Here is a 114,124-nt window from a genome sequence, read left to right on the forward strand (position 1 = left end):
GCGAGCTGGCCGAGATCGCCCTGCAAAGCGCCGACTCGGCGGCCGCGTTCGGCATCACCCCGCGGGTGGCGATGATCAGCTATTCCAGCGGCGAATCGGCCAGTGGCGAAGAAGTGGAGAAAGTCCGCGAAGCCACCTTGCTGGCCCATGAAGCCCAGAGCTCACTGCTGATCGACGGTCCGTTGCAATACGATGCCGCGGCCAACGAGGCCGTGGCCCAGCAACTGGCGCCCAACAGCCTGGTCGCGGGCAAGGCCACGGTGTTCGTGTTCCCCGACCTGAACACCGGCAACACCACCCACAAGGCCGTGCAGCGCAGCGCCGACTGCGTCAGCCTCGGGCCGATGCTGCAAGGCCTGCGCAAGCCGGTGAACGACCTGCCGCGCGGCGCCCAGGTCGACGACATCGTCTACACCATCGCCCTGACCGCGATTCAAGCCGCCAACCGACCCCTGGATGTGTAAATTGGATTTTCTACCTGCACCGCTGCGGGGCGTGATCGCCTCGCTGTTGTTGGCGCTCAACACCATCGTCTGCTGCACCCCGCTGTTCGTGGTGGCGATCTTCAAGTTGCTGCTGCCCTTCCCAGCGGCCCAGCGCTTCACCGACTGGCTGATGAGCCACATCCATGAAGCCTGGATCAGCAACAACAAGGCCTGGATGAGCCTGCTCGGGCACAGCCGCTGGCACCTCAGCGGGCTCGACAGCCTGGACTACCGGCACTCGTACCTGATCACCAGCAACCACCAGAGCTGGGTCGACATCATGGTCCTGCAGTACGTGCTCAACCGGCGTATCCGCCCACTGAAGTTCTTCCTCAAGCAGGAGCTGATCTGGGTGCCGGTGATCGGCCTGGCCTGGTGGGCCCTGGGCTTCCCATTCATGAAGCGCTACTCCAAGGCCTACCTGGAAAAACACCCGGAGAAAAAGGGCAAGGACCTGGAGACCACTCGCAAGACCTGCGCGAAATTCCGCGACAACCCGGTAGGCATCTTCAACTTCGTCGAAGGCACACGCTTCACCCAGGCCAAGCACGCGCAACAGGCCTCACCGTTCCGCTACCTGCTCAAGCCCAAGGCCGGCGGCATCGCCTTCGTGCTGGACGCCATGGGCGAGCAGCTGGAATCCATCGTCAACGTCACCATTCATTATCCGGCGGGCCAGCCGGGTTATTGGGACCTGCTGTGTGGCAAGGTCAACGAGGTGGTGGTGCATTTCGAGGAGCTGCCGATCCCGCCGCAGTTCATCGGCAAGAACTACGACCAGGATGGTGTGTACCGCCTGGAGTTCCAGGGCTGGATCAACCAGCTGTGGCAAAACAAGGATGCATTGCTTGCGCAGATGCATCGGGAGTATCCAGGCAAATAACGAGCCGCCTGCAAGGGCCCCATCGCGGGCAAGCCTCGCTCCTACGGAAGCAAGCGTATTGCTCCTGTGTAGGAGCGAGGCTTGCCCGCGATAGCTTTCTCAAGGCCACAAAAAAGCCCGCCGTCGATCACTCGACGGCGGGCTTTTTTATCGGCCGCTAAAGCTTAGATCGCGCCACGCTTGCGCAGCAGTTCCAGCACTTGCTTGACGCCCTCTTCCAGCGACACGAACTGGGTGTCGATCACCAGATCGGCATCCAGCGGCACGTCGTACGGGAAGGACTCGCCCGGGATGTTATCCCCGCCCGCGGCGTACAAGCCCTGCGGATCACGCTCGGCGCAAGCCGCCGGCGAGGCCTGGACGTAGACCGTCAGCAGACGTTCCTTGCCGATCAGGTCCCTGGCCTGTTCACGACCTTCCGCACTCGGCGCAACGAACGCCGCCAGGGTCAGCAGGCCGGCTTCGTTGAACTGGCGCGCCACGTGCGCAGCACGCCGCCAGTTCTCGGTACGCCCGGCGCGATCCTGGGGCAGACCCTTGTTCAGGTCGTGACGCAGGTTCTGGCCGTCGAGGACGAACACCGCGCGGCCCAGGTCGAACAGCTTGCGCTCGACCGCGTAGGCCAGGGTGCTCTTGCCGGCGCCGGACAGGCCGCTGAACAGCACGGTGGCCGGTTGCTGGCCGAAGCGCTGGGCACGCTCCTCGGTGGCGACATGGGCCAGCTTGCCATGATGCGTGGCGCTGCCATGCACCACAGGCTGGGCGACGATCATGCCGGCGCCGACAGTGCCGTTGGTCAAGCGGTCGATGACGATGAACGCACCGGTGGTGCGGTTGCTGTCGTAACCGTCGAGGGCAATCGGCGCGTCGAGGGCGATCTTGACCTTGCCGATCTCGTTCAGCTGCAGAGCGCTGGCCGGGCCTTCTTCAAGGGTGTTCACGTCGACCCTGTTGACGATGCTGGCGATGGAGCCCGGCACGTAGCTGGTGGCGCGCTTGATGTCGTATTTCTTGCCCGGCAGCATCGGCTCTTCGGCCATCCAGACCAGCATGGCTTCGAAGCTGTCGGTCACCGGCGGTACGTTGTCGGCATGCACCAGCAGGTCGCCACGGGAGATGTCGATCTCGTCTTCCATGGTCAGGGTCACGGCCTGGCCCGGGCCGGCATGCTCCAGCTCGCCTTCGAAGGTGACGATGGATTTCACCCGGCTGCTCTTGCCCGACGGCAGCACCACGACTTCGTCGCCCTTGTGCACGATGCCGCTGGCCAGGGTCCCGGCGAAACCACGGAAGTTCAGGTTCGGACGGTTCACGTACTGCACCGGGAAGCGCAGGTCGCTGAAGTTGCGGTCACCCGCCACTTCCACGGTCTCGAGGATTTCCATCAGCGACTGGCCGGTGTACCACGGCGAACGCTCGGACTTGTTCACCACGTTGTCGCCCTTGAGGGCCGACATCGGCACGAAGTGCAGGCTGGTGGGCTTCATCTTCAGGCCTTCGGCGAACTTCAGGTAGTCGGCCTTGATCGACTCGAACACGCCCTGGTCGAAGTCCTTGAGGTCCATCTTGTTGATGGCCACGACTATGTGCTTGATGCCCAGCAGGGAGGCGATGAAGCTGTGGCGACGGGTCTGGGTCTGCACGCCGTAGCGGGCATCCACCAGGATGATCGCCAGGTCACAGGTGGAAGCACCGGTGGCCATGTTGCGGGTGTACTGCTCATGGCCGGGGGTGTCGGCGATGATGAATTTGCGCTTGGCGGTGGAGAAGTAGCGGTAGGCGACATCGATGGTGATGCCCTGCTCGCGCTCGGCCTGCAGGCCGTCGACCAGCAACGCCAGGTCGATGTCGTCACCGGTGGTACCGACTTTTTTCGAGTCGCGGGTAATGGCTTCCAGATGGTCTTCGTAGATCATCTTCGAGTCGTGCAGCAGGCGCCCGATCAGGGTGCTCTTGCCGTCGTCGACGTTACCGCAGGTCAAGAAGCGCAGCAGTTCTTTGCGTTCGTGCTGGGCCAGGTAGGCGAGGATGTCCTCGCTGATCAATTCGGATTGATGCGACATGTTAGACCCTACTTAGAAATAGCCCTGACGTTTCTTGTCTTCCATGGAACCGGCGCCATCGTGATCGATGACCCGGCCCTGGCGCTCGGAAGTTCGCGTCAGGAGCATTTCCTGAATGATGTCCGTCAGGCTTTCGGCCTCGGACTCCACCGCGCCCGTCAACGGGTAGCAGCCAAGGGTACGGAAACGCACCTTCTTCTTGACGATGCGGGCCTTCTCCTCGTCGGAGAGGTGCTCGAGGATGCGCTCGTCGTCGATCATGATCAGGGTGCCGTTCTTCTCGATCACTTCGCGCTCGGCGGCGAAGTACAGCGGCACGATCGGGATGCCTTCCAGATAGATGTATTGCCAGATGTCCAGCTCGGTCCAGTTCGACAGCGGGAAGACGCGGATCGACTCGCCCTTGTTGACCTTGCCGTTGTAGACGTTCCACAGCTCGGGGCGCTGGTTCTTCGGGTCCCAGCGATGCTTGCTGTCGCGGAACGAGTACACACGCTCCTTGGCGCGGGATTTCTCTTCGTCACGCCGGGCACCGCCGAACGCCGCATCGAAACCGTACTTGTCCAGCGCCTGCTTGAGGCCCTCGGTTTTCATGATGTCGGTGTGCTTGGCACTGCCGTGGGTGAAGGGGTTGATGCCCTGCGCAACGCCTTCCGGGTTGACGTGGGTGATCAGTTCCAGGCCCAGCTCTTCGACCATGCGATCGCGGAACTTGTACATCTCCTGGAATTTCCACTGGGTGTCGACGTGCATCACCGGAAACGGCAGCTTGCCCGGGAAGAACGCCTTGCGCGCCAGGTGCAGCATCACGGCGGAGTCTTTACCGATGGAGTACAGCATCACCGGGTTGTCGAACTCGGCGGCCACCTCGCGGATGATGTGGATGCTTTCCGCCTCCAGCTGTTTCAGATGCGTCAGTTTGTCGACCATGGCTACTCACGAAAGCTTTCTTATGGACGGCCTGCGGGCCGTGTTCGAGCGGGGCATGCTAGCACAGCGACCTCTTCTAATCAGGACGCCAGCTAGATCGAAACGGTATATGAATATACCCGCCTGTTTGCTGTGTTTACGCCTCTCTGTAGCCGCTGCCGCAGGCTGCGATCGACTGCGCAGCAGGCGTGCTCTCGAAGGTCACGAGAAGCCCCTGCGGGCCTTGTCGCAGCCTGCGGCAACGGCTACAGGACAAGGCTTTATATAGGGTTCGGGCAGTCGATGAACAAGTGTTCGAGGGCGAAGCGGCGGGCCAGGTAATCCCCCAGCGCCTGCACGCCGTAACGCTCGGTGGCGTGATGGCCGGCGGCGATAAAACTGATGTCGTTTTCCCGGGCGCTGTGGAAGGTCTGCTCCGAGGCCTCGCCGCTCAGGTACAGATCGACGCCGGCCAGCACCGCCTGGTCGATGTAGCCCTGGCCGCCGCCGGTGCACCAGCCGACACGCCGGATCATCTTGCTGCCTTCGACCACCAGTGGCTCGCGCCCCATCACCTCCTGGACCTTGCGCGCGAAGTCCCGCGCGGTCATGGGCTCGGCAAGGGAGCCGACCAGCCCGACGATCTTCAGGTTGTCCGGGTCCAGCGGGCCTTCCACGGTGATATCCAGCTGCCGCGCCAGCTGCACGTTGTTGCCGACATCCGGGTGCAGGTCCAGCGGCAGGTGATAAGCCAGCAGGCTGATATCGTGCTTGAGCAGGGTTTTCAGCCGACGCTGCTTCATGCCGGTGATGCAGGGATTCTCGCCTTTCCAGAAATAGCCGTGATGCACCAGCACCAGATCGGCATTGGCCTCCACCGCGGCATCGAGCAACGCCTGGCTGGCCGTGACGCCGCTGACGATGCGCAGTACCTGTGGCCGGCCTTCGACCTGCAGGCCATTGGGGCAGTAATCGGCGATTCGCGAACTGCCCAGGTAGCGGTCCGCTTCCTCTACCAGAGTGCTCAGGGCAACGGCCATAAAAGACTCCTAAATATCCCGTTCAGAGGCGCGCGCGGCCTCGTATAATGCGCGACATTATGGGCCGTCCCGGGCGGCCTGCAACCTCTCAGGACTTGCTCAATGCTCAAGGCTCTGCGTTTTTTTGGCTGGCCACTGTTGGCCGGCGTGCTTATCGCGTTGCTGATAATTCAGCGCTACCCGCAATGGGTCGGCCTGCCCAGCCTGGACGTCAACCTGCAGCAAGCCCCACAAACCAAGGCGCTTCGACAAGGTCCGGTGTCCTATGCCGATGCCGTGGCAATCGCCGCGCCGGCGGTGGTCAACCTGTACACCACCAAGGTCATCAACAAACCGGCGCACCCGTTGTTCGAGGACCCGCAGTTCCGCCGCTTCTTCGGCGACAACCTGCCCAAGCAGCAGCGCATGGAATCGAGCCTGGGTTCCGGGGTGATCATGAGCCCCGAAGGTTATCTGCTGACCAACAACCACGTGACCTCCGGCGCCGAGCAGATTGTGGTGGCGCTCAAGGACGGTCGTGAAACCCTGGCCCATGTGATCGGCAGCGATCCGGAAACCGACCTGGCGGTCCTCAAGATCGACCTGAAGAACCTGCCTTCGATCACCGTCGGGCGCTCCGACAGCATCCGCATCGGCGACGTGACCCTGGCCATCGGCAACCCGTTCGGGGTCGGCCAGACCGTGACCATGGGCATCATCAGCGCCACCGGGCGCAATCAGCTCGGCCTGAACAACTACGAAGACTTCATCCAGACCGACGCGGCGATCAACCCGGGCAACTCCGGCGGCGCGCTGGTGGATGCCAACGGCAACCTGACCGGGATCAACACGGCGATCTTCTCCAAGTCCGGCGGTTCCCAGGGTATTGGCTTCGCCATCCCGATCAAGCTGGCCATGGAGGTGATGAAGTCGATCATCGAGCACGGCCAGGTGATTCGTGGCTGGCTGGGTATCGAGGTACAGCCGCTGACCCAGGAACTGGCCGAATCGTTCGGCTTGTCCGGGCGCCCGGGCATCGTGGTGGCGGGGATATTCCGCGACGGTCCGGCGCAAAAGGCCGGCATGCAGTTGGGTGACGTGATTCTCAGCATCGATGGCGAACCGGCCGGCGATGGCCGTCGCTCGATGAACCAGGTGGCGCGGATCAAACCCAGCGACAAGGTCAGTATCCAGGTGATGCGCAACGGCAAGGAGCTCAAGCTCACCGCCGAAATCGGCCTGCGCCCGCCACCGGCGCCGGTCAAGGAAAAAGAGTAAAGGCATCACGAGCCAGCTCTCTCCTATTGGAGCGAACTGGCTCGCGATAGGGCTTACAGCTCGCCCAGGCCGTCGATCAGGGCCTGGTTCTGCTCCGGCGTGCCGATACTGATCCGCAGGAACTGGGCAATCCGCTCCTGCTTGAAGTGCCGGACAATCACCCCCTGCTCCCGCAGCTTGGCCGCCAGGCCCGCCGCATCGTGTTGTGGATGACGGGCAAAGATAAAGTTGGCCGCCGACGGCAGCACTTCAAAGCCTTTATCGCGCAACTGCGCCACCACCTGCTCGCGGCTGTCGATCACCAGCTGGCAGGTCTTGGCGAAGTACTCGCGATCATCGAACGCCACCGCGGCACCAACTATCGCCAGGCGATCCAGCGGGTAGGAGTTGAAGCTGTTCTTGATCCTCTCCAGCGCTTCGATCAGGTCCGGGTGCCCCACCGCCAGGCCGACCCGCAGGCCAGCCAGCGAACGGGACTTGGACAGGGTCTGGGTCACCAACAGGTTCGGATAGCGGTCCACCAGGCTGATGGCGGTTTCACCGCCGAAGTCGATGTACGCCTCGTCCACCACCACGACCGAATCCGGGCTGGCCTTGAGGATCTGCTCGACGGCCTCCAAGGCCAGCAGGCAGCCGGTCGGCGCGTTCGGGTTGGGGAAGATGATCCCGCCGTTCGGCCTGGCGTAATCGGCTGGGCGGATCTGGAACTGCTCATCCAGCGGCAGCGCCTCGAAGTCGATGCCGTACAGGCCGCAATACACCGGATAGAAGCTGTAGCTGATATCCGGGAACAGCAGCGGCCGGTCGTGCTGCAGCAAGCCGTGGAAGATGTGCGCCAGCACTTCGTCGGAACCGTTGCCGAGGAACACCTGGTTGCTCTGTACCCCGTAATAGCGGGCCACCGCCTGCTTGAGCAGGTCGCTGTTGGGGTCCGGGTACAGGCGCAGGTTGTCGTTCAGTTCTCCCTGCATCGCGGCCAGCACCTTGGGCGACGGGCCGTAAGGGTTTTCGTTGGTGTTGAGCTTGACCAGTTTGGTCAGCTTCGGCTGTTCGCCCGGCACGTAGGGCACCAAGTCCTTGACGAACGGACTCCAGAATTTACTCATGCTTATTGCCCCTGTTCCTGGTCAGCGATGATCCGGTATTCCGCACTGCGGGCGTGGGCGCTCAGCGACTCGCCACGGGCCAGCACCGAGGCGGTCTTGCCCAGTTCGGATGCGCCCTGCTCCGAGCAGAAAATGATCGACGAACGTTTCTGGAAGTCATACACCCCCAGCGGCGAAGAGAAGCGCGCCGTGCCGGAAGTCGGCAACACGTGGTTCGGACCCGCGCAGTAGTCGCCCAGGGCCTCGGAAGTGTGACGGCCCATGAAGATCGCGCCAGCGTGGCGGATCTGCGGCAACCAGGCCTGCGGATCGGCGACGGACAGCTCGAGGTGCTCCGGAGCGATGCGGTTGGCCACGTCAATGGCCTGCTGCATGTCGCGCACCTGGATCAGCGCGCCACGGCCGTTGATCGAGGTATTGATGATTTGTGCGCGCTCCATGGTCGGCAGCAGCTTGGCGATGCTGGCCGCGACCTGATCGAGGAACGCGGCGTCCGGGCTGACCAGGATCGCCTGGGCGTCTTCGTCGTGCTCGGCCTGGGAAAACAGGTCCATGGCGATCCAGTCCGGATCGGTCTGGCCGTCGCACACCACCAGGATCTCCGAAGGGCCGGCGATCATGTCGATACCCACCTGGCCGAACACGTGACGCTTGGCGGTGGCCACATAGATGTTGCCCGGGCCGACCACCTTGTCCACCTGCGGCACGCTCTCGGTACCGTAGGCCAGGGCGGCAACGGCCTGGGCGCCACCGATGGTGAACACCCGGTCGACGCCGGCGATGCAGGCCGCGGCCAGCACCAGTTCGTTGACCTCGCCACGCGGGGTCGGCACCACCATCACCACCTCGGTGACGCCCGCCACCTTGGCCGGGATGGCATTCATCAACACCGAGGAGGGATAAGACGCCTTGCCACCCGGCACATACAGGCCGGCGCGGTCCAGCGGCGTGACCTTCTGGCCCAGCACCGTGCCGTCGGCCTCGGTGTAGCTCCAGGAGTCCTGCTTCTGTTTTTCGTGGTAGCTGCGCACCCGCGCCGCGGCTTTTTCCAGGGCTTCGCGCTGGGCCAGGGTGATCCGGGTCAGGGCCAGTTCCAGGCGCTCGCGCGGCAGAATCAGGTCGGCCATGGATGCCACTTGCAGGCCGTCGAAACGCTGGGTGAATTCCACCAGCGCCGCGTCGCCGCGCTCGCGCACCGCCTTGATGATGTCCAGCACCCGCTGATTGACCGAGTCGTCAGACACACTTTCCCAGCTCAGCAGATGATCCAGATGATGCGCGAAATCCGGGTCAGCAGCGTTGAGTCGGCGAATTGCAGTGGGAGCGGTCATAGCGAGGGCCTCATTGAATGGCTAATGCTCAGGCACCCTAAGCTACCAGTCCATTCGCGCGGGCACCTGAGAAAATTGGCTATGACACGGATAGACGGGCGCGGCTAGCGCCGCGCGAGTGAATCAACCGCGGTGTCGCGACTCCACTGCTTTGCGCAGGGTGTCGATCAGTGCCTGGATGCGGGCGTGCTGCATTTTCATGGAGGCCTTGTTGACCACCAGGCGGGAACTGATCATGGAAATCAGCTCCTGGGGCTCCAGGCCGTTGGCCCGCAGGGTGTTGCCGGTGTCGACCACGTCGATGATCTTGTCCGCCAGGCCGATCAGCGGCGCCAGCTCCATCGAGCCGTACAGCTTGATGATGTCGACCTGGCGGCCCTGCTCGGCGTAGTAGCGCTTGGCAACGTTGACGAACTTGGTGGCGACGCGCAGGCGGCCCTTGGGCTCGACCGCGCCGATGGCACCGGCGGTCATCAGCTTGCACTGGGCGATCTGCAGGTCCAGCGGCTCGTACAGGCCCTGGCCGCCGTATTCCATCAGCACATCTTTGCCGGCAACACCGAGGTCGGCGGCACCATGTTCGACATAGGTCGGCACGTCGGTGGCGCGCACGATCAGCAAGCGCACGTCGGCCTGGGTCGTGGGGATGATCAGCTTGCGGCTCTTGTCCGGATTCTCGGTGGGCACGATGCCGGCTTCAGCCAGAAGCGGCAAGGTGTCATCAAGGATGCGGCCCTTGGACAGTGCGATGGTCAACATGGGAAACGTAAGTCCTTATCAGGATACTCATGCCCGGTCGCAAATGGCGCCAGACACGCATCGAGTCTGAACACAGGCTCGACTTGGAACGAAACCTTGGGGCACGTCCCTGTGCCCATCACGCAAACTAGCCCGGTACGCGGCGGATCTTGGCGCCGAGCATCTGCAGCTTCTCTTCGATGCACTCGTAACCACGGTCGATGTGGTAGATGCGATCGATCAGGGTGTCGCCTTCGGCCATCAGGGCCGAGATCACCAGGCTGGCCGAAGCCCGCAGGTCGGTGGCCATGACAGGAGCGCCCTTGAGGATTTCGGTACCGGTGACGATGGCGGTGTTGCCTTCGACCTGGATCTTCGCGCCCATGCGGTGCAGTTCGTAAACGTGCATGAAGCGGTTTTCGAAGATGGTCTCGATCACCGCGCCAGTGCCTTCGGCAATGGCGTTGAGGGAAATGAACTGGGCCTGCATGTCGGTCGGGAACGCCGGGTACGGCGCGGTACGCACGTTGACCGCCTTCGGACGCTTGCCGTGCATGTTCAGCTCGATCCAGTCCTCGCCGGTGGTGACTTCGGCGCCGGATTCCTTGAGTTTTTCCAGGACGGCCTCGAGGATGGTCGGATCGGTGTCCTTGACCTTCACGCGGCCACCGGTCACGGCGGCGGCGACCAGGTAGGTGCCGGTCTCGATACGGTCCGGCATGACCTTGTAGGTCGCCGAGTGCAGGCGCTCGACACCGTCGATGGTGATGGTGTCGGTACCGGCGCCGGAAACCTTGGCGCCCATGGCGTTGAGGAAGTTCGCCAGGTCGACCACTTCCGGTTCGCGGGCGGCGTTTTGCAGCACGCTGCGACCTTTGGCCAGGGCCGCTGCCATCATGATGTTCTCGGTACCGGTCACACTCACGGTATCGAAGAAGAAGTGCGCGCCGCGCAGGCCGCCTTCAGGCGCCTTGGCCTTGATGTAGCCGCCTTCGACGTCGATCACCGCGCCCATGGCTTCCAGGCCACGGATGTGCAGGTCGACCGGACGCGAACCGATGGCGCAACCGCCAGGCAGCGCGACTTCGGCTTCGCCGAAACGGGCAACCATCGGGCCCAGCACCAGGATCGAGGCACGCATGGTCTTGACCAGCTCATACGGCGCAACCAGGGTCTTGATGGTGCGTGGATCGATTTCGACGCTGAGTTTCTCGTCGATCACAGGCTCGATGCCCATGCGACCGAACAGCTCGATCATGGTGGTGATGTCGTGCAGGTGCGGCAGGTTGGCGACCGTGACCGGGCCATCGCACAGCAGGGTTGCAGCCAGAATCGGCAGGGCAGAGTTCTTTGCCCCGGAAATGCGGATTTCGCCATCAAGACGAACGCCGCCGGTAATAATCAATTTATCCATAAGAATCTCGACGCCCTTGGGCTCAGGTGCGCTCGGCCCAAGCCGCGCTGCTGAAAAATTTCATAGTGACCGCATGGATGCTGCCATCGGCGATCCACGGGTTCAAATGGGCATAGATGCTCTGCTGACGCTTGACCGGACTCAAGGCCACCAGTTCGTCACTGATCACGTTCAGCTGAAAGTTGCAGCCTTCGCCCTCAACTTCTACCTGAACGGATGAAAGAGTCTCGGACAGCTTTCCTTCAAGGAAGCTCTTCACTTCGTTGGCCTGCATGCTCAACCTCAATCGGCGCCCTGTGTGCGCGGGTCGGACATCATACAAAAAAGCCCCGCGCCTGCGAACCCCGCATAGCAGGACTCTGACGGGGGGCTTGCTTGTCGATGGGTTGCTAAGGCTGCGCCAGCAGCTCGGTCAAACCGGAAACCTCGGCGATTTCGCGCATGTCTTCAGGTAACGCACGGATGCTGACGGCCTTGCCGGCTGCCGCGGCATCGCGCATGAAGGCCAGCAGCAACGACAAGCCGACGCTGCTGGACTTCTCCACCGCAGAACAGTCGAGCACCAGCGCCGCGGCGGTGCTGGAGGCGATCAGGGCCTGCCCCTGCTTGCGCAGGCCCGGGCCGGAACGATAGTCCAGCACACCGCTGATCAGCAGTTCGCCGGCTTCACCCAGACGGACGGCCGACTCACTCATTTCACGACCTTCTCTGGAGAGTTTTCGGTCGATTCCTTGGCCTTGGCCACTTCGCCAGCCCAGTTGTTGATGGTCTTGTCCAGGTCGTTGCCGTTGCGCTGCATGGCATCGGCGAACTGATCGCGGAACAGCTTGCCGATATTGATGCCGTTGATGATCACGTTGCGCAGCTTCCACTCACCGTTGATCTTCTCCAGCGTGTACGACACGGGATAGATCGCGCCATTGCTGCCCTTGACCGTCATGCCGACGCTGGTACGGTCACCCGACTCGTCCCTGGCAGGGTCAACGACGATGCCCTGGTTGTTGTACTCCAGCAAGGCGTTGCCGTAGAACTGGAACAGGCCCTTCTTGAAGTTCTCTTCAAAGGTGCGCATCTGTTCCGGCGTGGCTTTACGCGAGTACTTGACCGTCATGATGCTCTTGGAAATACCTTCGGCATCCACGACCGGACCCACGATGCTGTTCAGCGCCGTATAAAAGTCCTGCGGGTCCTGCTTGTACTTTTCTTTGTTGGCGGCCAGGTCGGCCAGCAGACGGTTGGTGGTGTCCTGTACCAGATCATGCGCGGAAGGCGCCGCCACGGCGTGAGCCATCAACGGCAACGCCGCCAGTAATACCAACAGGCTACGTCGCAAGGTAGAGATCATGAAAAAATCCTCATTTGGCGTCTTTGCTAACGGTATTGAGCAGGAATTTACCGATCAGGTCCTCAAGCACCAGTGAAGACTGGGTGTCGTGGATGGTCCCGCCATCCTTGAGCAACGTGTCTTCGCCGCCGACGCTGATACCAATGTATTTCTCGCCGAGCAACCCAGCGGTCAGGATAGATGCAGTGGAGTCGGTCGGCAGGTTATCTACGCGCTTTTCCAACTGCAGCGTGACCCGACCGGTGAAACTGTCGCGGTCCAGATCGATAGCCGTGACCTTGCCGATGGTCACACCGGCCATGGTCACTTTAGCTCTGACCGTCAAACCGGCGATATTGTCGAAATATGCGTAAAGTTTATAAGTATCGGTGCTCGAGGTCGGGGACAAGCCACTGACCCGCAAGGCAAGCAACAACAAAGCCAGGATGCCAGCCAGCAGGAAAAGGCCGACACCGATTTCCAGGGTGCGGTTTTGCATCAGAAATCTCCAAACATCAAGGCGGTCAGAATAAAGTCCAGGCCGAGTACGGCCAACGAGGCGTACACAACGGTCTTGGTAGTGGCACGACTGATCCCCTCTGAAGTGGGCTCGCAGTCATAGCCTTGGAATACGGCGATCCAGGTCACGACAAAGGCGAAAACGATGCTCTTGATGATGCCATTGAGCACGTCATCGCTGAACGTCACGCTGTTTTGCATGTTCGACCAGTAGGAACCTTCATAGACTCCCAGCCAGTCGACGGCCACCCACGAACCGCCCCAGATGCCCACCACGCTGAAAATGATCGCCAGCAACGGCAGGGAAATGAAACCGGCCCACAACCGTGGCGCGATAATGTATTTGAGCGGGTCGACACCGATCATCTCCAGGCTGGAGAGCTGCTCGGTGGCTTTCATGTTGCCGATTTCCGCGGTCAGCGCCGAACCGGCCCGGCCGGCGAAGAGCAATGCCGTGACCACCGGCCCCAACTCACGCAACAAGGTCAGGGCCACCATCTGCCCCACCGCTTGCTCCGAACCGTAGCTGGACAGGATATTGAAGCCCTGCAGCGCCAGTACCATGCCGATGAATATCCCGGAGACCACGATGATCACCAGGGACATCACGCCCACCGAATGCAACTGCTTGACCAGCAGGCCGAAGCCGCCGCCGATACTGCCGCGGCCGAACAACACATGAAACAGCATCAGGCTCGAACGCCCGAGCACCGCGAGAACGTCGATGCCCGAGTGGCCGAACAGACGAATTCGCTCCAATAAAGATACTTTGCGCATCAGCGCTTCCCCAGAAGATCTGCGCGGTAGTCCGGCGCTGGAAAGTGAAAGGGTACCGGACCGTCGGGGTCGCCTTTCATGAACTGGCGGATCCGCGGGTTATCGGAATCCATCAGCTCGTCGGGCGTGCCCTGCCCCAGCACCTGGCCATCGCCCACCACATAGATGTAGTCGGCGATGCTCGCGGTTTCCGCCAGGTCATGGGAAACCACGATGCTGGTGATACCCAGCGCGTCGTTGAGCAGACGGATCAGACGCACCAGCACGCCCATGGCAATGGGGTCCTGGCCTACGAACGGCTCGTCGTACATTAGGATCTGCGGGTCCAGGGCGATGGCCCGGGCCAGGGCCACGCGACGCTTCATGCCACCGGACAGCTCGTCGGGCATCAAGTCGATGGCACCGCGCAACCCGACCGCCTGCAACTTGAGCAGGACGATATCGCGGATCATTTCATCCGGCAGCTGGGTATGAACGCGCAGCGGAAAGGCGACGTTCTCGAACACATCGAGATCGGTGAACAGCGCACCGCTCTGGAACAGCACGCCCATCTGCTTGCGGGCGTCGAACAGATCGCCGCGCGACAATTTGGGCAGGTTCTGGCCATTGACCCAGACTTCACCGTTGCTGGGACGCAATTGCGCGCCCATCAACCGCAGGAGCGTGGTCTTGCCGCAACCGGAAGGCCCCATGATGCCGGTGACCTTGCCCCGCGGAATACGGATATCGACATTATTGAAGATGCTGCGCGCACCGCGCTTGAAGGACAGTCCCTTCAGCTCGACCGCGTAGGCGTTATCGGCACTCATCTAAACTCCTTGCGATGCAGCCTCTCACTCGGACGCTTGGCTCCCTGCCGGGAGTACATGCACCCAGGGCAGGCCGAACTGGCGGCGAACTATATCACTGCTGATACGGAGCCCCCAAGGCCGAAGCCATCCGCGTTCAGGATCACGACAGCCTAAAACAGGCTTTACAGGACAATTCCTACCTATAGAAGGACAAAGGCTGACGAACTTGCGTGAGGGAATCGATCATTACCGCTATAATCGCCGCCTTTTCATCAGGCTATACGATTTCTGACATGAGCCAATCCAGCGACCTGATTCAATCGGCACAACGCACCATCCGCCTCGAGATAGAAGCCGTACAAGGCTTGCTGCCACATATCGACGCAGATTTCGTACGCGCTTGCGAGATGATTCTGGCCAGCAAAGGCCGCGTAGTAGTGGTCGGCATGGGCAAGTCCGGGCACATCGGCAACAAGATCGCCGCCACCCTGGCCAGCACCGGCACCACCGCGTTTTTTGTCCATCCGGCCGAAGCCAGCCATGGCGACATGGGCATGATTACCCGGGACGATGTGATCCTGGCCCTGTCCAACTCCGGCTCGACCAATGAAATCGTGACCCTGTTGCCGCTGATCAAGCGCCTGGGCATCCAGTTGATCAGCATCACCGGCAACCCTGATTCGCCACTGGCCAAGGCCGCCGAGGTCAACCTCAACGTCCAGGTCGAGCAAGAGGCCTGCCCGCTGAACCTGGCTCCGACCTCCTCGACCACCGCCGCCCTGGTCATGGGCGATGCCCTGGCCGTGGCGCTGCTGGAAGCCCGCGGTTTTACCGCCGAAGACTTCGCCTTTTCCCATCCGGGCGGCGCGCTGGGCCGGCGCCTGCTGCTGAAAGTCGAGAACGTCATGCATGCCGGCGAGCAACTGCCGCAGGTCCAGCGTGGCACGCTGCTCAAGGACGCCCTGATGGAAATGACCCGCAAGGGCCTGGGCATGACTGTCATTGTCGAGGCCGACGGGCGCCTGGCAGGGGTCTTCACCGATGGCGACCTGCGCCGCACCCTGGACCGCACCATCGACATCCACCACACCACCATCGATGAAGTCATGACCGTTCACGGCAAGACCGCCCGCGCCGAAATGCTCGCGGCCGAAGCCCTGAAGATCATGGAGGACAATCGAATCAACGCACTGGTCGTGGTGGACAAGGACGATCGCCCGATCGGCGCCTTCAACCTGTCCGACCTGCTGCGCGCGGGAGTCATGTAATGAGCACGGATCTGCTGCAACGCGGCAAGAACATCAAGCTGGCGGTATTCGACGTCGACGGCGTACTGACCGACGGTCGCCTGTACTTCCTCGAAGACGGCAGCGAATTCAAGACCTTCAACACCCTCGACGGCCAGGGCATCAAGATGCTGATGGCCACGGGCGTGCAGACGGCGATCATCAGCGGCCGCAAGACGCCGGTGGTCGAGCGTCGGGCGAAAAACCTGGGGATTCCCCACCTGTTTCAGGGTCGCGAAGACAAACTGGTAGTGCTGGACGGGCTTCTTGCCCAACTGGGCCTAAGCTATGAACAGGTCGCCTACCTAGGCGACGACCTGCCCGATCTGCCAGTGATCCGCCGGGTCGGCCTGGGCATGGCCGTCGCCAATGCCGCCAGTTTTGTCCGTGAACACGCCCATGGCGTCACCCAGGCCCGTGGCGGCGAAGGCGCCGCCCGCGAGTTCTGCGAGTTGATCCTGCGCGCCCAAGGCAGCCTTGAAGCGGCCCACGCCGCCTACTTATAGAGCCTCCCATGCTGAGCAAAAAGATTCGCAACATACTGATCTTCGGCATCATCACCGTGCTGTTCCTGGCGGTGGGGTACTGGAACATCAGCCCGGAACGCTTCCTCGACAAGCCGGTCGCGCAGGTCGACGAAAGCGCCATCGACTACTACGCCATCAACGCCCGTAGCGTGCAGTACCTGCCCGACGGCAAGCTGCAGTACGAAATGACTTCCGACAAGGTCGAGCACCTCAAGGCCACCGAGGTGACCCTGCTGACCAAGCCGGACCTGCAGATGTATCGCGGCACCGCCTTCCCCTGGCATGTCCAGAGCGAGCGCGGCGAAGTCAACCCGGACGGCACCGAGGTCGAGTTGATCGATTCGGTACGGGTTTCGCGCACCGACGAGAAAAATCGCAACCTGCTGATCACCACGACCCGCATGACAGTATTCCCGCAGAAGCAATATGCGCAGACCGATCAAGACGTTAGAATCGACGGCGCCGGCGGCGTGACGACTGGCAAGGGAATGAAAGCGTATTTGAAAGACGGCAGGATGAACCTGCTATCGAACGTAAGAGGACAGTATGAGGCTCGTTAAAACCCTCCCTATTTTGCTCGGTCTGGGCGCAGCACTGGGAAGCGTGAGCGCCTGGGCTCTGCCGAACGATAGCCAGCAACCGATCCGCATCCAGGCCGACGACGCTCAACTGGACGACAAGAATGGCGTAGCCACCTACAGAGGCGACGTGATCATCACCCAGGGCTCGATGAAGGTCACCGGCAATACCGTGACCATCACCCGCACCCAGACCGGTGATATCGACGTGGTGACCTCGGTGGGCAACCTGGCCTACTTCGAGCAGATTCAAACCCAGGGCGACACCAAGCCGGTCCAGGGCTACGGTGTGACCATCCAGTACCACGCCGCACAAAACCGCGTCGTACTGATCGACCGCGCCAAAGTCGTCGACAAGGACGGCAACATCACCCAGGGCGAGAAAATCGTCTACGACACCAACAAGAAGCTGGCCAGCGCCGGTCGCGCCACCGGCAGCAAGGTCACCGAGTCGCGCCCACGGATCGACATGGTCATCCAGCCGAAAAAGAAAACTGACGAAAAGGCCCAGTAATGGCAACTCTGAAAGCTCAGCACCTGGCCAAGAGCTACAAGAGCCGCCAGGTCGTGCGTGACGTCAGCCTGTCCATCGACAGCGGCCAGATCGTCGGCCTGCTCGGCCCCAACGGCGCCGGCAAGACCACCTGCTTCTACATGATCGTCGGCCTGGTCCAGGCCGATCAGGGTCGCATCCTGATCGACGACCTGGATGTCAGCCACCAGCCAATGCACGGCCGCGCCCGCGCCGGGATCGGCTACCTGCCGCAGGAAGCCTCGATCTTCCGCAAGCTTTCGGTGGCCGACAACATCATGGCCATCCTCGAGACCCGCAAGGAGCTCGACAAGGCCGGCCGTCGCCAGGAGCTGGAAAGCCTGCTGCAGGAGTTCCACATCAACCACATTCGCGACAACCTGGGCATGAGCCTTTCCGGCGGTGAACGTCGCCGCGTGGAAATCGCTCGCGCCCTGGCCACCGCCCCCAAGTTCATCCTGCTCGACGAACCTTTCGCCGGCGTGGACCCGATCTCGGTAGGCGACATCAAGCAGATCATTCATCACCTGAAGGCCAAGGGTATCGGCGTGCTCATCACCGACCACAACGTCCGTGAAACCCTGGATATCTGCGAAACCGCCTACATCGTCAACGACGGTCAACTGATCGCCGAAGGCGACGCCGAAACCATCCTCGCCAACGAGCTGGTCAAGGAAGTTTACCTGGGCCATGAGTTCCGCCTGTAAGCCCTGAGGTGTTTGGCTGGTCGCCAGAGCGCCCGCCCCAATAAAACCCTGCTGTTTTTATTGTTACAGCGCTCTAGGCAAACACTTCAGTTTCAGGCATATAATTTGCTTATGTTTGGCGCTCACGCGCCCTGTAGTGGATGGCGCATGTGCGCCGGCGAATAAGGTGTTAAGCCCCTGCCATGAAACCATCGCTAGTCCTCAGAATGGGCCAGCAGCTGACGATGACACCGCAGCTGCAACAGGCCATCCGCCTGCTCCAATTGTCGACCCTGGACCTGCAACAGGAAATCCAGGAGGCCCTGGAGTCCAACCCGATGCTCGAGCGCCAGGAAGAAGGCGACGACTTCGATAACACCGATCCGCTGGCCGACAACGCCGAGCAGAAACCCAATACCGATATCCAGGAACCCTCCTACCAGGAAACCGCCCCGACGGTGGACAACCTCGAGGACGGCGAATGGAACGAACGCATTCCCAACGATCTGCCGGTCGACACCGCCTGGGAAGACGTCTACCAGACCAGCGCCAGCAGCCTGCCCAGCAACGATGACGACGAGTGGGATTTCACCACCCGCACCTCGGCCGGCGAAAGCCTGCAGAGCCATCTGCTCTGGCAGTTGAACCTGGCGCCCATGTCCGACACCGATCGCCTGATCGCCGTGACCCTGATCGACTGCATCAACAATCAAGGCTATCTGGACGAAACCCTCGAGGAAATTCTCGAAGCCTTCGATCCGGAACTGGACATCGAACTCGACGAAATCGAGGCCGTCCTGCACCGTATCCAGCAATTCGAGCCCGCCGGCATCGGTGCCCGCAACCTGGGCGAATGCCTGCTGCTGCAACTGCGCCAGCTGCCTGCCAAGACCCCTTGGCTGACTGAAGCCAAGCGCCTGGTCAGCGACTTCATCGACCTGCTCGGCAGCCGCGACTACAGCCAGCTGATGCGGCGCATGAAGCTCAAGGAAGACGAACTGCGCCAAGTCATCGAACTGGTACAGAGCCTCAACCCACGGCCGGGCTCGCAAATCGAATCCACCGAAGCCGAATACGTGGTCCCCGACGTCATAGTGCGCAAGGACAACGAACGCTGGCTGGTGGAGCTGAACCAGGAGTCCGTGCCGCGCCTGCGCGTCAACCCACAGTACGCCGGCTTCGTGCGGCGCGCCGACACCAGCGCCGACAACACCTTCATGCGCAACCAGTTGCAGGAAGCCCGCTGGTTCATCAAGAGCCTGCAGAGCCGTAACGAAACCCTGATGAAAGTCGCCACCCAGATCGTCGAGCATCAGCGCGGCTTCCTCGAGTACGGCGATGAGGCTATGAAACCGTTGGTCCTGCATGACATCGCCGAAGCAGTCGGCATGCACGAGTCGACGATTTCACGGGTGACCACGCAAAAATTCATGCATACCCCACGGGGCATTTATGAACTGAAATACTTTTTCTCCAGCCACGTAAGTACCTCCGAAGGCGGTGAATGCTCGTCCACGGCGATCCGCGCGATCATCAAAAAACTGGTCGCCGCGGAAAATCAGAAAAAGCCGTTGAGTGACAGCAAGATCGCTGGTTTACTGGAGGCACAAGGCATTCAGGTAGCCCGTCGTACCGTCGCCAAGTACCGCGAATCCCTGGGGATCGCGCCTTCCAGCGAACGGAAGCGGTTGATGTAGCCGCCGGGCTCGCCACAGCGTTCCAGTGGCAGGTCAATCGACCTGCCGCTTTATGCACTGGCAACGAAGGAGAAGCTGTATGCAAGTCAACATCAGTGGACACCAACTGGAAGTGACCGAACCTCTGCGCGCTTACATCGGCGAAAAACTCGACCGACTTGAGCGGCACTTTGACAAGATTACCAATGTGCAGGTAACGCTGGCCGTCGAAAAACTGAAGCAGAAAATCGAGGCCACGCTGCACATCCATGGTGGGGAAGTCGTCGCCAATGCAGAACATGACGACATGTATGCCGCAATCGACTTGCTCACGGACAAGCTTGACCGCCAACTGAAAAAGCATAAGGAAAAGCAACTCCACCTTCTCCAAGGCACGGGTCGCTAACACTCCCCTCCCATGATCCGACTTGAAAGCATCCTGACCCCCGGCCGTTCCCTGGTGAACGTGCCGGGCGGCAGCAAAAAACGCGCCCTCGAACAAATTGCCAACCTGATCAGCCGCGAAGTGCCTGATCTTGAGATGCAAGATGTCTTCGAAAGCCTGATTGCCCGTGAAAAACTGGGCTCTACCGGTTTTGGCAACGGCATTGCCATTCCACACTGCCGCCTCAAAGGCTGTGAGTCGCCCATCAGTGCCCTGATGCACCTGGACGCTCCCATCGATTTCGACGCCATCGACGGCGCACCGGTCGACCTGCTGTTCGTACTGCTGGTCCCGGAAGCCGCCACCGATGCGCACCTGGAACTGCTCCGGCAGATTGCCAGCATGCTGGACCGCAAAGAAGTGCGCGACAAACTGCGCAGCGCCACCAGCAACGAAGCCTTGTACAAGGTTGTCCTGGACGAACAGAACGGTCAGTAATCATGCGTTTGATCATCGTCAGCGGCCGGTCCGGCTCAGGTAAAAGCACCGCCCTCGATGTACTCGAGGACAATGGCTATTACTGCATCGACAACCTGCCGGCCGGGCTGTTGCCCGAGCTGGCCGAACGGGCGTTGATCCACACCGAACTGACACAGCCCCTGGTCGCCGTGTCGATCGACGCCCGCAACCTGCCCAGCCACCTGTCGCGCTTCCCCGAACTGCTCGAGGAAGTCCGCAGCCGGCATATCCAGTGCGATGTGCTGTACCTGGATGCTGACGAAGAAACCCTGCTCAAGCGCTTTTCCGAAACCCGCCGCCGCCACCCCTTGAGCAGCAACAATCGCTCGCTGGCCGAGGCGATCCAGGACGAAAGCCATCTGCTGGGACCGATCGCCGACCTGGCCGATCTCAAGGTCAACACCACCAACCTGAACCTGTATCAACTGCGCGATACCATCAAGTTGCGCCTGTTGAACCAACCGGAACCGGGCACCGCCTTTCTGGTGGAGTCTTTCGGATTCAAGCGTGGCATGCCGGTCGATGCCGACCTGGTATTCGATGTACGCTGCCTGCCCAACCCGTACTGGAAACCCGAGTTGCGTGCCCAGTCCGGGCTCGACCAGCCGGTTGCCGAATACCTGGCCGCCCAGCCGGACGTCGAGGAAATGTTCCAGGACATCTCCAGCTACCTGCTGAAATGGTTGCCCCGTTTCGCCGCCAGCAACCGCGCCTACGTCACTATTGCCATTGGCTGCACGGGCGGCCACCATCGCTCGGTCTACCTGACCGAACGCTTGGGCCAAGTCCTGCAAAAGTCCCTGAAGAACGTCCAGGTTCGCCACCGCGACCTTAGCTGAAAGGATCTACCCCGCGATGCCTGCTCTGGAAATTGAAATCATCAACAAACTGGGCCTGCATGCCCGTGCCTCGGCAAAGTTCGTCGGCGTGGCCGGTCAGTTTCCTTGCCAGATCCGCGCAGGGAGAACGCCGGAGTCGATGGTCGACGGCAAGAGCATCATGGCAATGATGATGCTGGCCGCCGGCAAGGGCACCAGGATTCATCTGAAGACCGAAGGCGAACAGGAGCAGGAGGCGCTGGAAGCGCTGGTGGCACTGATCAACAACTTCTTCGACGAAGGCGAGTAAGGTCGGCAAGGCAAACCTGCCGCAAAGGCACTCAAGCGAGTGCCGTATCCATGACCATCATCAGGCAAAAGCCGACACACAAGCCCAGGCTGGCCAGCTTCTCATGACCGTTGCGTCGGGATTCGGGAATCACTTCGTGGGTCACCACCAGCAGCATCGCCCCCGCCGCCAACGCCAGCCCGAGCGGCAACAGCATCTCGGCCAAGCTCACCAGCCACGCACAAAGCAACGCGAACACCGGCTCCACCAGGCCTGAAGCGGCGCCGATCAGGAATGCCTTGACCCTGGACATGCCGGCGCCAGCCAGCACCAAAGCAATCACCAGCCCTTCCGGCACATCCTGCAAGGCGATGCCCATGGCCAGGCTGTCCGCCTCCGGCATGCCTCCACCCGCGGAAACACCTACGGCCATTCCTTCGGGAATGTTGTGGGCGATGATGGCAAACACAAACAGCCAGATTCGCGGCGGGATGACCGGATGCTCAAGGGTGCCCACCAGTTTCTCCGGGTTGCCCCCCGAGACTTTGCGGTCCACCAGAAACAACCCCAAGGCACCGAGCATGATGCCGAAGCTGATCAGGCCACTCGACGCCCAGGGCGACAGTCCGAGTTTTTCCGCCGCAGCGATCCCGGGCACGATCAACGAAAAGGCCGTAGCCGCCAGCATCACCCCGGCGCCGAATCCCAACAGGGTGTCACTCAGCGCCAGCGGCATCTTGCGAATGACCAACACGGGCACTGCCCCCAGCGCGGTTCCCAGGGCACAGACCGCCCCACCCTGCAATGCACGCAACAAGCGCGGCTCCAGGTCCAGCCAGGACAAGCCCTGGGCAACCAGCAATGCAGTACCCGCCAACAGCAACAGCGAACCGAATGCGTAACGAAACATCCGCCCGCTGCTGATCGTCAGTGTTTCAGTGCCCATAGTCAGCCTTAGGTCTTTTTTATAGGAGGGGGCTCAAACCAGTGCGGCCTGATAGCGCTCGGCTACTTCAGGCCAATTGATCACGTTGTAGAACGCATTGATGTATTCCGGCCGCCGGTTCTGGTAACGCAGGTAATAGGCGTGCTCCCACACGTCCAGACCGAGAATCGGGGTATTGCCGTTCATCAACGGGCTGTCCTGGTTGCCGCTGCTCTCGACGACCAGGGTCTTTTGCGGGGTCACGCTGAGCCAGGCCCAACCGCTGCCAAAACGCGTGAGCGCGGCCTTGGTGAAGGCCTCCTTGAAACTCTCGAAACCGCCCAGCTGCTCGTCGATCGCCTGGCCCAGCGCACCGTTCGGCTTGCCTCCGCCGCTCGGCGCCATCACCGCCCAGAACAGCGAATGGTTGGCGTGACCACCGCCCTGGTTGATCACCGCTGCACGCAACTTCTCCGGCAATTGCTGGACCCCGGCCACCAGCTTTTCCACCGACCAGTCGGCCCATTCGGTGCCTTCCACGGCCGCGTTGAGGTTGTTGATGTAGGTCTGGTGATGCTTGGTGTAGTGAATTTCCATGGTCTGCGCATCGATGTGCGGTTCCAGGGCGTCGTAGGCGTAGGGCAATGCAGGCAAGGTAAAGGACATATCAATGTGCTCCGTAATGAGGGGCATTCGGGGTCGCGGTGCCGGCAGTCGATTGCGCGACATTGCTCTCCAGCAGGCGATGCGTACGGGGGTATTCACCGTGCTCACCGATGAAGTTGAGCAACTCGACATAGGTCTTGCTGCTCTGGCGCAGCGCGGCTTCCCGCAGCGCCGGCGCCAGGCGGCTGTCCTGCATGGTCTGCAACAACCGCTGATGGATGGCGCAGAGGTACTCCGCGCTCTCCTCCGGCTGGTTCAGGCGCAGGTGCAGGTCCGCCAGGTTGTGATGGGAGATGACACAAGCCGCCACCGCTTCGTCGGCATCGCTCCAGCGCTCGAACAACACCTGCGCCAGGGCCAGGGCCTGCAAGTAATACTCGCGGGCATCCACCAGGTCGCCCTGCATGAAGAAACGGTTTGCCCTTTCGATCGTGCGTTTCCAGTGCTCCATGGTGAACCTCCAAAGCAATGTCGGGATTTACACGCCGCCCGCGGTGAGTTTTTCCGGGTCGAGCAGGATCTCCAGCTGGCTGCGTGACAGATCAGTGTGTTCAAGGGCGACATCGATCACCGGGCGCCCCTGCTTGTAGGCGGTCTTGGCGATTTCAGCGGCCTTCTGGTAGCCGATGATCGGGTTGAGCGCCGTGACCAGGATCGGGTTGCGCGACAGCGCCTCCTTGAGCTTGGGCTCGTTGACCTTGAAGCTAGCAATCGCCTTGTCCGCCAGCAGGCGGCTGGAATTGGCCAGCAACTCGATGCTGCTCAACAGGTTCTGGGCGATGATCGGCAGCATGACGTTCAGCTCGAAGTTGCCCGACTGCCCCGCCACCGTGATCGTGGTGTCGTTGCCGATCACCTGGGCCGCCACCATCGCCGTGGCCTCCGGAATCACCGGGTTGACCTTGCCGGGCATGATCGAAGACCCCGGTTGCAACCCTTCCAGCTCGATTTCGCCGAGGCCGGCCAACGGCCCGGAGTTCATCCAGCGCAGGTCGTTGGCGATCTTCATCAAGGTGACCGCGATAGCCTTGAGCTGGCCCGAGACCGCCACCGCGGTGTCCTGGGAGCCGATCAGTGCGAACAGGTTCTTGCCCGGGGTGAACTGCACCTGGGTCAGGCTGCTCAACTGCCGGCTGAAACCCGCGGCGAACTGCGGGTGAGCGTTGATCCCGGTGCCCACGGCCGTGCCACCCTGCGCCAGGGATTGCAGGCTCGGCAGCAGATCCTGCAGGTGACCGATATTGGCCTTGAGCTGCTGCGCCCAGCCTTCCAGCACCTGGCTCATACGCACTGGCATCGCGTCCATCAGGTGGGTGCGGCCGGTCTTGATGAAGGGATGGACCTCGACCGCCTTGCGCTCGATGACTTGCACCAGGTGCACCAGCGCCGGCAGCAGTTGTTCGTGCAAGCCCAGCGCGGCGCTGACGTGGATGGTGGTCGGAATGATGTCGTTGCTGCTCTGCCCGCAGTTCACATGGTCGTTGGGGTTGACCGGTTCGCCGAGCAAACGGCTGGCCAGGGTGGCAATGACTTCGTTGGCGTTCATGTTGGAACTGGTGCCGGACCCGGTCTGGAAGATATCCACCGGGAAATGCTGCATGAAGTCGCCTTCCAGCAAGCCCTGGGCAGCATCGACTATGGCCTTGCCCTGGGATTCGCTCAGTTGCTTGAGTTCGACGTTGGCCTTGGCCGCGGCCGCCTTGGCCAGGATCAGCGCGCGGATGAACTGCGCCGGCATGCGCTGGTGGCTGATGGGAAAGTTATCCACCGCGCGCTGGGTTTGCGCGCCATACAGCGCCTGCTCCGGAACATGCAGTTCGCCCATGCTGTCGCGTTCGATACGGGTATTACTCATCGGGAAATCCTTGCACCAGTTCGATAAGGGGAATGGATGGCAGCAACGAGCAAGTCGCCAGTTGCCAGGCATGGCTTTGCCAGCGTTTGAGCCGGCATTTGCAGAAAGACAGGCGTTCCAGGTCACGCAACGGGCGCCAGGCCTGGTCCAGGCACTGGCTGCGCCAATGCCAGGGCAGCGCGGTATCGGTGGCGGTATCGAGCAGCAGGCGGAATGAAGTTTCGGCGATCAGCCAGGGCGAGGTGGCGGTGCAACACGCCAGATAGCGCCCTTCGGCCAGGTAATGCTCGATCAGGCGCGGCTCGTCCGGATCGAGGGCACAACGGATCTGGCGACTCATCCAACGCCAGCTTTCGAGATAAGACTGCTCGTGCAAGGCAGAACTCATGACCTGGGCTCATTCGATAATGAGATTTATTATTATATGATATTGAGAATCAAAACAAGCTCAAGACCAAGCGTCCCTGCACAGGTGGCTAGGGTTGGTCAGTGTTCAAAAGCCGGGCAATAAAAAAGCGCGCGCCCCGGGCGGGACGCGCGCTTTCGCTGACGCCGTTACGACTTAGCTGCCAGCGACCGTCATGCGCTCGATCAATACCGAACCGGTGCGGATGTTGCTGCGCAACTCCAGATCGTTACCGACGGCGATGATCTGCTTGAACATGTCGCGCATATTGCCGGCAATGGTGACTTCCTGGACAGCGAACTGGATTTCGCCATTTTCCACCCAGAAACCGGCCGCGCCCCGGGAGTAATCGCCGGTGACCATGTTCAGCCCGTGGCCCATCAGTTCGGTGACCAGCAGGCCCCGGCCCATGCGGCGCAGCAAGGCCGCCTGGTCTTCCTCGCCATGGGTCACGAACAGGTTGTGCACGCCACCGGCGTTGGCGGTGCTGGGCAGGCCGAGCTTGCGCCCGGAATAAGTCCCTAGCACGTAGGACACCAGTTCGCCGTTCTCGACGAAAGGCTTGGCGTAAGTGGCCAGGCCATCGCCATCGAACGCCGAACTGCCCAAGGCGCGCATCAAGTGCGGACGCTCATCGATGGTCAGCCACTCGGGGAACAGCCGCTGCCCCAGCGCGCCCTCGAGGAAGGACGATTTGCGGTACAGGTTGCCGCCGGAAATCGCCCCCAGGAAGCTGCCGAACAGGCCGCCGGCCAGTTCCGCAGAAAACAGCACCGGCACTTCGCAGGTCGGCACCGGGCGGGCGCCCAGGCGGCTCGCAGCACGTTGCGCGGCGCGCTGGCCGATGGTCACCGGGTCCGTCAACAGATGGCCCTGGCGATTGACGTCATACCAATAGTCACGCTGCATCTGGCCGTCGGCCTCGGCGATCATCACGCAACTCAAGCTGTGCCGAGTCGAAGCATAACCGCCGATAAAACCGTGGCTGTTGCCGTACACACGGCAGCCCTGGTGGGTGCTCAGGGTAGTGCCGTCAGCGTTCTTGATCCGGCTGTCGGCGGCAAAAGCCGCGGCTTCACAGGCCAGCGCCTGCTCGATGGCTTGCTCCGGGGTAATGTCCCAGGCGTGGAACAGGTCGAAGTCCGGCACGTCCCGGGCCATCAGGGCGGCATCGGCCAACCCCGAGCTTTCGTCTTCCGAGGTGTGTTTGGCGATGGCCAGGGCCGCGGCGACGGTTTCACGAATCGCCTCGGGACCACTGGCCGAGGTACTGGCCGAGCCCTTGCGCTGGCCGACATAGAGCGTGATGCCAAAGCCCTGGTCGCGATTGAACTCGACGGTTTCCACTTCCCGCTGGCGAACCGAAGTCGACAGGCCCTGCTCCAGAGAAACCGCCACTTCGCAGGCACTGGCACCCTGGCGCTTGGCCTCGGCGATGATCTGCTCGACTTGTTCCTGCAGTGCCGGCAAAGCCTGCGGGCCGACGCTTTGTGCTGCACTCATGGTTTTCTCCACTCAAATTCTGCTTTCGGTTAAGGCCTTCGAGCGACCGGGCCGGACAAGCGGCCCCCGACTGGTTATCATGGCGGCGTTTCTTTGCGGACTGCCACCATGGTTGATTCTTACGACGACTCCCTCGATGGGGAGAAAAGCAAATCCCAGGTCAAACGCGAGCTGCATGCTCTGGTTGACCTCGGCGAGCGCCTTACAACACTCAAGCCCGACTTGCTGAACAAACTGCCGTTGACCGACGCTCTGCGCCGGGCCCTGGCGGATGCGCCCAAGCATGTCGCCCATATCGCGCGCAAACGCCACCTGCAATTCATCGGCAAGCTGATGCGCGATCAGGACACCAGCGCGATCCTGGTGCTGCTGGACCAACTCGACGCCTCGACTCGCCAGTACAACGAACGTTTCCATGGCCTGGAGCGCTGGCGCGATCGCTTGATCGCGGGCGATGACGCGGTCCTGGAAAAGTTCGTCACCGACTATCCGCAAGCGGATCGTCAGCAGCTGCGCTCCCTGGTCCGTCAGGCCCAGCATGAGGTGGCCCATAACAAGCCGCCTGCCTCCAGCCGTAAAATCTTCAAATACATCCGCGAGCTGGACGAGACTCAACGCGGCCTGCGCTGAGCCTCGACTCGGGTGGGTTGCCCGGCAACTCACCCGCCGCTTCACTTCTTAAGCGCCCGTGCCACCCACGGTGATCGCATCGATCTTCAAGGTCGGCTGGCCGACACCCACCGGCACCGACTGCCCATCCTTGCCACAGGTCCCCACACCACTGTCCAGCGCCAGGTCGTTACCGACCATCGACACCCGGCTCATGGCTTCCGGCCCGTTACCGATCAGGGTCGCGCCCTTGACTGGCGCGGTGATCTTGCCGTCTTCGATCAGATACGCCTCGCTGGTGGAGAACACGAACTTGCCACTGGTGATGTCCACCTGACCACCGCCCAGGTTGGCGCAATAGATGCCCTTTTTCACCGAAGCAATGATTTCCGCCGGATCGCTTTCGCCACCCAGCATGTAGGTGTTGGTCATGCGCGGCATCGGCAGGTGCGCATAGGATTCGCGGCGACCGTTGCCGGTGCGGGCCACGCCCATCAGGCGGGCATTGAGTTTGTCCTGCATGTAGCCCTTGAGCACACCGTTCTCGATCAGGGTGGTGCATTCGGTCGGGGTGCCTTCGTCATCGATGCTCAGCGAGCCGCGCCGCCCGGCCAGGGTGCCGTCGTCGACGATGGTGCAGAGTTTCGAGGCCACCATTTCGCCCATGCGGCCACTGTAGGCCGAGCTGCCCTTGCGGTTGAAATCGCCCTCCAGGCCATGCCCCACTGCTTCGTGCAACAGCACGCCAGACCAGCCCGAACCCAGTACCACCGGCAAGGTGCCGGCTGGCGCGGGGATGGCTTCCAGGTTGACCAGGGCCTGGCGCAATGCCTCACGGGCGTACCCCATGGCACGGTCTTCACTGAGGAAATAACGGTAGTCGGTACGCCCGCCGCCGCCATGGCCGCCACGTTCGCGGCGACCGTTCTGCTCGACGATCACGCTGACGTTGAAGCGCACCAAAGGCCGCACATCCGCCGCCAGGCCGCCATCGGTGGAGGCCACGAGGATGCGCTCCCAGACTCCGGCCATGCTGACGCTGACCTGCTGGATACGTGGATCGAGAGCACGGGTCGCGGCGTCGACACGCTTGAGCAGCTCGACCTTTTCCGCGCGGCTGATGACTTCCAGGGGGTTGTCCGACGCATACAGCTGGGCCACGTCCTGGGTGGTAAAGGCCTGCACGGTACCGTTCTGCCCGGCGCGGGAAATCGAGCGCGCGGCCCGGGCAGCCAGGCCGAGCGCTTCGAGGGTGATGGCATTGCTGTAGGCAAAACCGGTTTTCTCACCCGATTGCGCCCGCACGCCAACGCCCTGGTCCAGATTGAAGCTGCCTTCCTTGACGATGCCATCTTCCAGCGACCAGGACTCGGAAATCTGCCCCTGGAAATACAGGTCGGCGGCATCGATACCCGGGCCGGCCAGATCGCCGAGCACGCCCTGCAGGCTTTCCAGGGTCACGCCACCGGGCGCCAGAAGGTGTTCACTGACTGAAGATAACAACCCGCTCATATGCTTTACGCCTTAAATTCGTCGTTCTTAAGCAAGTCGCTGCGCGCCTTGCGAGAAAAAGCGCCGGTGACTGGCCACCGGCATGCGCGCCCGGATGGACGCCTGTTCGCTGCTGTCGCGCTCGGCCAGCAGCACGGCCTCGCCTTGATCCTGCTGCGCCAGCACCCGGCCCCAGGGGTCGACGATGGCCGCATGGCCGAAGGTCTCCCGGGGTCCCGGATGAACGCCGCCCTGCGCCGCCGCCAGCAGGTAGCACTGGGTTTCGATGGCCCGGGCGCGGATCAATACGTCCCAATGCGCCGCGCCGGTCACGGCGGTGAACGCCGAAGGAGCGCTGATCAGCTCCGCCCCGGCGGCTCGCAATTCGCTGTACAGCTCCGGAAAACGCAGGTCGTAGCACACGGTCAGGCCAACCCGGCCCACCGGCGTATCCGCCACCACCACCTGCTCTCCATGAGCATAGTCATCCGACTCCCGGTAACGGCCGCGATTGTCGGCCACGTCGACGTCGAACAGATGCAGCTTGTCGTAGCGCGCCACTTGCTCGCCGTGCTCGTCGATCAGCAGCGAGCAGGCCCGGGCCTTGGTCTCCGGCTGATCCACCGGAGGCAGCGGCAAGGTACCGGCGACTATCCATAACTTGAGGTCGCGGGCGGCCTGTTTCAACCAGGGCAGGATCGGGCCTTCGCCCCGGGCCTCGGCCCGACCGATGGCCGCCGCATCGCGGCGCCCCATGGCGGCGAAGTTCTCCGGCAATACAGCCAGCCGCGCACCGCCGGCAGCGGCCTGCTCCAGCAGTTGGCGCGCCTGCTGTAGATTGGCCAGAACGTCGCTCTGGCTGACCATTTGAATCACCGCAAGGGACATGGCGCACTCCAGGTTGGATATGTGGCCATGCTACTCCATAGGCCCGGGCCGCGGTTTTTCAAAAAGGTTTGTCGAAGGTGATTTTCGGGTCCTTCCAGGGCCCCTTGACGCTGTACTGGACGCTGGCGAAGCGCGACACCCGGTCGCCGATCAGCTTGTCGATCAGGAACAGCGCCCCGCCGACCGCCGGCGCACCGACGATCAGCGCGGCGATCGGCAGGTTGTTGGTCACCGGCAGCGTCACCAGCAGCTTCGAATCCACCTGGTCGGCCACCAGGTCCAGGGTGCCATTGAGTTCCAGGTTGCTCGACGGCCCGGTCAGGGTGATGGGCTCACGGGTCACGTAGACACCGTTGCTGGCCACCAGCAAACCCTTGACCCGGTCGTAGCTCAGGCCCTTGCCGAACAGGTCGGAGAAGTCCAGGCGCAAGCGCCGGCCGATGGAATTGAAGTTCAGCAGGCCGAATACCCGCAAGGCCTGCGCCCCGCCTTCGACTTCCACGAACTGGCCTTTGCGCAGGGTCGCATCCAGGCTGCCCGAGAACCGCTTGGGCCCGACCCAGGCCGGCGAGCCAGGCCAGCGCCCGTCCACATCCAGGTGGAACTCTTCGCTGGTCACGGTCGGCGCAAAGCCCCAGCCCTTGAGCACGTCCGCCAGGTTCTTGCCACCCAGGCGGCCTTTGTACCAGCTGGTGGCCGCGCCGGGTTCGCCTTCCCAGCCGCCGGAGCCTTGCAGGACCATGCCCTTGAGGCCCAGGTCGAGGCTGTTGAAAGCCATGCCCTTGGCGGTCGGGCGCACTTTCAGCGACCAGGCGCCGATCAGGTCGTTGCCCTGGTACAGCTGATTGATCGAGAGATCCAGCGCCGGGACTTTCTTCGGGTCGACCGAGGCCAGCGGGTCCGGCGCGTTTTCGTCGGCCTGCGCCGTCGGATCGGCGGCCGGCAGGCGCACATACTGCAGATTGATCGCCATCGGCGCCGCCTTGGCATCGGGAATCGCCACGTTGCCCTTGGCTTGCTGGCTGTCGAGCTGCAGGGCCCAGGAGGACGGCTTGCGCGTCAACTGCACACGGGCCTCGTCCAGGGTCGTGCCGAAACCGCTGAGCTTGCCGACCCTGAAGTCGGCGCCGCTGAGCAGCTGCTTGGCGCTACCGCTCGCGTCCTGCCCGGCATACCGATCGACCAGCGCCTTCCACGGCTCCACATCCAGTTCCGAAAGCACACCGCGCACCCGCAGGCCCTTGGCCCCCGGCAGCACGGCATCGCCTTCGCCGAGGAACAACTCGCCACGGCCATCGGCAAAATTGCCGCTCGGCGCGGCGAAGGTAAAGTTGGCCAGATCGCCGTAATCGAACCAGTAACGCCGCTCGGCGCCCTGCAAGGTCATGCGCAACACGCTGTCACGTCCCTGGCTGGCCGTCATGCCGAAAGGCGCTGGCAAGTCGACGGCAACCCCCTTGAGGCTGGAGCTGACCATCAGTTGGCTGTCCGCGCCATCGAGGTTGAGCTGCAATTGGTAGGGAATGTCACCGGAAACCGGCAGCGGCTGGTTGTATTTCAGCCACTCCGTGAGCTTATTGACCGACACCTGGCCCTTGGCAACGACCCGGGTATCGAGCTTGCCAGGACGGCCGTCGGCAAAAATCTGCGCGGTCACCGGGCGCTCGAAGGCCTGGGCGCTGATGCCCTGGCCGCTCAGCCCTTTGCTGCTGTCGAAGCGGAAATCGCCCTTGAGCTGGCTCAACTCCAGCTCCGGCTCGCTCAACTTGAGTCGCGCCTTGCTGGTCTTGAAGTCCACCAGCACCTTCGGTTCTTCTCCCTTGACCAGCGGGATATCCAGTTTCAGCTTGCCCTGCAGGTCGCCATCACCCTGCCAGCCGGCAAAGGTCGGGCCCGTGCCGATCGGCGCTTCCTGAAGGATCTTCAAGCCATCGCCCAGGCCGCCAGCGAACTCGCCGTCGATAAACATGTGGGGGCTTTGCCCGGCGGGCACATGGGGAATATTGACGTAGACATCCTTCACCTGGGTGTCGAGCAACTGACCCTGGCTGACCAGGATGCGCACGCCGCTGTCCTCGATGAACACATCGCCGCTGACCTTGCCGATGTGCGGCCAGCCCGGCTGGAAGGCCAGCTCGGCATCGTGCACCTTGAAGAACAGGCTGATGCTGCGCGCGGTGTCGGCTGCACCATGGTTCAGCGAACCCTGGTACTGGAAGAAACCTTCATCCACCGCGCCCTTGAGGATTGCCGTGCGCAGCCATTCGTCCAGGGCCGGGCTGAGCACCTCGGGCAGGTACTTGGCGGTATAACGACCGTCGCCATCGACCAGACCGACCCGCAGGTCCATATAGTCTTCCTGGGTGTGGTCGAAATGCAGGCGGATCAGGAAGTCGCCGGCGATCTTGCCCTCCTCGCCCAGGACCTTGAGGTACGGCGCGATCAGGGTGAACCCCTGCTGGTCGAGCTTCCAGGTCAGCCGGGCATTGGCCTGCAGGTATTGCCAGGGCTTGGCGAAGATCGGGTCCAGGTGCAAGGCAAAGTCCTTGCTGTCCATGCGCAGCTCGCCCTGCCCCAGGTCGCCGCTGATGCTGCCGCTGACGTTACGAGCCGCCGGCGCGCCGTGATAGGCGTTGAACCCGACCTGCTCCAGGTTGGCGGCAAAACTCAGGCGCTGATCGCCGCTGACCTGCGGCCGGAAGTCGAACAGGATGTTGCGCAGCGCGCCCGTGACCTTGAGGTTGTCGATGAGGGTCGCGACCTTTTCCGGCAACGGCGCCCAGGCATCCAGGACCGGCGTGATCGGCGTCAGGTCGAGGCGGTCGGCCTGCAAGTGCCAGAGCTCTTCGGCACTGTTGACGGTACCGGTCTGTTGCAGGTGCAGGCGTGACTCCCAGCGCGTCTCGCCGATGTTCATGGCCAGCGAGTCGAAGGCGACGCTGAGGCCCTGCTCGTTGCGCTGGAAATAGGCATTGAGCGCCAGGTTCTTCACGGTGACCGGTTTGCGCTCGTCATAGGCCCCGCTGACCTGCGGCGCGTTCAGACGCGCGACCATGCTCTGCAGCAGGCCATCGCCCCAACTGAGCCAGAACTCGCCACCGGCCTTGAGTTCGGAGAACGTCCACTGTTGGGTCACGCGCGGCGGCAGCCATTTCGCCCAGTCGCTTTGTGGCAGGCTCAGGTAAGCGTCGGCCTGCCCTTCGCGCCAGGCGCTGGCGCGGATTCGCGTGCGCAAGCTGACAGCCAGGGGCTGACCGTCCGGCAGGGTCAGGCGCGCATCCAGGCGTTGACGGCCGGGGCCGACACGCAGATTGAGGCCGACGTAGGTCAAGGCAATCGCGGGATGATCGAGCGGTTGCAGGGTCACCTGGCTGTCGAGCACCGACAGCTCACTGACCATCTGCATGCGGTTGAGCAACTGCTCGGGGTCGAGAGGCTGGTTATCCTGCACCGGCAGGCCTTCGAGCGCCCAGCGCCCATCCGGACCTTCCTTCAGGCTCAGGTTGAGGCCGCTGAACTCAAGGTGTTTGACCCGCAGTTGGCGCGCAAGGGCGCTGCCAGGCAGGTCGGGCGCCACCCGCACCTGATCCAGGCGCAAGGCGTTGGCGCCCTCTCCGACTGTCACATCGTGGGCCAGCAGGATGGGCGAGAAACCGCTCCAGCTGCCTTCCAGCCGACCGATCTGCACCGGCATGCCCAAGGCTTCCTGAGCCTTGGCCTGGACCTCGGCCCGATATTCGGCCACCAGCGGGGTCAGCTCCCGACCCAGGCTGACGTACAAGGCCGTCAGCACCAGCAGTAACGCACAAAGCCCCAGCCCCCAGCGGGTCAGAGCAGCGAGAAAGCGCATCAGACGCTCCATGTCAGTTGGCCCCCGTGGCAAGAGTCATGTGAAAACCGGGGCCAGCTGTATCCGGTAAATGTAGGGTACGCGGACTCAGAGCAGCACCACGTCGTATTGTTCCTGGGAATACATGGTTTCGACCTGAAAACGGATGGTCCGGCCGATAAAGGCCTCTAGCTCCGCGACGTTGCCCGACTCTTCGTCGAGCAGCCGGTCGACCACTTTCTGGTTCGCCAGGACCCGATAACCTTCGGCCTGATAGGCCCGCGCTTCCCGGAGGATTTCCCGGAAGATTTCGTAGCAGATGGTTTCCGGGGTTTTCAGCTTGCCGCGGCCCTGGCAGCTGCTGCAGGGCTCGCAGAGCACCTGCTCAAGACTTTCCCGGGTACGCTTGCGGGTCATCTGCACCAGGCCCAACTCGGTAATGCCGATGATGTTGGTCTTGGCGTGATCACGCTCCAGCTGTTTTTCCAGGGTGCGCAGCACCTGGCGCTGGTGTTCTTCATCTTCCATGTCGATGAAGTCGATGATGATGATCCCGCCCAAGTTGCGCAGGCGCAGCTGGCGGGCAATGGCGGTCGCCGCTTCGAGATTGGTCTTGAAGATGGTTTCTTCGAGGTTGCGGTGACCGACGAAAGCCCCGGTGTTGACGTCGATGGTGCTCATGGCTTCCGCCGGGTCGACCACCAGGTAACCGCCGGACTTGAGCGGTACCTTGCGCTCCAGGGCTTTCTGGATTTCGTCTTCGACGCCATACAGGTCGAAGATCGGCCGCTCGCCCGGATAGTGTTCCAGGCGATCGGCGATTTCCGGCATCAGTTCGGCGACGAATTGCGTGGTTTTCTGGAAGGTTTCCCGGGAATCGATGCGGATCTTCTCGATCTTCGGGCTGACCAGGTCACGCAGGGTACGCAGGGCCAGGCCCAGGTCTTCGTAAATGACACTGGGGGCGCCGATGGTCTTGATCTGCGCGCCGATCTGATCCCACAAGCGGCGCAGGTAACGGATGTCCATCATGATTTCGTCGGCGCCCGCGCCCTCGGCGGCGGTACGCAGGATGAAACCACCGGCTTCCTTGATGCCTTCCTGGGCCACGCAATCGCTAACCACCTGTTTCAGGCGCTCGCGCTCGGCTTCGTCCTCGATCTTCAAAGAGATGCCGACATGGGCGGTGCGCGGCATGTACACCAGGTAGCGCGAAGGGATCGACAGCTGGGTGGTCAGGCGCGCGCCCTTGGAGCCGATCGGGTCCTTGGTCACCTGCACCACCAGGCTCTGCCCTTCATGGACCAGGGCGCCGATGCTTTCCACCGCCGGCCCTTCGCGCAGGGAGATTTCCGAGGCATGAATGAATGCCGCGCGATCCAGGCCGATATCGACGAACGCCGCCTGCATGCCGGGCAGAACCCGGACCACCTTGCCTTTATAGATATTGCCGACAATCCCGCGACGCTGGGTCCGCTCGACATGGACTTCTTGCAGCACACCGTTTTCGACCACCGCCACGCGCGACTCCATCGGCGTGATGTTGATCAGAATCTCTTCACTCATGGCAGGGTCTCGTTCAGGCATATTCACTATGGATGGCCGCATCGGTAGGTACGGCGCTTAGCGCACTGCAAGGTTTTGCCAACAGGGTATGCCGAAATGGCCAAGTAGTTCTGCGGTTTCGCATACCGGCAAGCCGACGACAGCGGAATAACTGCCATTGAGCCCTGCCACGAATACCGCCGCAAGCCCCTGGATGCCATAGCCGCCAGCCTTGTCGCGGGGCTCGCCGCTGGCCCAGTAGCGGGCCGCCTCGTCATCGCCGATCGCCCGGAAGCGCACCAGGCTGCGGACCACCCGCGACTCGCAGCGCTGGCCATCGAGCACGGCAATGGCGGTCAGCACTTCATGTTCGCGATCCGACAGGGCCATGAGCATCGACTGCGCATCGGCCTGGTCCAGCGGTTTGCCCAGGATCTGCCCATCAAGGACCACCGCGGTGTCGGCGCCCAGGACACAGGCCGCAGACTGGCCATCGGCGATCAGCGCATACCCGGCCGCCGCCTTGTCGCGCGCCAGGCGCTCGACATAGGCCGCTGGGTTTTCATCAGGGAGAGGGGTTTCATCGATATCCGCACTGATGGCGGTAAAAGGCACGCCGATCTGCGTGAGCAGTTCCCGTCGACGCGGCGAGCCTGAGGCGAGATAAAGCGATTTCATCAAGACATCTCCCTGTCGAGGTACGGGCAAATGCCTGACCGAATCAGTTGATTTTGAAACGTCGGCGCAACCCGCGCAAACCGAAGCTGACCCAAGGCCAGAGCAAGGCACTGACCAATGCCGGCAGCACCAGTGCAAGGGTCGGTTGACGGTTGCCGGTCAAGGCGCTGAGCCACAGCTGGACCAGTTGCGCCAGGCCGAAGATCACCAGGATCACCAGGCTTTGCTGCCACATCGGGAACATGCGCAAGCGCTGTTGCAACGACAGCACCAGGAAGGTGATCAGGGTCAGGATCAGCGCGTTCTGCCCCAGCAATGTGCCGTACAGCACATCCTCGGCCAGCCCCAGGCACCAGGCCGTGACCATGCCGACCTTGTGCGGCAGGGCCAGGGCCCAGAACGCCAGCAGCAAGGCCAGCCAGAGCGGGCGCAGGATTTCCATGAATTGTGGCAACGGCGACACGCTGAGCAGCATGCCGATGGCGAAGGTCAGCCAGACCATCCAGCCGTTTCGGGACATTATTCTCTTCCTCCCGTGGGGGCCGGGGCCGCTGCAGGCGGCTTGGGCGCGGCGGGTCTGGTGGCGGCGGGCTTGACCGGAGCCGGATGGGCCACGGGCTTGACCGGCGTCGTGGCGGCTGGCGTCGCGGGGGCAGCGGCCGGTGCGGCAGGAGCGGTCGCGGTGGCCGGCGTCGCGGGCACGACAGGCTTGGGCACGGTCGCCGGGACCACCGGCGTGGCGGTGCCGCCCTGCTGGTCCTGCGCTTCCTGAGCCTGGGCGGCATCGTTGGCACGCTCTTCGGCGGTGCGGTTATCGCTGAACACCAGCAACAGGTAACGGCTGCGGTTCAAGGCGGCCGTCGGCACAGCGCGCACGATGGCAAACGGCTGGCCGGAGTCATGGATCACTTCCTTGACCGTCGCCACCGGGTAACCCGCCGGGAAACGCTGGCCCAGGCCGGAACTGACCAGCAGGTCGCCTTCCTTGATGTCCGCGGTGTCGGCCACATGACGCAGCTCAAGGCGTTCCGGATTGCCGGTACCGCTGGCAATCGCCCGCAGACCGTTGCGGTTCACCTGGACAGGAATGCTGTGGGTGGTGTCGGTCAGCAGCAGCACGCGGGAGGTATAAGGCATCAGCTCGACCACCTGCCCCATCAGGCCACGGGCATCGAGTACCGGTTGCCCGAGCACCACGCCGTCGCGCTCACCCTTGTTGATGATGATGCGATGAGTGAAGGGGTTGGGGTCCATGCCGATCAGCTCGGCCACTTCGACCTTCTCGTTGACCAGCGCGGAGGAGTTGAGCAACTCGCGCAGGCGAACGTTCTGCTCGGTCAAGGCGGCGAGCTTTTGCATGCGGCCCTGGAGCAACAGGTTTTCGGTCTTGAGTTTTTCGTTTTCGGCGACCAGTTCGGTGCGGCTGCCAAACTGGCTGGCCACACCCTGCCATAGCCGTTGTGGCAGGTCGGTGATCCAGTAGGACTGCATCAGCACCAGCGACATTTGGCTACGCACTGGCTTGAGCAGTGTGAAGCGGGCATCGACCACCATCAGCGCGACCGATAGCACGACCAGCACCAACAGGCGTACGCCCAATGAGGGGCCTTTGGCGAAAAGCGGTTTAATAAGCCGCTCCTCCCAGGCAAATGTTCTCTTTATTCATACGGCTTCAAACCGGCCTGGAGCAGAATGACAGAAGATAAACGCCAACAGGCAGCACTGCAAAGTGCTGCCTGCGAGCGGAACACATGGATGCACCCGGCGCGATTATTCGCTGGAGAGCAGGTCCATGGTGTGTTTGTCCATCATTTCCAATGCACGGCCACCGCCGCGGGCTACGCAGGTCAGCGGGTCTTCGGCGACGATCACCGGCAGACCGGTTTCCTGGGCCAGCAACTTGTCCAGGTCACGCAGCAGGGCGCCACCACCGGTCAGCACCAGACCGCGCTCGGCGATGTCCGAAGCCAGTTCCGGAGGCGATTGCTCCAGCGCGCTTTTCACCGCCTGAACGATGGTTGCCAGGGACTCTTGCAGAGCTTCCAGCACTTCATTGGAGTTCAGGGTGAATGCGCGTGGCACGCCTTCGGCCAGGTTACGGCCACGAACGTCGACTTCACGGACTTCGCCGCCCGGGTAGGCAGTACCGATTTCCTGCTTGATGCGCTCGGCGGTGGATTCGCCGATCAGGCTGCCGTAGTTGCGACGCACGTAGGTGATGATCGCTTCGTCGAAACGGTCACCGCCGACACGTACGGATTCGGCGTAAACCACACCGTTCAGGGAGATCAGGGCAATCTCGGTGGTACCGCCACCGATATCCACGACCATCGAGCCGCGGGCTTCTTCGACCGGCAGGCCGGCACCGATCGCGGCCGCCATCGGCTCTTCGATCAGGAACACTTCACGGGCACCGGCACCGAGGGCCGATTCACGGATGGCACGACGCTCGACCTGGGTGGACTTGCATGGAACGCAGATCAGCACACGAGGGCTGGGCTGCAGAAAACTGTTTTCGTGAACCTTGTTGATAAAGTATTGCAGCATCTTTTCGCAGACACTGAAGTCGGCGATCACGCCGTCCTTCATCGGACGAATGGCAGCAATGTTGCCCGGAGTACGACCGAGCATGCGCTTGGCTTCGGTACCGACAGCCACGACACTTTTCTGATTACCGTGGGTCCGAATGGCCACAACCGATGGTTCATTCAGGACAATACCGCGCTCGCGCACGTAAATAAGGGTGTTGGCAGTGCCCAGGTCAATGGAAAGATCGCTGGAAAACATGCCACGCAGTTTCTTGAACATGGGAAAGGGACCCTAGGCAACGCGTGGGTAAAAAAGTGCGGCAAACTCTAACAACGACAGGGATTTTGGGCAAGGCGCCAATATGTTAAATTGACCGCTTTTCTGTGCACCAACCCCCACAATCGCGGCCTTATGACCGTAGAAATGCGGTAGTGTTCCGACAATCTAACACACGGACGAGATCCGTTCTGTTTTCCACTGGAGAATCCCATGGCGCTTGAACGCTCCGACGTGGAAAAAATCGCTCATCTGGCCAGCCTTGGCCTCAATGAAGCCGATCTTCCACATATCACCTGCGACCTGAACAGCATTCTCGGGCTGGTGGATGCAATGCAGGCAGTCGATACCGACGGTATCGAGCCCCTGGCCCACCCGCTGGAAGCCAGCCAGCGCCTGCGCGCAGACGTTGTGACCGAGTCCAATCATCGCGAGGCCTATCAGTCCATCGCACCAGCGGTCGAAAACGGCCTGTACCTGGTTCCGAAAGTCATCGACTAAAGGGAAAGAGCCTGCAATGCATCACATGACCCTGGCCGAGATCGCCCGCGGACTCGCCGACAAGAAGTTTTCCTCCGAAGAGCTGACCAAGACCCTGCTGGCGCGCATCACCCAGCTCGACCCGCAGCTCAACAGCTTCATCAGCCTCACCGAAGAACTCGCGCTGCAGCAGGCCAAGGCCGCTGACGCCCGTCGCGCGAACGGTGAGAGCGGCGCCCTGCTCGGCGCGCCGATCGCCCACAAGGACCTGTTCTGCACCCAGGGCATCCGCACCAGCTGCGGCTCGAAGATGCTCGACAATTTCAAGGCGCCCTACGACGCCACCGTGGTCGCCAAGCTGGCCGCCGCCGGGACCGTGACCCTGGGCAAGACCAACATGGACGAATTCGCCATGGGCTCGGGCAACGAGACCAGCTATTACGGCGCGGCGAAAAACCCGTGGAACCTGGAGCGCGTTCCGGGCGGCTCGTCTGGCGGTTCGGCGGCCGCGGTCGCTGCGCGCCTGCTGCCTGCCGCCACCGGCACCGACACCGGCGGCTCGATCCGCCAGCCGGCTGCATTGACCAACCTCACCGGCCTGAAACCGACCTACGGTCGCGTTTCGCGCTGGGGCATGATCGCCTACGCCTCCAGCCTCGATCAGGGCGGCCCGCTGGCACGCACCGCCGAGGACTGCGCGATCCTGCTGCAAGGCATGGCCGGCTTCGACCCGCAGGACTCCACCAGCATCGACGAACCGGTACCGGACTACAGCGCCAGCCTCAACGGCTCGCTGCAGGGCCTGCGCATCGGCGTACCCAAGGAATACTTCAGCGCCGGCCTCGACCCGCGCATCGCCGAGCTGATCCACAACAGCGTCAAGGAGCTGGAAAAGCTCGGCGCCGTGATCAAGGAAATCAGCCTGCCGAACATGCAGCACGCCATCCCGGCGTACTACGTGATCGCTCCGGCGGAAGCCTCCTCCAACCTGTCGCGTTTCGACGGCGTGCGCTTCGGCTACCGCTGCGAGAACCCGGCAAACCTGGAAGACCTGTACAAGCGCTCCCGTGGCGAAGGTTTCGGCAGCGAAGTGCAGCGCCGGATCATGGTCGGTGCCTATGCCCTGTCGGCCGGTTACTACGACGCCTACTACCTGAAGGCGCAGAAGATCCGTCGCCTGATCAAGAACGACTTCATGGCTGCCTTTAATGAAGTCGACATCATCCTTGGCCCGACCACGCCGAACCCGGCCTGGAAAATCGGCGACAAAAGCAGCGACCCGGTCGCTGCGTATCTGGAAGACGTTTACACCATCACCGCCAACCTCGCGGGTCTGCCGGGCTTGTCCATGCCCGCCGGCTTCGTCGACGGCTTGCCGGTCGGCGTGCAACTGCTCGCCCCGTATTTCCAGGAAGGCCGTCTGTTGAACGTTGCCCACCAGTATCAGTTGAACACTGACTGGCACACCCGCACACCAACCGGCTTCTGAGGAGAAACACATGCAATGGGAAGTCGTGATCGGGCTGGAGATTCACACCCAGCTCACCACCAAATCGAAGATTTTCTCCGGTAGCTCCACCGCCTTCGGTGCCGAGCCCAACACCCAGGCCAGCCTGGTGGACCTGGGCATGCCCGGCGTACTGCCGGTGCTGAACCAGGAAGCAGTGCGCATGGCGGTCATGTTCGGCCTGGCCATCGACGCCGAGATCGGCCAGCACAACGTGTTCGCCCGCAAGAACTACTTCTACCCCGACCTGCCCAAGGGCTATCAGATCAGCCAGATGGAACTGCCGATCGTCGGCAAGGGCCACCTGGACATCCCGCTGGAAGACGGCACGGTCAAACGCGTCGGCATCACCCGCGCGCACCTGGAAGAAGACGCTGGCAAGAGCCTGCACGAAGAGTTCAATGGCGCCAGCGGCATTGACCTGAACCGCGCCGGCACCCCGCTGCTGGAAATCGTTTCCGAGCCGGACATGCGCAGCGCCAAGGAAGCCGTGGCCTACGTCAAGTCGATCCACGCCCTGGTGCGCTACCTGGGAATCTGCGACGGCAACATGGCCGAAGGCTCCCTGCGTTGCGACTGCAACGTCTCGGTACGCCCCAAAGGCCAGGCCGAGTTCGGCACTCGCTGCGAGATCAAGAACGTCAACTCGTTCCGCTTCATCGAGAAAGCCATCAACTCGGAAGTCCAGCGTCAGATCGAACTGATCGAGGACGGCGGCAAGGTCATCCAGCAGACCCGCCTGTACGACCCGAACAAGGACGAGACCCGTCCGATGCGCAGCAAGGAAGAAGCCAACGACTACCGTTACTTCCCCGACCCGGACCTGCTGCCAGTGGTCATCGAGGACTCGTTCCTCGACCAGGTACGCGCCACCCTGCCCGAGCTGCCACCGCAGAAACGCGAGCGCTTCCAGGCGCAGTTCGGCCTGTCGGTCTACGACGCCAGCGTGCTGGCCACCAGCCGCGAACAGGCGGACTACTTCGAGAAGGTCGCGAGCATCGCCGGTGATGCCAAGCTCGCCGCCAACTGGGTCATGGTCGAGTTGGGCAGCCTGCTGAACAAGCAGGGCCTGGAAATCGATGAGGCGCCAGTCTCGGCCGAGCAACTGGGCGGCATGCTGCTGCGCATCAAGGACAACACCATCTCCGGCAAGATCGCCAAGACCGTGTTCGAAGCCATGGCCAATGGCGAAGGCAGCGCCGACGAAATCATCGACAAGCGCGGCCTCAAGCAGGTCACCGACACCGGCGCCATCTCCGCCGTGCTGGACGAAATGCTGGCGGCCAACGCCGAGCAGGTCGAACAGTATCGCGCCGCCGATGAAGCCAAGCGCGGCAAGATGTTCGGCTTCTTCGTCGGCCAGGCGATGAAGGCTTCCAAAGGCAAGGCCAACCCGCAGCAAGTGAACGAATTGCTGAAAAGCAAACTCGAAGGCTGACTGCAGTGTTGATGGCGGAGTTCGAATATTCCGCCCCTGTAGGAGCGAGCGTGCTCGCGATTGCGTTGTCTCAGACAGGACGCTATCGCGAGCACGCTCGCTCCTACTCTTGTATCTGGGGTCCCGTATTGATGAAACGCTTGCTGGGCTGCCTGGCCCTTTTCTCACTCCTGGCCGGCTGCGCCAGTCATGTCATCGACCCGCGGGGTTACGACAAGACCGGCGTCGCTTCCTATTACGGCGCCAAGCACCATGGCAAACGCACCGCCAGCGGCGAACCCTTCAACCAGCACGGCATGACCGCCGCGCACCGCGAGCTGCCATTCGGCACCCGGGTCAAAGTCACCAACCTCAATAACGACAAGAGCGTCGTGGTCCGGATCAACGACCGCGGCCCGCATACCCGTGGCCGCCTGATCGATTTGTCGCGTGCCGCCGCGCAACAGTTGGGTATGATCAGAAGCGGCACCGCCAAGGTGCGCGTGCAAGCCATCAGCGACTGACCCACGGAGCCCTGATCATTTTCGGATTAACCGATTTACCGCTGCTCAGCGTTCTCCAGTTGTTCAGTGGCCTGGTCCTGCTGGTCGCCGGCGCCGAATTGCTGGTACGCGGCGCGGTCCGCCTCGCCGCCCGCCTGCGCGTACGAGCGCTGATCATCGGCCTGAGCATCGTCGCCTTCGGCAGCAGCGCCCCGCAGATGGCCGTCAGCCTGCAAGCCACCCTGGCGGAAAACACCGATATCGCCGTCGGCAGCGTGATCGGCAGCGGCATCTTCAACATCCTGGTGACCCTCGGCCTGTCCGCCCTGATCATTCCGCTACGGGTATCGCGCCAGCTGGTGCGGCTGGACATCCCGTTGATGATCCTCGCCAGCCTGCTGGTGTTCGCCCTGGCCTACAACGAAGAACTGACGCCCCTCGACGGCCTGGTCCTGCTGGCGACCCTGATCCTCTACCTGGGGTTGCTGCTGCGCCAGTCGCGGCACTCGGCGCGCCCACAGTCCCAGCAAGCCCCCGACGCCCCCCGCCCACACTGGCTGAGCAGCCTGCTGTGGATGATCGGCGGCCTGCTCCTGCTGGTGTTCGCCGGCCATCTGCTGGTCGAGGCGGCGGTGGAAGTCGCCACCGACCTGGGGCTGTCCGAACGCATCATCGGCCTGACCATAGTCGCCGTCGGCACCTCCCTGCCGGCCCTGGCCACCTCGCTGATCGCCGCCTTGCGCGGCCAGCGCGACATTGCCGTGGGCAACGTCATCGGCAGCAACCTGTTCAATCTGCTGGGGGTCCTGGGTTTCACCGCCCTGGTGGCGCCGACGCCCTTGTCGGTATCGCCCAATGCCGTGGACTTCGACCTGCCAGTAATGCTCGGCGTCGCGGTGCTGTGCCTGCCGGTGTTCTATTCGGGTTATCGGGTCACCCGCGCCGAAGGCCTGCTGTTTCTCGGCCTGTACCTGGCCTATGGGCTGCACGTGGTGTCCTTCACCACCGGCATGCCGCTGGCCGGCAAGCTGGAAGACTTGATGCTGTTTTTTGTCCTGCCAGTGCTGGTGGCGTTCCTGCTGTTCAGTTCGCTGCGGGCCTGGCGCCGCCAACATAAAAAAGGGGAAGCGCAATGACCGAGAATAAAAAGCAGGGCGTGGAAATGCGCCGCCAGGTGATGGGCGATGCCTTCGTCGATCGCGCCCTGGGCAATGCCACCGAGTTCAGCCAGCCGCTGCAGGATTTCGTCAACGAACATGCCTGGGGCAGCGTCTGGAACCGCGAAGGCCTGCCGCTGAAAACCCGCAGCCTGATCACCCTCGCCGCCCTGACCGCGCTCAAGTGCCCGCAGGAACTCAAGGGTCATGTCCGCGGCGCCCTGAATAACGGCTGCACCGTGGAAGAGATTCGCGAGGCGCTGCTGCATTGCGCGGTGTATGCCGGCGTACCGGCGGCGATCGACGCGTTCCGCGCCGCCCAGGAAGTGATCGACACTTACCAGAAAGCGGAATGATTCCCTTGTAGGAGCGGCCGGTCGACGCTCGATTGCCCGCGATGGCGGTGTGTCAGGCGGGTCGCTATCGCGGGCAAGTCGGATCGCCGCCCGCTCGCTCCTACAGAACCCCGATCAGATCCACCCGCCCCACTGCAGCAGAAAGATCCCGATATTGGTGGTCACCGCCGCCATCAGCGTGGTGATGACGATGATTGCCGCCGCCAGCTCATGATTGCCATTGGCCGCCCGGGCCATGACAAAACTCGCCGCCGCGGTCGGGCTGCCGAAATACAGGAACAGAATCCCCAGTTCCGCCCCGCGGAATCCGCAGAGCCAGGCCCCCAGGGTGGCTAGGATCGGCAGGCCGACCATTTTCACCAGGCTCGAACTCAAGGCCAGGTCGCCGCTCTCGCGCAGCGCCGCCAGGGACAAGGTGCCGCCAATGCAGATCAAGGCCAGCGGCAGGGTCATCTGCGCCAGGTACTGGCCAGACGTCTCCAGCCAGGTCGGCAGGCCGATCTGGAACACGGCGAAAGGTGCTGCCGCCAGGACGCTGATGATCAGCGGGTTACTGACCACGCTTTTGCAGATGCTCCATGGATCGGACTTGATCACCGGGCTGTACACCGCCAGGACGATGGTCGACAGGGTGTTGTAGAACAGGATCACCAGCGCCGCGAGAATCGCCCCGAGGGAAATCCCGTAGTCGCCATACATGCTGGCCGCGAGCGCCAGGCCGATGACCCCGTTGTTGCCGCGAAAGGCGCCCTGGGTGTAGATGCCGCGGTCTTCCCGCGGGCAGCGCCAGATCGCCCAGCCCCAGGCGAAGGCAAAGCTGGCCAGGGTGGCCACGGCGAAATAGATCAGCAGCCCGGGCTTGAGCGCCGAATGCAGGTCGGCGTGGAGAATCCCGAGAAACAGCAGCGCCGGCATGGTGACGTTGAACACCAGGGCCGACGCCGTGTGGATAAAACCGTCGTTGATCCAGCCGATGCGCTTGAGCAGCACACCGAGAAACAACATGGCGAATACCGGCGCGGTGATATTCAGCGTTTCGAGAAAAATGGCCAGCATGCCGGGTCAACCTTGAGCCTGTCGTTAGGCGGCTAATGATAAGCCAGCCCGCGCGCTTAAGCCCGATGGATTTGTCTCTCGGCAACTTCAAAATCCGCGCCCGCTGCGCGGTCGTTCGCAGCCTGCGGCAGCGGCTACAGGGATTGCGGGGGCCGTCAGCTGTGGACTTGTCAGGTGATGGGGGCCGGATTGAACAAGGTGATGTCGTTGTGCAGCTTGTGCCGTTCGGCCCAGGTCTGCTGCTTGCCACTGGCCACGTCCAGGTAGAAGTGGAACAGCTCCCAGCCCAGCTCTTCGATACTCGCCCGCCCGGTGGCGATGCGCCCGGCGTCGATGTCGATCAGGTCCGGCCAGCGCTGGGCCAGTTCGGAGCGGGTCGAGACCTTGACCACCGGCGCCATCGCCAGCCCGTAAGGCGTGCCACGCCCGGTGGTGAACACATGCAGGTTCATCCCCGCCGCCAGCTGCAAGGTGCCGCAGACAAAGTCGCTGGCCGGCGTCGCGCAGAAGATCAGGCCCTTGCGGGTAAAACGCTCGCCCGGTCCCAGCACGCCGTTGATCGCGCTGCTGCCGGACTTGACGATGGAACCCAGGGACTTCTCGACGATGTTCGACAACCCGCCCTTCTTGTTGCCCGGCGTGGTATTGGCACTGCGGTCGGCCTCGCCCTTGGCCAGGTAACGGTCATACCAGTCCATCTCGCGCACCAGCTCCCGGGCCACTTCTGTGGATTCGGCGCGGGAGGTCAGCAGATAGATCGCGTCGCGCACCTCGGTGACTTCGGAAAACATCACTGTCGCGCCGGCCCGCAGCAACAGGTCCGAGGCATAGCCCAGGGCCGGGTTGGCGGTGATTCCGGAAAAGGCATCACTGCCACCACATTGCATACCGAGGACCAGCTCCGAGGCCGGCACGGTTTCCCGGCGCCGCTGATCGAGCTTCTGCAAACGTACCTCGGCCAGCTGCATGATCTGCTCGATCATCTCGGTAAAACCGTGGCTGGAGTCCTGCAGGCGGTACAACCAGGGCTCGCTGAGGTCCACCGAACTGTCGCCTTCATGCATCACCTGCCCGGCCTGCAACTTCTCGCAGCCCAGGCTGATCACCAGGGCTTCGCCCCCCAGGTTCGGGTTGCGCGCCAGGTTGCGCACGGTACGGATCGGGATATAGGCATCGGTGGCGGTGATCGCCACGCCGCAGCCATAGCTGTGGGTCAGCGCCACCACATCGTCGACATGGGGATACCTGGGCAGCAGTTCATCCTTGATGCGCCTGACCGCATGATCGAGCACCCCGGTCACGCATTGCACGGTGGTGGTGATCCCCAGAATGTTGCGCGTGCCGACCGTGCCGTCGGCATTGCGATAACCCTCGAAGGTAAAGCCGTCCAGGGGCGCCTGGGCCGCCGGCACTTCGGTAGCCAGCGGCAAGCTGTCCAGCGGCGGCGCGCTGGGCATGCGCAACTGCTCTTCCCTGACCCAGCTGCCGCGCAGGATCGGCTGCAAGGCATAACCGATGGCCTGGCCATAGCGGATCACCGGGCCACCTTCGGCGATATCCTCCAGCGCCACCTTGTGGCTCTGGGGGACGAAGTCCAGGGTCACCAGGCCGTCGGCGAACGCTGTGCCTGCCGGTACGCCCTGGTCATTGACCACAACCACCACATTGTCCCGCTCGTGCAGGCGGATATAGCGCGGCGAATCGGAATGTTCAATCAACTGCATGACGCCGCCCCTTCAGGAATGCGCTTGGGAAAGTTGGGTCAGCTCGGGGCCGTTGCTCGGCGGATCCTTGAGCACCACGCGCTTGATCGGGCCGACGATCACCAGGTAGCTGAACACTGCCAGCAGCGCGTTGCAGCCGACGAACACCAACGCCCATTTGAACGAGCCGGTGGAACTGATGATGTAGCCGATGACGATCGGCGTGGTGATCGACGCCAGGTTGCCGAAGGTGTTGAACAGGCCGCCGCTCAAGCCGGCGATCTGCTTCGGCGAAGTGTCGGACACCACCGCCCAGCCGAGCGCGCCCACGCCTTTGCCGAAGAACGCCAGGGCCATGAAGCCCACCACCATCCATTCGATGTCCACATAGTTGCAGGCCACGATGCTGCTGGAGACCAGCAGGCCGGCGATGATCGGCGCCTTGCGGGCGAAGGTCAGGGAATGCCCCTTGCGTAGCAGGTAGTCGGAAATCACCCCGCCAAGCACCCCACCGATAAAGCCGCAGATGGCCGGCAAGGAGGCGATGAAGCCAGCCTTGAGAATGGTCATGCCACGCTCCTGCACCAGGTACACCGGGAACCAGGTCAGGAAGAAGTAAGTGATGCCATTGATGCAGTACTGGCCCAGGTACACGCCGAGCATCATGCGGTTGGTCAGCAACTGGCGCAGGTAGTCCCATTTCGGGCCGTCGCTGCGTTTGCCTTTGCCGTCCTGGTCCATGTCGACCATGCCGCCGTTGTCGGCGATGTGCTTGAACTCGGCCTCGTTGATCAGCGGGTGCTGGCGTGGGCTGTAGATAACCTTGAGCCAGACCAGCGAGAAGACGATGCCGATCACCCCCATCACGATGAACACGTGCTGCCAGCCGAAGTGATAGACGATCCAGCCCATCAGCGGGGCGAACAGCACGGTGGCGAAATACTGCGCCGAGTTGAAGATCGCCGAAGCCGTACCGCGCTCAGCGGTGGGGAACCAGGCCGCGACAATCCGCGCGTTGCCGGGGAAGGACGGTGCCTCGGCCAGCCCCACCAGGAAGCGCAGCATGAACAGCGCCACCACCGCGGTGGAGACACCGAACTCACCGACATAACCCTGCAGCACGGTGAACAGCGACCAGGTGAAGATGCTCAGGGCATAGATTTTTTTCGAGCCGAAGCGGTCGAGCAGCCAGCCGCCGGGGATCTGCCCCGCTACATAAGCCCAACCGAATGCGGAGAAGATATAACCGAGGGTGACGGCGTCGATGCCGAGGTCTTTTTGCAGGCTGGAACCTGCGATGGCGATGGTGGCGCGGTCGGCATAGTTGATCGTGGTCACCAAAAACAGCATGAACAGGATCAGGTAGCGGACGCGAGTCGGCTTGGTCGCTTGCATATGGATGTACTCCCACTAGTTATTTTTATGCGGGTAAACATGCGTTTCATCGACCCCGCCGAGCCTCAGGCAACGGCTGGCGGGGGTACGGTGGGGCTTAGGATCCGATGTAGGAAGTCTTCACCACGGTGTAGAACTCCTGCGCGTAGCGACCTTGCTCGCGGGAACCATAGGATGAACCTTTGCGGCCACCAAAAGGTACGTGGTAATCGACGCCGGCCGTCGGCAGGTTGACCATGACCATCCCAGCCTGGGAGTGGCGCTTGAAGTGGTTGGCGTATTTCAGCGACGTGGTGGCGATGCCCGCCGACAGGCCGAACTCGGTGTCGTTGGCCATGGCCAGCGCCGCCTCGTAATCAGCCACCCGTACCACGTTGGCCACTGGGCCGAAGATCTCTTCGCGGCTGATGCGCATCGAGGCCTGGCTGTTGGCGAACAGGGTCGGCGCGAGGAAATAACCTTCGGTATCGCAGGTCACCAGGCCACCACCGCTGACCAGCCGCGCCCCTTCGGACTGGCCGATATCGATGTATTTCAAGTCCTGTTCGAGCTGCGCCTGGGACACCACCGGACCGATATCGGTGCCGGCCCGCAGCGCGTGGCCGACCTTGATCGAACCCATGCGTTCGGCCATCGCCGCGACGAACCGGTCGTGGATGCCCGCGGTGACGATCAGCCGGCTGGAAGCGGTGCAACGCTGCCCGGTGGAATAGAAGGCACTCTGTACCGCCAGCTCCACCGCCTGCTTGAGGTCGGCATCGTCGAGGATGATCTGCGGGTTCTTGCCGCCCATCTCCAGCTGCACCTTGGCCTGGCGCGAGACGCAGCTGACGGCGATCTGCCGGCCCACGCCCACGGAACCGGTGAAGCTGATGCCGTCGACTTTCGGGCTGTTGACCAGGGCATCGCCGACCAGCCGGCCGCTGCCCATCACCAGGTTGAACACCCCGGCCGGGAAGCCGGCGCGGGAGATGATTTCCGCCAGGGCCCAGGCACAGCCCGGCACCAGCTCGGCGGGCTTGAGCACCACGCAGTTGCCGTAGGCCAGGGCCGGGGCGATCTTCCACGCCGGGATGGCGATCGGGAAGTTCCACGGGGTGATCAGGCCGACTACGCCCAGGGCTTCGCGGGTTACTTCGACGTTGACCCCCGGACGCACTGACGGCAGGTAATCCCCCGACAGGCGCAGGCATTCGCCGGCAAAGAACTTGAAGATGTTACCGGCACGGGTCACCTCGCCGATGGCTTCGGGCAGGGTCTTGCCCTCCTCCCGGGCCAACAGGGTGCCGAGCTCTTCGCGACGGGCGAGGATCTCGCTGCCGACCTTGTCCAGGGCATCGCTACGCGCCTGGATACCGGAAGTCGACCAGGCCGGGAATGCATCGTGCGCCGCATCGATCGCGGCATGCACCTGAGCCAGGTCGGCCTTGGCGTATTCGCCAATGACATCGGACAACTCGGACGGGTTGATATTGGTCGAGTAGTCGGCACCGGCAAGCCATTGGCCACCAATGTAGTTATCGAAGCGTTTTACCTCTGCCACGCGCCCTCTCCTTACACAAAAGCCTTACGCAAAAGGCCGCTGATTGCTCAGCGGCCCCGGGGATGGATTACTGCGCGCCCTGGGCGTCGATCAACGCCGCCAGCGCTGCATATTCTTCCGGCAACAGGTCGGTCAACGGCGCCCGCACCGGGCCTGCGTCATGGCCGACGATGCGGGCTCCGGCCTTGACGATGCTCACGGCATAACCGGCCTTGCGGTTACGGATATCCAGGTAAGGCAGGAAGAAGTCGTCGATGATCTTGCCGACCGTGGCGTGATCTTCCCGGGCAATGGCGTGGTAGAAATCCATCGCGGTTTTCGGGATGAAGTTGAACACCGCCGAGGAATACACCGGCACGCCCAGGGCCTTGTAGGCCGCGGCGTAGACTTCGGCGGTCGGCAGGCCGCCCAGGTAGCTGAAGCGATCGCCGAGGCGGCGACGGATCGACACCATCAGCTCGATATCGCCCAGGCCGTCCTTGTAGCCGATCAGGTTCGGGCAGCGCTCGGCCAGGCGCTCCAGCAGCGGCGCGGTCAGGCGGCAGACGTTGCGGTTGTAGACCACCACACCGATCTTCACCGATTTGCACACCGCTTCCACATGAGCGGCGACCCCATCCTGGCTGGCTTCGGTCAGGTAGTGCGGCAGCAGCAACAGGCCCTTGGCCCCCAGGCGCTCGGCCTCCTGGGCGTATTCGATGGCCTGGCGGGTCGAGCCGCCGACGCCGGCCAGGATCGGCACGCTGGTGGCGCAGGTGTCGACCGCAGTCTTGATGATTTCCGAATATTCGCTGGCCGCCAGGGAGAAAAACTCACCGGTGCCGCCTGCCGCGAACAGCGCCGAGGCGCCGTATGGGGCCAGCCATTCCAGGCGCTTGATATAGCCCGCGCGATGGAAATCGCCCTGGGCGTTGAAATCGGTCACCGGGAAAGACAGCAGGCCGGAGGAGAGGATGGACTTCAGTTCTTGTGGATTCATTATTCGAACACCCTGGGACGCACATTGTGATGAAAAACACATCAGCCTTGGCCGAAGTTGTAAGTCATCGTACAACTTAAAAAACAATCGTCAACAGCAATTCGTCAGCCATCGCCAAAATACGTGGCAAAGAATACCTGCTTGACGAGTCAGGATTTTGCTTTATGCTCGCAATCAACTGTATATGCATACAGTTAATTTCTTGAAATACCTATGACATATCAAGGAGCTAGAAATGTCAGGTCTACACACTCAGCAGCGGGAACAGCTGCAGCACAAAAGCCAGGTCGTTGCCGATCTGGACAGCCTTTTCAGCGAACGCGGCATTGCCATTTCCGGTGATGGCGACCACCTGGTGCTGATCGCCGACGGTCATCACACCATCAAGTATCACCAGCCCGGGCTCCTCCCCGCGGCCCCTGGCAAAAACCTCAAGGCCCTGCCCCAGCTGCGTTTCGAGGGTGGCGAGCACACCGCCATCGGCGATGCCACCCTGTTGCGTTTCGTCAAGGGCGCCCCCGGCGTTCCGGCCTGGCAGGTGGAATTGCACCTGCCCAATGGCCTGGCCCTGACCTACGGCCAGGTGGTGGCGCTGGGCGGCGATTTCTACGGCATCCCCGACCAGCCGATCTGCGAAGGCGCGACGCCGGTGGATCGTTTGCAGCGTTTTACCGCCGCGTTCAACTCCCTCGCCGTGTTGCCGGCGGCCAAGGACGAGGCGAAACAGATTCTCGCGGTAATGCAGAAGGAAATCGCCGCCGCCAACCAGGCGCTCAAGGACGGCAGGCAACCTCACGAAGCCTATGACGCCCTGGGAGATACGTTGTCCGAAGAGTGGAACAAGATCACCGGCGGCGGCAGCTTCGCCTCGGCGCTGTTCCCCCTGGGTCGCTACCTGAAGCTGGCGGCCAACAATGCCGACCATTTCGGCGAGTGGGCGCTGCTGGCCTATATCGCCGGGCACACCGCGGCCCTGCAGCAGGCGGTGCTGGCGCACAAGAACGCCGACGAGAAGCAGTTGGAACTGGCCTACGCCATGAACGCCTTCGCCGATCACTTCCTCACCGACCTGTTCTCCGCCGGCCATGTACGGGTACCGCGCAAGCAACTGGCGGCGGTGGTCACGCCGAGCGACCTCGGTTCGCTGATCACCCGCTTCATGCACGACGAGGACAGCAAGTTCGGCCTCAACGTCAGCAACGCCCAGGGCGACCGCTGGCATGCCTATGGCGACAAGCGTTATTTCGACACCCTCGACAGCAACAACCGCAAGCAGGTCAAGTTGGCCGTGCAACGCTCGGCGGACGAAATCTTCGAAAGCTACCTCAGCGGTGCGGCCCCGACGCCCGGCAACTTCACGGCGCTGAAGCTGTTGCCGGACCTGAACGCGGCGAAGAGCGGCAACTTTTCACCGCTGTTCGTGATGCAGGGCGACAAGGTGCTGCGACGCAGCGACGTGAACAACCTCAACGACACCAAGACCATCGACAACTGGTGGGGCTGGAGCACCTACCTGCTGCTCAAGGACTACAAGCCCAACAAGCCGGCGGGCTACCTGGAAGCGCCGACGCTTGCCCCGAGCATCCAGGCCGATGGCTGGCAGACCCAGACACCCAGCGAACCCAACTGGCTGCCCGGCAATGCCGTGCGTTATGCCTTCAGCTACACCAACGGTTTGAACGAGTCGTACATCGGCCCATGGTCCGCCTACGCCGAACTGAGCGAGCGCTTCCAGCCGACCCTGAATGTGCCGGTGGATACCGGCGGCGGTTCCAGCGGACGCAACATTTTCCGCCAGTTCCGCGGTGGCTCGCCGGAGCTGATCGCCTCGATCGACAAGGCCGCCACCACTTACATCGACCGCAATGCCTGATAAGGACATCGACATGGCTATCAATCTGACTCTAGAACTGGCCTCGGGCCAATCCCTGCAGGGCGCGCCCCTGGAACTGCTGGTCAACGGCGCTCCCGTCGCACGGGCAACCGTCGACCAGCAAGGGCATGTGACCTTCAATGCCAAACCCGGCGCCGGGCAACTGGCCGTGAGGGTGGATCGCTCGATTCTCAAAAACCGCTAAAAGCATCGCGAGCAAGCTTCGCTCCTACAGGGTCACCTCCCCTCTCTGTAGGAGCGAGCTTGCTCGCGATAAGAAGCCAAGGGCGACGCAATAACCGCCCCAACCGCATTACCCGCGCTGCGCCTCTGCCTCTTCATGGGCATGGCGCAGCCGTTCGCGGCTGTTGGTCAGGTGCAGACGCATGGCCGCCCGGGCCGCGTCCGAATCCTGGCGGGCAATGGCTTCATAGATTTCTTCATGCTCGCGGCTCAGGCGGCTCATGTAGTGCTGCTGATCGTCGTGAGCCAGGCGTGCCGAATTCAGGCGGGTGCGCGGAATGATGCTGGTTCCCAGGTGGGTCATGATGTCGGTGAAATAGCGGTTGCCCGTAGCCAGGGCAATCTGCAGGTGGAACTGGAAATCCGAGGCCACCGCATCGCTGTCGTGGGCCGCGCTTTCATTGAGGGCATCCAGCGCCGCCCGCATCGCCGCCAGTTGCTCGCTGCTGCGCCGCTGCGCGGCCAGCCCGGCCGACTCCACTTCCAGGCTGATGCGCAGTTCCAGGATCGCCAGCACATCGCGCAAGGTCACCACGGTCGCCGGATCGATCCTGAAGCCGCTCGGGCTCGGCGTGTCGAGCACAAAGGTGCCGATACCGTGGCGGGTTTCCACCTGGCCGGCGGCCTGCAAGCGGGAAATGGCTTCGCGTACCACGGTCCGGCTGACGCCATGGGCCTCCATGATCGCCGACTCGGTGGGCAACTTGTCACCGCGCTTGAGCTGACCGTCGCGAATCTGCTCCGACAGCACGGTCACCAGCTCCTGGGCGAGGCTACGGCGCTTGCGTGGAAGGCGGGGCGCCGTGTTCTGGTTGTCCATGGTGAAGTTCTTTCTCCGAAAACTGATGACGCATCATAGCTCAGCCGGGTTGTACGATCACTGTTGACTACACCGTCACCGCCTGGTCGACCAGATGCCCGCGCTCGATGCGGATGTGCCGCGGGTGGAAACGCTTGAGGCTGCTGCGATGCCCGACGCTGACAATGCTCAGCCCCGGCAACTGGTCGATCAGCGCCTGGTACAGGGTCGCCTCGTCTTCTTCATCCATGGCCGAGGTGGCCTCATCCATGTACAGCCATTGCGGCGCATAGAGCAACGCACGGGCAAAGGCCAGGCGCTGCTGCTCGCCCGGGGACAACATGCGCTGCCAGTGGTTGCTCTCGTCCAGGCGAGACACCAGGTGCGGCAACCGGCAGGTTTCCAGCACCTGCACGTAACGCTCCTGCGGGTAGGTGTCGCCCGACTGTGGATAACTCAAGGCTTCGCGCAGGCTGCCGATCGGCAGGTAAGGCTTTTGCGGCAGGAACAGATAACGCTCGGCTGGCATGCGAATGCTGCCGTGACCGGCCGGCCAGAGCCGCCCCATCGCCCGCAGCAGGGTACTTTTGCCACTGCCGGAACGGCCGCTGAGCATCAGGCGCTCACCGGGAGTCACGGTCATCTCGGCACCGGCCAGCAGGTGCCGGCCGTCCGCCAGGTCCAGGCCAAGGTTATGCACCTGCAGGGTTTCACCCTGGCTCTGCACGTCGATGGCTGGCGCGCGTTCTTCGTTTTCGCTCATGGCCTGGCGGAAGCTCAGCAGCCGGTCGCAGGTGGCGCGCCATGCCGCGAGCTCGGAATAGGCGGTGATGAACCAGCTGAAGTTCTCCTGGACGTTGCCGAATGCCGAGTTGATCTGCATCAGCTCGCCCAGTTCGATCTTGCCCGTCAGGTAACGCGGGGCCGCGACGATGAAGGGGAAAATGATCGCGATCTGGCCGTAGCCCGAGGTGAAGAAGGTCAGGCGCTTGGACACTTTCATGATGTCCCAGAAGTTGTGCCAGACCATGCCGAAGCGAGCGCTGAGGCGTTTGTTCTCATTCGGCTCGCCATCATACAGGGCAATGCTCTCGGCGTTCTCCCGCACCCGCACCATGGAAAAACGCAGGTCCGCCTCGAAACGTTGCTGGTTGTTGTTCAAGCCAATCAGGCGTCGACCGATCAAGTGGGTCAGCCAGCTGCCGACGGCGGCGTACACCAGGGCGCACCAGAACATGTAGCCGGGAATGGTGTAGCCGAAGACTTCGATACTGCCCGACACGCCCCACAGGATGATCGAGAACGACACCAGGCTGACTACGGTACGCAGCAAGCCCAGGGCGAGCCCCAGGGTATTGCTGGTGAAGCTGTTGAGGTCTTCGGAAATCCGCTGGTCCGGGTTATCGGTGTAGCCGCCCTGCTCCAGCTGGTAGTAGTTCTTGTGGCCCAGCCAGCGGGCGAAGTGTTTTTCCGTGAGCCAGGCCCGCCAGCGGATGGTCAGCATCTGGGTCAGGTAGAGCCGGTAGACCGCGGCCAGGATGGCCACCGCGGCAATTCCGCAGAAATACAGGATCAGCTGCCAGAACGCCGCCTCGTCCTTCTTTTGCAGGGCGTTGTAGAAATCCTTGTACCAGCTGTTGATCCACACCGAGATCGCCACGCTGAATAGGGTCAGGGCCACCACCGCGAACAGCAGCAACCAGGCCTTGCCCTTCTCTTCACTGCGCCAGTAAGGCGTAGTCATTTCCCAGACACGACGGAAAAACTGCCCGCGCACAGCATCGTTGACCGCGGAATACTCAGCGTTCTGATTCATCATCAAGGCTCGATTGGGATAGGGACAAGCATCGAGCCGATCATAGAGGATCGGCTCGTTTTTTCACTTGTCCTGAGGACATTCGTTCAGTCGCGGTTCAGCGACGAACCGGGCGCTTCTGCAACTTGCGTTGCAGCGTTCGACGGTGCATGCCCAGGGCGCGGGCAGTGGCGGAGATGTTGCCTTCGTGTTCGGTCAGCACCCGCTGGATGTGCTCCCATTGCAGGCGGTCCACCGACATCGGGTTTTCCGGCACCAGGGTGTCGAGGTCGGCGTGCTCGGAGAGCAACGCGGCCAGTACGTCGTCGGCGTCGGCCGGTTTGCACAGGTAGTTGCAGGCGCCGCGCTTGATCGCTTCGACCGCGGTGGCGATGCTCGAATAACCGGTGAGGATCACCACGCGCATTTCCGGATCGAGCTCAAGCAGCTTGGGCAGCAGCACCAGGCCGGAGTCGCCGTCCATCTTCAGGTCCAGCGCGGCGAAGTCCGGCAGGTCCTGCTGGGCGAGGGCCAGGCCTTCCTCGGCGGAACCCGCGGTGCTGACGCGAAAGCCGCGACGGCTCATGGCTCGCGCCATCACCCGGGTGAAGGTGGCGTCGTCATCCACCAGCAACAGATGCGGCAGTTCTTCGCCTTCGACTTGGATTTCGTCACTCATGTTGGTCTCCTCGGGCGCCGTGGGGCAGGCGCAGCTCGGTGAGCGTGCCGCCTTCCTCATGACTGTAGAGTTTCACTGAGCCGCCGGCGCGTGTCACGCTGGCTTTGCTCAAAAACAGGCCCAGGCCGAAACCTTTGCCCTTGGTGGTAAAAAACGGTTTGCCGATCTGCTCGGCGATGGCCAGCGGCACACCGGCGCCGTGGTCACGAATACTGATGGTCAGGTTCTCGGCGTCCCAATCCAGCTGGACTTCCAGCCCTTCCGGACAAGCATCGGCTGCATTGTTCAGCAGGTTGAGCAACGCCTGGGTCAGGTCTGGCGGCGGCGCCAGCCGCGGCATCGTGCCCTTGCCCAGCAATTGGAAGCGGTAGCTGGCTTCGGGGCGCATCAGGTGCCAGCGGTTCAGCGCTTCGTCGAGCCAGACGGTGACATCCTGCATCTCCACCGCCAGCCGGCGGTTGGCCTCGGCGGCGCGTACCAGTTGCTGCAGGGTTTCCTTGCACAGTTTGACCTGGTCCTGGAGCACGCCCAGGTCATCTTGCAGCATTGGGTCGAGGTGGTCCTGGCGCATTTCCTTGAGCAGCACGCTCATGGTCGCCAGGGGCGTTCCCAACTCGTGGGCGGCACCAGCGGCCTGGGTCGCGACAGCCAGCAACTGCTGGTCGCGCAGGCCCTCTTCGCGGCGGATCGCCCGCAGCTCCTCCTGCCGCCGCAGTTCCTCGGCCATTCTCGCGGCGAAGAAGGTGATCACCGCCGCGGCCAGGGCGAAGCTCAGCCACATCCCGTAGATCTGCAGGTTCTCCCGGGCGATGGGGAAAGTCTGCAGCGGGTAGAACTGCGCCAGCAGCAAGGTGTACATGGTCAGCGCGATACCGGAAAGGACCACCGAATAGCGCCATGGCAAGGTCACGGCGGCGATGGTCAGCGGCACCAGGTAATAGGAGACGAAGGGGTTGGTCGAACCGCCAGAGAAATACAGCAGGGCGCTGTGGATAAACAAATCACAAGCCAGTTGCACGGCATATTCCAGCTCGGTGACCGGCCACGAGGTGCGCAGGCGAATGGCGGTGAAGGCGCAGAGGATCAGCGACAGGCCCAGGGTGACGGCCAGTTGCAGCCAGGGCAGCGGCAACAGGTCGAACCAGTAGGCGAGCCCCACCGAGCCGGCCTGAGCGGCCAGAACCAGGATGCGGATGAAAGTCAGACGCCAGAGGTTCTGGCGAGTGGCGGAAAGCAGTTGTACGGGGGCGAGCATGAGCTCTCCTGATGAGCGCTCCAGGCGGATCGCGACGAGTATAACCAAGCAGCGGCCCGGACAGGCAAAACTGCGGCAAACCGCCACAGTCTTGGGCAATGGCCAATCGCGGGCAAGCCTTGCCTGCAAAAACACCACCTGCCTGTAGGAGCGAGGCTTGCCCGCGATAGAGCGCAAAGCGCTCGCCATCCCCATCTCAGAGTCCGGCCCGAGAACAGATTACGACTGCTGCGCAGTCGAGCGCAGGCTTCGCCAGCGGCTACAAAAACCTCCGTAGTTGGCGTTGGGTAATAGATGTATAGAAGTTGTTAACGGGCCGAACCAGACAATAAAAGCTAGAGTCTGATGGTTTCACGCAGGCTGGGACCCAATACCTGCGGACCGCACTCAAGGAGTTTTCATGCATACATTCAGTCGCAGCGCCGCCCTTCTCGCCCTCAGCGCCGGCACCCTCGCCAGCCTGCCGGCCCTGGCCGCCGATGAGCTTCATTACAACCAGATCTCCCTGCGCGCCGAAGTCAGTCAGGAAGTGGCCCGCGACCTGATGATCGTCACCCTCTACAGCGAATCGCAGAACGCCGACCCGGCCAAGCTCGCCGCGGAAATCACCACCACCATGAACAAGGCCCTGGGCCAGGCACGCCAGGTCAAGGACATCACCTTGCGCCAGGGCAGCCGCAACAGCTACCCGATCTACGACACCAAGGGCCAGAAGATCACCGGCTGGCGCGAGCGCGCCGAACTGCGCCTGGAAAGCTCGGACTTCGCCGCGCTGTCCAAGCTCACCGGCGAACTGCTGACCGACCTGAAGATGGGCGGGATGGATTTCGCCATCGCCGACCCGACCCGCAAGGCCAGCGAAGACAAACTGCTCAAGGAAGCGGTCGATGCCTTCAAGGCTCGTGCACAGCTGACCACCGAAGCGCTGGGCGGCAAGGGCTACAAGATCGTCAACCTGAACCTCAACAGCAACGGTTATCCACAACCGTATCTGCGCGGGCCGGTGATGATGAAAGCCGCGGGCATGGATGCGGCGCCGGTCACTCCGGAAGTCGAGGCCGGCACCAGCCAGGTCAGCATGACCGCCGATGGCTCGATCGAAGTCCTGATGCCGTAACGTTTTCCCTGCCCGTCCCCAAAAAAACGGCGGTGACCTCCAGCACCAATGAGGTTACCGCGTTTTTTTTGCTACCCACTGTTTCAACCCAGCCTGAGGGACTCGCCCTTTTTTGGAATAGAGGGGGTGAACTCGGCCACATCGGTGATGCTAAAGTTACGGCCCCCGGTATGGCGCCTATCAGACGTCATTGACGTCCACCGGGTATACTGCGCCTTTCCTATAAGAGTCTCTCCAATGACCGCAGACCGCATCGGCGAACGCCTGCGTCGCTATCGCCGCGCCGCCAAGAAAACCCTGCGCCAGATCGCCAGCGAATCCGGCCTGACCGCCAGTTTCCTCTCCCAGGCGGAACGCAATCTCACCGGCGTCTCGATCTCCTCCCTGGTCAACATTGCCAAGTCTCTGAACGTTCCGCTGAACGCCCTATTCGACCAGCCGACCCAGGCACAACCCGACTCCCACGACGGCAAGCGGGTGCGCTACACCATCGAAGGCCAGCCCCTGGCCTACGAGCGGCTGTCCAGTTCCTTTCCCGGCAACCTGATCAACGCGGTGAAGATGAACATACCGGTGGGCTACCAGTCGGAACTGATTTCCCATGATGGCGCCGAGTTCTCCTACGTTCTTTCGGGGCAAATTGTCTACACCATCGAGGGGCAGCAGTATCCCCTCGGCGCCGGCGACTCGGTGCACTTCGACTCGACCAAACCTCACTACCTGGCTAACGCCGGCAACGGCCCGGCAGAAGTATTGACCGTCACGACCATGGGCCTGTTCGACGACCATTCAGCGGCCTGAACCCGCCCCGTGGCCGCCTGCGCAACCTCACAGACACCCCGCGCGCAAGAGAAATGTTAGTCACGCTTAATTTTCGTTGACCACGATTTCAGCATGACTTAATTTCGGCATCGGCGAATCGTCAATCACCCCCACAACAAAGCGATCGCCATCGCCGCACAGGGTCCATGGGGCTGCATCCACTCCCCATAGAAGGCGAGTTGCCCCGGCCCACAAGGCCAATCCTCAGATACGCCCTAGAAAAAGAAAAAATGAGGTTTGCATGCGTAAGACCTTTCCGCTCCAGGTTTGGCAGACAGCGAGGCTGATCCTCGGCATCCCACTGTCGCACGCCACCCGCAACCTCCACAGTGACAACTTCACTGCGAGCCACAATGTCAACGCCGCCGACGATGTGCTGTGCACCCGCCATCGCCTGCAAGGTCCCGGGCATCCGTTCTCCACGGCCTCCCTCACCAAGCCGTCCTACTTCATCCGCTCAACCCAATGCGCCAAACACTTGCGCCAGGCAGGCAAGGACAGGCGGCTCAACCAGAAGCCGGTCGACACCCGCCCCAGCGACGCACCAAGCGGAGGCACGACTCGCTCCGGATGCCCCGCAAGAAGGCAACCCATGCACCAGAAAAAACCAGCGCACACGGTCAAATGCGCCAATATTTATACAAATGCGTCATTCCTGTACGTTCGTTCCACTCCTTGATACTTGTGACGGCCCCGCATCTTGCATTGGGTATGGGGCCTGCATAAGTATCGGCGGGTCGACTCATAAGGTCGCCCTCTACACCAAAAATGACAACAAATCATGAGGCAACCATGTTCAAACAAGCAGTCATTCCGCTTTTAGTCAGCGCCGGCTTGCTCGCCAGCGCACCCTTCGCCCAGGCGGCGACTAACCTGGTGTTCTGCTCCGAAGGGAGCCCGGCCGGTTTCGACCCAGGCCAGTACACCACCGGAACCGACTTCGACGCCTCAGCAGAAACCCTGTTCAACCGCCTCAGCCAGTTTGAGCGTGGCGGCACCGCCGTCATTCCTGGCCTGGCGACCAGTTGGGACATTTCCGACGATGGCCTGACCTACACCTTCCATCTGCGCGATGGGGTGAAGTTCCACACCACGCCGTATTTCAAGCCGACTCGTGATTTCAACGCCGACGACGTGCTCTTCACGTTCAACCGCATGCTCGACAAGGACATGCCGTTCCGCAAGGCGTACCCCACCGAATTCCCTTACTTCACCGACATGGGGATGGACACCAACATCACCAAGGTCGAGAAAGTCGACGACAAGACCGTCAAGTTCACCCTGAAAACCGTAGACGCCGCGTTCATCCAGAACCTGGCGATGAGCTTCGCCTCCATCCAGTCCGCCGAGTACGCCGACCAGTTGCTCAAGGAAGGCAAGCCGGGCGACATCAACCAGAAGCCGATCGGCACCGGGCCGTTCGTGTTCAAGAGCTACCAGAAAGACTCCAACATCCGTTACACCGGCAACAAGGAGTACTGGAAGCCTGAAGACGTGAAGATCGACAACCTGATCTTCGCCATCACCACCGACCCGTCGGTACGTATCCAGAAGCTGAAAAAGAACGAATGCCAGGTCACCCTGTTCCCGCGCCCGGCCGACCTCAAGGCCCTGGGCGAGGACAAGACCCTCAAGCTGCCGCAGCAAGCCGGCTTCAACCTCGGCTACATCGCCTACAACGTGATGCCTGTGCTCAAGGGCCGCACCGACGCCAACCCGCTGGCCGACCTCAAGGTCCGCCAGGCGCTGGACATGGCGGTGAACAAGCAGCAGATCATCGACTCGGTCTACCAGGGCGCGGGCCAGCTGGCGGTCAACGCCATGCCACCGACCCAGTGGTCCTATGACGACACCATCAAGGATGCCAAGTACGACCCCGAGAAAGCCAAGGCGCTGCTCAAGGAAGCCGGCATCAAGGAAGGCACCCAGATCACCCTGTGGGCCATGCCGGTGCAGCGTCCGTACAACCCGAACGCCAAGCTGATGGCTGAAATGCTGCAGTCCGACTGGGCGAAGATCGGCCTGAAGGTCAACATCGTCAGCTACGAATGGGGCGAATACATCAAGCGCTCCAAGGGTGGCGAGAACCAGGCGATGATCATCGGCTGGAGCGGCGACAATGGTGACCCGGACAACTGGCTCGGCACCCTGTTCGGCTGCGACGCCATGAACGGCAACAACTTCTCCAAATGGTGCGACAAGCCGTACGACGCACTGATCAAGCAAGCCAAGGCCACCCCGGACGTGGCCAAACGCACCGAGCTGTACAAGCAGGCGCAACACCTCCTCAAAGACCAGGTCCCGATGACACCTATCGCCCACTCGACGGTGTTCCAACCCATGCGCGCCAACGTGCAGGACTTCAAGATCAGCCCCTTTGGCCTGAACTCGTTCTACGGCGTCAGCATCAGCAAATAAGGGTCTGCAACGGCGACGTCAGCTGACGTCGCCGTTGCCTTACCTGCCAGGACTGCCGGAACTCGAACGCTCTTCCTCTTGCTGCGCCCCATCGTGGTGAGTACGGGCATTTCGGAAGTTCCTTACATGTCTTTCAGGCTCTTTGGCATTTACTACCCATGCGGCGACCCCTACCGTCAAAGCATGGAGTGGTGCATCCATTGCCCGGCATTTGCTGCAAGCGAGACTTGGGATCAATGACATGACCGCCTCCGGATGGGGTGACTGCTCATCGATCAAAACAATAAAAAGGAAGAGGGATCGTCATGCGTCATTCCCTGGTTTTATCCGCCCTGCTGGGCACCGGCCTGTTGACCGCAACCTCCGCCAGCCTGGCGGCCGGCAACAGCCTGGTGTTCTGCTCCGAAGGCAGCCCGGCCGGTTTCGACACCGCGCAATACACCACCGCCACCGACAACGACGCGGCAGAGCCGCTGTACAACCGCCTGGCGGAGTTCGAAAAAGGCGCGACCAATGTGGTGCCGGGCCTGGCCACCCGCTGGGATATTTCCGCGGACGGCCTGCAATACACTTTCCATCTGCGCGAAGGGGTGAAGTTCCATACCACGCCGTACTTCAAGCCGACGCGTGATTTCAACGCCGACGACGTGCTCTTCACCTTCAACCGCATGCTCGATCCCGAGCAGCCCTTCCGCAAGGCCTACCCCACCGAGTTTCCCTACTTCAACGGGATGAGCCTGAACAAGAACATCGCCAAGGTCGAGAAGACCGGGCCGTTGACCGTGGTGATGACCCTGAACTCGGTGGACGCCGCGTTCATCCAGAACATCGCCATGAGCTTCGCCGCGATTCTCTCGGCCGAATATGCCGACCAGTTGCTCAAGGCCGGCAAACCCAGCGACATCAACCAGAAGCCGATCGGCACCGGGCCGTTCGTGTTCAAGAGCTACCAGAAAGACTCGAACATCCGCTACACCGCCAACAAGCAGTACTGGGACCCGAGCCGGGTCAAGCTCGACCAGCTGATTTTCGCCATCAACACCGATGCCTCGGTGCGCGTGCAGAAGCTCAAGGCCGGCGAATGCCAGATCACCCTGCATCCGCGGCCGGCCGATGTCGAAGCGCTGAAAAAAGACCCGAAACTGCAACTGATCGAAAAGCCCGGCTTCAACCTCGGCTACATCGCCTACAACGTTCGCCACAAGCCCTTCGACCAGCTCGAAGTGCGCCAGGCGCTGGACATGGCGGTGAACAAGCAGGGCATCCTCAACGCCGTGTACCAGGGCGCCGGCCAGCTGGCGGTCAACGCCATGCCGCCGACCCAGTGGTCCTACGACACCAGCATCAAGGACGCCGCCTACAACCCGCAAAAGGCCCGTGAGCTGCTCAAGGCCGCCGGGGTCAAGGAAGGCACGGAAATCACCCTCTGGGCCATGCCCGTGCAACGTCCCTACAACCCCAACGCCAAGCTGATGGCCGAAATGCTCCAGTCCGACTGGGGCAAGATCGGCCTGAAAGTGAAGATCGTCAGCTACGAGTGGGGCGAGTACATCAAGCGCACCAAGAATGGCGAGCACGACATCAGCCTGATCGGCTGGACCGGCGACAACGGTGACCCGGACAACTGGCTCGGCACCCTGTACAGCTGCGACGCCATTGGCGGCAACAACTACTCCATGTGGTGCGACCCGCAGTACGACAAGCTGATCAAGCAGGCCAAGATCGTCACCGATCGCGAACAGCGCACGGTGCTCTACCAACAGGCCCAGCAGTTGCTCAAGCAGCAGGTACCGATCACCCCGGTCGCCCACTCGACGGTCAACCAGCCGTTGAGCGCCAAAGTCGAAGGATTCAAGGTCAGCCCCTTCGGCCGCAACGTGTTCTCGGGCGTCAGCATCGACCAATAAATGATTAGCCAGGCCGCTGGGGGCGATATTCGCCCCCACGCAAATCTGTTGCCTGAATTCGGCGATCAAGCCTCATGCAAACGTTTGCGATGCCTTGAATGAGTTGTAAAGCAAAAGCCGGTCAACCCAAAAAGACCGGCATAAAAATAAAGAAAGCAAAGGAGCTTCACCCATGAAACCGAGCAACACCGCGTTACTGGCCCTGGCCATCAGCAGCATCACGGCCATGGCCCATGCGGAAAGCGTGAGTCAGGAATTCGTTCCGACCGAACTGAACGGCACCAGCGCCCAGGCGGAGGCCAAGGGCTTCGTCGAAGGCCAGAGCCTGTCAGGCACGACCCGCAACTGGTACGCCAACGAGCTGAAGCGTCGTGACGACCGCTTCTCCTACAACCACAACGGCCAGCCGACTTCGACCCCACGCCGGATCAACTGGGTCCAGGGCACCATCCTCAACTACAGCTCGGGCTTCACCGAAGGTACTGTCGGGGTCAGCACCGAGGTGGCCGCCTACAACGCCATCGCGCTGGATCGTGACCGCAAGGACATCGCCGGCAAGAACAACCGTACCCTGACCCACTCCGACGGCGACGCTGTCGGCCAGTGGAGCAAACTGGGCCTGGCCAACGTCAAGTTCCGCGTCTCCAACACCACCCTGACCGCCGGTCGCCAGAACTTCAGCACGCCGATCGTCGACGTCATCGGCAACCGTGCCCTGCCTTCGAGTTTCGAAGGTGTGAGCCTGCACAGCGAAGAGTTCAACAACCTGTCGTTCGATCTGGCCGGTTTCGATCGCGTTTCGCCGCGTACCGAACAGAGCCTGTCGAAATTCCGCACCGAGTATTCCGCCACCGGCGTGGAAACCGACAAGGTCTACACCGCAGGTGTGAACTACCAGCCGTTCAAGAGCCTGAAAACCAGCCTGTATGGCGCCAATGTCAAAGACTTCTGGAACCAGTACTACTTCGGCGCCACCCACGAGCTGGGTGACAGCCAGGTATTGAGCCTGACCACCGGCCTGAACTACTACAAGACCGTCGACGAAGGTAAGAAGTTGATGGGCGAGATCGACAACGACACCTACTCGCTGTCGCTCGGCCTGACTCACCAGGCCCACAGCCTGACCTTCTCCTACCAGCAAGTGAACGGTAACGAGTACTTCGACTACCTGCATGAAACCAACGGTATCTACCTGGCCAACTCCCTGCTCTCGGACTTCAACGGCCCGAACGAGAAGTCCTTCCAGATCGCCTACGGTCTGAACATGGCCGAATACGGCGTGCCAGGCCTGAAGTTCAACATCTACTCGGCACGCGGCTGGGGCATCGACGGTACCCATTACCGCGGCACCGCCTACACCGATCCAGGCGCCCAGCGCGGCGACCTGAGCCTGATGGATGGCGAAACCCACTACGAATACGGTATTGGCGCGTCTTATGCAGTCCAGAGCGGTCCGCTGAAGGCAACCGCGATCCGGGCGACCTACACTACCCACCGCGCCAGCGAAAACCAGGCCGACGGCAACATCAACGAGTTCCGCCTGGTCACCACCATCCCGTTCAAGATTCTCTAAAAAACACATCGGCTGGTTGGCGAATTCATGACGAATTCGCCACTCCAGCTACTCTGGTTCAACCGATTGCAGAGGGTTCTAGATGAAAATGCTTCCCCTGAAAGCGGCTATCGCTGCCGCACTGCTGAGCGTCGCCGCAGGCGTCTCGGCCAAGCCCTTGGTGGTCTGTACCGAAGCCAGCCCGGAAGGCTTCGATATGGTCCAGTACACGACTGCAGTCACTGCCGACGCGGTGGCGGAAACCATCTTCAACCGCCTGGTGGACTTCAAGCCCGGCACCACGGACATCGAGCCGGCCCTGGCCGAGTCCTGGGAGATCAGCCCGGACGGCCTGATCTACACCTTCCACCTGCGCAAAGGCGTCAAGTTCCACAGCACCGATTACTTCAAGCCGACCCGCGAGATGAACGCCGACGACGTGCTCTGGAGCTTCCAGCGTCAGCTGGACCCGAAACACCCGTGGCATGACAAGTCCAGCGTGGGCTTCCCCTATTTCGAGAGCATGGGCTTCAAGGAGCTGCTCAAAAGCGTCGAGAAAACCGACGACCACACCGTGGTCTTCACCCTGACCCGGCGCGAAGCACCGTTCCTGGCCGACGTGGCCATGGCCTTCGCCTCGATCTTCCCGGCCGAATACGCCGACCAGTTGCTCAAGGCCGGCAAGCCCGGCGACCTCAACAGCAAGCCGATCGGCACCGGCCCGTTCGTCTTCCAGCGCTACGCCAAGGACGCCCAGGTGCGGTTCAAGGCCAACCCGGACTACTTCCGTGGCAAGCCGCCGGCCGACGCGCTGATCCTGGCGATCACCACTGATAACAACGTGCGCCTGCAGAAGCTCAAGGCCAATGAGTGCCAGGTCGCCCTGTATCCAAAACCCGACGACATCCCGAGCATCAAGGCCGACACCAACCTGAAGGTCGACGACCTGGCCGCCATGACCGTGGGCTACGTGGCCCTGAACACCACCAAGAAGTACATGAGCGACCCGCGTGTCCGTCAGGCCATCAACATCGCCTTCGACAAGGAAGCCTACGTCAACAGCCTGTACGGCAAGGGCAACGCGGTGGTCGGCACCGGCCCCTACCCGCCGACCCTGCTGGGCTTCAACACCAGCCTGGGCAACCCGGCCCGCGACCTGGACAAGGCCCGCGCCCTGATCAAGGAAGCCGGCGTGCCGGAAGGCACGGTCTTCACCCTGTTCACCCGCAACGGCGGTGGCCCGACCAACCCCAACCCGCTGCTCGGCGCACAGATGATGCAGTCCGACCTGGCGAAGATCGGCCTCAAGATCGATATCCGCGTCATGGAATGGGGCGAGATGCTCAAGCGCGCCAAGAACGGCGAGCACGACATGGTTTCCGCCGGCTGGGCGGGGGATAACGGGGACCCGGACAACTTCCTGACCCCCAACCTCAGTTGCGAGGCCGCCAAAAACGGCGAAAACTACGCTCGCTGGTGCAATAAAGCGTTCCAGAGCCTGATCGATCAGGCCCGCGCCGAATCCGAGCCGGCCAAACGGACCGCACTCTATGAACAGGCCCAGGATATTTTCGACAAGGAACAACCCTGGATCCCCATGGCCTATCCGAAAATGTTCACGGCAATGCGCAAGAACGTCGAGGGCTACCACCAGAGTCCCCTGACCACCAACAACTTCGCTACCACCCAGGTGAAGTAGATAAGAAACGCCCGGCATCCCTGACCCCAGGGATGCCGGACACGCCTAACCGGCTGATGAGGTACACCACAAGATGTTTAGTTTTATTGCCCGCCGTGTGGGGTTGTTGATTCCCACATTCTTCGGCATCACCTTGCTGACGTTCGCATTGATTCGCATGATTCCCGGCGATCCCGTGGAAGTCATGATGGGCGAGCGCCGGGTCGACCCTGAGATGCATGCCCAGGCAATGGAACGCCTTGGTCTGAACAAACCGCTGTATGCCCAGTACCTGGACTACATCGGCAAACTCGCCCAGGGCGACCTGGGTGAATCCCTGCGTACTCGCGAGAGTGTGTGGAGCGAGTTCACCTCCCTGTTCCCGGCAACCCTGGAACTGGCCTCGGCCGCGATGCTGTTCGCTGCCGTGATCGGCCTGCTGGCCGGGGTGATCGCCGCGCTGAAACGAGGATCCCTGTTCGACCACGGGGTGATGGGCATCTCCCTTGCCGGCTATTCGATGCCGATCTTCTGGTGGGGCCTGATCCTGATCATGTTCTTCTCCGTGAGCCTGGGCTGGACCCCGGTTTCCGGGCGGCTCGACCTGCTCTACGACATCGAGCCGAAAACCGGCTTCATGCTGATCGACACCCTGCTGGCCGATGACACCGGCGCCTTCTTCGATGCCCTGCACCACCTGATCCTGCCGGCCATCGTGCTTGGCACCATTCCGCTGGCGGTGATCGCGCGGATGACCCGTTCCTCGATGCTCGAAGTGCTGCGCGAAGACTACATCCGCACCGCCAAGGCCAAGGGCCTGTCGCCCGCCCGCGTAGTGTTCGTGCACGGCCTGCGCAACGCGCTGATCCCGGTGCTGACCGTGGTCGGCCTGCAAGTCGGCACCCTGCTGGCCGGCGCGGTCCTGACCGAAACCATCTTCTCCTGGCCCGGCATCGGCAAATGGCTGATCGAAGCCATCGGCGCCCGGGACTACCCCGTGGTGCAGAACGGCATCCTGTTGATCGCCTGCCTGGTGATCCTCGTCAACTTCGTGGTGGACATCCTCTACGGCTTTGCCAACCCACGCATTCGTCACCAGCGCTGAGGACAATACTCATGAGCACTCCAACCTCCTCAGTAGCCGTATCCGCCGTGGCCGTGGATCAAAGCCTGCTGTACCCGTCGCCGTACAAGGAATTCTGGCAGGCGTTCTCGCGCAACAAGGGCGCGGTGGCCGGCCTGCTGTTCATGCTGCTGGTGATTTTCTGCGCGATCTTCGCGCCCTGGGTCGCCCCGCATAACCCGAGCGAGCAATACCGCGACTTCCTGCTGACCCCGCCGGTCTGGCTCGAAGGCGGCCAATGGCAGTTCATCCTCGGCACCGACGAACTGGGCCGCGACCTGCTGTCGCGCCTGATCACCGGTTCGCGCCTGTCGCTGCTGATCGGCCTGTCGTCGGTGGTCATGTCGCTGATCCCGGGCATCCTCCTGGGCCTGTTCGCCGGCTTCTTCCCGCGCCTGCTCGGTCCGACCATCATGCGTCTGATGGACATCATGCTGGCCCTGCCGTCCCTGCTGCTGGCCGTGGCGATCGTCGCCATCCTCGGCCCAGGCCTGATCAACACCGTGATCGCCATCGCCGTGGTATCGCTGCCGTCCTACGTGCGCCTGACCCGCGCCGCGGTGATGGGCGAGCTCAACCGCGACTACGTGACCGCCGCGCGCCTGGCCGGTGCCGGCCTGCCGCGCCTGATGTTCATCACCGTGCTGCCCAACTGCATGGCGCCGCTGATCGTCCAGGCGACCCTGAGCTTCTCCTCGGCGATTCTCGATGCCGCGGCCCTGGGCTTCCTCGGCCTTGGCGTCCAGCCGCCCACCCCTGAGTGGGGCACCATGCTGGCCTCGGCCCGCGACTACATCGAACGCGCCTGGTGGGTGGTGAGCCTGCCCGGCCTGACCATTTTGCTCAGCGTGCTGGCAATCAACCTGATGGGCGACGGACTGCGCGATGCGCTGGACCCGAAACTCAAGAACGCCGCCTGAGGAGATTCCCATGTCACTGCTAGAAATCAAGAATCTCAACGTGCGCTTCGGCGACGCCCAGGCCGTTCCCGTGGTGGATGGCCTGGACCTGAACGTGGACAAGGGCGAAGTCCTGGCCATCGTTGGCGAATCCGGCTCCGGCAAGTCCGTGACCATGATGGCCCTGATGGGGCTGATCGAGCATCCCGGCATCGTCACCGCCGACGCCCTCAGCTTCGACGGCAAGGACATGCTCAAGCTCAGCGCCCGGCAACGCCGGCAGATCGTCGGCAAGGACCTGGCCATGGTGTTCCAGGACCCGATGACCGCGCTGAACCCGAGCTACACCGTGGGCTTCCAGATCGAGGAAGTGCTGCGCCTGCACCTGAAGATGTCCGGCAAGGCGGCCCGCAAGCGCGCCATCGAACTGCTGGAAAAAGTCGAGATCCCGGGCGCCGCCAGCCGCATGGACGCCTACCCGCACCAACTGTCCGGCGGCATGAGCCAACGCGTGGCGATTGCCATGGCGATTGCCGGCGAGCCGAAACTGCTGATCGCCGACGAACCGACCACCGCCCTGGACGTGACCATCCAGGCGCAGATCATGGAGCTGCTGCTCAACCTGCAACGCGAGCAGAACATGGGCCTGGTGCTGATCACCCATGACCTGGCGGTGGTCGCCGAGACCGCCCAGCGCGTGTGCGTGATGTACGCCGGGCAAGCGGTGGAAGTGGGCCAGGTGCCGGAGTTGTTCGACATCCCCGCCCATCCCTACACCGAAGCGCTGCTGGCAGCGATTCCCGAGCACAGCATGGGCGCCGCGCGCCTGTCGACGTTGCCGGGCATCGTTCCCGGTCGCTACGACCGTCCGCAAGGTTGCCTGCTCTCGCCGCGCTGCCCGTACGTGCAGGAAAACTGCCGCCAGCAGCGCCCAGGCCTCGATCCGAAAGCCGCCAGCCTCGCCCGCTGCTTCTACCCGCTGAATCAGGAGGTGGCGTAATGGCCGTCGTTCTTACCGCCCGCAACCTGACCCGTCACTACGAAGTGTCCCGCGGCCTGTTCAAGGGCCATGCGACCGTACGCGCCCTCAACGGCGTGTCGTTCGAGCTGGAAGCCGGCAAGACCCTCGCCGTGGTCGGCGAGTCCGGCTGCGGCAAATCCACCCTGGCCCGGGCCCTGACCCTGATCGAAGAACCGTCTTCCGGCTCCTTGAAAATCGCCGGCCAGGAAGTCGCCGGCGCCGACAAGGCCCAGCGCAAGCAACTGCGCAAAGACGTGCAGATGGTGTTCCAGAGCCCCTACGCCTCGCTCAACCCACGGCAGAAGATCGGCGATCAACTGGCCGAGCCGCTGCTGATCAACACCCAGCTGTCGGCCAGCGAGCGACGGGACAAGGTCCAGGCGATGATGAAGCAGGTGGGCCTGCGCCCCGAGCATTATCAGCGCTACCCGCACATGTTCTCCGGCGGCCAGCGCCAGCGTATCGCCCTGGCGCGGGCGATGATGCTGCAACCGAAAGTGCTGGTGGCGGACGAACCGACCTCGGCCCTCGACGTGTCGATCCAGGCCCAGGTGCTGAACCTGTTCATGGACCTGCAGCAGGAGTTCAACACCGCCTATGTGTTCATCTCCCACAACCTGGCGGTGGTGCGTCACGTCGCCGACCACGTGATGGTGATGTACCTCGGCCGGCCGGTGGAAATGGGCCCGAAAGAGGACATCTACACCCGTCCGCTGCACCCTTACACCCAGGCGTTGTTGTCGGCCACGCCGACCATTCACCCGGACCCGGACAAACCGAAGATCAAGATCGTCGGCGAATTGCCCAACCCGCTGAACCCGCCATCCGGCTGTGCGTTCCACAAGCGCTGCCCATACGCCACCGAGCGTTGCAGCAGCGAAGAGCCGGCCCTGCGCCTGCTCGACACCCGCCAGGTGGCCTGCCACTACGCCGAACAGTTCCTCGGCTGAGCCGGCAAAAAAAGGCGCCGCGGTGACCCGCGGCGCCTCATCTGTGTTGACCAAACCCCTCCTGCCGGATTGCGCATCAGTCCGGCAGGAGGGGTTTCTTTTTTCCGCCAGCCTGGCTCAGCCCTGGCTAGCCTCGTCGTCGCTGTCGGGGTCCGGCTCGTCGGTGGTCGAATCGTCATCGCCCTCGCTACCACCCTGTCCCTGATCGCCCGGCTCGGATTCCGACTTGGCGATCATCTGCACCCCGTTCTGCAAATGCCCCGGCCCCCAGACACCCGGCACCCGTGCGGCCTGGTCGCCGGCCCAGGCCGCGGACATGCCCAGCGACAACAGCACCAGCACCTTGAGCAACAGCACACCCCGTTGGAAGACATTCATGTTGATTCCGTCCCTTTATGTAGGTGAATCAATGATGGCCACAGGCCCTGACCTGCAAGGCGCGGCTTCGTATGAAACCTTGCCCCTGAAACCTAGCCCCGAAGCCGGCGCTTTTCCAGATAGGAAGCTAGCTATCCGCCCACTGGATAGACGGCTTTCTACTAGACCTTAAAACCTGCGGTTATGCCCATCCCACCACCTCTGTAGGAGCGAGCTTGCTCGCGATGGGCTGCGCAGCAGCCCCAAACCTGCCAACGCCGTTCTGCCGGGAGAAAGTCATTGCCCGAACCGGCGCTATCGCGGGCAAGCCTCGCTCCTACGGGAATAACGCAACGTCAAGACCTACACGCAGAGCGCCCTACACGCATATCAGATTCATCTTATTCATCGATATGCCCGGCATCGATAGCATTCCTCCCCCCGGCTGAAACTCACCCACAACACCATCGAACTCTATCGTTGGGCAGAACATGCAGCGCCATGGATGACGCGAACCTGCTTCTCAATGAACGGAAGGGAAAGCACTCCATCGCTCAATTTCGCGACCAGGCAGGTACCCCATGCTCTTCAAAAAAATATTATCGGCATTGACTCTGGTTACCACGCTAGCCGGAGCCCATTCGGCTTTTGCCGAATGTGACTGGGAGTATTTCCCGCCATCAGAAAGCACACTCACAATACCTCCGCTGGCAGGCACCACCAGCCTATCCCCAGCGCCAATCGGCCAAGTCATGGCGCGGCAGTCAATCAATTTTAACAATTGGAACTTCTCTCTCCGATGTAGCGAAAAATGGGGTATGACCTTGAATGTCACTGGTCTAGAGCCTGCTGGGCTGCCTAACGTATACAAAACCACTGTTGAAGGCGTCGGAGTCAGAATCGGTTTTGACAGACCGAACTGGGGAAGCGTCAAATATCCTCCATTTGAGAGCACATCATTATTTGCAATATCACTGCAAATGCCCACTCACGTGATCATAGACTTCATCCGCACCGGCGCCGCGGTAGGCAAGGGCCCGATCTCATTCGGCTTGAGCTCCGACCGCTGGGTAACCGGTGTAACCCCTACTATGAAGATTGTCGGTACCAACCTGACGACCAACGTGACCAACAGCATTTATTTCAGCGCCTGCGAAGCACAGGTCAAGAGCCTCATCGTCCCCATGGGGAAAGTCGCCGCCTCCAATATCCGTACAGGCAACACCCAGGCACATAACTTCAATTTGAACGTGTACTGCAAAGGCTTGCGCCCCACCCAGCCGGCACCGGTCAAGATCTATTTCCAAGGCGCCACCACCAGCGATGGCCTGCTCAAGTTCAACGATGCCGGGCAAAGCCATGTCGCCAGCGGCGCGGCCATCGAACTCACCAACGGCAAGGGTACCCGGCTGCCGTTCACCCCGAGCCAGGCCCTCAACCTTGACTGGCAGCAGAGCCAACCCGATGCCGAGGTCTACCATTTTGCTGGCCAGGCCCGTTACGTCCCGAGCGGTGGCGAGGTGAAAGCCGGTAAAGCCGATGCGGTGGTCAGTTACGTGCTGGTGTACAACTGAGCCTGATCCCGCCCTAGCGTGCGGGATTGGCTTCGCGCCTCACAGGCACGCCACATGCCGGTCGACGCTCGATTGCTCGCGATGGGCTGCGTAGCAGCCCCAAAACCTGCCACCGCGGTTCTGCCGGGAGAAGTTCATTGGCCGGGCGGACGTTATCGCGGGCAAGCCTCGCTCCTACGGGAATGGATAGGTTCTGGACATAAAAAAGCCCCGCGGTTTGGGCCGCGGGGCTTTTTGGTGAGGCGTCGCTCAGACCTTAGTGATGCTCGCGGGTCGCGCGGAATTTCACGTCGGGCCAGCGCTCTTCCATCAGCGCCAGGTTGACCCGGGTCGGGGCCAGGTAGGTCAGGTGACCGCCACCATCCAGTGCCAGGTTTTCCACGGCCTTGTTGGAGAATTCCTCGAGTTTCTTCTTGTCGCTGCAATCGATCCAGCGCGCGGACCACACGGTGATCGGCTCGTAGGAGCACTCGACCTTGTATTCCTCTTTCAGGCGGCTGGCGACCACATCGAACTGCAGCACACCGACGGCGCCGAGGATGATGTCGTTGCTGCGCTCGGGGAAGAACACCTGGGTCGCGCCTTCTTCGGCCAGCTGTTGCAGGCCCTGGCGCAGTTGCTTGGATTTCAGCGGGTCCTTCAGGCGCACGCGGCGGAACAGTTCCGGGGCGAAGTGCGGGATACCGGTGAAGCCCAGGGCTTCGCCTTCGGTGAAGGTGTCGCCGATCTGGATGGTGCCGTGGTTGTGCAAGCCGATGATGTCGCCGGCGTAGGCCTCTTCGAGCTGTTCACGCTCGGAGGAGAAGAAGGTCAGCGCATCGCCGATGCGCACGTCCTTGCCGGTACGCACGTGGCGCATCTTCATGCCTTTCTCGTACTTGCCCGAACAGATGCGCATGAAGGCGATACGGTCGCGGTGTTTCGGGTCCATGTTCGCCTGGATCTTGAACACGAAGCCTGTGAACTTCTCTTCCTGCGGCTCCACGGTGCGCTCGTTGGCCACGCGCGCCAGCGGCAGCGGCGCCCAGTCGACAACCGCGTCGAGCACGTGGTCGACCCCGAAGTTGCCCAGGGCGGTGCCGAAAAACACCGGGGTCAGCTGGCCGTCCATGAACGCCTGCTGGTCGAACTCATGGCAAGCGCCTTGCACCAGCTCCAGTTGCTCGATGAAGCGTTCGTACTCGTCGCCCAGGTGGGCGCGAGCTTCATCGGAATCGAGCTTCTCGATGATCTTGGTTTCGGTGCGCTCATGACCGTGGCCTGGGGTGTAGACGATGATGTAGTCGCCCGCCAGGTGGTACACACCCTTGAAGTCACGGTAGCAACCGATCGGCCAGGTGATGGGCGCCGCCTTGATCTTCAGGACCGCTTCGATTTCGTCGAGCAGTTCGATCGGGTCGCGGATGTCACGGTCGAGTTTGTTGATGAAGCTGACGATCGGCGTGTCACGCAGACGGCAGACATCCATCAGGGCAATGGTCCGTGGCTCTACGCCCTTACCGCCGTCGAGCACCATCAGCGCCGAGTCCACCGCGGTCAGGGTGCGGTAGGTGTCTTCCGAGAAGTCTTCGTGGCCCGGGGTGTCGAGCAGGTTGATCATGTGTTCGCGATAAGGGAACTGCATGACCGACGTGGTAATGGAAATACCGCGCTGCTTCTCCATCTCCATCCAGTCGGAAGTGGCGTGGCGGTCGGATTTGCGGGACTTCACCGTACCGGCAACGGCAATCGCCTTGCCCATCAGCAAGAGCTTCTCGGTGATGGTGGTTTTACCCGCATCCGGGTGGGAAATAATGGCGAAAGTGCGGCGTTTCGCGACTTCGGCGGCCTGTTTGGTCATGGGAAATCGCCTGGCAGGTGATTCAAAAAAAGGGCGGCGAGTATAGCGCAAAGCAAGCTCCACGGACCACCGTTCGGCCCTCGCCCCTGCAACCCTTGCCCCTGTGGCCGCTGCCGAGCAGCGCGAGGCAGCGATCAGGCTGGGCGGCATTGCGATGTTGCTCTGTCAGGTATGCCGAGGAGGCAGGTTCTGCGACGGCTGCGCCGCCGATCGCAGCCTCGCTGCGCTCGGCAGCGGCTACGGGCGGCCAGGTATCAGAGATATCGGAGTTATGGGATTGAGGGTGGCCAAACGCTGCCAAATATGGAACCTTTTAAAAGGTGGAGGCGTCCACTCCCCTGTTACGAGCTTTCGTCAGGGGTAGAAAAATCAGCAAGTTAGCCTGACGAGGCTATGCGTATGGCTCGGTCCCGCGCTGTTTCCAGCGCATCGACGAGCTGCTTCTCGCGACCGTTCTTTTGGCAGCCAGGTATGGCCTTGCCACACGAAAGAATGCTCGCCGACATGAAAAAGGAGTCCGCCTGTGGCTATTCGCTATGGCAAAGGGCTGATAGGAGGCGCGGCGGTCATCGCTCTCCTGGCCCTGCTGGTCCACTGGATCGGCATCAGTACGATCGAACACTACCGCGACGATCTGTTGTTTTACCTGCAAGCCCATCTGTACCTGGTACTCGCTTCAATGTTCGCCGCCCTCGTGGTGGGGATACCCGCCGGCATCTTCCTCAGCCGACCGCAGATGGTCGGGCGTGCCGAGCGCTTCATGCAGCTGTTCAACATCGGTAACACCGTCCCTCCCCTGGCCGTCCTGGCCATCGCTCTGGGGATCCTCGGCATCGGCAGCGGGCCGGCTATCTTCGCCTTGTTCCTCGCCTCCTTGCTGCCCATCGTGCGCAACACCTATGAAGGCCTGAAAAACGTCCAGGGTTCCCTCAAGGAAGCCGCCGTCGGCATCGGCATGACGCCGCGCCAGGTGCTGTGGAAAGTCGAGTTGCCCAACGCCGTGCCGATCATCATCGGTGGCGTGCGCGTGGCCCTGGCGATCAACGTCGGTACCGCGCCGCTGGCCTTCCTGATCGGCGCCAACAGCCTCGGCAGCCTGATCTTCCCCGGCATCGCCCTGAACAACCAGCCGCAACTGCTGCTCGGCGCGGCCTGCACCGCCTTGCTGGCGCTGCTGCTCGACGGCCTGGTGACACTGGCCAGCCGCCTCTGGCTGGAACGCGGCCTGCGCCCGTCTTAAGCCTGCGCGAAGGAATTCACATGAAAAAAATAGCTTTGATCATAGGCTGCGTCCTGCTGTGCGCAGGAATTGCCCAGGCCGCGCAAAAGCCGGTGATCCGCATCGGCGCCCGGGTCTTCACCGAGCAGACACTGCTGGCGGAAATCACCTCGCAGTACCTGCGCGGCAAGGGCTACGACACCCGGGTCACCGGTGGCCTGGGCAGCAACCTGGCGCGCAGCGCTCATGAAAGCGGGCAGCTGGACATGCTCTGGGAATACACCGGGGTGTCCCTGGTGGCCTACAACCACGTGACGGAAAAGCTCGACAGCCAACAGTCCTATGAGCGGGTCAAGGAACTCGACGGGAAAAAAGGCCTGGTCTGGCTGACCCCGTCGAAATTCAGCAATACCTACGCCCTGGCCCTGCCGAAAAACGTCGCGGACGCATACCCGCAGATCAACAGCGTCAGCGACCTGAAACACGTCCTCGACGCCGAACGCCAGGACCACCACCTGATCGCCCTGGACACCGAGTTCGCCAACCGCTCCGACGGCCTGCAAGGCATGGTCAAGCTGTACGGCATGGACCTGACCCGCAAGAACATCCGGCAGATGGACGCCGGGCTGGTCTACACCGCCCTGCGCAACGGCCAGGTGTTCGCCGGCCTGGTCTACACCACCGACGGCCGGCTCAATGCCTTCAAGCTGAAATTGCTCAACGACGACCTGCATTACTTCCCCGACTACACCGCGGCCCCCGTGGTGCGCCAGGCCTACCTCGACGCCCACCCGCAACTGGCCGCCGACCTCAAGCCGCTGGCCGAACTGTTCGACGACGAAACCATGCGCCAGCTCAACGCCCGGGTCGACGTCGACCATGAAAGCCCATCCGCCGTTGCCGCAGATTTCCTGCGCCAGCATCCACTGAATTGAGGGAGGAAAGAGCCATGGAATTTCTCAACGCCTTTTCCCATCTCGACTGGCAGCAAGTCATCCAGCTGACCTGGCAGCACATCACCCTGGTGGGCATCGCCGTGACCCTGGCGATCCTCTTCGGCGTGCCCCTGGGCATCCTGATGACCCGCTTCCCGACCCTGGCCGGCCCACTGCAAGCCAGCGCCACCGTGCTGCTGACCATCCCGTCGATCGCCCTGTTCGGCCTGCTGCTGCCGTTCTACTCCAGGTTCGGCCAGGGCCTGGGGCCGCTGCCGGCGATCACCGCGGTGTTTCTCTACTCCCTGTTGCCGATCATGCGTAACACCTACCTGGCGCTGACCGGCGTCGAGCCGGGGATTCGCGAAGCCGCCCGTGGCATCGGCATGACCTTCGGCCAGCGCCTGCGCATGGTCGAGCTGCCGATCGCCGTGCCGGTGATCCTCGCCGGCGTACGCACCGCCGTGGTGATGAACATCGGCGTCATGACCATCGCCGCCACCATCGGTGCCGGCGGCCTGGGTGTGCTCATTCTTGCTTCCATCAGCCGCAGCGACATGTCGATGCTGATCGTCGGCGCGGTGCTGGTCAGCCTCCTGGCGATCTTCGCCGACCTGCTTCTGCAATGGCTGCAACGCTCCTTGACTCCAAAAGGACTGCTCAAATGATCGAACTTCAAAACCTGACCAAGACCTTCCAAAGCAACGGCAAGACCATCACCGCCGTTGACTCCGTAAGCCTGACCGTCAATGAAGGCGAAATCTGTGTGTTCCTTGGGCCATCGGGCTGCGGCAAGAGCACCACGCTGAAGATGATCAACCGCCTGATCATGCCCACCTCGGGCAAGGTGCTGATCAATGGCGAAGACACCACCGGCCTCGACGAAGTGACCCTGCGCCGCAACATCGGCTACGTGATCCAGCAGATCGGCCTGTTCCCCAACATGACCATCGAGGAAAACATTGTGGTGGTGCCCAAGCTGCTGGGTTGGGACAAGCAGAAATGCCATGAGCGCGCCCGCGAGCTGATGAGCATGATCAAGCTCGAACCCAAGCAATATCTGCATCGCTACCCACGGGAACTGTCGGGAGGCCAGCAACAGCGGATCGGCGTGATCCGCGCGCTGGCGGCCGATGCGCCGTTGCTGCTGATGGACGAACCTTTTGGCGCGGTCGACCCGATCAACCGCGAGATGATCCAGAACGAGTTCTTCGAGATGCAGCGGGCGCTGAACAAGACCGTGATCATGGTCAGCCACGACATCGATGAAGCCATCAAGCTCGGCGACAAGATCGCCATCTTCCGCGCCGGCAAGCTGTTGCAGATCGACCATCCGGACACCCTGCTGGCCCATCCGGCGGACGAGTTCGTCAGCAACTTCGTCGGCCAGGACAGCACCCTCAAGCGCCTGCTGCTGGTGAAGGCCGAGGACGCCGCCGACAACGCGCCGTCGGTGAGCCCGGAAACCCCAGTGGCCGACGCCCTGGAACTGATGGACGAACACGACCGCCGCTACCTGGTGGTGACCTGCGCCGACAACAAGGCCCTGGGGTATGTGCGCCGCCGCGACCTGCACCGCCAGGCCGGCACCTGCGCCCAGTACCTGCGCGAATTCAACGCCACCGCCGCCTACGACGAACACCTGCGGATCCTGCTGTCGCGGATGTACGAGTTCAACCGTTCGTGGCTGCCGGTGCTGGATGCCGAGCGGGTGTTCCTCGGCGAAGTGACCCAGGAATCGATTGCCGCCTACCTCAGCTCCGGGCGCTCGCGCGGCATGAAGACCAACATCGTCTCGCCGGCCGAGACTGCATTGGCCTGACCTGCCGCATCGGTCCGATCTTGTAGCCGCTGCCGAAGAATGAGGCTGCGATCGGCCGCAAAGCGGCCGTGCCCCCTGCCCTCGGTGCCCTGATATACCGAGGTGCCGGGTCTGCGCCTGCTTCGCAGTCGATCGCAGCCTGGTGCCTCGGCAGCGGCTACAGTGCCTCGCGACACCTGCCCGCACTCGACCGGGAACCGGGCCCCTCACGCCACGGATTCCCCACCCTGGGGAACATCAGCCTGTCATCTGGGTCGGTTACATAAATGACTGGCTCGGGCCACGCGACGAACGCGTGCAAAAACGCGACATTTTTTGTTGATCTCAGGCCCCTCACGCCCTAAAGTTCGCGCCGAACGTCCATGCTGGAAACGATCCATCCGGCTCAAGTACTGACGACGAGACAGCAAGGCCATAGGGAAACCTTTTGCAGATCGTTTGAGAGCGTAGCGAGCGCAGGCAAGACAAGGCGGGAAGAGGCGAGGAAGCGGAGTTTACTGGTTGTAAATGAGCATTCCGAGCCTCTTCCCAACGCAGTATTGCTCGCGTAGCGCCGAAGGCGCACAGCACGCAGTAGCTCTCAAACGATCTGGGTGGCCTTTTTGCTTTCGGCGGCAATGCCTTGGGAAGTAGGCGAACCAAAGTGGGGATACGGAGGACGTTCATTTGCACCCATTGTTTTTACCCGTTTGCCATTAGGAGCTCCCAGGTATGTCGATTCAGGTCGAAGACTATTTCGCGCGCGAAACCTTTCAGAAAATGAAGGCGTTCGCCGACAAGCAAGAAACCCCGTTCGTGGTGATCGACACCCAGATGATCGCCCAGGCCTACGATGACCTGCGTGCCGGTTTCGAGTTCGCCAAGGTCTACTACGCGGTAAAGGCCAACCCGGCCGTCGAAATCATCGACCTGCTGCGGGAAAAAGGTTCGAACTTCGACATCGCCTCGATCTACGAGCTGGACAAGGTGCTGGGCCGCGGCGTCAGCCCGGACCAGATCAGCTACGGCAACACCATCAAGAAATCCAAGGACATCCGCTACTTCTACGAGAAGGGCGTGCGTCTGTATGCCACCGACTCCGAAGCCGACCTGCGCAACATCGCCAAGGCCGCGCCGGGCTCGAAAGTCTATGTGCGCATCCTCACCGAAGGCTCGACCACCGCTGACTGGCCGCTGTCGCGCAAGTTCGGCTGCCAGACCGACATGGCCATGGACCTGCTGATCCTCGCCCGCGACCTGGGCCTGGTGCCTTACGGCGTGTCGTTCCACGTGGGTTCGCAACAGCGCGACATCAGCGTCTGGGACGCAGCGATCGCCAAGGTCAAGGTGATCTTCGAACGCCTGAAGGAAGAAGACGGCATCCACCTCAAGCTGATCAACATGGGTGGCGGCTTCCCGGCCAACTACATCACCCGGACCAATAGCCTGGAAACCTACGCCGAGGAAATCATCCGCTTCCTCAAGGAAGACTTCGGCGACGAGCTGCCGGAAATCATCCTCGAGCCTGGCCGCTCGCTGATCGCCAACGCCGGCATCCTGGTCAGCGAAGTGGTGCTGGTGGCGCGTAAATCCCGGACCGCCGTGGAACGCTGGATCTACACCGACGTGGGCAAGTTCTCCGGCCTGATCGAAACCATGGACGAAGCCATCAAGTTCCCGATCTGGACCGAGAAGAAAGGCGAGACGGAAGAAGTGGTAATCGCCGGCCCGACCTGCGACAGCGCCGACATCATGTACGAGAACTACAAGTACGGCCTGCCGCTGAACCTGGCCATCGGCGACCGCCTGTACTGGCTGTCCACCGGTGCCTACACCACCAGCTACAGCGCTGTGGAATTCAACGGCTTCCCGCCCCTGAAATCCTTCTACGTGTAAGCGATACGCCGCAACGAAAAAGCCCATGACTGGTCATGGGCTTTTTTATGCCTGCGCGATAAACGCTGAAAAAATGCTTCTGTAGGAGCGAAGCTTGCTCGCGATAGGCCGAAGGCCGGTGGTGGCCTTGATGCCGCCTTCGCGGGCAAGCCTCGCTCCTACAGAAGCTACAGCCGGGCTAATGCCTCGCGATCGGTTTCATCCCCCAACTGCGCCGCGCGCTGGTGATACGCCAGGGCCAGGCCACGAATCTCTGGATGGGCAGCCTGCAACAAGGCGCCGCGGGCGACCCGCAGGAAATTCAGGTTGCCGCCAGCCAACGCCTGGTCCAGCCAGCCCAGCGCCTCGTCGATACGCCCGGCATCGGCCAGCACCGCGGCGTGGCTGAACTGCCCACGAAAATCCCCGCCCTCGGCGGAACGGCGATACCAGTCACAGGCCGCCGCGACATCCCTGGGGCAGTGATGCCCCTCCTCCAGATAACGGCCCAACAGGTTCATGGATTTGGCGTGGCCCATGGCGGCCGCCCGCTGGTAGCAGCTCAAGGCCAGGGCCTGGTTTTCAGCGACCCCGCGACCGGTGGCCAGCAGGTTGGCGTAGTTGTACAGCGCCCAGTCCAGCCCGGCTTCGGCGGCCTGGCGATAATGCCCGGCGGCGACCTGGGCATCGGCCTCGCAGCCCCAGCCATGCTCGTGGCAACGCCCCAGCATGTTGCGCGCCATCAGCTGCCCGCCCTTGGCGGCGATCGCAAACCAGCGCAGCGCCAGCGCCTGGTCGCGCTCGATGCCCAGGCCATCGAGCAGGATCTGCCCGAGCAGCGCCTGGGCATCCGGCACGTCCTGCCCGGCCGCCAGCAGGATCGCCTGGGCGGCCCGGGCCGGGCTCTGTTCGAGCATGGCGCGCAGTTGCTCGCCGTCGAGGACTTCCTCGCGGCGTAACTGGAAACTCACGGCTTACACCTCGACCCAGCGACGCAACAGGTTGTGGTAGGTGCCGGTCAGGCGGATCAACGACGGATGCTCCGGCATGTCGCGGGTCAGTTGCTGGATCGCCTCGTCCATCTCGAACAGCAGGGCGCGCTGGCTGTCTTCGCGCACCAGGCTCTGGGTCCAGAAGAACGACGCGTAACGGGTGCCGCGGGTGACCGCGTTGACCTTGTGCAGGCTGGTGCCCGGGTACAGCACCATGTCGCCGGCCGGCAGCTTCACCCGCTGGGTGCCGAAGGTGTCCTGGATTTCCAGCTCGCCGCCGTCGTAGTCCTCCGGGTCGCTGAAAAACAGGGTCGACGACAGGTCGGTCCGCACCCGCTCGACGCTGCCCTTGGGCTGGCGCACGGCGTTGTCGATATGAAAGTCGAAACTGCCACCGGCGGTGTAGCAGTTGAGCAGCGGCGGGAAAACCTTGTGCGGCAGCGCCGCCGACATGAAGCGCGGGTGCTGCCACAGGCGCTCGAGCATCGCCGCGCCAATCTCCTGGGCCAGCGGATGGCCTTCGGGCAGTTGCAGGTTGTGCTTGGCCTTGGCCGACTGGTAACCGGCAGTGATCTTGCCGTCGGCCCAGTCCGCCTGCTCCAGGGCCTCACGGATACGCAGCACTTCTTCACGGGAGAACAGGCCGGGAATATGCAGGAGCATGAGGCAATACCTGAAAGCAAAGGGGAGGTGCAAATGATATTTATTCTTATTGCAAATGTAAAATGCGCAGACGAATGAAAACGTAAAAACCGTAAAGCGAAATTGTAAAGAATGTAAATTCCGTGCGAATAGCAATATTTCGCAATTGATACATAGACTTGTTCGCCTTATATTCCGCCGCCTCAAATCCTTGGGGAGGGGAATCACCATGTCGCGCCAACCACCACAATTACCGCTCGGTTCACCACGCCTGCTGGCGTCTGCGATTGGCGTGGCGATCACCGCCGGCTCCGCAGCCCATATGGCTTTTGCCGCGGAAAACACCGAGAAGAAAGCCGCCGGCAATGCCATTTCCCTGGACGCCACCAGCATCACCGGTGAAGCTCAGGACCAGACGTCCTACCAGGTCGAAAAAGCCTCGTCGCAAAAGTACACCGCGCCGCTGGTCAACACGCCGCGCTCGGTCACCGTGGTGCCTCAACAAGTGCTCAAGGACACCGCCGCCACCTCGCTGCAGGATGCGCTGCGCACCGTGCCGGGCATTACTTTCGGCGCCGGCGAAGGCGGCAACCCGCAAGGCGACCGTCCGTTCATCCGTGGCTTCGATGCCCAGGGCGACACCTACCTCGATGGCGTGCGCGATACCGGCGGCCAGAGCCGCGAGATCTTCGACATCGAATCGATCGAAGTCAGCAAGGGGCCCAACTCCTCCTTCGGCGGTCGCGGCTCGGCCGGCGGCAGCCTCAACCTGGTGAGTAAGACGCCCAAGCAGCAAGACTTCCTCAACGGCGGCTTCACCTACGGTTCCGACCAGACCCGCCGTTATGTGCTGGACGTCAACCGCCAGTTCCTCGACAGCGCCGCCTTCCGCCTGAACCTGATGAGCCACGAGCAGAACGTGGCCGGTCGCGACGCCGTCAACTACGACCGCTGGGGCGTGGCACCGTCCCTGACCTTCGGCCTGGGCACCCCGACCCGGGTCAACTTCAGCTACTACCACATGGAAAGCGACGACCTGCCGGATTCGGGCATTCCCTACGGCTACAGCTCGGCCAGCGCCACCGCCCACAAGCACGACAAACCCACCGACGGCGGCGACAGCGACAACTTCTATGGCTTGAAGGATCGGGACTTCCGCAAGACACGCGCGGACATCAGCACCGTCTCCATCGAGCACGACCTGAACGACAACATGACGCTGAAAAACACCCTGCGTCATGGCAACACCGGCCAGGACTACATCCTCACCCAGCCGGACGACAGCAAGTTCAACGTCAACAAGTACGGCACCGTGTGGCGTCGCGCCAACTCGCGGGTGTCCACCACCGAAACCACCACCAACCAGACCGACCTGTTCGGCGAATTCCAGGCCTTGGGCTTCAAGCACAACTACTCCACGGGCCTTGAGTTCACTGGCGAAGAGACTCGCGTCAGCAGCTACAACATCGCCGGCAACACCGCCAAGGTCTGTAATCCGGGCAGCATCCCCAGCTGCACCTCGCTGAGCAATCCGAACCCGGACGATGCCTGGACCGGCGACATCAGCCGCAACTACTACGGCACCAACACCAAAGCCACCAGCCGCGCGGCCTATGTGTTCGACACCATCGAACTCGATCCGCAATGGCTGCTCAATGTCGGCCTGCGCTACGACACCTTCGACACCGTAGCCAATACCGACACCGCCACTGGGCGCACCAAGATCAAGGACGACAGCCAGTTCTGGAACTGGCAGGCCGGCCTGGTGTGGAAACCGACGGACAACGGCAGCGTCTACGCCTCCTACGCGACATCGGCCACACCACCGGGTGGCATGGTCGGTGAGGGCGCAGATCCCAACCCGCCAACTGCCGGCGCCAGCGTCAGCGATCTGCAACCGGAAGAAACCGTCAACTACGAGCTGGGCACCAAGTGGGACGTGTTCAACGATCGCCTGTCCCTGACCGCCGCGGTGTTCCGTACCGAGAAGAAAAACACCCGCATCCTGGTGGACGCCCTGACCTACCAGAACGCCGGTGAGTCCCGCGTCGACGGCCTGGAGCTGTCGGCCAGCGGCAAGATCACCGACAAGTGGCAAGTCTTCGCCGGCTACAGCTACCTGAAAAGCGAGCTGGTGGACGCCGGCCTCAACGGGCGTAACGGGGTCGTCAGCGCCGGTTCGAACAAAGGCAATGAAATGCCGAACACGCCGAAAAACAGCTTCAGCCTGTGGACCACTTATGAAGTGCTACCGAAGCTGACCGTAGGCGGCGGTGCGTTCTATGTCGACGAGGTGTATGGCGATGCCGGCAACACCGTGTATGTGCCGTCCTACACCCGCTACGACGCCATGGCCAGCTACAAGCTGAGCAAGAACGTCGACCTGCAGTTGAACGTGCAGAACCTGACCGACAAGACCTACTACGACAAAGCCTACTCGGCGCACTTTGCCAACCAGGCAGCCGGCCGTACCGCCTTGTTCACCACCAACTTCCACTTCTGACGAGGTGGAACGCGGCGGGTTTCACCTGTAGCCGCTGCCGCAGGCTGCGATCGGGGCGAAGCCCCGCAAAGCTGGCGCTGCGGTATGCCTGACCTGTACGGGCGTCGGGTTTGGCGACTGCTGCGTCGGAATGCCGCCCAAGCCGATCGCAGCCTCGCCAGGGCTCGGCAGCGGCTACACGGTGGACCTGTAGCCGCTGCCGCAGGGGAGCGCAGGATCTCAAGATCGCTGGAGGACCTGCGGTCCTATCGCAGCCTTCGGCAGCGGCTACAAACGCATGAGCCCCACCTGTTTCGGCAAGTGGGGCTTTTGTGCGTAAGAAAGAATGTTTCTCGACAACTCACGGCATAATGCGCGCCGTGGCACAGACTTAAGAACCAACGAGGCGGTCGATGTGTTGAAGAAAACCCTGTTCCAGTTGCACTGGTTTTTCGGCATCAGCGCCGGCCTGGTCCTGGCCTTGATGGGCATTACCGGAGCGACCGTGTCGTTCCAGGATGAAATCCTGCGTGCCCTCAACCCCTCCACACTGCAGGTGGAAAAGCAGCCGGCCGGGGTCCTGCCGCCCGCCGAGCTGGTGGAAAAAATCCAGGCGGCCTCGGGCAAGACCGTGTCGATGCTCACGGTAGAGGCCGACAGCGGCAACGCCGCACGCGTGTGGTTCACCCCGCCACCGGGCCAGCGCCGTGGCGAAATGCGTTATTTCGACCCCTACACCGGCGAATTCATGGGCGCCGCCCTGGGCCAGGACTTCTTCGGCCTGATGCTGCAACTGCACCGTTTCCTGGCCATGGGCGACAGCGGCCGGCAGATCACCGGCGCCTGCACCCTGATCCTGATTTTCTTCTGCCTGTCCGGCCTCTACCTGCGCTGGCCGCGCCAGGTGGCGAGCTGGCGCGCCTGGCTGACCCTGGACTGGGCGAAAAAAGGCCGCGGCTTCAACTGGGACCTGCACGCCGTGGCCGGGACCTGGTGCCTGCTGTTCTATCTACTGGCGGCGCTGACTGGCTTGTCCTGGTCCTACGAGTGGTACAACAAGGGCCTGAACAAGCTGCTGGCCGACTCGCCACAGAGCCAACGCATGAAGGGCGGCCGAGGCGCGCCGCCCCAGGGCCCGGCGCCGACCGCCGACTACAACGCCATGTGGCTGGGCATCTACAGCACCGCCGGCAAGGACCTGAGCTCCTACAACATCCGCATGCCGGCGGTGGCCGGCCAGCCGGCGACCGTGTTCTATCTGCTGAAGAGTTCGCCTCATGACCGGGCGCTGAACCAGATCACCATCGACCCCAACAGCGGCGTAGCCAGCCGCCATGACCGCTACAGCGACAAGAGCCTCAAGGCGCAGTTGCTGACCAGCATTTATGCCCTGCACGTGGGCAGCTACTTCGGCATTGTCGGGCGGATCCTGGTGACCATTGCTTCGCTGACCATGCCGCTGTTCTTTATCACCGGCTGGCTGCTGTACCTGGATCGCCGGCGCAAGAAACGCCAGATCAAGGACGCGCGCCAGGGCCTGAGCGCCGACACCGGCGATGCCTCGGCCTGGCTGATCGGCTTCGCCAGCCAGAGCGGTTTCGCCGAACAACTGGCCTGGCAGACCGCCGGGCAACTGCAGGCCGCCGGCGTACCGACCAAGGTCCAGCCGCTGGCCAGCGTCAGCGAGCAGGACCTGCTCAATACCCAGAACGCATTGTTCGTGGTCAGCACTTTCGGCGACGGCGAAGCGCCGGACAGCGCCCGGGGCTTCGAGCGCAAGGTATTGGGCCGCGCCCTGTCCCTGGACAACCTCAAGTACGCCGTACTGGGCCTGGGCGACCGGCAATACCCGCACTTCTGCGGTTTTGCCAAGCGCCTGCATGGCTGGCTGGCCGAACATGGCGGCAACACCCTGTTCGCCCCGGTGGAAGTCGACAGCGGCGACAGCTACGCCCTGCGCCACTGGCAGCAGCAACTGGGCCAGTTGATCGGCCAGGCGCCGGTGGACCTGTGGCAGGCGCCCGCCTACGACAACTGGACCCTGAACCAACGCGAGCTGTTAAACCCGGACAGCAGCGGTTCGGGCGTCTACCTGCTGGGCCTCACCCCACCGCAGCCAAACAGCTGGCTGGCCGGCGACCTGGTAGAAGTGCTGCCGCGCAATTGCGCGTGGGCCATCGAGTTCTTCCTCGACGGCCTCGGCCTGGACGGCAGCGCCACGGTGCAGCTCGACGGCCTGACGGAAACCCTGACCCAGGCCCTGGCCAGCCGCCAGCTCCCGGAAAACCGTGCCCACCTGGTGGGCCTGCATGCCCAGGCGCTGGTGGATGCCCTGGTGCCGCTGGCCATGCGCGAATACTCCATCGCCTCGATTGCCAGCGATGGCCAGCTGGAGTTGCTGGTGCGCCAGGAACGCCACCCCGACGGCAGCCTGGGCATCGGCTCCGGCTGGCTCACCGAGCATGCGCCGGTGGGTTCGGCCATCAGCCTGCGGGTGCGGCGCAACAGCGGCTTCCATCTGCCGGCCGAGCCTTGCCCGCTGATCCTTCTGGGCAACGGCACGGGCCTGGCCGGCTTGCGCAGCCTGCTCAAGGCGCGCATCGCCGACGGCCAGCAAGACAACTGGCTGATCTTCGGCGAGCGCAACGCCGAGCATGACTTCTATTGCAAGGACGAGTTGCAGGAATGGCTGACCGCCGGCGATCTGCGCCGCCTGGACCTGGCGTTCTCCCGCGACCAGGCCGAGAAAATCTACGTCCAGGATCGCCTGTACCAACAGGCCGAACGCCTCAAGCAATGGCTGGCCGACGGCGCCTCGATCTACATCTGCGGCAGCCTGCAAGGCATGGCCTCGGGCGTGGATCAGGTGCTCAACGAAGTGCTGGGGGCCGAGGTGGTCGAACAGCTGATCGAGCAAGGCCGCTATCGCCGCGACGTCTACTGACCCACTCCACGCTTCTGTAGGAGCGAAGCTTGCTCGCGATAGGCCAAAGGCCGGTAGCGGCCTTGATACCGCCATCGCGGGCAAGCCTCGCTCCTACATGACTACACCGGCTGCAACTTGCGCTCGAACACCGCCACCCCGTCCAGGTCCCGCAGGATCACCTTCAACTCCCCGCTCTGCCCTTCGATCTGCACTTCGCCGAAGAACTGGAACCCGGCGAACGGCGAGGTGTTCTGCGCCGGCGGCGCCTTCTGGAACACCACCTCCGGGCCGAAGGTCTGGTCCAGCACGTTGGGCCCGAAACTGCCGGCATTCAAAGGCCCGGCGACGAATTCCCAGAACGGTTCGAAATCCTGGAACGCCGCGCGGTCCGGGTGGTAATGGTGCGCCGCGCAGTAATGCACATCCGCCGTCAGCCACACATGGTTGCGCACCTTGTGCTTGCGCAGGGACGCCAGCAACTCGGCGATCTCCAGCTCGCGGCCCTGGGCCGGGCCCGGGTCGCCATTGGCGATCGCCTCCCAGCGCGGCACACCGGGGCTGACCTCGCCGTCCGGCACGCCAAGGCCGATGGGCATGTCGGCCGCCACCACCTTCCACTGCGCCTTGGAGTGCTTGAGCCCCTGCTTGAGCCAGTCCAGCTGCTCACGGCCAAGAAACGGCTTGGCCGCGCCAAGGTTGTCGTCGTTGCCTCCGCGATAGCTGCGCATGTCCAGCACGAACACATCCAGCAGCGGCCCGTAGCTCAGCTTGCGATAGATCCGCCCGCCCTGGTTGGCGCTCTGCAAGCGCATCGGCGCGTACTCCAGCCAAGCCTGCCGCGCGCGCCCCACCAGGGTGTGGATATCTTTGTTGGTGTAGCGCTCATCCAGCACCTTGCTCGGCGACCAGTTGTTGACCACCTCATGGTCGTCCCACTGCCAGATCTGCGGCACCTCGGCGTTGAAGCGCCGCACGTTCTCGTCCAGCAGGTTGTAGCGGTAGTTGCCGCGGTATTCGTCGAGGGTTTCGGCGACCTTGCTCTTGGCCTCGGTGGTGATATTGCGCCACACCCGGCCGTTCTCGGTGGTCAACTGCGCCGGCACCGGGCCGTCGGCGTAAATGGTGTCGCCGCTGTGGATAAAAAAGTCCGGCAGACGCCGGCGCATGGCCTCGTATATGCGCATGCCGCCAATGTCCGGGTTGATGCCAAAACCCTGGCCGACGGTATCGCCGCTCCACACAAAACGGATATCGCGGCGAGTCTGCGGCACGCTGCGCAGATGGCCGAACCAGGGCTTGCTGCGCACGCCGGTCTGCGCGTCCTCGAAATACACCCGATAAAAAATCGCCTGATCGGTGGGCAGCCCGCCCAACTCGACCCGCGCGGTGAAGTCGGTGCGGGCATCGACCAGGGGTGAGACAAACTTGCGCGGGTTGCTGAACCGGCTGCGGGTATCCCACTCCACCACCATCCGCGCCGGCCGGTCGGTACGGCTCCAGACCATCGCCCGGTCGCCGAGCAAGTCGCCGGACTGCACGCCATCGACCATCTTCGGCCGGTCCTTGGGCGAAGCGATCACCGCCGGCGCCAGCCCCGGCAGCAACAACCCCGCCCCCGCCACCTGAATCAAACGCCGCCGACCGAGAGTGAAATCGCTCATGGTTGCTCCCTGACCACCTGTCAAAAGGCAACCTTAGTAGGCGGCGATGAAGGGGATATGACAAGGGACGGGGCTGGCAAATGACATGGCTGCAAAAACGGGACGCGGTGTTATTCCCGGCACTGGCGGATGCTGGGGGATAGGCGTTGGGGCTGCCTGTACGGCAGTGAACGACGAAGCGGCGAACAACCTCAAAAACTGGATTTTCTGAGCTGCCTATACGGCAGTGAACGCCTGTTCCGCGAGTGCAGACATTCGTTCAGGCTCGATCATCTGTGGCGAGCGGCTCGTAATCGAATGCTACCTGCCCGCCGCAGCTGTCAGCGTGTGCTCATTCAGGGTGATTCAAGGACGGAAAGGATCAGGCCCGCCATTTACTGTGGAGCAGGACAGCTCTTGGCGGCGGCCTGGAGCGCCTTTGCGTAGTCCACGTAGGTTTCTAGATCGTAAGGTTCGGCGGTTATTTCAAAGCTCGACTCTCCGTCGTAGCCGATCTCCTGCCAGACTTCCAGGGCCCATTTCCGACCATTCTGCGATGCTACCAAGTCAAAAGTATGGCTATTCAGATCACTGCTTTCACCTAGAAAGGAGTAGCGATAATGCAGACTCTTGTACCAGTTAGGTATCGCCGTAATTGCTCTAATGGCGTTTTTTGCGAGTCCCTTATCGGTCTCATTCAACTCATACATTTTGCCAATGATGAGTTTTCCAGTTCGTTCTAGTTCTGCTATCGGTACAGGCAGCGGTTCTCGACTGATCAACCGAGAATACTGGCAGTCAAACACCCAGCGACCAGTCTTCACATAGTCGTCGGCGTAGATCACCACGCCGTTGCCCAAGTCCGTCTTGTATACGCTCGTCATTACTTTGAATCCGTAGTTGGCCGCAATCAGCAACAAAGGAGAAAAAATGCTAAAGGCTATCCAGAAGCCTTTACTTCGGTAAAAACTCAAAGTGGCCTCCCGGTACGCCAAGGGGTGTATCACCAGAAATCACGGGATTGATAGCGCCCATGGTCTGGTAAGTGAATTCGAGTAAACGATGGCTATTCTTTCGCTCCTTTTCCAGTGTTTCCCACTTCCTGCACCATTCTTTCCCAGGTGCTGCGTTGCCACTGATTCCGCAAAGATCGCCCATGCGGCGCTCCTCGAACGAACCCCAGGTGTTCTTGTAGTCCGAGCGTCGAATAAAGGCGTGCACCTTGATCTGCAGGTGATTGGCCAGCAACTGCGCCAGGCTCTCATTCGTCTGCGGAAAGAACTGAATGCCGTCTTCGACGGGGAAGTCCGAGCGATTACCCATGCCGGTCCTACAGGCGTAACTGTCGATCTGCGCCGAACTGGTAAACGCCGAAGGTAAAATTTTATCGTAGCTCAGTACATCCAAGGACATTTGGAAGTCCCCGGCAAGCTGATAGCCAAAGGCGATCCGATGCGGAACTCCGTGGCTGAATAGCGATAGGTATTCGATGGGGGATTGCTTGCGGTCCTTGCCTTGGTTCAGGTAGTCGATCAGCTCCTGGACGTTGGCCACGCCAATAAAGCCAGCATCATAGGCATCAGCGGATTCACGTGCCGCACTGAGCATTGCTTCGCTGTATGACGGGGTGAACACTACCAGCGTCCGCGCCAGGGCGGGCTTGCTGCGCTTGAATTCGGCCAGTTCGCGCACAGCCTGGCCGATGAACATCATTTGGTTGCCCGAGCTTGTGTCGTGCTGGCTGCCGGCGACTGCGATTAGCTCGGGAGTCAACGGCTCCTTCGGGGTTGTTAAGGACGAACTGCCAGGTTGCACCAGAGCGCCCGAGAGCAAGGCGCGCTGCTCCAGTTGTGGATCGGCCAACAGCTCAGACATCAGTTGATCGTTCACTGAGCCGTCCGGGCGCACGGCACCGAGCTTGGCGAAGTCAACGATAGCCTGGGTTGCTGCACCACCGAACTGGAAACCGCCGAAGGTATCGGGGCTGCCCGAGATGATCGTTCCGCCGTGACTGGTAGGGCTGCCCAGGTGAGCCACTGGGCGCCCGTTCAAGATGATCGAGGGAAACCCCGTGGTAATAACCGCACCACAACCGCAGATGTCACCGACTCGGACGGCCCCCATGAAGTTGATGTTTATGTCACCGGAAGCGGAGGTAACCGAGGTGGTGCCATGACCTCGAAGTGGGCAGACGTGTTTGTCGCCCAGGCGAGCAGAGGGGAGCATTTATCATCCTTGCGTTAACTGATCCGTGAGGGAGGCTCTGATTCTTTGCAACTCCCCGAACCTAGCAAGTGGCGAAAGGCAAGGCTGTAAGACGATTCTGAACTTTGATGACGTGGCTGTTTTGGTAGCTCGCCTCTTACGGGTCTACAGACAAAAAAACGCCCCGACCGGGATCAAGGCGAGCTCCCACTCTACCGACCATTAACGCCAGTCGTTAAAGCGAGTTGGGCCATACCTTCAATGCGTTTATCGCAGCTGCCTATTCGGCAGTGAACCCGTTCGCCCTGGGCGACGCGGTCAGCGGCCAGTTGTCGATCAGAGGCGATTACCGTCGAGCAAGGCGTCCACCACTCCGCGCGCCATCTCCACGGAATGCACCAACGACCAGATCAGGCCACGCTCGATACCGCTGGCGTGTTCGGTGATTTCGTCGGAAACCTCCTCGGCGGATTTGAGCAGCATAGAAACGTGAAGCAACGCCTCTTCGGCGCTGATGCCGGGACGGACGGTGAAGAGCGAATCGTTACCCGCAGGCCCCGCCGCGGTGGGTTTCAAGGCTGCGAGCAACGAGCCTTCCACAGGATGGTTGGCCAACGCCTGACGGACCTGCTCATTGGCCTGGTCGTGGTCTGGATTGCGGCGTGAGAACAGCAGGGAAACGGGTGGATCGGGGACGAGTTTTTTCATGGTGTAACTCCCGAGCAATGGAGCTTTCACCCGTCGCTGCTAAACGATTGAGGGTGGCAGCTGGACGCGGGTTAGCAGACCAGGGCTCAGGAACCCGGCGCACCCGAAGGTGCCCCACGTACAGCCGCCATAACAGACCAGCCAGAATAAAATCCGACCGGGAAGACATGGTGTCTTATACGCCTGAGACTTACCGAGCTGCTAAACCCGGCCACTGAAAAACCAGTGACAAACCCGAGGCTAGACAGTGCCCTTCCCAGACGCAAGCGGCCCGGAGTTTCTCGGAAAAGCCTTACAAAGGAAAGCGAAGTGCCTCACTTTCAGACAGCGTCTTACACGACAAACCTGTCAGCCGCGGGACCTGATCGCGAGCAAGCTCGCACCTACAAAAGGCTCCGATATAACCGCGCCCCCTGTAGCCGCTGCCGCAGGCTGCGATAGGACCGAAGGTCCTCCAGCGGGCTCAAGATCCTGCGCCTGCTGCGCAGTCGATCGCAGCCTCGCAAGCTCGGCAGCGGCTACAGGGTTTAACGTCGACCACCCGACCACCATCGAACCGCAACATCGCTTTTGCTTTGGCTTTGGCTTTTGATTCTGCTCTTGATCCACCCGCCCCATCGGGAGGCCGAGTGGAGGCGTTCATCAGGGGGATGGCGCGCAGCGCCCCTCGACGTAGTCGAGGACATCGTATGGAGGTCGAAGCGCAGCCGACCGGAGTCGATGCCCCCTGATGGACGCCGGAGCGAGGGAACCTGAGCGCAGCGAAGGCCGTACGCAGGGGCAAGCGTTTTTGCTTACTTTTTTGGCGTCTGAAAAAAGTGAGTCGCCGTAAGGGCGAAACCGCCAGCAGCCGTGACCGCAGAAACGGATATGTACCCCGTCCAAAAAATGCAGCGCCAGCGCGAACGCCATCGCAGGCAAGCCTCGCTCCTACGGAAGCTGACCAAATGTGAGTCCGAAACCATAAGCCGCCGTTACCGCAGGAATGGATATGTACACCGTCCAAAAAATGCAGCGCCAGCACGGACGCCATCGCGGGCAAGCCTCGCTCCTACGGAAACGAGGCAAGCCCGCCTGAGGCACTCAGGCCTTGACCGGCTCCAGCGCCAGCTCAGTCGCCTCCGGCCGCTTCACCAGCGCATACACCACCGCCGTCAACAAACTCCCCGCCACAATCGCCAGCAAATACAACAACGCATGGTTGATCGCATTCGGAATCAACATCACAAACAACCCACCATGGGGCGCCATCAGCTTGCAGCCGAAATACATCGACAGCGCCCCGGTCAGCGCGCCGCCGGCGATGCTCGCCGGGATCACCCGCAACGGGTCCTTGGCGGCGAACGGAATCGCCCCTTCGGAGATAAAGCACAGCCCCAGCACCAGCGCCGCCTTGCCGGCTTCCCGCTCGCTCTGGGCAAACTTGCGCCGGGCGATAAAGGTCGCGATGCCGAGGCCAATCGGCGGCACCATGCCGGCGGCCATGGTCGCCGCCATCGGTGCATAACTCTGCGACGCCAGCAGCCCCACGGAGAAGGCATAGGCCGCCTTGTTGATCGGCCCGCCAAGGTCGACGCACATCATGCCGCCGAGCAACACCCCCAGCAGGATCGCGTTGGTGGTACCCATGCTGTCGAGGAAGTGGGTCAGGCCGGCGAGCATTCCCGCCACCGGCTTGCCCACCACGTAGATCATCACCAGGCCGGTGAACAGGCTGGCCAGCAACGGGATGATCAGGATCGGCTTCAAGGCCTCCAGGCTCTGGGGCAAGCGCGCGTATTTACTGATGGCCTTGGCTGCATAGCCGGCGATGAAACCGGCAATGATCCCGCCGATAAAGCCCGCGCCCAAGGTGCTGGCGAGCATGCCGCCGATCATCCCCGGCGCCAGGCCCGGGCGGTCGGCGATGGAATAGGCGATGTAACCGGCCAGCAGCGGCACCATCAGCTTGAACGCGGTGTCGCCGCCGATCTGCATCAACGCCGCGGCCAGGGTCCCCTCCTCCTTGAACGCGGTGATGCCGAAGACGAAGGACAGGGCGATCATCAAGCCCCCCGCCACCACCATCGGCAGCATGAACGACACACCGGTCAGCAGGTGCTTGTAGACCCCGGTTTTCTCTTGCTTGGCCGGGGCCGCGCCAGCACCCGCCGCGGCCGACTCCACCTGGCCTTCGGCCAGGGCCTTGTTCAGGGTCGCCTCGGATTGCTTGAGGGCGATGCCGGTGCCGCAGCGGTAGATCTTCTTGCCGGCGAAGCGCTCGGTGGGCACTTCGATGTCCGCGGCCAGCAGCACCACATCCGCCGCGGCGATGGCCTCGGCGCTCAACGGGTTGCGTGCGCCCACCGAGCCCTGGGTTTCCACTTGCAGCTCGTACCCCAAGCGCTTGGCGGTCTGCTGCAAGGCCTCGGCCGCCATAAAGGTGTGGGCCACGCCGGTCGGGCAAGCGGTGACCGCCACCAGCCGTGGCGCATTCTTGCTGGCCGGCGCCGGCTCGGCCACGGCTTCGGCCGCGGCATACACCTGGGCCTCCTCGGCGCCACGGCGCAGCACTCCGTCGACGTCCTGCAGGGCCACGGAGGGCGAGCTCTGGAACACCCGCTTGCCGACAAAGCGCGACATATCCAAAGGCCCGGTGCTGACCACCAGCACCCACTCGGCCGCTTCGAGGGTGGCGGCCGACAATTGCCGCTCCAGGTGCGCCTCGTCATGCACTTCGACGCTGGTGCTCCAGCCCTGGCGCTGGGCCGCGGCGTCCAGCAACCGGGCGCACAGCACACTGGTGACCATGCCGTTCGGGCAGGCGGTAACAATGGCTAACTTCATGAGCAACCCTCTTATTGTTCTATGAGGGGATGAACGCGCACCCCCTGTTCAAGCTGTGCCAACTGCGCGGCATCGGTGATGCCGAAACCAATCTGGGTCACGGCCATGGCGGCGATGGCCGTGGCGGTGCGCAGGGTCTGTTCAAAAGCGTGGGCGCTGAGCAGGCCGTGGAGCATGCCGGCCAGCAACGAGTCGCCAGCGCCGACGGTGCTGGCCACGCTGACCTTCGGCGGTAACGCCTGCAGGGCCGGCGCGGCACTGAACCAGTTCACGCCTTCGGCGCCATGGGAAATCACCACATGCTCGACGCCCTGGGCGTGCAGGCGCCTGGCGGCTGCGGCCTGGGTCGCCAGCGACAGCAGCGGGCTGCCCAGGGCCTCGGCCAGTTCCTCGGTGTTCGGCTTGACCAGCCAGGGTCCGGCGGCCAGGCCGGCGCGCAGGGCTTCGCCGCTGGTGTCCAGCGCCACTTTCAACCCCAGTGCCTTGAGACGGGTCAGCAAGGCGTGCAGCCATTGCGGGCTGACGCCACGCGGCAGGCTGCCGGCCACCACCACCGCGTCATGCCCCGGGGCGATCTGTTCCAGGCGTTCGAGCAGCGCCTGCTGCGCCGCTTCGTCAACCTCCGGGCCGGGGCCGTTGAGGTCAGTGATGCGCCCATCCTGTTCGGCCAGCTTGATGTTGCTGCGGGTTTCCCCGGGCACGCGAATAAAGGCGTCGACAAAACCGCGCCGGGCGAACAACGCCTCGAAGGCCTGGGGATTGTCTGCACCAAGAAAGCCGCTGACAGTCAGTTGATGACCAAGGTCAGCCAGCACCTGGGCCACGTTCACGCCCTTGCCGGCGGCGTGGGTGTGCATGGCTTCGCTGCGGTTGACCTGCCCCGGTTCCAGGCGCGTCAGCTGGACGGTGAGGTCCAGCGCCGGGTTCAGGGTCAGGGTAAGAATCTTTGCCATTACATGGCCTCCACAAGGGCGCGCACATCGTTCGCGCTGCCGACGGCCAGGGCCTGTTCAGCAAGGGTTTGCGCCTGGGTCAGGCTGAGTTCGCGAATGCGTGCCTTGACCTCGGCGATGCTGCGTCCGGAGACGCTCAGTTCGTCCACACCCAGGCCGACCAGCACCGGCACCGCCAGCGGATCGGCCGCCAGCTCGCCGCACACGCCGACCCACTTGCCGTGGGCATGGGCCGCGCGCACGGTGATGTCGATCAGTTGCAGCACCGCCGGGTGCAGGCCATCGGCCTGGGCCGACAGGGTCGGGTGGCCACGGTCGATGGCCAGGGTGTATTGGGTCAGGTCGTTGGTGCCGACGCTGAAGAAGTCCACTTCCTTGGCCAGCACCGGCGCCAGCAAGGCGGCGGACGGCACTTCGATCATGATCCCCAGTTGCAGGTCGGCCACCGGGATCTCCAGGCGCAGGCGCTCGGTCATGTCGCGGGCGGCGCGCCATTCGTCGACGCTGCCGACCATGGGGAACATGATCCGCAGCGGGCGGTTGTCCGCCGAACGCAGCAGCGCACGCAGCTGGGCTTCCATGATCTGCGGGCGTTGCAGGGTCAGGCGGATGCCGCGCACGCCGAGGAAGGGGTTTTCTTCCTTGGCGATCGGCCAGTACGGCAGCGGTTTGTCGCCGCCGACATCCAGGGTGCGCACCACCAGCGGCCGCCCGGCCAGGCCATCGAGCACGCGGCGGTATTCGGCTTCCTGGGTGGCTTCGTCCGGCGCTTGCGGGTGGGCCATGAAAATCAGCTCGGTGCGCAGCAGGCCAATGCCTTCGGCGCCGTTTTCCACGGCACTGGTCACGCCCGCGCTTTCACCGATATTGGCGAAGACCTCGACGTGATGGCCGTCGGTGGTGTGCGCCAGTTGATGGCGCTGTTCGGCGGCGGCCTTGAGCCGTTGCTCGCGGGTATCACGCTCTTCGGTGGCCCGTTGCAGGGTGCCGGCATCGGCGTCCACATGCAGACGACCGCGCTGGCCATCGAGCAGCAGCGGCGTGCCCGGTTTGAGCAGCAGTACGCCGGCACCGGCACCGACCAGCGCCGGAATCCCCAGGGCGCGGGCGACGATCGCGCTGTGGGCGGTGGCGCCGCCACGGGCGGTAAGAATGCCGGCCACCCGCGCCGGATCGAGGCGCGCCACGTCCGACGGGCCAACCTCATCCATCACTAGGATGTAGGCTTCATCCGGCTCGACCGGGGTCTGCACGCCGCACAGCTGGGCCAGCACCCGGCGGCCGATATCCCGCAGGTCGGCGGCACGTTCGGCCAGCAGCGCATCGTGCAAGGCTTCCTGTTGCCGGGCGGCGGCTTCGATCACCGTCATCCAGGCCGCTGCGGCGCTTTCGCCCTGCTTGAGGCGGGTGTCGACTTCGTCGGTCAGTTCCGGGTCGTCGAGCATTTCCTGGTGGGTCACGAAAATCTCGCGAATCGCCTTGGCCTTGCTGCGCTGGATCAGGCCGTCGATGTCATGACGGACCTCGGCCAGGGCCTGTTGCAGGCGCTCGCGCTCGCTGGCGGTGGATTCGCCGCGCAACGGGTAGTCGAATGGCTGGATCACCTGGATATGCGCCGGGCCGATGGCGATGCCGGGCGCCGCCGGGATGGCCTGGACCAGGCTGCCGGAAGCCGGCGCGCTGATGGGCACCTCGATTTCTTCCGGCACTTCCTGGGGCGCACTGGCTTGCGCCACCGGCTCGACTTCTTCCCCCAGCCCTTCGGCGATGGCCGCCAGCAAGGCTGGCAGGGCGTCGGCGGCGATGTTCGGTTCGGCGATCAGCTCCAGGGTCTGGCCACGGCGGGCGCCGAGGCTCAGCAGCTTGCTCAGGCTCTTCACCGAGACGGCGGAGCCCGGTGTGTCGACGATGCGCACACGAACCTCGCCCTCGAAGCTTTTCGCCAGCTGCGCCAGGATCTTCGCCGGGCGCGCATGCAAGCCGTGGGCGTTGGCCAGCACGATGCGCGCGCTCGGCCAGTCGGCCGGCAGTTCGCCACCCAGTACTTCCAGCACCGCACGGCTGCTGGTGGCCCGGCCCAGTTCATGGCCACGGCCTTCGATCAGCAGCGCGCACAGGCGCTCGAGCAGGGCCTGGTGGGCCTCGCCCAGGCTGGCCAGGCAGAACAGCCCGGCCAGGGGTTGGCCGAGGTAACGAATCGGTTTGTCCGGGGTGACGAAGGCCAGGCCCGGGCGCTTGACGGTCTGCTCGCTGTGCAGCCACCACAGGCCATCGCCCAGGGGCAGCGCCTCGACCTGTTGCAGCACCGCGGCAAAACCGTTGCTGACGCAATCGGCCTGGCGCAGCAGACGGGCGCCGCGCCATACCAGTTCTTCGAAATCTTCGGCGGCCACGCCCAGGCCGATCATCTGCGCATCCAGCGCCAACTCCTGTGGCGCGCCTTGCAGCAGTTTCAGCAGGGCTTCGGGCGAGCTGGCGCGACGCAGGGCCTGGCCCAGGTCGGTTTCGCCGAGGGCGCGGGTCAAGAGTTGCAGCAGGCGCAGGTGTTCGTCGGATTTGGCGGCGATGCCGATCGCCAGATAGACGATCTGGCCATCGCCCCAGTCCACGCCCTCGGGAAATTGCAGCAGGCGCACGCCAGTGGCGAACACCTGGTCGCGGGTTTCCGGGGTGCCGTGGGGAATGGCAATACCTTGACCGAGAAAGGTCGAGCCCTGGGCTTCACGGGCCTGCAGGCCAGCCAGGTAACCTTCGGCGACCAGGCCGTCGGCCACCAGTTTGTCGGCGAGCAGGTGCAGTGCGGCGGACTTATCCACGGCCGACTGGCCCATGGATATCTGCTCAATAGTGAGCTCGAGCATGCTTTCTCCTATTTAGCGCTGGGGCGCTAGGTATTGTTTTGAGTGAATCAGTCAGGCGGCGTTAATGCCACAAACGGGACCGTCGGCTTGGCAAGGCCCTGTTTCCGTTTGCTCATATTCCTAGAAAATACGCGTGCTGAAACGTTTAATCTACAATGACGGGCACGTTACTCGATAATCAATCATCCTTGAAGTCCTACCTGTCGGCTGCACGTTCCGACATTGGTCGCCTGCCCATATCGGTTAGGATTGGCGAAAATGTCGGGGCAAGCTCCAGAAAACAAGGAAAACCCGGGTTGAAACTCAGCGATATCGCCAGACTGGCCGGTGTGTCCGTCACCACCGCCAGCTACGTCATCAACGGCAAGGCCGAACAGCAACGCATCAGCAACGCGACCGTCGAACGGGTCCGGGCGGTGGTCGAGGAGCATGGCTTCACGCCCAACCCTCAAGCCGCCGGGCTACGCAGCCGGCGGACCCGGACCCTGGGTTTCATCCTGCCGGACCTGGAAAACCCCAGTTACGCGCGCATTGCCAAGTTGCTCGAGCAAGGTGCCCGCGCCCGTGGCTACCAGCTGCTGATCGCCAGCTCCGACGATGCCCCGGACAGCGAGCGGCAGTTGCTGCAACTGTTCCGCGCGCGCCGCTGCGATGCGCTGTTCGTCGCCAGTTGCCTGCCGCCGGAGGATGACACCTATCGCCTGTTGCAGGCCCAGGGCCTGCCGATCATCGCCATCGACCGGGTGATGGAGCCGGAGTTTTTCTGCTCGGTGATCAGCGACGACCAGCAAGCCAGCCTGCAATTGACCCGCAGCCTGCTGCAGCCCCAGCCGCGGCAGATCGCCCTGATCGGCGCCCGCCCCGAGCTGGGCATCAGCCGCGAACGCACCGCCGGCTTCAAACAGGCGCTGGAAGGTTTCGACGGCCAGGTGCTGATCGAACAGGGCGAAGCCTTCAGCCGCGACTGCGGGCGCCAGTTGATGGTAGCGCTGCTGGAGCGCCTGGGCCATCTGCCGGATGCCCTGGTGACCACCTCCTATGTGTTGCTGCAAGGGGTGTTCGACGCGCTGCACGATTTCCCGCTCAAGTCGCGGCCGCTGCGCCTGGGCACCTTCGGCGATACCCAACTGCTGGACTTTTTGCCGCTGCCGGTCAATGCCATGGCCCAGCAGCACCAGCTGATTGCCGACAAGGCCCTGCAACTGGCCCTGGCCGCCATTGAAGAAGCCCATTACCAACCCGGCGTGAACGCCATCGCCCGAACCTTCAAGCAGCGCATTCACGAGGCTTGAACGTGGAACTGATCGACAGCCACACCCATCTGGATTTTCCGGATTTCGATGCGGATCGTCAGGCGCTGCTGGCGGCCAGCCGCGCCCTCGGCGTGCGGCGAATGGTGGTGCTGGGGGTTTATCAGCGCAATTGGCAGCGGCTCTGGGAGCTGGTGCAGAGCGATGCCAACCTGCACGCCGCCTTCGGCCTGCACCCGGTTTATCTCGACGAGCACAGCCCAGCCGACCTGATTGAGCTGGGCGACTGGCTGACCCGCCTGGCGGGCCACCCGCAGCTGTGCGCGGTGGGCGAGATCGGCCTGGATTATTTTCTCGAGCAACTGGATCGCCAGCGCCAGCAGCAACTGTTCGAAGCACAACTGCAACTGGCCGCGGACTTCCAGCTACCGGCCCTGCTCCACGTACGACGCAGCCATGCCGCGGTGATTGCCACCCTCAAGCGCTTCAAGCTCAAGCGCGCCGGCATCATCCACGCCTTCGCCGGCAGCCGCGAGGAAGCCCGCGAGTACCTCAAGCTGGGGTTCAAACTGGGCCTGGGGGGCGCCGCAACCTGGCCACAGGCTCTGCGCCTGCGCAAGGTCATCGCCGACTTGCCGCTGGACGCGGTGGTGCTGGAAACCGACTCGCCGGACATGGCGCCGGCCATGTACCCCGGCCAGCGCAACAGCCCGCAGCACCTGCCGGAGATCTGCGCGGCCCTGGCCGAAATCATGGCCATCAGCCCCGAACAACTGGCGGCGGCCAGTACCGCCAACGCTTGCGCGCTGTTCGGCTGGCCCCACAGCGCCTGAATCAGACCCGGAACGCGCTGATCAACTGCCTCAACTGCACCACCTGCGCGGACAACTGGCGGCTGGCGTTTTCAGTCTGGTACGCGCCTTCGGCGGTGCGCTCGCCGGCGCGGTTGATCTCGACGATGTTCTGATCGATGTCGTGGGCCACCGCGGTCTGCTGCTCCACCGCCGCGGCGATCTGCTGGTTCTGGTCGACGATCATGCCCACCGCCCCGAGGATGTTCTCCAGCGCCTGCTGGACCTTTTCCGACTGCCCGACCGTGCCATTGGCCATCTGGTGGCTGATGCCCATGGCCTTGACCGCAGCCCCCACGCCGCCGTGGAGCTTGACGATCATCTGCTCGATTTCCTCGGTCGATTGCTGGGTGCGCTTGGCCAGGGTCCGCACTTCGTCGGCCACCACTGCAAAGCCGCGGCCTTGCTCGCCAGCGCGGGCCGCTTCGATGGCGGCGTTGAGGGCCAGCAGGTTGGTCTGCTCGGCGATGCTCTTGATCACCTCCAGCACCCGGCTGATGGCCTGGCTGTCGCTGGCCAGTTGATTGATCACCAACACCGACTGGTCGATCTCGCTGGCCAACTGGGCAATGCTGCCTTGCTGGGATTCCACCAGCCCGCGCCCGCTGATGGTCTCGTCGTTGACGCTGTGGGCGCTGCTGACCGCGGCCGCGGCGCTGCGCGCGACTTCCTGGGAAGTGGCGGACATCTGGTTCATCGCCGTCGCCACCTGCTCGATCTGGCTGCGCTGCCCGGCCACCGCCTGGTTGCTCTGGGCCGACACGGCTTCCACCTGCCCGGCCTGGTGCTCGACTTCGCCGACGGTCTTGCCCACCAACTCGATCAGGTCGTGGATCTTCGCCACGGTGCCGTTGAACACAGTGCCCAGTTCCCCCAGTTCATCGCGGCTCTGGGCATCGAAGGTGACGGTCATGTCGCCGGCCGCCACCTTGTCCATCATCGCGCCCAGGCGCTTGAGGGTGGTGCGGGTCGAGACATAGAACGCGCCGTAGAGATAGAAGATCAGCAGGAACACCGCCGCCAGCGCCACCACCAGCAGCACCATGTGCGTGCGGTTCTGCCCCAGCCGTTGTTGCAGTTCCTCGCCGAGGAACTTCAGGGTCGCCTCGTTGAGCTGGTAGGTCTGCGCCATCAGCCCGCTGACCTGGTCGTAAAAACCCTGCCAGGGCGCATCCAGGGTATCGGCCATCACCACCTGCTCTTCGAACAGCTCGCTGGCTTGCTTGAGGCTGCCTTTACTGGCGCTGGCCTGGGCGTCCAGCGCGCCCTGGGCGGCCTTGCTCGATCCCAGCGCATCCTGCAGTTTCAGGCCGTATTCGGCCTGGAGCTTTTCGATCTGCACCAGCAACTCGTCGAAACGGGTGCTGGCGGATGAGTTGAGAAAGCCCTGGCCCAGGGAATACGCGCCCATCGCCCGCCCTTCGCCAAGGACCTGCGTGACCTGCGGCGTGACGCTGGTCAGCAGTTCACTCAACTGCCGCACATCGCTCTGGGTATCGCGGCTCAGGCCGGACTGGCTGGCGATGATCTGGCTGAAAATCTGCGCACTGCCCAAGAGCTTGCCGATCAGCGCACTTTTGCTTTGCAGCGAGCTTTCCGCTTGCTGCGCCTTGAAGGCGGCGATCATTTCATCGCGCTTGCCGTCGAACACGCCGATCTGCTCGGGGTCCACGGTGACCGCAGCCAAGCCCTGCAAGCGCTCAAGCACGGACTTTTCCAGGGTGCCTATCTTGCTCTCGATATCCCCGGCCTTGCCGGACTGCCCCAGGGTCGCGTTGATCTGCACCATGTTGTTCAGGGTTTCCAGGTCGCGGCGCAAGGTCAGGCTGCTGCCCAGCAGGTCCAGGCTTTGCAGCTCGACCTGGGTGCCCTGGAATTCACGGTAGGAATCGCGCACCAGATAAAAGTTGGTGACCAGCATCGGCAGGAAAAACAGCACGCTGATCAGGCTGAACTTCATGCCGAAGCTCAGGCGGTTCATCAGGGCAATGGCGGGATAGAGCAAGCTCTTCACAAGAAGTCTCCCTTTTTGCTTTTATTTTTATTGGCAGGTACGCGAAGACGGCAGATAGCCACTATTTGGCGCTGCTTCTGTATAGCTCAAATCGGCAAAAGGGTTTGTAACTTAAGGTTAACCGCGGGGACGGCGGACGGATGGAAGGCTTCAGTTGCGCTGGCGAGACCGGGGCTCGCCAGCGCTCACTCGCTGCTCGTCGTCAGGGCAGCACGGTCCACAGGGCGAAACCGGCGTACCAGAGCACCGCGGCCCGCAGCAACAGTTCCCAGATCCGGTCCAGGCTGAGAATGCCGTCCGGCCCGGTGATCGGCGCGGGGATTTCCGCGGCGACCAGGCCGACCTTTTCCACCAGCTGCGCGGCGCTGATGTTCCAGTTCAGCAGTTCGTGGAGCATCACGCGGCTGACCGCGACGAAGTTACCCACCAGGGCGAAGCTGGCCGCCAGCAGGCGTACCGGCAACCAGTCGAAGGCATGCCGCAGCTGCCCGGCGCGCTCGGCGACCGCCGGGTTCTTGCTGTGCTCGGCGGCCAGCGCCAGCAGGCGATAGCTCAATGCGGCCACCGGGCCCAGCAGGAAGTACCAGAAGATCACTGCGAAAAAGCTCTGGTAGGCCTGCCACAACAGGTGCCCCTGAACCTGCTCGAGCAACTGCTCGCCACTGTCGGCGCAGATATCCAGGTCACGCTTGGCGACATGCGCCGCGGCTTGCAGGTCCTCGCGGCGCCAGGCATCGCGAAACGGTCCGAGTTCGCCCAGCAGGTCGCCCCGCCCCAGGCTGTAGATCACCACCAGCAGATGCACCGGCAACGCCAGCAGGCCGTAGGCCAGCGGCTCCAGTACCAGCAACAGCAACCCCAGCAGCACTGCCGGCAGCAGCACCAGCAGCGCCAGCACCCACCAGGGACGCTTGGCCAGACGCAGGCTGGCCTCCTGCCCAAGCAGTTGGCGCAACCACGGCTCGTCATGCTGAACGCGCTGGCGCAAGGCCGAGAACTTCTCGATCCAGACCGCCAGCAACAACACCAGAAAACTCATTGTCCTTCCCCTTCGTTCAGGGCCGCGCGATAGCGTACCCAGTCGAATCCGGGCCCCGGATCGGTTTTGCGCCCCGGAGCGATATCGCTGTGCCCACAAATCCTCTGTGGGGTGATGGCCTTGAAGGCCTGCCGCAACTGCCGGGTCAAGGCAATCAGCGCGTTGTACTGGGCATCGGTGAACGGCAGCTCGTCGGTGCCTTCCAGTTCGATCCCCAGGGAAAAATCATTGCAGCTTTCGCGCCCGTCGAACCACGACACACCGGCGTGCCAGGCACGGTCCAGACAGGAGACAAACTGAGTCACGGTTCCGTCACGTTCGATCAAAAAATGCGCGGACACGCGCAGGTCGGCGATCCCGGCAAAATAGGGGTGCTCTGTGACATCAAGACGGTTCTGGAAGAATTCCTGCACTTTGCCCGTCGCGAACTGGGCCGGCGGCAGGCTGATGTTGTGGATCACCAGCAGGGAAATTTCATCCGCGGGGCGTGCGTTGAAATTGGGTGACGGGCAATGGCGAACGCCGTGACACCAGCCGCTTGCGGGGTCCAACTGCATACCGATTCCTTCAACGAAGCCTGTGACGGCTCAGTATGCCGCGTTCCACGCCCAGGTTGCGATCACTTGCCGCGATTGAGTCGCTGCAAACTGCCGATCACCGATTCCAGCGCCCGGTCGAACAGCAAGGTGTCGTCCAGCTCTCGCACGGCCCCGCGCTGAAACTCCAGGGCCAGGCCGACCCGGGTGCGCTCCAGGACCTTCATGCCGGTGCGGTTGACGAAGATGTACTTGTCGCCGGGTTGAACGATGGCCGTCAGCTTGCAGCGCACGCTGTTGTCCTCGTCCTCGAGGAATTCGACCCAGGCCCCCAGCCGCAGCTGTTCGACCCGCAGCAACCCGGGATCGTTGGCCGCCAGCGCCAGGGGCGCGGCCTCCAGCGGGCCCTCTTCGGCACAGGGCAGGATGATGTGCTCCTCGACCGCGACCATCGCCGGCTGCTCGTCCGCCACGCCCGGCCGATGCTGCCCGGCGTTCTGAGCAAAGTGCTCGAACGCCTGCAGGTGCAAGGCTTCCAGCTGGCTGAAGAATTCGCTGGTGGCGAACGGATCGAACGCCGCGCTGTTCAAGCCGTCGCGCAGCGCCTTGAGCAGGTCGGGCACCAGTGCCAGCAACTGCATGGCGGCATCCGGATCGGTGTGGCGCTGCACGCTCCAGATCAGTTGCTCCATGGTCTGCAGCCCCTGGCGCCATTCGCTGGACTGCTCGCCGTGCTTGAGACAGGTCAACAGCAAGACCTTGCTCCAGGCCTGTTGCACGAACTCTACGACTGTCAGCGGCAGGACCTTGCCCAGCAACCCTTCGTTCAACGCCTGCTCGACGCGACGGCGCGCCAGTTCGGCCTTGGCCCGGCCCTCTTCGGCGTCACGGGTGCGCTGCTCCAGCAGCTCGCTGCGGCGCCGCTCGTCACTGGTGAAGGCGAGAAACTCGGCGAGCAGCTCGGAAAAGATCGCCGGGTCGTCGACGAAGTCACTCAACAGCCGCTGCACCACCTGCTCGATACGCAGGTACAGGCTGTCGCGCTGATAATCGTCGCAACTACCCCAGCCCATGGCCGCCGCGGCAATTTCATTGAGCAGGCGGCGCGCGGGATGGCTGCTGCGGCTGAAGAAACTCTTGTCCAGCACCGCGACCTTGAGCATGGGGATCTGCAAGCGACCGATCAGGGTCTTCAAGGATTCCGGCAGGTTGCGATCGGCCAGGATGAATTCGAAGAGCATGGCCACCAGGTTGATCACGTCCTCGTCGGCCACCCCGACCACCCGCGACTTGCCGCTTTTCACGCTGACCCGGGTCAGCAGCTGTTCCAAGTGGTTGCGCAGGTCGAAATCGTCCTGGGTGCCCGCCGGCACGTAGTGCTGCAGGTGAGACAGCAGGCGCAGCAGGTCACGGGTGGAAATGGGCTGGGTTTCGGCGCTCGCCTCGAGGGTCGGCACCACGCTGCCGCGGACATGCGACAGCAGCTCCTGCAAGGCGGCGAACACTTGCTGAACGCTTTCGTCCATCTGCGCCTCGCCGGGCTCCGGCGTGGCCTGGATACTTGCGGCCGCCTGATCGATAGACCGGCGCGCCGGCGCGGGCTTGAGCTCCGGCAACACGCCCGTGGCGGCCAACAGCTGATTGGCTTCGGCGTACAGCTGGTCGGCTTCGCTGAGCACATAACGTTCGAACAGCTTGAGAATGATCAGCTTGACCTTGATCTCCACCCCCAGGCTGCGCCCAGACTCGAGGAAATACTCGCAGAGCATGGCCGGGCCCAAGGGGTTGCTGCGGTCATCCAGGCGCTTGCCCAGCAGCGCGCTCAGGCGCGCGGTGAGCTGGCCAAGGGCAAAGCCGTCACGGTTGCCGGCCTTGGCGACCATCGCCTCGAGGGCCACGGTGCGCTCCAGGTCATCCTGGCAGGTGTCAGCGGGTGGGACGTAGGCGACGGCCTGGGCGATCGCCGGCGCAGGGTCGTACTGGACCAGGCCGACAAAGGCCTCGAAGAGTTTTTCCAGGAAGCCGCGCTCGATGCTTTTGCGTTTCAGGCGCAGGTCGCGCATGGCTTCGAAAAAGGTGTTCTGGTCGACATTGTTCTGGGCCCGGTCGGCCATCTCGAACAAGGTGTCGTCGGCGTTATCGAACAGTTCCTGCAGGCCATGGCGCAGTTGCTGGGCGGCCTTGTCACGGACCTGAAGCAGAATCACAGGCAGGCGGGCGAGCGGCGAAGGGTTCGCCTGATCCGTAGCCACCTTGTGCAAAGGCACTACATTCCCGTCGTTGTGCATCCAAGCCTCCTGAAAGGTTTTCTCTGCCGCGCAATAAAAGGTCGGTCGACGCTCACAGTCGAGTCCCAGCGGGCATCGATACGCACCGCTGCAGTTCAAATATTGGGGAGCCAAGCAAACGTCAAAGCTATGACGTCAATTAGAAGTCGGATTATCTGGCAAAAGCCCCTTCTTGTGCCAGCAGACTCTGCGCGGGCTTTGAAATAGTGCTCATATAGCGACCGCCCTTTCTCGCAAACGGCTCAGGCCAGGCGACCAAATGCAGGTACTGGAGGGGCGCCGCCTTGGGTTCGCTTGCGCCATGGCCCTATAATCGGGCCACTTTGTTTGTGGAGCCTGCTATGCCGAATCTACGCCTCGCCGACCTGACCGCCGAAATCGAAGCCAACGTGCGCCGTGCGTTGCTGGAAGACATCGGTAGCGGCGATATCACCGCGCAACTGATCCCGGCCGAACGCCTGGCCAAAGCCACCATCATTACCCGCGAAGCGGCGATCATCAGTGGCACGGCCTGGGTCGACGCGGTGTTCCGCCAGCTCGACCCGCGGGTCGCCGTGCACTGGCAGGTGCGTGACGGCGAGCGCGTCAGCCCCAACCAGGCCCTGTTCCACCTCGAAGGTCCGGCCCGTTCGCTGCTCAGCGGCGAACGCTGCGCCCTGAACTTCCTGCAGCTGCTGTCCGGCGTGGCCACCCGCGCGCAGTATTACGCCGACTTCGTCGCCGATACCCAGGTCAAGTTGCTGGATACCCGCAAGACCCTGCCGGGGCTGCGCCTGGCGCAGAAGTACGCGGTGACCTGCGGTGGCTGCCACAACCACCGCATCGGCCTGTACGACGCCTTCCTGATCAAGGAAAACCATATTGCCGCGTGCGGCGGTATCGCCCAGGCGATCAGCGCCGCCCACAGGATCGCCCCGGGCAAGCCGGTGGAAGTCGAAGTGGAAAGCCTGGAAGAACTCAAGGAAGCCCTGGCGGCGGGCGCGGACATCATCATGCTCGACGAGTTGAGCCTGGACGATATGCGTGAAGCGGTTCGCCTGAATGCCGGCAAGGCCAAGCTGGAAGCCAGCGGCGGGATCAATGAAAGCACCTTGCGCCCGATCGCCGAGACCGGCGTCGATTACATTTCGATCGGGGCGATGACCAAGGATGTGAAGGCGGTCGACCTGTCGATGCGCTTGAGCCTCTGATTTTCAAAAGCCTGCGCGATACCCTCAAAGAAAAACGCCAGCCCCTGAAAGGCTGGCGTTTTTGCATCAGTCGTCGATTTCGTTGAGTTCCAGGTAGTCCTGAAGGTCCATGCCCAGGGCCTCGGCCACCTCCTGATGGACCTCCAGGCGCATGGCCTTGAGCTCCTCGGGCGACTCGGCCACCAACTCCAGCACAAGCTCCCACGGCTCGATGCCGCGCGACTCCGCTTCGTCCTCGAACGCCCACTGGGCCTGCTGCTTCTGCTCCTGCGGGCTCAGGGCGCTGATTTCTTCCTGCAAGGAAGGCGTGGCAGCCAGGTACTTTTCAAGGGCTACGTCAATTCTGGCTTCTTTAGGAATCATCTCGTTCTCTCTGATCATGGGAATGGAAGATGGATCTGGATCGTTGGGATCTCTTTGCCGCAAAAAAGCGCTGTGAAAGCCGATTTATCTGGCCGTGAACCATTCGGGATCATCTGAAAACCATTCAGACAGGCTGCGAATATAGGACCTTTGTCTGCGGATGCATACGAATCCTTACAGCGCACCGACAAAAAACCTGTCCGTTCGCTCAAGGCACTTTCACGAAAAATACGTTGTTACATTCCTCTCCCCGAGCCGCCTTCTTGCCCCTGGAACAAGAAGGCAAGGATGCAGTCATAGCGATGTGCCATATCGGCGCTTCACAAGGAAACCCAGTGATGTTCAGCCGCACTCAGCGTTCGTCCGCCTTCCTCGCCACCAGCCTCTCCACCCTGATCCTCAGCAGCCTGTCACTCTCCGCCCAGGCCGTCGAATTCAACTCCAGCAGCGCCTCGTACTCGGACAGGATCTCGGCCCTGCACCAGGAAGTAGACCTCAAGTACACCGTCCGCCCCAGCGGCTTCACCGTGGACGACCTGCAAAAGCTGCAGGACGGCCTCAAGAGCAGCAGCGCCGAACTGGAAAAGCTCAAGGACGTCGTCAACAGCCAAGCGCGCCTGATCGAAGAGCTCAAACGCAACACCGGCAGCAGCTCCAGCTCCACTGCCAGTGAAGTGAGCAACCTCAAGAAAACCACCGGCGAGCAAGCCAACCAGCTGAAAAAGCTGGAAACCCAGCTTGAAGAGTTCAAGCGCAACAGCGGCACAAGCTCCAGTTCGAGCACCAGTGAAGTGAACAGCCTCAAGCGCGTTACCAGCGACCAGGCCAGTGAACTGGACAAGCTCGGCAAGCAGATCGAGGAGCTCAAGCGTGGCAACAGCTCAAGCTCCAGTTCGAGCTCCAGCGAGCTGTCCAGCCTCAAGAGCACGGTCAGTAGTCAGGCCGGCACCCTGGATAAGCTGGCGAGTCAGATCGATGACCTCAAGCGTGGCAGCAGCTCAAGCTCCAGTTCGAGCTCCAGCGAGCTGTCCAGCCTCAAGAGCGAGGTCAGCAATCAGGGCCAGAACCTGGACCAACTCAAACGCAGCCTCGAGGACCTGAGAAGCAAGGTGAAGTGATTCAAAGCCAGTAAACACGACAAAGCCCGCTCGATGCGGGCTTTGTTGTGCATGAAGGATCGAGTCAGATCCGCTCCCCAGGTCTTACGCCCCCCCCCAAAGCCACCTCACACCCGTGGCAGATGCTTGCTCACGCAATGAATGCCGCCGCCACCCGCGGCGATCGGGTCGATATTGACCTGTTCCACCACCCGCCCCGGATAAAGCCTGGCCAGCAGGTCCTTGCAGTACTGGTCCGCCGCCGCGTCACCAAACTGCGGAGCGATCACCGCGCCGTTGATCGGCAGGAAGTTGATGTAACCCGGCGCGAAATCCGGGTTGTCGCGGGTATACAGGTTACTGCGCATCCTGGTCGGCGGCGGCAGGGTGTGGACCACCAGCTTGCGGCCATCGGCGTCGGTAGCGGCATTGAGGATTTCCAGGTGCCTGCGCGTCACGGCGTAGTCATAGGACCCGGGGTCATTGTCCAGGTTGGCGATGACCACGCCGGGCTTGACGAAGCGCGCATAAAAATCGACATGGGCATCGGTGATGTCCTTGTCCTTGATACCCGGCAACCAGATGATCTTGCGCAGGCCGAGGTTGGCCTTCAGCTCGGCTTCGATCTGCGCCTTGCCCAGCCCCGGGTTGCGGTTGTCGTTGATCCAGCAGCTCTCGGTGATGATCGCGGTGCCATGCCCGTCCACCTCGATGCCGCCGCCCTCGCCCACTAGCGCGCTACGAACGTAGTCGGCCTCCATCTCCTCGCTCAGGGTATCGGCCACGCGGGTGTCGTTGGCCGAGGTCTGCTTGTCGCCCCAGCCGTTGAAGTTGAAATCCACCAGGCCCAGGCCGCCCGCGCCGTCGACCACGAAGCAGCCGCCGTAGTCGCGCACCCAGACGTCGTCCAGCGACAAGGTCAGGAAGTCGATATTGCTGGTGCCACACTTGCTCTTGGCCAATGACAGCTGGTTGGTGCGACACAGCACGGTCACCGGTTGATACTTGGCGATGGTCCTGGCCAGCAGGGCGATGGTGTCGTTCACCGCGCCCGCCCAGTCCTCCCAGACCCGGGACGACGCGCCGAAGGCCAGGATCACCCGCTCCTGCGGGCCGTGCTCGTCGGGCATGTACCAGTTGCCGGCCGGGGCGGCGGCAATGCGCGGGGCGCCGAAGCCGAGGCCAAGGGAGGCGGCGGCACCGACTCCGCTGGCCGCCATCAGCTGCTTGATGAAGTCACGACGGGTAGACATGAGGTGTTCTCTGTTGAGTGAATCCCGAAGGGCGTGGCCACCCGGCTGCCGGGTGCCCGCCCTGCTCTGGCGGTTGCTGGCTTCAGTCGTGAAGGCCGGTCTTGAAGGTGGTCCAGGCGCGCATTCGCGCCCGCATGTCGCGCTGCGCAATGTCCTTGCCGGGGATCAGCCGCCCATAGGTGGCCTCGTCCACATAGATATCCGGATTATTGCGCATGTCAGCCGCCACCATCGGCCTGGCCTTGGCGCTGGAGGTGGGATAGCCGGTGGCGTTGCTGATCGCCGCCATGTTTTGCGGGCGCATGATGAAATTGATCAGCGCATAGGCGTATTCCGGGTGGCGGGCATCGGCCGGGATGGCCATGGTATCCATCCACACCGTGGTGCCCTCCCGCGGAATACGGTATTGGAAGCGCGTCCCCTTGCCGGCCTCGTCGGCGGTACGCTGGGCCTGGGTCATGTCGCCGCTGTAGCCGAGGGACAGGCAGATGTCGCCATTGACCAGCTGGGTCACCGGCTGCGACTGGAACTTGCGGATGTACGGCTTGATGCCCTTGAGCAACGCCAGCGCCTCGGCCAGTTCGTCCGGCTTGCTGCTGCGCGGGTCGCGGCCCAGGTAGTTGAGCACCACGGCCAGCACTTCGTCGGGCGAGTCGATCATGGAGATGCCGCAATCGGCGAACTTCGCCGCGACCTCGGGCTTGAAGATCATATCCAGGCTGTTCACTGGCGCATTATTCAGACGCTTGTCGATCATCGCCTGGTTCCAGGTCAGGCCGATGGTGCCCCAGGTGTAGGGCACGGTGGCATTCCGCGAGTGTGGATACCGGGCCTGCAACGTGCGCAAGCCGGGCTCGATGTCATCCAGGTGCTCGAGCTTGCCCTGGTCGAGCTTCTGCAGGGCACTGGCGCGCATCAGGCGTTCGGCCACGGTGTCGCCGGGAAAGATCAGGTCATAACCACTGTGGCCGGACATCATTTTGGCTTCCAGCGTCTCGCTGCTGTCCATCACGTCGTAGATGACCTGGATACCGGTCTCGTGAGTGAAGGCAGCCAGGGTCTGCGGGGCGAAGTAGTCCGCCCAGTTGTACAGGCGCAGGACCTTGTCCTCGGCCTGGACGGCGAACTGCGAACAACCCAGGCCAAGGCCCAATGCCAACATCGACAGTTTCTTGATGAGATTCATCTTCAGGCTCCCTGGCGCGACCAGTGTTCATGGGTTCGGCAACCGTCCAGGCCCAGCAGCGGGCCGTACATTTCCGGGCGGCGATCCCGGTAGATGCCCCAGCTCAGGCGTTCCTCGGCCATGGCCGCAAGATCCAGCCGCTGTACCAGCACGCCCGTAGTGTCAAGGTCTGCCTCGGCCAGCAGCTTGCCCTTGTGATCAGTGATGAAGGACGAGCCGTAGAAACTCATCCGCAACTGCGGATCGGTGGTTGCCGTCTCTTGCCCGACACGGTTGGCCGCTATCACCGGCAGGATGTTGGCGGCCGCGTGGCCACGCTGGGTCAGTTGCCAGTGGTCGCGCGAGTCCAGCCCGGCGGCGCCCGGCTCGGAGCCGATGGCCGTGGGATAGAGCAGCACCTCGGCGCCCATCAAGGCCAGGCAGCGGGCGGTCTCGGGGAACCACTGGTCCCAGCAGATGCCCACGCCTATGCGGCCGAAAGCGGTGTCCCAGACACGGAAGCCGGTATCGCCGGGGCTGAAGTACTCCTTCTCCTGGTAGCCGATGGCGTTGGGGATGTGGGTCTTGCGGTAGACGCCAAGCAGGCGGCCGTCGGCATCGGCCACCGCCAGCGAATTGAAGAAGGCATTGCCGGCACGCTCGAACCAGCTCAGCGGCAACACCACGCCCAGTTCCCGGGCGAGGTCGGCGAAGCGCCGGAGTACGGCACTTTTGCCATATTCCTGCGCCAGGGCCAGGTGCTTGTGGTCCTGCTCGATGCAGAAGTACGGGGTGGCGAACAGCTCCTGCAGGAGGATCAATTGCGCGCCCTTGGCGGCGGCTTCCCGCACCAGTTGCTCGGCCTGGTCGAGGTTGTCCTCCAGGTTCCAGCTGCAGGCGAACTGGGTGGTGGCGACGGTCAGATGAGTCATGGCATTACCCCTTCAGCGGCCAGGCCGGTTGCTGCTGGGTGATGCAATGCACGCCACCGCCGCCGTGGGCCAGCTGGTTGATCCGTACCGACACCACCTCACGCCCGGGGAAAGCCAGGCGCAGGGTCGCCGCGGCCTCGTCATCGGCTGCGATACCGTAGGCCGGCATGATGATCGCGCCATTGGCGATGTAGAAATTGGTGTAGGAGGCGCAGAACACCTCGGCCTCCTGGTCCACGGCATCGCTGGCTTCGAACAATTCGAGCATTTCGAAGCGGCGTCCCTGGGCATCGGTAGCCAGTTCCAGGGCGCGGCGGTTCTCGCGCACGACCTCGGCGTACACCGAAGATGAATCCCGGGTCGCGTCCACCAGCAGCACACCGGGCCGGGCGAAGGCGCAGACGCCGTCGACGTGGCCGTCGGTCATGTCGCCGGTCACGTAGTCGGGATCGCCGGGCAGCCAGATGGTTTTCTTCACGCCCAGCAGGCGCGCGAAGATCTCCTCCATCTCGGCCTTGCTCATGCCGGGATTGCGGTTGTCGTTGAGCAGTACCGATTCGGAGGTGATCAGGGTGCCCTGCCCGTCCACATGAATCGCGCCGCCTTCGTTGGTCAGCAATGTGTCGAAGCATTGCAGGCCGAGGTTGTCGAGGATGCGCCGCGCCAGGCTTTGGTCCAGGTCGCAGGCGGACTTGCCGCCCCAGGCGTTGAAGCGCCAGTTGACTCCGGCCGTGCCCAGGCGCGGATGGCAGACGAAACTCGGGCCGGAGTCGCGGCACCAGCTGTCGTTGATCGCCAGCTCAACCAGCTCGATATTCGCTCCACACAACTCACGGGCTCGCGCCACTGCGCAGGGGTCAACCACCATCTTCACCGGTTCGAAACGGGCGATAGCGTTGGCCACACGGGCAAAGTCGACCTGCACCTCGGCCAGGGTCACGCCCCAGCTG

The 114,124-nt window shown here is 62.7% G+C and carries 101 protein-coding genes and 1 pseudogene (2 of these 102 only partly in view); 45 read left to right on the plus strand and 57 right to left on the minus strand.

All coding sequences use genetic code 11. The annotated features are described in order from the left end of the window. Positions 1-464 carry the 3' portion of a phosphate acetyltransferase gene (gene pta, locus AC07Y9_RS12855; RefSeq protein ID WP_062823656.1) on the plus strand. The gene continues 1,636 nt to the left of window position 1, outside the view, so only the last 464 of its 2,100 coding nucleotides appear in the window; the start codon falls outside the window, past its left edge; it ends in the stop codon at positions 462-464. Then, the gene (gene yihG / locus AC07Y9_RS12860; protein ID WP_102678628.1) at positions 457-1,368 is read left to right on the plus strand and encodes a 1-acylglycerol-3-phosphate O-acyltransferase, YihG family; all 912 of its coding nucleotides are present in this window, start codon (positions 457-459) and stop codon (positions 1,366-1,368) included. The genes pta and yihG overlap by 8 nt, the downstream gene beginning before the upstream one ends. Before the next feature lie 164 nt (positions 1,369-1,532). Here yihG and cysN read toward each other — a convergent pair whose 3' ends face one another. From cysN to AC07Y9_RS12875, 3 genes are all read right to left on the minus strand, one after another. Next, the gene (gene cysN, locus AC07Y9_RS12865; protein WP_102678629.1) at positions 1,533-3,431 is read right to left on the minus strand and encodes a sulfate adenylyltransferase subunit CysN; all 1,899 of its coding nucleotides are present in this window, start codon (positions 3,429-3,431) and stop codon (positions 1,533-1,535) included. A 12-nt stretch (positions 3,432-3,443) separates the two neighbouring features. Beyond that, entirely contained in the window at positions 3,444-4,361 is a 918-nt protein-coding gene (cysD, locus tag AC07Y9_RS12870) for a sulfate adenylyltransferase subunit CysD (protein WP_007929849.1), read from the minus strand. A 260-nt stretch (positions 4,362-4,621) separates the two neighbouring features. Beyond that, positions 4,622-5,380, minus strand: a complete 759-nt coding sequence (locus AC07Y9_RS12875; RefSeq protein WP_009047010.1) for a Nif3-like dinuclear metal center hexameric protein — start codon at positions 5,378-5,380, stop codon at positions 4,622-4,624. A 102-nt stretch (positions 5,381-5,482) separates the two neighbouring features. Between AC07Y9_RS12875 and algW the strand changes: the two genes are divergently transcribed. Further along, positions 5,483-6,637 carry a Do family serine endopeptidase AlgW gene (algW, locus tag AC07Y9_RS12880; protein WP_025806436.1) on the plus strand — a complete coding sequence of 385 codons (1,155 nt, stop codon included), beginning with the start codon at positions 5,483-5,485 and terminating at the stop codon, positions 6,635-6,637. Between the two features lie 53 nt (positions 6,638-6,690). Here algW and hisC read toward each other — a convergent pair whose 3' ends face one another. The 10 genes from hisC to AC07Y9_RS12930 form a co-directional block, all read right to left on the minus strand. Next, positions 6,691-7,743, minus strand: a complete 1,053-nt coding sequence (hisC, locus tag AC07Y9_RS12885) for a histidinol-phosphate transaminase (protein WP_102678631.1) — start codon at positions 7,741-7,743, stop codon at positions 6,691-6,693. 2 nt (positions 7,744-7,745) lie between these two features. Further along, on the minus strand, positions 7,746-9,074 hold the full coding sequence (gene hisD, locus AC07Y9_RS12890; RefSeq protein WP_007929857.1) for a histidinol dehydrogenase: 1,329 nt from the start codon (positions 9,072-9,074) through the stop codon (positions 7,746-7,748). A 123-nt stretch (positions 9,075-9,197) separates the two neighbouring features. Continuing rightward, entirely contained in the window at positions 9,198-9,833 is a 636-nt protein-coding gene (gene hisG, locus AC07Y9_RS12895) for an ATP phosphoribosyltransferase (protein WP_007929858.1), read from the minus strand. A gap of 127 nt (positions 9,834-9,960) precedes the next feature. Beyond that, positions 9,961-11,226 carry a UDP-N-acetylglucosamine 1-carboxyvinyltransferase gene (gene murA / locus AC07Y9_RS12900; RefSeq protein ID WP_007929859.1) on the minus strand — a complete coding sequence of 422 codons (1,266 nt, stop codon included), beginning with the start codon at positions 11,224-11,226 and terminating at the stop codon, positions 9,961-9,963. Positions 11,227-11,248: 22 nt separating this feature from the next. After that, positions 11,249-11,500 carry a BolA family protein gene (locus AC07Y9_RS12905; protein ID WP_007929860.1) on the minus strand — a complete coding sequence of 84 codons (252 nt, stop codon included), beginning with the start codon at positions 11,498-11,500 and terminating at the stop codon, positions 11,249-11,251. A gap of 115 nt (positions 11,501-11,615) precedes the next feature. Next, complete coding sequence (locus AC07Y9_RS12910) at positions 11,616-11,921, minus strand: STAS domain-containing protein (protein ID WP_007929861.1); 306 nt, start codon at positions 11,919-11,921, stop codon at positions 11,616-11,618. Beyond that, positions 11,918-12,571, minus strand: coding sequence for an MlaC/ttg2D family ABC transporter substrate-binding protein (locus AC07Y9_RS12915; protein ID WP_007929862.1), 654 nt, complete (start codon positions 12,569-12,571; stop codon positions 11,918-11,920). The genes AC07Y9_RS12910 and AC07Y9_RS12915 overlap by 4 nt, the downstream gene beginning before the upstream one ends. 10 nt (positions 12,572-12,581) lie before the next feature. Further along, complete coding sequence (gene mlaD, locus AC07Y9_RS12920; protein ID WP_007929863.1) at positions 12,582-13,049, minus strand: outer membrane lipid asymmetry maintenance protein MlaD; 468 nt, start codon at positions 13,047-13,049, stop codon at positions 12,582-12,584. Beyond that, a complete protein-coding gene (mlaE, locus tag AC07Y9_RS12925) occupies positions 13,049-13,846 on the minus strand; it encodes a lipid asymmetry maintenance ABC transporter permease subunit MlaE (protein WP_007929864.1) in 798 nt (265 codons plus the stop codon). Before mlaE ends, mlaD begins: the two co-directional genes overlap by 1 nt. After that, a complete protein-coding gene (locus AC07Y9_RS12930; RefSeq protein ID WP_007929865.1) occupies positions 13,846-14,655 on the minus strand; it encodes an ATP-binding cassette domain-containing protein in 810 nt (269 codons plus the stop codon). Before AC07Y9_RS12930 ends, mlaE begins: the two co-directional genes overlap by 1 nt. 275 nt (positions 14,656-14,930) lie before the next feature. On the opposite strand from AC07Y9_RS12930, the gene AC07Y9_RS12935 reads away from it, so the two are divergent. The 10 genes from AC07Y9_RS12935 (at position 14,931) to AC07Y9_RS12980 (ending at position 21,954) form a co-directional block, all read left to right on the plus strand. Further along, positions 14,931-15,905, plus strand: a complete 975-nt coding sequence (locus AC07Y9_RS12935; protein WP_007929866.1) for a KpsF/GutQ family sugar-phosphate isomerase — start codon at positions 14,931-14,933, stop codon at positions 15,903-15,905. Continuing rightward, a complete protein-coding gene (locus AC07Y9_RS12940; protein WP_007929867.1) occupies positions 15,905-16,429 on the plus strand; it encodes a KdsC family phosphatase in 525 nt (174 codons plus the stop codon). Before AC07Y9_RS12935 ends, AC07Y9_RS12940 begins: the two co-directional genes overlap by 1 nt. A gap of 8 nt (positions 16,430-16,437) precedes the next feature. Beyond that, positions 16,438-17,010, plus strand: coding sequence for an LPS export ABC transporter periplasmic protein LptC (gene lptC, locus AC07Y9_RS12945; protein WP_007929868.1), 573 nt, complete (start codon positions 16,438-16,440; stop codon positions 17,008-17,010). Beyond that, a complete protein-coding gene (gene lptA / locus AC07Y9_RS12950) occupies positions 16,997-17,542 on the plus strand; it encodes a lipopolysaccharide transport periplasmic protein LptA (protein ID WP_007929869.1) in 546 nt (181 codons plus the stop codon). The genes lptC and lptA overlap by 14 nt, the downstream gene beginning before the upstream one ends. Next, complete coding sequence (gene lptB, locus AC07Y9_RS12955) at positions 17,542-18,267, plus strand: LPS export ABC transporter ATP-binding protein (RefSeq protein ID WP_007929870.1); 726 nt, start codon at positions 17,542-17,544, stop codon at positions 18,265-18,267. The genes lptA and lptB overlap by 1 nt, the downstream gene beginning before the upstream one ends. A gap of 182 nt (positions 18,268-18,449) precedes the next feature. Further along, a complete protein-coding gene (locus AC07Y9_RS12960; protein WP_009042194.1) occupies positions 18,450-19,943 on the plus strand; it encodes an RNA polymerase factor sigma-54 in 1,494 nt (497 codons plus the stop codon). Positions 19,944-20,022: 79 nt separating this feature from the next. Beyond that, on the plus strand, positions 20,023-20,328 hold the full coding sequence (gene hpf, locus AC07Y9_RS12965) for a ribosome hibernation-promoting factor, HPF/YfiA family (RefSeq protein WP_007929872.1): 306 nt from the start codon (positions 20,023-20,025) through the stop codon (positions 20,326-20,328). Positions 20,329-20,340: 12 nt separating this feature from the next. Next, positions 20,341-20,805, plus strand: a complete 465-nt coding sequence (gene ptsN, locus AC07Y9_RS12970) for a PTS IIA-like nitrogen regulatory protein PtsN (RefSeq protein WP_007929873.1) — start codon at positions 20,341-20,343, stop codon at positions 20,803-20,805. A gap of 2 nt (positions 20,806-20,807) precedes the next feature. Next, on the plus strand, positions 20,808-21,665 hold the full coding sequence (gene rapZ / locus AC07Y9_RS12975) for an RNase adapter RapZ (RefSeq protein WP_007929875.1): 858 nt from the start codon (positions 20,808-20,810) through the stop codon (positions 21,663-21,665). A 16-nt stretch (positions 21,666-21,681) separates the two neighbouring features. Continuing rightward, on the plus strand, positions 21,682-21,954 hold the full coding sequence (locus AC07Y9_RS12980) for an HPr family phosphocarrier protein (protein WP_007929877.1): 273 nt from the start codon (positions 21,682-21,684) through the stop codon (positions 21,952-21,954). Positions 21,955-21,985: 31 nt separating this feature from the next. Here AC07Y9_RS12980 and AC07Y9_RS12985 read toward each other — a convergent pair whose 3' ends face one another. The 6 genes from AC07Y9_RS12985 to pmbA form a co-directional block, all read right to left on the minus strand. Then, on the minus strand, positions 21,986-22,879 hold the full coding sequence (locus AC07Y9_RS12985) for a ZIP family metal transporter (RefSeq protein WP_063428373.1): 894 nt from the start codon (positions 22,877-22,879) through the stop codon (positions 21,986-21,988). A gap of 33 nt (positions 22,880-22,912) precedes the next feature. Next, positions 22,913-23,524, minus strand: a complete 612-nt coding sequence (locus AC07Y9_RS12990) for a superoxide dismutase (RefSeq protein WP_102678632.1) — start codon at positions 23,522-23,524, stop codon at positions 22,913-22,915. A 1-nt stretch (position 23,525) separates the two neighbouring features. Beyond that, a complete protein-coding gene (locus tag AC07Y9_RS12995; protein WP_062823663.1) occupies positions 23,526-23,975 on the minus strand; it encodes a DUF2753 family protein in 450 nt (149 codons plus the stop codon). Between the two features lie 27 nt (positions 23,976-24,002). Continuing rightward, on the minus strand, positions 24,003-25,379 hold the full coding sequence (locus AC07Y9_RS13000; protein WP_007929894.1) for a class II fumarate hydratase: 1,377 nt from the start codon (positions 25,377-25,379) through the stop codon (positions 24,003-24,005). Further along, entirely contained in the window at positions 25,372-25,767 is a 396-nt protein-coding gene (locus AC07Y9_RS13005) for a FagA protein (RefSeq protein ID WP_102678633.1), read from the minus strand. Before AC07Y9_RS13005 ends, AC07Y9_RS13000 begins: the two co-directional genes overlap by 8 nt. Positions 25,768-25,941: 174 nt before the next feature. Further along, the gene (pmbA, locus tag AC07Y9_RS13010; protein ID WP_007929896.1) at positions 25,942-27,288 is read right to left on the minus strand and encodes a metalloprotease PmbA; all 1,347 of its coding nucleotides are present in this window, start codon (positions 27,286-27,288) and stop codon (positions 25,942-25,944) included. A 108-nt stretch (positions 27,289-27,396) separates the two neighbouring features. On the opposite strand from pmbA, the gene yjgA reads away from it, so the two are divergent. Next, positions 27,397-27,918, plus strand: coding sequence for a ribosome biogenesis factor YjgA (gene yjgA, locus AC07Y9_RS13015; RefSeq protein ID WP_102678634.1), 522 nt, complete (start codon positions 27,397-27,399; stop codon positions 27,916-27,918). 48 nt (positions 27,919-27,966) lie between these two features. Here the strand turns inward: yjgA and tldD are convergent, their stop codons facing one another. From tldD to mreB, 8 genes are all read right to left on the minus strand, one after another. Further along, a complete protein-coding gene (gene tldD / locus AC07Y9_RS13020; RefSeq protein WP_102678635.1) occupies positions 27,967-29,409 on the minus strand; it encodes a metalloprotease TldD in 1,443 nt (480 codons plus the stop codon). Positions 29,410-29,436: 27 nt separating this feature from the next. Further along, positions 29,437-30,276: a carbon-nitrogen hydrolase family protein gene (locus tag AC07Y9_RS13025; protein ID WP_102678636.1), complete on the minus strand. Its 840-nt coding sequence runs from the start codon at positions 30,274-30,276 to the stop codon at positions 29,437-29,439. Between the two features lie 58 nt (positions 30,277-30,334). Beyond that, on the minus strand, positions 30,335-34,138 hold the full coding sequence (locus AC07Y9_RS13030; RefSeq protein ID WP_102678637.1) for a YhdP family protein: 3,804 nt from the start codon (positions 34,136-34,138) through the stop codon (positions 30,335-30,337). Between the two features lie 75 nt (positions 34,139-34,213). Further along, entirely contained in the window at positions 34,214-35,671 is a 1,458-nt protein-coding gene (gene rng / locus AC07Y9_RS13035; RefSeq protein WP_007929907.1) for a ribonuclease G, read from the minus strand. 57 nt (positions 35,672-35,728) lie between these two features. Continuing rightward, positions 35,729-36,328: a Maf family protein gene (locus AC07Y9_RS13040; protein ID WP_101336847.1), complete on the minus strand. Its 600-nt coding sequence runs from the start codon at positions 36,326-36,328 to the stop codon at positions 35,729-35,731. A gap of 43 nt (positions 36,329-36,371) precedes the next feature. Then, on the minus strand, positions 36,372-36,848 hold the full coding sequence (gene mreD, locus AC07Y9_RS13045; RefSeq protein WP_009042183.1) for a rod shape-determining protein MreD: 477 nt from the start codon (positions 36,846-36,848) through the stop codon (positions 36,372-36,374). Further along, the gene (gene mreC / locus AC07Y9_RS13050; protein WP_081502468.1) at positions 36,848-37,957 is read right to left on the minus strand and encodes a rod shape-determining protein MreC; all 1,110 of its coding nucleotides are present in this window, start codon (positions 37,955-37,957) and stop codon (positions 36,848-36,850) included. Before mreC ends, mreD begins: the two co-directional genes overlap by 1 nt. 141 nt (positions 37,958-38,098) lie before the next feature. Further along, positions 38,099-39,136 (minus strand): rod shape-determining protein MreB, encoded by a 1,038-nt coding sequence (gene mreB / locus AC07Y9_RS13055; protein WP_002555108.1) that lies wholly within the window; start codon positions 39,134-39,136, stop codon positions 38,099-38,101. A 210-nt stretch (positions 39,137-39,346) separates the two neighbouring features. Between mreB and gatC the strand changes: the two genes are divergently transcribed. The 6 genes from gatC to AC07Y9_RS13085 all read left to right on the plus strand — a co-directional run bounded on the left by gatC (position 39,347) and on the right by AC07Y9_RS13085 (position 44,553). Next, positions 39,347-39,634 (plus strand): Asp-tRNA(Asn)/Glu-tRNA(Gln) amidotransferase subunit GatC, encoded by a 288-nt coding sequence (gene gatC, locus AC07Y9_RS13060; protein WP_007929913.1) that lies wholly within the window; start codon positions 39,347-39,349, stop codon positions 39,632-39,634. 16 nt (positions 39,635-39,650) lie between these two features. Continuing rightward, positions 39,651-41,102: an Asp-tRNA(Asn)/Glu-tRNA(Gln) amidotransferase subunit GatA gene (gene gatA, locus AC07Y9_RS13065; RefSeq protein WP_102678638.1), complete on the plus strand. Its 1,452-nt coding sequence runs from the start codon at positions 39,651-39,653 to the stop codon at positions 41,100-41,102. A 10-nt stretch (positions 41,103-41,112) separates the two neighbouring features. Then, positions 41,113-42,558, plus strand: a complete 1,446-nt coding sequence (gatB, locus tag AC07Y9_RS13070; protein ID WP_087091251.1) for an Asp-tRNA(Asn)/Glu-tRNA(Gln) amidotransferase subunit GatB — start codon at positions 41,113-41,115, stop codon at positions 42,556-42,558. Positions 42,559-42,689: 131 nt separating this feature from the next. After that, positions 42,690-43,061 carry a septal ring lytic transglycosylase RlpA family protein gene (locus tag AC07Y9_RS13075; protein ID WP_037035547.1) on the plus strand — a complete coding sequence of 124 codons (372 nt, stop codon included), beginning with the start codon at positions 42,690-42,692 and terminating at the stop codon, positions 43,059-43,061. 41 nt (positions 43,062-43,102) lie between these two features. Next, positions 43,103-44,176, plus strand: coding sequence for a calcium/sodium antiporter (locus AC07Y9_RS13080; RefSeq protein WP_256580858.1), 1,074 nt, complete (start codon positions 43,103-43,105; stop codon positions 44,174-44,176). Next, positions 44,173-44,553, plus strand: coding sequence for a carboxymuconolactone decarboxylase family protein (locus AC07Y9_RS13085; RefSeq protein WP_097305610.1), 381 nt, complete (start codon positions 44,173-44,175; stop codon positions 44,551-44,553). Before AC07Y9_RS13080 ends, AC07Y9_RS13085 begins: the two co-directional genes overlap by 4 nt. Positions 44,554-44,667: 114 nt before the next feature. Here the strand turns inward: AC07Y9_RS13085 and AC07Y9_RS13090 are convergent, their stop codons facing one another. The 5 genes from AC07Y9_RS13090 to kdgD all read right to left on the minus strand — a co-directional run bounded on the left by AC07Y9_RS13090 (position 44,668) and on the right by kdgD (position 51,229). Further along, positions 44,668-45,609, minus strand: coding sequence for an AEC family transporter (locus AC07Y9_RS13090; RefSeq protein WP_007929928.1), 942 nt, complete (start codon positions 45,607-45,609; stop codon positions 44,668-44,670). Between the two features lie 170 nt (positions 45,610-45,779). Then, on the minus strand, positions 45,780-47,333 hold the full coding sequence (garD, locus tag AC07Y9_RS13095) for a galactarate dehydratase (RefSeq protein WP_102678640.1): 1,554 nt from the start codon (positions 47,331-47,333) through the stop codon (positions 45,780-45,782). A 12-nt stretch (positions 47,334-47,345) separates the two neighbouring features. After that, complete coding sequence (locus AC07Y9_RS13100) at positions 47,346-48,707, minus strand: MFS transporter (RefSeq protein WP_007929934.1); 1,362 nt, start codon at positions 48,705-48,707, stop codon at positions 47,346-47,348. A gap of 97 nt (positions 48,708-48,804) precedes the next feature. After that, positions 48,805-50,250 (minus strand): aldehyde dehydrogenase family protein, encoded by a 1,446-nt coding sequence (locus tag AC07Y9_RS13105; RefSeq protein WP_102678641.1) that lies wholly within the window; start codon positions 50,248-50,250, stop codon positions 48,805-48,807. Between the two features lie 67 nt (positions 50,251-50,317). Continuing rightward, the gene (gene kdgD, locus AC07Y9_RS13110; protein WP_007929937.1) at positions 50,318-51,229 is read right to left on the minus strand and encodes a 5-dehydro-4-deoxyglucarate dehydratase; all 912 of its coding nucleotides are present in this window, start codon (positions 51,227-51,229) and stop codon (positions 50,318-50,320) included. A gap of 235 nt (positions 51,230-51,464) precedes the next feature. Here kdgD and AC07Y9_RS13115 point away from each other — a divergent pair, with 235 nt between their 5' ends. Both AC07Y9_RS13115 and AC07Y9_RS13120 read left to right on the plus strand, forming a co-directional pair. Then, positions 51,465-53,102 carry a phospholipase gene (locus tag AC07Y9_RS13115; protein ID WP_102678642.1) on the plus strand — a complete coding sequence of 546 codons (1,638 nt, stop codon included), beginning with the start codon at positions 51,465-51,467 and terminating at the stop codon, positions 53,100-53,102. Positions 53,103-53,115: 13 nt separating this feature from the next. Then, positions 53,116-53,307 carry a hypothetical protein gene (locus AC07Y9_RS13120; RefSeq protein ID WP_009042169.1) on the plus strand — a complete coding sequence of 64 codons (192 nt, stop codon included), beginning with the start codon at positions 53,116-53,118 and terminating at the stop codon, positions 53,305-53,307. 108 nt (positions 53,308-53,415) lie between these two features. Here AC07Y9_RS13120 and AC07Y9_RS13125 read toward each other — a convergent pair whose 3' ends face one another. The 4 genes from AC07Y9_RS13125 to AC07Y9_RS13140 form a co-directional block, all read right to left on the minus strand. Next, positions 53,416-54,165: a FadR/GntR family transcriptional regulator gene (locus tag AC07Y9_RS13125; protein WP_007927044.1), complete on the minus strand. Its 750-nt coding sequence runs from the start codon at positions 54,163-54,165 to the stop codon at positions 53,416-53,418. A 67-nt stretch (positions 54,166-54,232) separates the two neighbouring features. Then, positions 54,233-55,960: an ABC transporter ATP-binding protein/permease gene (locus tag AC07Y9_RS13130; RefSeq protein ID WP_102678692.1), complete on the minus strand. Its 1,728-nt coding sequence runs from the start codon at positions 55,958-55,960 to the stop codon at positions 54,233-54,235. A 97-nt stretch (positions 55,961-56,057) separates the two neighbouring features. Then, positions 56,058-56,618: a response regulator transcription factor gene (locus AC07Y9_RS13135; protein ID WP_009046975.1), complete on the minus strand. Its 561-nt coding sequence runs from the start codon at positions 56,616-56,618 to the stop codon at positions 56,058-56,060. Beyond that, on the minus strand, positions 56,611-57,873 hold the full coding sequence (locus AC07Y9_RS13140) for an ATP-binding protein (protein WP_007927040.1): 1,263 nt from the start codon (positions 57,871-57,873) through the stop codon (positions 56,611-56,613). Before AC07Y9_RS13140 ends, AC07Y9_RS13135 begins: the two co-directional genes overlap by 8 nt. A 400-nt stretch (positions 57,874-58,273) precedes the next feature. On the opposite strand from AC07Y9_RS13140, the gene AC07Y9_RS13145 reads away from it, so the two are divergent. The 11 genes from AC07Y9_RS13145 to AC07Y9_RS13195 all read left to right on the plus strand — a co-directional run bounded on the left by AC07Y9_RS13145 (position 58,274) and on the right by AC07Y9_RS13195 (position 71,360). Continuing rightward, on the plus strand, positions 58,274-58,990 hold the full coding sequence (locus AC07Y9_RS13145; RefSeq protein WP_007927039.1) for an SIMPL domain-containing protein: 717 nt from the start codon (positions 58,274-58,276) through the stop codon (positions 58,988-58,990). A 237-nt stretch (positions 58,991-59,227) separates the two neighbouring features. Next, positions 59,228-59,791: a cupin domain-containing protein gene (locus AC07Y9_RS13150; RefSeq protein WP_007927037.1), complete on the plus strand. Its 564-nt coding sequence runs from the start codon at positions 59,228-59,230 to the stop codon at positions 59,789-59,791. Positions 59,792-60,053: 262 nt separating this feature from the next. Continuing rightward, positions 60,054-60,491, plus strand: a complete 438-nt coding sequence (locus AC07Y9_RS13155) for a hypothetical protein (RefSeq protein ID WP_087091240.1) — start codon at positions 60,054-60,056, stop codon at positions 60,489-60,491. A 113-nt stretch (positions 60,492-60,604) separates the two neighbouring features. Then, entirely contained in the window at positions 60,605-62,230 is a 1,626-nt protein-coding gene (locus AC07Y9_RS13160) for an ABC transporter substrate-binding protein (RefSeq protein ID WP_087091239.1), read from the plus strand. Positions 62,231-62,535: 305 nt separating this feature from the next. After that, positions 62,536-64,137 carry an ABC transporter substrate-binding protein gene (locus AC07Y9_RS13165; RefSeq protein ID WP_053259634.1) on the plus strand — a complete coding sequence of 534 codons (1,602 nt, stop codon included), beginning with the start codon at positions 62,536-62,538 and terminating at the stop codon, positions 64,135-64,137. A 172-nt stretch (positions 64,138-64,309) separates the two neighbouring features. Beyond that, positions 64,310-65,710, plus strand: coding sequence for an OprD family porin (locus AC07Y9_RS13170; protein ID WP_053259633.1), 1,401 nt, complete (start codon positions 64,310-64,312; stop codon positions 65,708-65,710). 82 nt (positions 65,711-65,792) lie between these two features. Continuing rightward, positions 65,793-67,388, plus strand: coding sequence for an ABC transporter substrate-binding protein (locus AC07Y9_RS13175; RefSeq protein ID WP_102678643.1), 1,596 nt, complete (start codon positions 65,793-65,795; stop codon positions 67,386-67,388). A gap of 73 nt (positions 67,389-67,461) precedes the next feature. Further along, positions 67,462-68,472, plus strand: coding sequence for an ABC transporter permease subunit (locus AC07Y9_RS13180; protein ID WP_007927028.1), 1,011 nt, complete (start codon positions 67,462-67,464; stop codon positions 68,470-68,472). Positions 68,473-68,483: 11 nt separating this feature from the next. Beyond that, positions 68,484-69,410, plus strand: coding sequence for an ABC transporter permease subunit (locus tag AC07Y9_RS13185; RefSeq protein WP_007927027.1), 927 nt, complete (start codon positions 68,484-68,486; stop codon positions 69,408-69,410). A gap of 10 nt (positions 69,411-69,420) precedes the next feature. After that, on the plus strand, positions 69,421-70,389 hold the full coding sequence (locus AC07Y9_RS13190; protein WP_009042158.1) for an ABC transporter ATP-binding protein: 969 nt from the start codon (positions 69,421-69,423) through the stop codon (positions 70,387-70,389). Continuing rightward, a complete protein-coding gene (locus AC07Y9_RS13195) occupies positions 70,389-71,360 on the plus strand; it encodes a peptide ABC transporter ATP-binding protein (RefSeq protein WP_053259630.1) in 972 nt (323 codons plus the stop codon). The genes AC07Y9_RS13190 and AC07Y9_RS13195 overlap by 1 nt, the downstream gene beginning before the upstream one ends. A 117-nt stretch (positions 71,361-71,477) precedes the next feature. Here AC07Y9_RS13195 and AC07Y9_RS13200 read toward each other — a convergent pair whose 3' ends face one another. Next, positions 71,478-71,738 (minus strand): hypothetical protein, encoded by a 261-nt coding sequence (locus AC07Y9_RS13200; protein ID WP_102678644.1) that lies wholly within the window; start codon positions 71,736-71,738, stop codon positions 71,478-71,480. Positions 71,739-72,298: 560 nt separating this feature from the next. Between AC07Y9_RS13200 and AC07Y9_RS13205 the strand changes: the two genes are divergently transcribed. Then, positions 72,299-73,291 carry a fimbrial protein gene (locus tag AC07Y9_RS13205; RefSeq protein ID WP_371858167.1) on the plus strand — a complete coding sequence of 331 codons (993 nt, stop codon included), beginning with the start codon at positions 72,299-72,301 and terminating at the stop codon, positions 73,289-73,291. A 256-nt stretch (positions 73,292-73,547) separates the two neighbouring features. On the opposite strand, the gene AC07Y9_RS13210 is transcribed toward AC07Y9_RS13205, so the two are convergent. Further along, positions 73,548-75,131, minus strand: coding sequence for a peptide chain release factor 3 (locus tag AC07Y9_RS13210; protein WP_007923830.1), 1,584 nt, complete (start codon positions 75,129-75,131; stop codon positions 73,548-73,550). A gap of 523 nt (positions 75,132-75,654) precedes the next feature. Between AC07Y9_RS13210 and AC07Y9_RS13215 the strand changes: the two genes are divergently transcribed. From AC07Y9_RS13215 to AC07Y9_RS13235, 5 genes are all read left to right on the plus strand, one after another. Further along, positions 75,655-76,371, plus strand: coding sequence for an ABC transporter permease (locus tag AC07Y9_RS13215; RefSeq protein ID WP_028681655.1), 717 nt, complete (start codon positions 75,655-75,657; stop codon positions 76,369-76,371). Between the two features lie 20 nt (positions 76,372-76,391). After that, positions 76,392-77,285, plus strand: a complete 894-nt coding sequence (locus tag AC07Y9_RS13220; protein ID WP_102678645.1) for a glycine betaine ABC transporter substrate-binding protein — start codon at positions 76,392-76,394, stop codon at positions 77,283-77,285. Between the two features lie 14 nt (positions 77,286-77,299). Next, complete coding sequence (locus AC07Y9_RS13225; protein WP_087091236.1) at positions 77,300-77,953, plus strand: ABC transporter permease; 654 nt, start codon at positions 77,300-77,302, stop codon at positions 77,951-77,953. After that, entirely contained in the window at positions 77,950-79,107 is a 1,158-nt protein-coding gene (locus AC07Y9_RS13230; protein WP_102678646.1) for an osmoprotectant ABC transporter ATP-binding protein OsmV, read from the plus strand. The genes AC07Y9_RS13225 and AC07Y9_RS13230 overlap by 4 nt, the downstream gene beginning before the upstream one ends. A 711-nt stretch (positions 79,108-79,818) precedes the next feature. Further along, the gene (locus AC07Y9_RS13235) at positions 79,819-80,982 is read left to right on the plus strand and encodes a type III PLP-dependent enzyme (protein ID WP_007923836.1); all 1,164 of its coding nucleotides are present in this window, start codon (positions 79,819-79,821) and stop codon (positions 80,980-80,982) included. Positions 80,983-81,149: 167 nt separating this feature from the next. Here the strand turns inward: AC07Y9_RS13235 and AC07Y9_RS13240 are convergent, their stop codons facing one another. Together AC07Y9_RS13240 and AC07Y9_RS13245 are read right to left on the minus strand one after the other, a co-directional pair. Further along, positions 81,150-81,932 (minus strand): tetratricopeptide repeat protein, encoded by a 783-nt coding sequence (locus tag AC07Y9_RS13240; protein ID WP_102678647.1) that lies wholly within the window; start codon positions 81,930-81,932, stop codon positions 81,150-81,152. Between the two features lie 3 nt (positions 81,933-81,935). After that, the gene (locus AC07Y9_RS13245) at positions 81,936-82,616 is read right to left on the minus strand and encodes a Fe2+-dependent dioxygenase (RefSeq protein WP_009042146.1); all 681 of its coding nucleotides are present in this window, start codon (positions 82,614-82,616) and stop codon (positions 81,936-81,938) included. Positions 82,617-82,824: 208 nt separating this feature from the next. Here AC07Y9_RS13245 and AC07Y9_RS13250 point away from each other — a divergent pair, with 208 nt between their 5' ends. Together AC07Y9_RS13250 and AC07Y9_RS13255 are read left to right on the plus strand one after the other, a co-directional pair. Beyond that, a complete protein-coding gene (locus AC07Y9_RS13250) occupies positions 82,825-85,098 on the plus strand; it encodes a TonB-dependent receptor (protein ID WP_102678648.1) in 2,274 nt (757 codons plus the stop codon). A 394-nt stretch (positions 85,099-85,492) separates the two neighbouring features. Then, positions 85,493-88,021, plus strand: a complete 2,529-nt coding sequence (locus AC07Y9_RS13255) for a PepSY domain-containing protein (RefSeq protein WP_102678649.1) — start codon at positions 85,493-85,495, stop codon at positions 88,019-88,021. A gap of 101 nt (positions 88,022-88,122) precedes the next feature. Here the strand turns inward: AC07Y9_RS13255 and AC07Y9_RS13260 are convergent, their stop codons facing one another. The 7 genes from AC07Y9_RS13260 to ptsP form a co-directional block, all read right to left on the minus strand. After that, positions 88,123-89,664: an alkaline phosphatase D family protein gene (locus AC07Y9_RS13260; RefSeq protein ID WP_102678650.1), complete on the minus strand. Its 1,542-nt coding sequence runs from the start codon at positions 89,662-89,664 to the stop codon at positions 88,123-88,125. Positions 89,665-90,038: 374 nt separating this feature from the next. Then, positions 90,039-90,617 (minus strand): hypothetical protein, encoded by a 579-nt coding sequence (locus tag AC07Y9_RS13265; RefSeq protein ID WP_146021748.1) that lies wholly within the window; start codon positions 90,615-90,617, stop codon positions 90,039-90,041. Beyond that, complete coding sequence (locus AC07Y9_RS13270; RefSeq protein WP_102678652.1) at positions 90,598-91,869, minus strand: PAAR domain-containing protein; 1,272 nt, start codon at positions 91,867-91,869, stop codon at positions 90,598-90,600. Before AC07Y9_RS13270 ends, AC07Y9_RS13265 begins: the two co-directional genes overlap by 20 nt. Before the next feature lie 315 nt (positions 91,870-92,184). Further along, complete coding sequence (locus AC07Y9_RS13275) at positions 92,185-92,556, minus strand: DUF6124 family protein (protein ID WP_102678653.1); 372 nt, start codon at positions 92,554-92,556, stop codon at positions 92,185-92,187. A gap of 1,083 nt (positions 92,557-93,639) precedes the next feature. Continuing rightward, complete coding sequence (locus AC07Y9_RS13280) at positions 93,640-95,382, minus strand: PTS fructose-like transporter subunit IIB (protein ID WP_102678654.1); 1,743 nt, start codon at positions 95,380-95,382, stop codon at positions 93,640-93,642. Positions 95,383-95,393: 11 nt separating this feature from the next. After that, positions 95,394-96,335 carry a 1-phosphofructokinase gene (pfkB, locus tag AC07Y9_RS13285; RefSeq protein WP_102678655.1) on the minus strand — a complete coding sequence of 314 codons (942 nt, stop codon included), beginning with the start codon at positions 96,333-96,335 and terminating at the stop codon, positions 95,394-95,396. Continuing rightward, positions 96,335-99,196: a phosphoenolpyruvate--protein phosphotransferase gene (gene ptsP, locus AC07Y9_RS13290; protein WP_102678656.1), complete on the minus strand. Its 2,862-nt coding sequence runs from the start codon at positions 99,194-99,196 to the stop codon at positions 96,335-96,337. Before ptsP ends, pfkB begins: the two co-directional genes overlap by 1 nt. A 296-nt stretch (positions 99,197-99,492) precedes the next feature. Between ptsP and cra the strand changes: the two genes are divergently transcribed. Together cra and AC07Y9_RS13300 are read left to right on the plus strand one after the other, a co-directional pair. Continuing rightward, positions 99,493-100,488 carry a catabolite repressor/activator gene (cra, locus tag AC07Y9_RS13295; RefSeq protein WP_085529812.1) on the plus strand — a complete coding sequence of 332 codons (996 nt, stop codon included), beginning with the start codon at positions 99,493-99,495 and terminating at the stop codon, positions 100,486-100,488. 2 nt (positions 100,489-100,490) lie between these two features. Continuing rightward, positions 100,491-101,279, plus strand: coding sequence for a TatD family hydrolase (locus AC07Y9_RS13300; protein ID WP_102678657.1), 789 nt, complete (start codon positions 100,491-100,493; stop codon positions 101,277-101,279). Between the two features lies 1 nt (position 101,280). Here AC07Y9_RS13300 and AC07Y9_RS13305 read toward each other — a convergent pair whose 3' ends face one another. The 5 genes and pseudogenes from AC07Y9_RS13305 to AC07Y9_RS13325 form a co-directional block, all read right to left on the minus strand. Next, entirely contained in the window at positions 101,281-102,210 is a 930-nt protein-coding gene (locus AC07Y9_RS13305) for a methyl-accepting chemotaxis protein (protein ID WP_371858168.1), read from the minus strand. Further along, positions 102,187-103,278, minus strand: a pseudogene (locus AC07Y9_RS13310) (methyl-accepting chemotaxis protein); the annotation flags it as partial. The pseudogene AC07Y9_RS13310 and the gene AC07Y9_RS13305, both read right to left, overlap by 24 nt. Before the next feature lie 235 nt (positions 103,279-103,513). After that, entirely contained in the window at positions 103,514-104,350 is an 837-nt protein-coding gene (ampE, locus tag AC07Y9_RS13315) for a regulatory signaling modulator protein AmpE (RefSeq protein ID WP_102678659.1), read from the minus strand. Then, complete coding sequence (gene ampD / locus AC07Y9_RS13320) at positions 104,347-104,907, minus strand: 1,6-anhydro-N-acetylmuramyl-L-alanine amidase AmpD (RefSeq protein ID WP_102678660.1); 561 nt, start codon at positions 104,905-104,907, stop codon at positions 104,347-104,349. Before ampD ends, ampE begins: the two co-directional genes overlap by 4 nt. A 62-nt stretch (positions 104,908-104,969) precedes the next feature. Next, the gene (locus AC07Y9_RS13325) at positions 104,970-107,174 is read right to left on the minus strand and encodes a DUF1631 domain-containing protein (protein WP_102678661.1); all 2,205 of its coding nucleotides are present in this window, start codon (positions 107,172-107,174) and stop codon (positions 104,970-104,972) included. Between the two features lie 341 nt (positions 107,175-107,515). Here AC07Y9_RS13325 and nadC point away from each other — a divergent pair, with 341 nt between their 5' ends. Beyond that, positions 107,516-108,364 (plus strand): carboxylating nicotinate-nucleotide diphosphorylase, encoded by an 849-nt coding sequence (nadC, locus tag AC07Y9_RS13330; RefSeq protein WP_087091219.1) that lies wholly within the window; start codon positions 107,516-107,518, stop codon positions 108,362-108,364. Between the two features lie 66 nt (positions 108,365-108,430). On the opposite strand, the gene AC07Y9_RS13335 is transcribed toward nadC, so the two are convergent. Beyond that, positions 108,431-108,727, minus strand: coding sequence for a DUF6388 family protein (locus tag AC07Y9_RS13335; protein ID WP_007922267.1), 297 nt, complete (start codon positions 108,725-108,727; stop codon positions 108,431-108,433). 338 nt (positions 108,728-109,065) lie between these two features. Between AC07Y9_RS13335 and AC07Y9_RS13340 the strand changes: the two genes are divergently transcribed. After that, positions 109,066-109,845, plus strand: coding sequence for a hypothetical protein (locus tag AC07Y9_RS13340; protein WP_102678662.1), 780 nt, complete (start codon positions 109,066-109,068; stop codon positions 109,843-109,845). A gap of 107 nt (positions 109,846-109,952) precedes the next feature. On the opposite strand, the gene AC07Y9_RS13345 is transcribed toward AC07Y9_RS13340, so the two are convergent. The 4 genes from AC07Y9_RS13345 to AC07Y9_RS13360 all read right to left on the minus strand — a co-directional run. Next, on the minus strand, positions 109,953-111,077 hold the full coding sequence (locus tag AC07Y9_RS13345; RefSeq protein ID WP_102678663.1) for an agmatine deiminase family protein: 1,125 nt from the start codon (positions 111,075-111,077) through the stop codon (positions 109,953-109,955). 82 nt (positions 111,078-111,159) lie between these two features. Beyond that, entirely contained in the window at positions 111,160-112,263 is a 1,104-nt protein-coding gene (locus tag AC07Y9_RS13350; RefSeq protein WP_102678664.1) for an extracellular solute-binding protein, read from the minus strand. 2 nt (positions 112,264-112,265) lie between these two features. Beyond that, positions 112,266-113,174 carry an N-carbamoylputrescine amidase gene (aguB, locus tag AC07Y9_RS13355; protein WP_102678665.1) on the minus strand — a complete coding sequence of 303 codons (909 nt, stop codon included), beginning with the start codon at positions 113,172-113,174 and terminating at the stop codon, positions 112,266-112,268. A 4-nt stretch (positions 113,175-113,178) separates the two neighbouring features. Beyond that, on the minus strand, positions 113,179-114,124 hold the 3' portion of the coding sequence (locus AC07Y9_RS13360; RefSeq protein ID WP_102678666.1) for an agmatine deiminase family protein. It continues 104 nt past the right edge of the window; only the last 946 of its 1,050 coding nucleotides appear in the window; its start codon lies beyond the right edge, outside the window; it ends in the stop codon at positions 113,179-113,181.

It is taken from the genome of Pseudomonas sp. GW456-L12 (assembly GCF_059424045.1).

Bases quoted from the DNA above. Each gene is read 5' to 3' on its own strand.
- AC07Y9_RS13030 (WP_102678637.1), bottom strand. From the start codon at position 34,138: ATGGAGCGTCTGATGCGCTTTCTCGCTGCTCTGACCCGCTGGGGGCTG.
- AC07Y9_RS13200 (WP_102678644.1), bottom strand. From the start codon at position 71,738: ATGAATGTCTTCCAACGGGGTGTGCTGTTGCTCAAGGTGCTGGTGCTG.
- gatB (WP_087091251.1), top strand. From the start codon at position 41,113: ATGCAATGGGAAGTCGTGATCGGGCTGGAGATTCACACCCAGCTCACC.
- rng (WP_007929907.1), bottom strand. From the start codon at position 35,671: ATGAGTGAAGAGATTCTGATCAACATCACGCCGATGGAGTCGCGCGTG.
- AC07Y9_RS12910 (WP_007929861.1), bottom strand. From the start codon at position 11,921: ATGAGTGAGTCGGCCGTCCGTCTGGGTGAAGCCGGCGAACTGCTGATC.
- aguB (WP_102678665.1), bottom strand. From the start codon at position 113,174: ATGACTCATCTGACCGTCGCCACCACCCAGTTCGCCTGCAGCTGGAAC.
- AC07Y9_RS13350 (WP_102678664.1), bottom strand. From the start codon at position 112,263: ATGAATCTCATCAAGAAACTGTCGATGTTGGCATTGGGCCTTGGCCTG.
- mreB (WP_002555108.1), bottom strand. From the start codon at position 39,136: ATGTTCAAGAAACTGCGTGGCATGTTTTCCAGCGATCTTTCCATTGAC.
- hisD (WP_007929857.1), bottom strand. From the start codon at position 9,074: ATGACCGCTCCCACTGCAATTCGCCGACTCAACGCTGCTGACCCGGAT.
- AC07Y9_RS13130 (WP_102678692.1), bottom strand. From the start codon at position 55,960: ATGAATCAGAACGCTGAGTATTCCGCGGTCAACGATGCTGTGCGCGGG.
- AC07Y9_RS13195 (WP_053259630.1), top strand. From the start codon at position 70,389: ATGGCCGTCGTTCTTACCGCCCGCAACCTGACCCGTCACTACGAAGTG.
- cysN (WP_102678629.1), bottom strand. From the start codon at position 3,431: ATGTCGCATCAATCCGAATTGATCAGCGAGGACATCCTCGCCTACCTG.
- AC07Y9_RS13185 (WP_007927027.1), top strand. From the start codon at position 68,484: ATGAGCACTCCAACCTCCTCAGTAGCCGTATCCGCCGTGGCCGTGGAT.
- AC07Y9_RS13210 (WP_007923830.1), bottom strand. From the start codon at position 75,131: ATGACCAAACAGGCCGCCGAAGTCGCGAAACGCCGCACTTTCGCCATT.
- AC07Y9_RS12985 (WP_063428373.1), bottom strand. From the start codon at position 22,879: ATGGGCACTGAAACACTGACGATCAGCAGCGGGCGGATGTTTCGTTAC.
- AC07Y9_RS12990 (WP_102678632.1), bottom strand. From the start codon at position 23,524: ATGTCCTTTACCTTGCCTGCATTGCCCTACGCCTACGACGCCCTGGAA.
- AC07Y9_RS13220 (WP_102678645.1), top strand. From the start codon at position 76,392: ATGAAAAAAATAGCTTTGATCATAGGCTGCGTCCTGCTGTGCGCAGGA.
- AC07Y9_RS12960 (WP_009042194.1), top strand. From the start codon at position 18,450: ATGAAACCATCGCTAGTCCTCAGAATGGGCCAGCAGCTGACGATGACA.
- yihG (WP_102678628.1), top strand. From the start codon at position 457: ATGTGTAAATTGGATTTTCTACCTGCACCGCTGCGGGGCGTGATCGCC.
- mlaD (WP_007929863.1), bottom strand. From the start codon at position 13,049: ATGCAAAACCGCACCCTGGAAATCGGTGTCGGCCTTTTCCTGCTGGCT.
- AC07Y9_RS13005 (WP_102678633.1), bottom strand. From the start codon at position 25,767: ATGAGTTCTGCCTTGCACGAGCAGTCTTATCTCGAAAGCTGGCGTTGG.
- pmbA (WP_007929896.1), bottom strand. From the start codon at position 27,288: ATGAGTGCAGCACAAAGCGTCGGCCCGCAGGCTTTGCCGGCACTGCAG.
- AC07Y9_RS12875 (WP_009047010.1), bottom strand. From the start codon at position 5,380: ATGGCCGTTGCCCTGAGCACTCTGGTAGAGGAAGCGGACCGCTACCTG.
- AC07Y9_RS13260 (WP_102678650.1), bottom strand. From the start codon at position 89,664: ATGAGCGATTTCACTCTCGGTCGGCGGCGTTTGATTCAGGTGGCGGGG.
- AC07Y9_RS12905 (WP_007929860.1), bottom strand. From the start codon at position 11,500: ATGCAGGCCAACGAAGTGAAGAGCTTCCTTGAAGGAAAGCTGTCCGAG.
- AC07Y9_RS12915 (WP_007929862.1), bottom strand. From the start codon at position 12,571: ATGATCTCTACCTTGCGACGTAGCCTGTTGGTATTACTGGCGGCGTTG.
- AC07Y9_RS13040 (WP_101336847.1), bottom strand. From the start codon at position 36,328: ATGAAATCGCTTTATCTCGCCTCAGGCTCGCCGCGTCGACGGGAACTG.
- yjgA (WP_102678634.1), top strand. From the start codon at position 27,397: ATGGTTGATTCTTACGACGACTCCCTCGATGGGGAGAAAAGCAAATCC.
- AC07Y9_RS13180 (WP_007927028.1), top strand. From the start codon at position 67,462: ATGTTTAGTTTTATTGCCCGCCGTGTGGGGTTGTTGATTCCCACATTC.
- AC07Y9_RS13150 (WP_007927037.1), top strand. From the start codon at position 59,228: ATGACCGCAGACCGCATCGGCGAACGCCTGCGTCGCTATCGCCGCGCC.
- ptsN (WP_007929873.1), top strand. From the start codon at position 20,341: ATGATCCGACTTGAAAGCATCCTGACCCCCGGCCGTTCCCTGGTGAAC.
- lptB (WP_007929870.1), top strand. From the start codon at position 17,542: ATGGCAACTCTGAAAGCTCAGCACCTGGCCAAGAGCTACAAGAGCCGC.
- hisC (WP_102678631.1), bottom strand. From the start codon at position 7,743: ATGAGTAAATTCTGGAGTCCGTTCGTCAAGGACTTGGTGCCCTACGTG.
- AC07Y9_RS13280 (WP_102678654.1), bottom strand. From the start codon at position 95,382: ATGAAGTTAGCCATTGTTACCGCCTGCCCGAACGGCATGGTCACCAGT.
- AC07Y9_RS13165 (WP_053259634.1), top strand. From the start codon at position 62,536: ATGCGTCATTCCCTGGTTTTATCCGCCCTGCTGGGCACCGGCCTGTTG.
- AC07Y9_RS13155 (WP_087091240.1), top strand. From the start codon at position 60,054: ATGCGTAAGACCTTTCCGCTCCAGGTTTGGCAGACAGCGAGGCTGATC.
- garD (WP_102678640.1), bottom strand. From the start codon at position 47,333: ATGCAGTTGATTGAACATTCCGATTCGCCGCGCTATATCCGCCTGCAC.
- AC07Y9_RS13205 (WP_371858167.1), top strand. From the start codon at position 72,299: ATGCTCTTCAAAAAAATATTATCGGCATTGACTCTGGTTACCACGCTA.
- AC07Y9_RS13305 (WP_371858168.1), bottom strand. From the start codon at position 102,210: ATGACCGTCACCTTCGATGCCCAGAGCCGCGATGAACTGGGGGAACTG.
- AC07Y9_RS12980 (WP_007929877.1), top strand. From the start codon at position 21,682: ATGCCTGCTCTGGAAATTGAAATCATCAACAAACTGGGCCTGCATGCC.
- AC07Y9_RS13335 (WP_007922267.1), bottom strand. From the start codon at position 108,727: ATGATTCCTAAAGAAGCCAGAATTGACGTAGCCCTTGAAAAGTACCTG.
- mlaE (WP_007929864.1), bottom strand. From the start codon at position 13,846: ATGCGCAAAGTATCTTTATTGGAGCGAATTCGTCTGTTCGGCCACTCG.
- AC07Y9_RS13025 (WP_102678636.1), bottom strand. From the start codon at position 30,276: ATGTCCCTTGCGGTGATTCAAATGGTCAGCCAGAGCGACGTTCTGGCC.
- AC07Y9_RS13175 (WP_102678643.1), top strand. From the start codon at position 65,793: ATGAAAATGCTTCCCCTGAAAGCGGCTATCGCTGCCGCACTGCTGAGC.
- AC07Y9_RS13075 (WP_037035547.1), top strand. From the start codon at position 42,690: ATGAAACGCTTGCTGGGCTGCCTGGCCCTTTTCTCACTCCTGGCCGGC.
- ptsP (WP_102678656.1), bottom strand. From the start codon at position 99,196: ATGCTCGAGCTCACTATTGAGCAGATATCCATGGGCCAGTCGGCCGTG.
- AC07Y9_RS13325 (WP_102678661.1), bottom strand. From the start codon at position 107,174: ATGCACAACGACGGGAATGTAGTGCCTTTGCACAAGGTGGCTACGGAT.
- AC07Y9_RS13275 (WP_102678653.1), bottom strand. From the start codon at position 92,556: ATGAAAAAACTCGTCCCCGATCCACCCGTTTCCCTGCTGTTCTCACGC.
- AC07Y9_RS13235 (WP_007923836.1), top strand. From the start codon at position 79,819: ATGTCGATTCAGGTCGAAGACTATTTCGCGCGCGAAACCTTTCAGAAA.
- AC07Y9_RS13190 (WP_009042158.1), top strand. From the start codon at position 69,421: ATGTCACTGCTAGAAATCAAGAATCTCAACGTGCGCTTCGGCGACGCC.
- AC07Y9_RS13120 (WP_009042169.1), top strand. From the start codon at position 53,116: ATGGCTATCAATCTGACTCTAGAACTGGCCTCGGGCCAATCCCTGCAG.
- AC07Y9_RS13115 (WP_102678642.1), top strand. From the start codon at position 51,465: ATGTCAGGTCTACACACTCAGCAGCGGGAACAGCTGCAGCACAAAAGC.
- AC07Y9_RS13125 (WP_007927044.1), bottom strand. From the start codon at position 54,165: ATGGACAACCAGAACACGGCGCCCCGCCTTCCACGCAAGCGCCGTAGC.
- pfkB (WP_102678655.1), bottom strand. From the start codon at position 96,335: ATGGCAAAGATTCTTACCCTGACCCTGAACCCGGCGCTGGACCTCACC.
- AC07Y9_RS13170 (WP_053259633.1), top strand. From the start codon at position 64,310: ATGAAACCGAGCAACACCGCGTTACTGGCCCTGGCCATCAGCAGCATC.
- gatC (WP_007929913.1), top strand. From the start codon at position 39,347: ATGGCGCTTGAACGCTCCGACGTGGAAAAAATCGCTCATCTGGCCAGC.
- AC07Y9_RS13135 (WP_009046975.1), bottom strand. From the start codon at position 56,618: ATGAGTGACGAAATCCAAGTCGAAGGCGAAGAACTGCCGCATCTGTTG.
- AC07Y9_RS12930 (WP_007929865.1), bottom strand. From the start codon at position 14,655: ATGAGTGCCGATAACGCCTACGCGGTCGAGCTGAAGGGACTGTCCTTC.
- AC07Y9_RS12935 (WP_007929866.1), top strand. From the start codon at position 14,931: ATGAGCCAATCCAGCGACCTGATTCAATCGGCACAACGCACCATCCGC.
- murA (WP_007929859.1), bottom strand. From the start codon at position 11,226: ATGGATAAATTGATTATTACCGGCGGCGTTCGTCTTGATGGCGAAATC.
- kdgD (WP_007929937.1), bottom strand. From the start codon at position 51,229: ATGAATCCACAAGAACTGAAGTCCATCCTCTCCTCCGGCCTGCTGTCT.
- AC07Y9_RS13345 (WP_102678663.1), bottom strand. From the start codon at position 111,077: ATGTCTACCCGTCGTGACTTCATCAAGCAGCTGATGGCGGCCAGCGGA.
- AC07Y9_RS13100 (WP_007929934.1), bottom strand. From the start codon at position 48,707: ATGCAAGCGACCAAGCCGACTCGCGTCCGCTACCTGATCCTGTTCATG.
- AC07Y9_RS13340 (WP_102678662.1), top strand. From the start codon at position 109,066: ATGTTCAGCCGCACTCAGCGTTCGTCCGCCTTCCTCGCCACCAGCCTC.
- AC07Y9_RS13000 (WP_007929894.1), bottom strand. From the start codon at position 25,379: ATGAGTAATACCCGTATCGAACGCGACAGCATGGGCGAACTGCATGTT.
- AC07Y9_RS13140 (WP_007927040.1), bottom strand. From the start codon at position 57,873: ATGCTCGCCCCCGTACAACTGCTTTCCGCCACTCGCCAGAACCTCTGG.
- AC07Y9_RS12995 (WP_062823663.1), bottom strand. From the start codon at position 23,975: ATGGAGCACTGGAAACGCACGATCGAAAGGGCAAACCGTTTCTTCATG.
- gatA (WP_102678638.1), top strand. From the start codon at position 39,651: ATGCATCACATGACCCTGGCCGAGATCGCCCGCGGACTCGCCGACAAG.
- hisG (WP_007929858.1), bottom strand. From the start codon at position 9,833: ATGTTGACCATCGCACTGTCCAAGGGCCGCATCCTTGATGACACCTTG.
- nadC (WP_087091219.1), top strand. From the start codon at position 107,516: ATGCCGAATCTACGCCTCGCCGACCTGACCGCCGAAATCGAAGCCAAC.
- AC07Y9_RS13250 (WP_102678648.1), top strand. From the start codon at position 82,825: ATGTCGCGCCAACCACCACAATTACCGCTCGGTTCACCACGCCTGCTG.
- algW (WP_025806436.1), top strand. From the start codon at position 5,483: ATGCTCAAGGCTCTGCGTTTTTTTGGCTGGCCACTGTTGGCCGGCGTG.
- AC07Y9_RS13090 (WP_007929928.1), bottom strand. From the start codon at position 45,609: ATGCTGGCCATTTTTCTCGAAACGCTGAATATCACCGCGCCGGTATTC.
- AC07Y9_RS13160 (WP_087091239.1), top strand. From the start codon at position 60,605: ATGTTCAAACAAGCAGTCATTCCGCTTTTAGTCAGCGCCGGCTTGCTC.
- AC07Y9_RS13145 (WP_007927039.1), top strand. From the start codon at position 58,274: ATGCATACATTCAGTCGCAGCGCCGCCCTTCTCGCCCTCAGCGCCGGC.
- AC07Y9_RS13270 (WP_102678652.1), bottom strand. From the start codon at position 91,869: ATGCTCCCCTCTGCTCGCCTGGGCGACAAACACGTCTGCCCACTTCGA.
- AC07Y9_RS12940 (WP_007929867.1), top strand. From the start codon at position 15,905: ATGAGCACGGATCTGCTGCAACGCGGCAAGAACATCAAGCTGGCGGTA.
- tldD (WP_102678635.1), bottom strand. From the start codon at position 29,409: ATGAGCGGGTTGTTATCTTCAGTCAGTGAACACCTTCTGGCGCCCGGT.
- mreD (WP_009042183.1), bottom strand. From the start codon at position 36,848: ATGTCCCGAAACGGCTGGATGGTCTGGCTGACCTTCGCCATCGGCATG.
- AC07Y9_RS13225 (WP_087091236.1), top strand. From the start codon at position 77,300: ATGGAATTTCTCAACGCCTTTTCCCATCTCGACTGGCAGCAAGTCATC.
- hpf (WP_007929872.1), top strand. From the start codon at position 20,023: ATGCAAGTCAACATCAGTGGACACCAACTGGAAGTGACCGAACCTCTG.
- ampD (WP_102678660.1), bottom strand. From the start codon at position 104,907: ATGCAGTTGGACCCCGCAAGCGGCTGGTGTCACGGCGTTCGCCATTGC.
- AC07Y9_RS13085 (WP_097305610.1), top strand. From the start codon at position 44,173: ATGACCGAGAATAAAAAGCAGGGCGTGGAAATGCGCCGCCAGGTGATG.
- AC07Y9_RS13230 (WP_102678646.1), top strand. From the start codon at position 77,950: ATGATCGAACTTCAAAACCTGACCAAGACCTTCCAAAGCAACGGCAAG.
- cysD (WP_007929849.1), bottom strand. From the start codon at position 4,361: ATGGTCGACAAACTGACGCATCTGAAACAGCTGGAGGCGGAAAGCATC.
- AC07Y9_RS13245 (WP_009042146.1), bottom strand. From the start codon at position 82,616: ATGCTCCTGCATATTCCCGGCCTGTTCTCCCGTGAAGAAGTGCTGCGT.
- lptA (WP_007929869.1), top strand. From the start codon at position 16,997: ATGAGGCTCGTTAAAACCCTCCCTATTTTGCTCGGTCTGGGCGCAGCA.
- lptC (WP_007929868.1), top strand. From the start codon at position 16,438: ATGCTGAGCAAAAAGATTCGCAACATACTGATCTTCGGCATCATCACC.
- ampE (WP_102678659.1), bottom strand. From the start codon at position 104,350: ATGAGTTTTCTGGTGTTGTTGCTGGCGGTCTGGATCGAGAAGTTCTCG.
- rapZ (WP_007929875.1), top strand. From the start codon at position 20,808: ATGCGTTTGATCATCGTCAGCGGCCGGTCCGGCTCAGGTAAAAGCACC.